This window comes from Candidatus Paceibacterota bacterium, from assembly GCA_035452965.1.
Classification (GTDB): domain Bacteria; phylum Verrucomicrobiota; class Verrucomicrobiia; order Limisphaerales; family UBA8199; genus UBA8199.
Genome location: DAOTCE010000007.1, coordinates 1 through 115,343 on the forward strand (window position 1 = coordinate 1; position 115,343 = coordinate 115,343).

A 115,343-nucleotide genomic window follows, 5' to 3' on the forward strand; every position below is an offset into this window, starting at 1 on the left:
TAACGTGAAGCGGACGCAAGTACACGGTGTCCAAAAAATGGGGGGAAGGGATGAGCGGGGCGGAGCGTGCCCCCCTCCCCCCTCCATTTGCCGCGAAGCGCTAACTTTTCGGGGGAGGGGGGTGTTAGCGGAGCCTGCGAGGGGCGCTGGCCGCGGGGGTTAAGGGGGCGCGGCCTGCCGGCCCCGAAGCACCCGGAGGGCCGCAAGCGCCGGAGCGGGTGGGACGTTGGAACTGCACTAAAGGCTTGGACGCGGGAGTTGGCGTTCGATGTCCGGGGCTGTGGTTTGGTTGTGTCCTGGTTATGAACGCGAAACGGGTGGAGAGCGAACTGATGCTTCGTCGAGCGTTGGTGTAGTTTGAAGCGTTGACCTGGTGGCGTGGAAACTGGTAAAGTGGACATGTAAGAATTGCGATGAGGATTCGTTTCGCAGCGGCTGGCCTCTTGTTGATCGCCTCGTGCGTGCTCATGCTGGCCCACTCTCTTATCGCGGCTATTGTCTGTCTTTTGGCGGAATCCTTCCTGTTGCCGCGTGAGGTGCCAGACCTATCAGATTCCGGAATGCGCCGGTGGTTGCGTGGTGTCGGAATCCGCTTGGCCATTGTTGCCGCGGTGGTGGCTATCGTCTTCTTCCACCCGTTTCTGAGCAGGGGGACCGCGGAACGGGTCATGTTCCATCCGGCGTTTGTGTTGCCCGTGTGGTTGCTGATGCTCTGGTCTCTCTTTAGGTGCTGGCGCGGACAGAAGGAATCTTCGGTGCCTAAGAAAGCATTTGGCCCTACGGCGCGATGAGGGTGTGGTTTCCGCTGGGACCTCAATTGCTCGCAGAAGCAGGGACTAGCGCTGCCAACCGGAAAGAACGAGCCACCGCCAGACCAGCGGCTGCCACCACGGGAGACGAGGACGCCACTGAGGAGGACAGCCGCACGCCCGCCACCACTGCACGGGCAAGGAAACGCGCTGATAATAAAACCCAGCGACGCGACACCAAATGACATCATTGAATGGGGTCAAATGGCGGTGGAAAAATCGCCTAAGAATCTCGAAATAGGGCTTGCAAGAAATGGCGACTTCTGCGAGAAAAGGCGCGGCAGACCGGGTTGGGGAAAGGAATATCGCAGATGATTTTATGGAAATAATTAGGTCTGGTGTAAACGGGCACTCTGCAGGAAGGCCGGGCCGCAGAGAGAAGAAGTTGCTTTTCCTGGAAGTTTTTAGCGTTGCGGGCTTGCTGTTGAGCGGCCTGCTGTGCGGATGTGGGTCAACTCACGGGGTTGCACGGGAGATGTTGCAGCCAACGAAGCCGGAGGAGTTTGCTCTCAATGCGCAGCCGAGGATTGTCTGGGAATCGCTGCTGGAGCAGATCAAAGCCACCCCTAACGCCAAGATTCTGGCGACCGAGCCGGATAACATGATGGTGTCATGGATTGAGCAACCCAACGCAGGCGGGGCTCCGGCGAAATTGAAGAAGAAGAAGGGGGCGGCATTTACTGACTGGGACCAACTAAGCGCAGCAGAGGCGACCGAAGCGGGGAATGACAGGGTGGCGATCACGACTGCGTTGGTTGCCAGCGCGCCCAGTGGTTCTCTGTTGCGTTTTCGCCGGGTTTACTACGGGATTCGCACGCAGCCGCGGATCGCTTATTCGTCAGGCGCATACGAAAGCCTGCTGACGAGCCGGCTGTCGGAAAAGCTTAATGCCAAGGCGGTGCCCAGGTCATAAGTTCAGCGTTGCTAATAACACATTTTAGGAGATGAAATCCATTAACGTTTTTGCACCGATTGCAGGAGTGGCTGCAATTTGCCTGGTCAGCGGTTGCGCGGCCCCACGGTCGGATGTGGGGGGGGCAAGTATATACGGCCCCCGTTATCATTCCGGGTTCGCAGGCATGAAGGTCCCGGCAGCGGAAACCATCGAAGCCGCGTCGAAGGGCAACTGGCGCTTCAACGCACCCGTAGATAAGGTCTGGGCGGCTTGTCTGGAGGTTGCCTCCCAATACCAGGCGGTTATCGGGTTAGAGAGGAAAGAGAATGCACGAATCCTATGTGTCATCAAGGGGCGCGATGCGCAGATCGCTGCGAATGATCGTGCGCGGGAGGCTACTTTTGGCGGCTGCTACGAGCACTGGCTGGCAATCGCGGTCGTTGAGGATTCGGGAGGAGCCCGGGTTTCCTTGGCATCGTTCGACCCATTAACAGGCCAATTTAAGTCCGCGCCACCAGCGGAGCAGGCCCTTTTCGCTCAGGTACAGATACAGGTGAGCTCCGTTGTTCTTTGGGGGGAGAAGTATGCAGATATCGACTGGCTGAAGAGACAACCTCGTTTGGGAACGAAGACAGGGGGTTCAGCTGCGACGGTCAAGTTCGAGGACTACGAGATCATTTTGGGCAACTGGATTGCGAAGCGGTTGAGGCTGGATCTGGGATTGGTGCAATGTCCGGAGGTGACCTTCTCGCTAGAAAGAGCGGCGAGACAACTGAAGCAGGCGGCCGGGATCTCGGACATGTCCGGCACGGTAAGTATCCTCGGCTCACCGAACATTAATGCCTTCGCGACCCCGAACGGAGATATTTATGTCACCTCCGGGCTGCTGGACTCAGCTCAGTCCATTGATGAGGTGGCTGCGGTCCTGGCGCACGAAATCCAGCATCTGAAGAACCATGACATAGCGCGGAAATTGAGTCGCCAGCAAGCCGGTGACGCCGGCTCAGCCGCGATACGGACAGCGGCCGCAATGGCTGACATAGGCATGATGTTTGTCGGAGCAGGCGGGGGATATGCCTCGCAGGCGGCGCAAAGCGGGGCGCACTTAGCCGGCGAGGCGATAGCTCAGAAGAGCAGCGACTATCTGCAGACAGGAATGCTGGAGAATTTTTCAGAGGACGCCGAGATTCGGGCTGACGAAAAAGGTTGTGAAACATTATACCTGGCCGGTTTTTCGGTTGATGCGAACATGTCGCTGCTGGCGGGCTTGAAGGAGAAGCAAGGCATGCTCTTGGCTGCGAAGTCGCCGGTCATGTCAAATCTTATCAATATGAAGCCGGGTTTGGACAAGCGGATGGAGAAGATGGCAACAACCATTTCCCGGGTGAAAAGCCAGGGGGACAAGGCGCCCTAATCATTTCTGAATGCGCGACCAATTTCTGGTTCCAACACGAACAAACAACAACTCTAATCATGCTATGACTCAACGAAAAAACATTATTCAGATGTTGGCGCTTCTTGGCTTGGCCCTTATCACAGGCTGCGCCGCGCCAAAGTATATAAGCAAGGATTTTGATGCGGACAAAGTAGGGGCTGTCGCCTGCCTGCCATGCATTGACGCGCGAGCGCGGCCCGACCCGAAGCACGACTTCAAGTATTTTGGCAGCCAAGCCACGGCCGCGGTGGTTTGTGGAACGAAGTTTGGACGGCGTTACCAACTGGTTTACACGACCTACATTGGCGACGTGGCCGAATACTCGGCCAAGGTCATCGAACCCGCGCCGGACAAGCACGCCGATCCGGCCGTAGTAAAGCAAATGGGGCCGCCAGCCGCTAAGTGGGTGCTCGTTCCCGTCTGCGAAGATCTGAACCACTGGAACGCCCTGCTTGCGCAGGGCGCCAGCGCGAAGATCTCGCTTTACCTTTTCAACAAGGAAACCGGGGAACTGTGGTGGAAGGGATGCGGCGCGGCCTCGGAAAGCTACGGTTTCTTGATATCAGGGATCGCTGAGCTTTTTGACAAGTATGCTTATGAGAATGACGTGATCATGATGGCGGGCTCGACCGCAAGCGGAACGTTGCCGAGACCGAAAAGTGCAGCCATCAAGGCTGGTCGCGGTTACTTCTTTAACCGTGGAACGGTTCAAACAGCAGCAGGACTTCAAAGGATAGCCGTTACACCAACGATAGATGGACGCCGACGGATTAGTGAAAAGAACCCTTACGAGCCAAAGCCTTTTCAGGACAAGATTGTTAAGGTCCTGTGCGGTAAGGGATTCGATGCCGCTCCGGTTGACAGTTATGGCCAGCAGACTGTACCCAGCAAGGAACAGGTGAGTTTTGCCGATGTGGCATTTGGCAAGTCACTAGGGATAGATGGATACCGCTACGTGATGGTTCCCGTAGCAGAAGAGATGGGCAGATTTCCCCGTTTTGGGCATTTCTGCGAGGCCACGATGTATCTTTTTGATACGGCCACAGGGGAAGTGATCTGGCAGGGCACCAGTTTTGACAGCTCTCCCGAAGGGTCGATCAAGGCCCTTGGCAAAGGGTTCCCCAAACGCAAAACATTGCCCAAGTGATCTTGTTCCCGCATCAGGAGTATCGTGCTTCCTCATAATGCGGGCACAGGCGAACCATCGGTCGGGCGCATGAGCCGTAGGGCGGCTGACATGAGCTATTGTTCATATGAGATGTTGGTTGGGAATTGGAGCAGGCGCGGCAGCGGTTCTCGCGGCGATGGCTGGGGAACCCTCCGCAGGCCAGCCGGTTTCAAGTTGGACTGACCTCCATCGCGCAGTTGAGGCGGGGGATGCCGCAAAAGTCCAAACCCTGATTGGTCAGGGGGCGAAGGCGAACGCCGGCGGGGGCAGGTGGAATGTGACGGCTTTTCATCTTGCTGCGGAAACAGGCAACCGTGAGCTGGTGGAGTTACTCCTGAAGAGCGGGGCGGATCCGAACGCCCAGGAAACTCGGGTCAATGCGACCGCCCTCCACCTAGCGATTCAAAAGACCAATGCCGCAGTTATCAATCTGCTCCTGGCTGATAGCAGGACTGACCCGAACCTTGAGCTTAACAACGGGTTCACGGCTCTGAAGATGGCGGTGGTGCAGGCCAACCGCGAGCTGGTTGAGAAGCTGATCCAAAAGGGGGCGAAGCTCGAAAGCCCGGAAGGGCAATTCGGGCCGCTGCACTTGGCGGCGGAGGCGGGCGCGGTGGAGGTCGCCCGGGTGCTCCTGGATAAGGGCGCCAAGGTGAACGCGAAAGGCGATCTTGGACTCACGCCGCTGCATCGCGCGACGCAGCAGGACCATGTGGAGATGGTAAGGCTGCTGCTGGAGCGCGGGGCGGAGGTGGACGCGAAACACGAGGCGGGGGCGACTCCGCTGCTCGTGGCAGCCATATCGAGCAATCTGGATGTGGCGAAGACGCTGCTAGAGCATCATGCGGAGGTGAACGCTGCGAATGAAGAAGGCATGACGCCGTTGCTGGCGGCTGCCTCTGTTGGTGATCTGGCAATGGTCAAGCTGCTGCTGACCTACAAAGCCGATGTGAAAACCAGGAGGAGAGGAGGATACACGTCTCTCCACCTGGCAGCGATCGGGGGTTATCCGATGACGGCGGAGGCGCTGATCAAGCACGGAGCCGACATCAACGTGGAGACGGATCTAGGGCACACCCCCTTGTTCCTCGCCGGGGAATACGACCGCCCGGAGGTGGTGGAACTGCTGAAGCAGCTGAAGGCGAAGTAGCGGGAAGGGAGCGAAAGCGTGAAATCCAAATCCTTGCTGGGCCGAGGGCTCGCGATTGCGGTGGCGATTTTGACGGTTATCCTGCCGTGCCGGGCGGTCGAGCTGCTAATTTCTGACAGCGGGCGCAACACTTCCTGGATGCGGCAGCTCAAGGTCGGGGATTCATTTGACGTCGCCGGGGGAGACAACAAGCCTGTGGGTGGGATCTTCAACTTGTCCTCTTCTATCGGGCAGTTCCTGCTGCCGATGCCTGAAGACCTGGAGTTGTCCAGAATGACCCGGGCTCAGGAGGACAACCTGGTGAGAGAATGGGGCGAACTAATTCTGGACCGCGTTCACCTGGCAGTGGAGAACCGGGAGGCGGGCTTCGAGATTCGGTTGCTGCAAAATACACCGCGGCCGCGCACGGCAGGGGATGCATGGTCAGAGAATCCGAATGCGGACGTATTTGCGCGGATTGCCTATGCCTCGATTGCGAAGACGGTGGACTACCTGAAAGAACGGGAGGAGCCGGTAAAAATCACCACCGCGCTGGCGGACAGCGGCTCCGGGATCTTTGCGCGGGCGATTGATTCCTGGCGGCCATACGCATCGGCTTTCCGGCGGGTGGACTTTGTCCACGGGCGGGCGAGTCTCAAGGAAAGCCGGCAGGTGGTTGCGGTGCTCGGGGCCGGCAGGGTCCGGCTGTTCATCAATACAGCAGGCAGTCCGACACCGGCAATGACGGTTGGCCGGCGTGAAATTGCCGAAGCGTTGCAGGCCGAGTCCCGTGGCCTGATGGTGCTTTGCGTGCGGCCGGAAAACTCGAATCCGCCGGAGTCCAGCCAACCAGGGCTGGGTGCGGACTGGATGGATGTCCTCACGGGATCTACTCCCTTGATCGTCGAGAAGGTGACGGGCAAACCCTCGGGGGCAGGGAGTCTTGGCCTACCCGGGCGGAAGACCGCCTTGGGGACCGAAACGAAATCAGAAACACTAAGATGAAGAAAACGCGTGTCTTGTTTATGAAAACGAAATTACCATATCAGTGCCGAGCCCATAGGGCTATTACGATGAGTGCCTTCGTTACTGGCTTTCTCGTGATAACACTCTTCTCCCTCGCGTATCCCATGCAGGGCGCGGAACGCGACGAGGTGGCAATTGCATCATCCATTGAAAAGGCCCTGATTTCGGAGGATTGGAAGACCGTGTCGGGGCAGTTGAGCGGTGTGGAAACCAATGGAGCGTCGGCTACTCTTCGCTTAATCAAGGGGCATGCCTGCCTGGCCCTGAACGAAAACAATGAGTCCTTCGGTCTCTTTCTGAGCGTTGCTTCCAAACCGGATCGCGCGGCGTATGCGGACTGGGCGTCTTCGCTCGCGGCGAGGAATCCTGAAAATGCGATAGCCTGGTACTTCAAGGGGGATGCGCTGGCCCGGCAGACGAATTGGAACGGGGCGGTTGGCAGCTTTGACCAAGCCCTGAAACTCAACCCTAAACACGCCCTCACTCTGAACGCTCGTGGTGTGGTCTTTGCACAACAAGGTAAGGTCGCGCTGGCCAAGAAGGACTTTGTAGAGGCGGTCAGCGCCAGCAATGGCTCTCTGGCCGATGCCCACGATAATGTCGGGTATCTCTGGATTCAGCGGAAGGATGGGGCCAAAGGCGCATTGGAGGCTTTCAAGAATGCAATTTCACACTCTTCCCGGTTCGCTTTAGCGCTGCACGGAAAGGGGTGCATTGAACTGGTGTGTGGGAATTACGAAGACGCTCGTCAGGACTTGCAGGCAGCCGATGGCTGCGGCAATCAGTTCGCCAGGATCTTCATTGAGAACGAGGCTCGTTTTGCGGCCTGTGGGCTCGGGCTCAAACCCGATCAGTTGTTGGCGGCGCTGGCCGACCCAGGCATGTCACTCAGTGCAAAGGCTGAACTCGTGGATGGTGCAAAACGAGATTTCGGAGTAGCTCGGAACCTTGAGAAGATGTCATATGTACCCTTTAATCAACACCTATCGCAGTTTTTCGATGGAATGGGGATGAGAAAGGCCGCGAGGTTGGACGTCGATTACGGGGCTGGAACGGCAAGGAAGGAGTTATCCTCGGGGGACATTTCACGAGCGGTTGATTACGCGGGCCGTCAAAAAAGTCAGAATGGAAGTTTTATGGGAGATTATGCCCAGAACCTATTGTCCACGGGTAAGGAAGGTATACCCAGCTCTGAAGGGAAGATCGATCGTGGAGGTATTGCGAAGAGTTTAATAGATCGACAAATCAGCATAAATAACGACTGGAAGGATCTTAATAACCGGTACAGCGACATCATGCAGAAGAGCTATGGCGCCGAGTTCTCTGGGGGGGCGACACGCTCTCGCGAGGCGGGAGGGGTGCTTGTCCAAGTCAGGATTCAGAACGGCAACTGGCCATTTCTTCCATTTTACGGGCTAGCCTACACGTTAGAGGATTGACAGAAGTGCACGCAGAAAAAACATGACCGGAGTTCCTCAAGTGGCGCTGCGATTGGTGCTTGGGATGCTGATGGCCAGTCTGTTTATTGACCGGGCTTGTGGTGCCATCTCCTACCATGCTTTTTCACTCAACGAAGCACAGCGGCAACTTCAGATGACTGGCAGGCCGAGTTTGGAGGTGTCGGAAATTGGAGGAATCACACGCCCCATGGCCCTAGTGCTGGATGAGGTTAACCGTGATGTTCTGCTGGTCGGTGAGGCCGACCCATCGAAGCAGCGGATTTCCATGGACGACGCAGTGGTTGCGATACGTGCTGTCCTGAAGCATGGCACGGTGCCGTTAATCAGCATTGATCGAACAGCTACCAGCCAACGCAGCGGCGCGCAGGTTGTCCGTTTCGAGGGAGGGATCGAGAACACGAGATTTGGCCGGGACCTTTTGGAGTCGGACGTGGTGCTGAAGAAGCTGGGGTTGGGCGTGCTTCCGGGGGCCCCGCAGGGAGTGAAGTCCTACGCGGAAATGGCGGCGGAACGCTGGAAGTCCAGCAAGTCAGATTTGGCGGTAATGAGCCGGTTCTGGTTTATGCCGTCGGAAAGGTCGCAAGTCGCAACCAACCGGGGCGTCGCGTTCATTGACCACCTGTCCGTAGCCGTGCTGACTGAGGTCATTGGGGCAAGTCAGTCGGCATCGAACACACCCCCGAGAGACGAGATTGCAGAGCTTTTTGCAGGCGATATCAACCGGCAGATGGATGCGCTTGCCAGGGCACATCCTGCCGTCGGGCGGCTGGGGGCGTTGTTCCGGGTCACGGGCCTGATGCAAGTGCTCGGGGAATGGAGGAAGGCTTACGGGGAAAGGCTATCAGGTCTTAACTTCTGGACTGAAGCTTACCAGGTCAGGAAAGAGCTGACGGCGGATCGGGTGGATTTGCTGAAGAGCGCGCCGGTCAAACGAGCGGGGGATGAGGCTTCATTGACCATTGATGGCGGTATTGATTTGACGATGCTGTTGACTGAGTGGAAGGAGGGGTCATCAGCCGCTTTGAGGCAACTCGTTCTTCTCTCCAGGCCAGCGACCAATTCGCTGGTGTGGATGGTGCCACTGGACGAGGAGCCCAGCGCGATACTCCTTTCCGACCTGGCACAGGCTGCGGCGCGGAATCAGCTTTCCGGTGATGAGGCGATGACGCTGCGAGGGGTTATTGATTACCCGGATGGGCGGTCGTTTGCTCCGGTGCCATTTCGGTCCGCCAGCGTCAGCCCTTCGGCTTTAAACAACTTGTTTGTTCGCCAGGGACCGGATTTAAGGCGGGGGCCCGCATCGCATTATGCGTCGATTCCAAGTTCTTCTGCTATCAGCAAAGAGGCATTACCAAGCCGGTTTGAAATGAGTCGTTACCCGACTCGCCCCAGCGTGGGTGCCAACATTCCCGGGGCGCCTATTCGAGAATTGAGCACGCGTTCATTTTCTAATGAGCGGTACTCGGCCAATGTCTTTCGCAACCCCCTTAGCGGGTGGGATCCGCAGAACACAGATTTCCATGCGCCGAAGGCTTTGGAGTCATTAGGCATTGCTCGTGGAGTGGCGAACTCATCTTCTCTGGTATCATGTGAGAGACCGTCGGCTGCCAATACCATGGTGTCTCCGGTTAAGAATGAGCAAATACGAGCGAGCAACGCTCTTACAAAAGAGTCCCTCAATCCACTTGATCATGTCACACGAGTGGAGGCTTTGAAGTTCTCGGATCTAGTTTATGATGGGGATTTCGGAAGCAAGCGCATGCCGGATGGCTGGAAGTTGCTGCGGTCCGGCGATGGCGGGCTGAAGGATTCGCCCCTGCGGTGGGCGGTTTATGAGAGGCTTTCAGACGGGCAGCGGGTTCTGTCATTTGCTGGAACCCGAAGTGCCGGCGATTGGGCCGATAATGTATATAGTTCCAGCTCCGAGGTCGGAGCGCAGAGATTGATCCGTGGAGATCCTCTTTTATATAAGGCCTTAGGACTCAGTCCGCATTTTCAGTATGACCAGGCATATCAGAAGGCGTTGAACGAAATACACGCGAACAAGTACAGCGGCAGCGGAAGATCACTGGTCCTGGTCGGCGACTCCAAGGGCGGGGGAGAGGTGGAGTACGTTTCTGCAATGACAAAAACGCCAGGAATCGTCCGAAACCCTGCGCCGCTCGGGGATGATCTGCGTTCACGAATCCCGGAAGAGAATAAGAAATGGGCGAACAACGGGGGTGTTCTGAGGCTTGAGTTAAAATCAGACCCGGTTAGCAAGGTAGACGTCCTTCCTGGGAGCGTACACTTAGGAAAGCAAGAGTCTTATGAGATTCCAACGGCATGGCGAGACGAATTCATGCATACCGTAAGGTCTCCCAATCCCGTCCAAGCCATCGGTGGCATGGCCATGTATAGCTATTACAGCCACACAGAAAGGGATTTGTTGCTCAGGGCAGTAATGGACAAGGAAGGTACGCCTTCAGCCATGGCCACGCAGCAAGCTGGTGAAGGGCGGAAGCGCAGCCTGTCAGTGACCTCTGACGTAAGGACTCCTAACCTCAGCTCGGTGGTAAAGTCTTGGAACGAGGCCGTAGGCACCAAGTCCGTCGTGCTTACTGGCTCCGGGAACGGGGCCACGCAGGAACGGCTGCGGCGCGATCTGACCAGTTCTGGTTTAAGAGTGAAGAGTGCGTGGGCTGCGGAGGGACGCCCGGCCTATGTTGATTTCAAGCCGGCTTTATCCTCAAGCCTGTCAGGGCGGATGCCGAGCCCGAATCGTTACCAATCCTTTGATCAAAGCAGTCTCCGAGACTTGAGCTTTAATCGGACGCTGTACCAGCCCGCCAGGGAATTGTCATTCAACCAACCGTCTTATCGACCGGCTGATTTCAGCGGTTTAAGGAATCAATCTTTCCGCCCCTCTTTCTACGAACCGAACGTAAAGGGCGTGCTTCTGCAGGGTGCGGCGCAAGTTGAGGGCGGAACAGTGGGCACGGGCGAACTTGGGCTGGTCTTTCAAAATAGCGACGGGCAGGTGGACTTTACGAAATTGCGCCGGTTTGCGACGGCTTTGTGGGCGGCGTATCTGAGCGTGGAGGGGCCGGGCATTTCGATTGACCCGATGGGGCCGAAAGAGAATACACACCACGTCCGGCACATCGGTTGTGTTCGGGGCACGGACCTCGGGCGCATTATGCGCGAGACGGATTACCTGATGAAGCGGTGGTTCATCGGCACACACCGGCCTGACATTCCTGGTTTCCTTAATCCCGATGACATTTCGGCGCAGACCGGCAACCGAGTCGTGGGACGGCCGAGCCGGTTTTGGCTGCTGTCGGAGGGGCTGGCATTCAGGAAGGCCGGGGGAATGCTGGTTTTGTCGGCCGGGCGGATGACGGTGCAAACAGAGTACCTGGATGACGAGCGGAAGGGCGAAAAGAACCCGGAGAACGAGCGTGTTGCGAAGTGGTTTACCGACAACTACGACCAGATTTCCGAGAAGTATCCGATCTACCAGGAGCTGTTTGAATACGCGCAATTGGTGGGGCTTGGCACGTATTTGAAGGAGCAGAAGATGCCGTTGCTCTGGTTCCTGCTAAAGAACCGCGAGATGATCCTCACCGAGCGGGCCGTTGACGAGGTGCCAGCCCTGAGAAAGCAGTCGGGCTACAAGTGGTTTGTAAATTGTTCCGGCGGCGTTGAGCTGGAAGCGACGAAGTCTGTGCGCGACAAAACGAAGGTCACCGAAGACGCGGAGCTCGCCAAGACCGTGAGCCGGGCGAGCGCGGAGGCGGAGGCTCAGCCGGGCAGCGGGAAACAGGTGTCTTTCACGCAGGAGAACACCAGCTACACGGTGTCGCAGGCCAAGTCGTTGTCGCTGTCCGGCACCCGTGCCGGCGGGGACACGGTGCAAACGGATTTTGCGAATTTCGAAGAATACAAGGAAGGCGAGGGGGCCAATTCCTGGAAGCTGGTTACGCCCGGCTTGGAGTTAATCCGGCACTACAGTCCGGAACTCAACAGCGCGGCGCAGTTCGGTCCGGGCTGGCACCTGGCAGTGCCTTTTGAGTTGACAGGAGGAAGTCGGGCAGCACTCGAGGCGGGGACGGCTCCCCGCCGGCTGGAATTGCACAACACGTTTTCGGGGGAGCAGGAGGCGTTTGAGCTGAAGCGGATCACCAACAACGGGGTTGCGCGGTTGGTCTATGCGGCGACCCATAAGGGCGGATTCATTGAAAACGTGGCCTTTTTGAATGGTGCCTGGCTCATGCAGGATCGGCTGGGGGCGACCTTGAGGTTCGATTCCGAGGGATATCTGACCCAAATGGACCTGCGACCTGATGTGATAGTGCCGGTGAAACTGGGCGATAGAGTTGAGAAACGCAAGGTCCCGGGATACTCGGTTAGGTATGAGTACCGCGCTGCGGTTGGCACAGGAGCAAGGGGGCGGCGATTGGACAAGGTTGTTCAGGGATTGACCGCGGCTACGCTGGAATGGGATGATGCGTCCGGCACGCCCCGCATCAAGGCCGTTCGGATGTCGCGCTCCGGCGGCCCGGCCGAGCGGGTTGGATACGAGTATGGCACCGACGGGCGGTTGTCCGCCGTTCAGACGCGCGGCGGAGCGACGAGGATTCAATACCGGGACAACGGGATGCGCGTTGTGGCCAGTGCGAAGTAGTTGAGCATGTCTTTGGCACCCAAAAAGCAGGAAAGAGGACCGGTTAAGAGCCGGCGGCGAGACCGGTGGGCGGAAGGGCCGGTATTCACCAGCGGACTGATCGGGGCGCTAGTAGTTGCTGTCGCTTATGTACTGGTGATGCCACTGGTCGCGAACACACATTTTGGGCGGGTTTTAACAGACAGCGCGTGGGTCGGGAAAACCATTTTCACTTTCGGCTTCTGGGCGCTGGCATTGCTCTGCTTCAAATGGCGGAATGTCGAGCGCCTCCGGGAGCTGCTGCAAGCGGATTTGCTCCCGATGGCGGTGGGGAAGACCGTTACGCCGGAAAACTCGACCTTGTTTGTGCGCTACATTCAGTCTTGCTGGGGTGACCAGGCGAGGCATCCGCTGGCGCGGCGGCTGGTGCAGGCGCTAGCGGCAGTGGCAAAGGGCCAAAGCCGGCCGGAAATACAGCAGTTGCTTCGGAGCCAGCACGAGGCTGATGTGGACCAGATAGAAGGAAGCTTCAGTCTGGTACGAACGTTTATCTGGTCGGCGCCGATCCTTGGGTTTATCGGGACGGTGCTGGGCATCGGGTTCGCCATTGGAGGGTTTTCGGTATCCATGGGGGCGGCGGAAGACTTGACGGCGGTGAAGAGCTCGCTCGGGCAGGTGATAGCAGGGCTGGCGTTTTCGTTTCAGGCAACGTTCGTGGGGCTGGTGGTGAGCCTGGTGTTGGTATTTGCGACCAACTGGCGGCACAAGGCAGAGATGGAGTTTTTGGGGGAGGTGGGGGATTATTGCGAGCACCACCTTCTGAGCCGGGTAACCGCCCCAGCAAACGGGATTGCGACAGGAGTTGAGGATGCGGTCTCCCACGGTGGCAGCGTGGGGGGTCCCTGAGGACGCGTATGCGGCCCGGCCAACAGCAGCACATTGCGTTAACGCTCTGGCCCTTCCTGGATATCCTCTCATGCCTGGCCGGGGCGTTAACAGTCATCATCGCGACGCTGCTGGTAACACAGCTTGTAGAGGACCCGGTGAAGAACCAGGCGGTGAACGACAAGCTGGCGCAGATGCGGAGGGAACTGGAGTGGAAGCAAGCGGAGGTGGCGCGCTACAAGGGCTATATTCAGAAGCAGGCGCAGCAACAGGCGGCAGCGCAGAAGGCGCGGGAGGAATATTTATCCGCGCAGCAGGACCTGGAGGAGCAGTTGAGGCGCCAAGCGATGCTGGTCTCCCTGATGCAACAGAAGGACGAGGCCCAAAGGCAGATCCGGGAGCTGCGCGAACGGTATGCGAAGCAGGAAGCGGAGATCAATCAGCTCCGAATCGCACAGAAAGGACGCGCCACAACCAATATATCCGATCGGATTGAAGTGCATTTCACCGGACGCGGGCAGAACCTGAGGCCGACCTTTGTGGAATGCACACCGGATGGCATTGTGATTCGCGAGGGGAAAGAGATGGGGTTCGTTCGCACGCAGAATATTGGCGCCAGTGACGACTACCGGCGGGTGCTGGGAAGGGCAGGCGAAACCCTGGGCGGGACGGTGATTTTTCTGATTCGCCCTTCGGGGGTTGACGCTTTTGCGAGGGCGGAGGAGGTGGCGCTTCGTGCGGGTGTTCGAAACGGGAAGCTTCCGATTCCGGGTGAAGGGGTGATTGACCTTGGCCCATACGGCGGGAAGACCACAAGCATACCGCCGACTGGAGGCTAGCGCCATGTCCCGACGAAAGGCACCGACAGGCGAAAGTGAGAGCCTCAACGGCCTGCTGGACACCATGACGAATGTCATCGGGGTGTTGATTCTGATGTTGCTGGCTTCTTTCCTGAGCGTGAAGGAGGTGACGCGCATCGTGGAGAAGAAGAGCGCGATGTTCACGAGGACGAAGGGCGAGCAGGTTTCGGAAATGCGGATGGAGGCGGCGACCCTCGACCAGTCTCTGGCCGCCTTGCGGAGCGAGGCCGCGAATCTGGCCGTGCCCGTCTTTATAGAAAATGAGCGTGAGGCAACAGCTAGTGCGAGGGAGGCACTCAATCGGGGCAACGGCATGGCCGGAGAACTTGTGGGGCTTGAACCCCAGACGATGCTGGCAGACTTAAGAACAGCGCAAGCGCGACTGGCCTTGTTGCAGGAGGAGGCAGCATTGCAAGAGAGGACGCTATCTGATTTGAGGCGAAGCAGCGTCGGCAGCGCAGCGCCAAAGCCGAAGACAAAGATCGCCCGGGTGCCGGACCCGGTGCCGGCCCCCAAGGACTCGGAGGGCAATGTTATTTTGTGCCGTTATGGGCGCGTATTGCTTTACAACGAGAAGAGAATGGAGGCTGCGCTTAGAGAGGCATTCAACACGGCAACAGGAGGAGGGAATGCGAAGTCGATGACGGCACTGGAGCTTTACCGGAAGGTACAGGCTTACTTTGATGCAAACGAGGTTGGAGGAGATGGGTTGCGGTGGCGCATGAGCGTCGAATACGACTCGGAGGAAGCCACCGCCAGAGGATATGTTCAGCTGCGGGCGAGTGTCGAGTGGGTGCGGGAGAGCCTGGGAGAGACGCTGGAGCAGATCCAACAGAAGGGTTCCGGCTACCAGGGACTGCTGCGCAGCCTCTCGCCGAGGGCAAATTACTTGAAGTTTCTGGTCTGGCCGGATTCCTTTGCAGAGTATGCGGTAGCGCGCGAAATCGCCGATAGCTTCCAGTTTTCTTCGGGTTGGATTCCCCAACAGGGTGGCGGGATGGATGTGGTGATGGCCAGGACTGTTCAGAAGACGCAGTCACCGCTGGAAGTTCCACGCGTGGCGCAACGACCTCAGTACCACGGCCCCGGACTAGTGCACATCGGCTTGGGCGGCGGTGGAGGGGGGGGGGCGGCGCCATCATTTGGAGGCGGAGGTGGCGGCGGAGCCGTGGGGGGTGGAGGTGGCGGAGTCTCCCACGTGGATTGAAGGGGGCCGGCGCCAATCGCTTAATTGCTCGCGCTGATACTGACGGTGTAGATCTGGTTCGTGGATTGGGTGTAGGCGATGTGCAGCCGGAAGTCCTTAGAACCGAGTTGGAGGGTCTTCTGGGACTCTGATATCTTAGGATTCAGGCGGGACAGAGTGGAGGCAAGGACCGACATGGCGTGGTCGTGTTTGATGGCGATGCCTTCCAGTTCAACCAGGCCGGGGTAGGCTTTGCGCGGCTCGTGCTCATACTGCGGGGAGCCGTAGTAAACCGTCAGCAGCATGATCTTCCCGCTTTCTGGATTGGGGATGGCCATGATTCCGTAGTCGTCAAACACGAAGCCGGAGTTGCCGGATAGAGTTCTGGCTTTGCCCAAAACACGCTCGAGGTCATCTTTGGTTGGCTGCCTGGGAAGGGCCTTGCCGTTTATCCTCCAGCTATCGCCGATGATACTGATGCGGTCACGAGGTCGGTCTTTGGATTGTACCTGGTCCAGCAGGCGTTTTGCCTCCTGGCTGGCAGGATTGAGTTCAAGGACTTCATGAAGTGCGGCCACGGCGGTATCGGTCCGGAACTCGCTGTCGGCCCGCGTGGCACAGGCGAGGAGCTCCTGTTCCGCCTGCGCGGGAAGGGACTCATACGCGAGCCGGGCGTCGGTAAGCATCTGCTGCGCCTTTTCGGCGTTGCCGGACTTGAGCTGGTCTGCCGCCTGAGCCAGTGAATCATCCGCATCGGCGAGGAGTTTCTTGGTCAGCGGCTGCCCGCGCGCGACCGGACCGATCTTCCGTCGGGCAGATTCGGCGATGGGTTCGACGCTGGCCTGCTGCGTCAGAAAACTATCCATTTGTGACGGGAGCCTGGAGAGCGTCTCAAGGTCGGCGACAGCAGGGCCGGAGAGCGCGCTGGCAGCGACCTTGTTCCCTTGGAGAATCAGGCTTCTCGCTTGCTCGATCGAGTCCTTGGCGCGCTCATATCTTGGACTGCCGAGAACTGCGGTACTGCACAGCGTTAGGAGGCGGGACGCGATGGTATGGGTCGTGCGGGCATTCTGCAGTTCTTTAAGCAGCCTCTCCTGATCGGCTGGAGCGCGTTCGCTGAGGAGGCGCACATTCAAGGCCTCGATGTTCTTGCGCGTCGAGACTAGATTAGTCTCCAGTGTTGCTTGCTGGCTTTGGAGTGAGTCAATGAGTTGCCTGGCCCGGAGGGTATCGGCTTCGCACTGGACACCCGCCCGCTCCTGGAGTTCTGAGGCTTGTCGCTCGAATATCTCGGTGGCGGCACTCAGTTGGATCTTTGCCTGGTCCTGTTTCCCGGATTTGGCGGCCTCCGCGGCGGTTTGTAACAGGGTTTCTGCTTGAGTGATCTCCGGGGGATCGGGGGTATTCAGAAGCTTGGAGAGGGTACGCCAACGCATCGCGGCGTCGGCAAGGCGGTCTTGCGCATTCGCGGTTTCCTGGCGGGAGACCATGCTCTTTATGAGTGCTGCTGTGGCGGCGCTGTAGAGGTCGCAGGCTTCCTGAAACGCCGCGCCTGCCGAGTCGTCATTCCCCGCAGTGAGGAGGGCTTGTCCCTCCGCCAGTCGGGTAGAAGCTCGCTGGACGGCTTCGGGCGGGGCGGTACCAGCGGCGGGAGCGATTTGCCTCCACGCCTGCTCGGCGTACTTGGCCCGATCAGCGGTAACGCGGGCTTCGTGCTTTTGGCTGAGAGCTTTAAGTTGAGCGGCGGGCACCGACTGGAATCGTTCAGCGGCCAAATCATAGGCCATCAAGGCATCCTGGTACTTCCGATCAAGAAATCGGAAGTCGCCTTCCACGAAAGCATTTTGGGCTTGCTTGACAGCTTCCGGCACTTCGACATAGGGCGAAGCCGATAAGCGACGCCAGCCCGTGCCCAAGGTCATCGTGCGCAGCCTTGCCTCCTGCGCAATGTTCCGCCGGCCGAGGATTTCCTTGCCGGCACGCAGGCCCGCTTCGTAAAGGAGATTGGCACGGGCGTACAGCGGTTTCGCCCGTTCGAACTCGGAGTTGGCCCAAAATTCATCAGCCCTGGCGAGGAGTTGTTCCGCCTCCGGTATGTGTGGAGGAAGGGCGTCCGTATAATCCAGGAGAAACGATCGCCACTGGGTCACCGTAGCGTAAACTGCCTGACGGACATCCTCGGTGGCTTGCTTTGCTTGATTCTGCTCCTTCCCCATGTGCGTTCTTCCGGCAAAGAGGCCAATCGTGAGCACTATCAGCAGGGCGAGGGCGAGGACAAAATTAGTTTTGGCCTTGGGCCACCGGGAAGATGCCGCAACCGCGCCTTCGAGTAAGTTGGCGAACTCTTCAAGTGAGCGCACTTTCGCCTCGAGTGCCTGGATCAGCGCGGACCGGAGGGCGGGGTTTTGGATATTACGGACGGCTTGCTCTGGTTCTTCTGAGGTCGGGCCAGGTATAAGAAGTCGGATCATCAGCCGGGCGATATCTCCGGCGCTGCCGATTGTTACTGGAGAATTAAAGTCTTTGGCAGCTGACTGCTGGCCTGGATGGAGGGCCAGGACGAAAATCGAGCCGCCAGTGTCGAAGAAGATCCACTTCGGATCGAGGAACGTAATGAAGCCGCCCTTGAATGCCTGTGCAAAACCGGCGCACAGGGAACTACCGATGCGCGCGGCTTCAGCTTCGGTCGCAGACCAATTGTTGTGTTCTAGCAGCGCAATGTTGTCAGCGAGGCTGGTCAGGCTGGGAGGATACGCAACGGCAAAAAGCTTTCCATCCGCTCGAATAGTTGTTCGAGGGAAGAGGAGTGAGACTCCAAGCTGTTGAATGTGGGTTTCCGGCGGCGGGGTCGCCTGGACAGCTTGCCTTGGACTTGCGGCGGATAGCTCGATAAGGATCGCGTCTTCCCCAGTGTGAATGTCCCGGCATAAGCAAGGGCCGAGTTGATTTTCGGTGCCGGGAAAAACGAGCCAGAACCGGTCCAGCAGAGTCTTCTGGAGGTTGCGAGAAGGAGGGGTCTCTGGAGAGTGGGCCTCATTGCTGGGTAGCGCGTTCATGATGGGGTTGGATCTGAATCAAGATGTCGTTGTTCTGCCGGCTCAGCGCGCTGGTGGTGATGACGGAGGATTGCTGCGTCGCAAAAGCTTATTACCCCACCGTTCACCGTAAAACATCTGGGTGTCCAACTGCTGCTCCAGTTGCCTGGCGACCATAGCAGCCGCCTGGATGCAGCCGGGCATATCCTTCAGAAGGGGGACTTTGCCATCTCTGTCTGCCGGTGTGTTACCGCCGCTAGCTACTGGCGCGAGCGTTCGTTCATCAAGCAAGGCCAGGTAGTAATCGCATGAGTCGGCAGATTTCGGTTCCACGAGAGCCGCCATGAGCACGTCGGCTCGCTGGGTGGCGTTGGTCTGGGTCGGGTCCGGGATTGATACTCTTCTGGCGAATGTGGCCTGGTGTCGTTCGGGATTGATGTCAATAACTACGTCGTACTGCGACAGGACACAGAGAAGATTAGTCCACAACCTTTCCACAGGAACCGAGTAGGGATTTCCCTGAACCGCCTGCCTAATTCTTTCGGGTGGGACTTCAGGGACGTTGCGAAAATGTCCTCGAAACGCAGCGGCGTAGTTTGTGGCAGAGTTACTGGGCCTCGATTTCTGCCACAGAGTGGATTGGCGCGGGGCGGCTTGGCCGATGCTCGCTCTATAAATATCGGTGTCTATCGCGCGAAGGAGCTGCCTTTCGTAGGCGCCGTTGGAATAGGCCTCCTGACCAAAATCAGCGCTACGACTGAGAGCAAAGAGCGTCAGGAGGCATCTATGATTGTCGAGCACGGTCACAAGGGCGGAGCCATAAACGTAACTGCCCCAGCGAGCTGGTGGTGTTGTCCGCACGTCCTGACTGTCACCAGATGAGGCGTCGGTAGGCAGGGCGATGAATGACCCGGCGGTGTCACACCACGTCAACAGCCCAGATGCTTTGTCGAAGGCAAGAATGTCGGCGCCGCGACGCACCAAGCAGGAGAAAACGGAATCGCAAAGGGTCTTGGGCTCGGTTGTGAACGTCTTCTCGCGCACGTAGGGGGCGCTGATTCCGGTGGCCTTGAATTGGGTGATAAGGTCTTTGGAATCCCGATCTGATGCTGTGCAGACATCCAGGCTGAGCAGAGCCGCGAAGCACGCAGCGAACGCCCCCTGGTGTCTGATGACGCTGCTTGTGGTCATTTTTGAGGCGGCGCATTAGTGACGCTGGTGCTGCTAGTCCAGTAATCATCCAGTTTCTTAATTACCTTCTGTCCCGCCGCGCCGTTGTAGCCGGCCATTTGCATGAACGCCAGGCCGAAACGGTCCTTGAGGTGGCGTTTCTCCGCATCAGTATCTTCAGTTGCCACTTCAACCAAGTAGATGCTTGTGCCGAGGGTTTTCTGGGTGAAGAGCACCGGCACCCAACCCAGGGCTTGATTGACCGTGCGACTTACCAGCCTCGCGTTGTTTTGATATGCAAGTGCTGACTCCAAGTTATGGTATTTAGGTTCGAGCGGCTTCATTGTCCGCTCGACGATCGGACGCTCCACATACGTGGCGAATGCAGTTCCAGTCGCGCTCATCAAAATAATGCCCAATACCAAATTAGCGCCGTTCTTCAAGCGGTTCTTGCGAAGGCTTTCCTTCATCTCCTTGAGGCGGACGTTTTTAACCTGCAACGCTATTTCGCGTGCGAGTCCGAAGGCGAGCTCGTCTCGATCTTCGACCATATCGAGGTAAGCGGTCGGAATGAAAATATCTCCATTCGCGTAGGATTGAGTGGATAAGAGACCCTCATTGAAAAGAAACACCCGGAAGTGCTTGGCTGCCCCGGCGGCTGTGGCGATTTCGTCCGTCAGGTTTTGGATCTGTTGCTGGATTTCGGGTGCGACCAACTGAATATTTGCGCGTTGGAGGTACGCCGAGTCGGCATTGGCCTGCCAGACCACGGCTTCTTGTTCTTGAGCAGCGAGAATCGTGTTGGCTGCAAGGACGGGCTTCGAAAAAGCGAACAGCAGGGCACATAAGGCACCAAGGGAAACCGACGTTTCAATCAGATGAGCGACCGGGCAGACAGCAACTGGAACCCGCACGGGTTGGGAGCTGAAGACACGAGTTTTCATATTCGGACTGAGCGAATTGTTAGCCTGTGGAAATGTGCGCGTCAAGTTCAGCAGATTAGTGGTCATGGCATTTGCCACTACACTGGTCCAGCCATTGCGTCAGGTCCCGCCCAGCCTCTTCCGCGTTGCGGCGCTTATACATCCAGCGAAGTTTCTGCAGGCAATGGTCACCAGCCTGAGGTAAGGCGATTGCGCGAGGATGAAGGAAATGTTCTCCGGCGAGCCACCAGCGTTCGATAATATGCTGGCGCTGCTGAAACAGCGGGAGACCGGATTCCACCACCTTTGACCTTGTGCCACTTTCACCCTTGAAACCTTCCGCCCCGGCAGGACCTGCGAAAAGTGAATATGACCCCGTGTTTGCCGAGTTGGTGTGGGTGTACAGAGGAAGGGTGGAAACGCCCTGAAACTGCTGATTTAGGATTCCTAAGTCCCTCGCGTCTGCCAATTCCACCACATCGGCTGCTTGTGGCTCAAGCGGCGGTTGCCATAGGTTGCCAGGATTCAACTATTGCAGTCCGTTCGAGCGGATGTCATGCGATTGAGTCGTGGCGCCTGAAAGAGGCATTCCGCCATTATTTAATCTGGGTGGCTGACTGACGCAAGCCGGCCCCGCTGGTCGTGGTCCGCGGCTTCATTTGCCGGGCAGTTACCACTATGGCTTGGGGTCGCTTGAGCCAATCAGCCACCCAGATTATTTTATAGGGCGTTGCTGAGTGTTTTGACTCTATTCCCAAGCTGTATCGGAAAAGTGGCTACAGTCCGGCACGGACGTATGCAAGCGGCTTCTTCAGAATGAGGGCGGAAATGCCGCACTTCGGAGAGAAATTCCTGCCTCTGATGGGTCGTCGGGTCGTCTCCGGCGGTGAACCGGCCTGTGTCGACGGTCGAGGGTTGTGGCTCCAGCATAATATCGAAAGCGAGTCCAAAACGAGTCCACGGCGAGTTATAGTTTTGGATTCATTTTGGGTATGTTCATACAATCCTTGATTCTGTTGGTCAAAAGTGGTGGCTGGGGGCGGAATTGAACCGCCGATTCAATTCCGACCTAGGCAAAGTGATAGAACCCCTGCAAATAAACCTCTTTGAGCGTTGACAAACGTCCCTGTATGTCTTACTCTGTGCTTACTTTATGGCATACGTCTGGAAACATCCGAATAGCCCTTACTGGACTGCAGGCTTTCGCGATGAACAAAACCGTTGGGTGAAGAAGTCCACGAAGCTGCGCAATCGCACAAAGGCGTTGGCCCTGGCGATTGAATGGGAGCGCGTCTCGAGCCTGGCCCGCGAAGGCGTGTTGACTGAAGCGGTGTGCCGGGAAGTAATCGGCGGCATCCTGGAGCGCGTCACAGGCGAGAAGCTGCGCGAGGCCACACTGCGCGAGTTCTGCGCGGAATGGCTGCGTGGCAAGACACGCTCACGGCAGGATGCCACCAGCGTTCGCTACGGGGCCACTGTAAAGCGCTTCTGCGACTTCCTGGGCGCCAAGGCGGACTTGCCCATAGCGGGGATAACACCTCGCGACTGCCAGAGGTTCTATGACCATCTGGCCGGGGAGAGCCTCGCCCCGGCGACCCTGGTGGTTGAGATGAAAACAATCATCAGCCTTTTCAACCATGCCCGACGCCTCGGATTGATCACGACAAACCCGGCGACCGCAGTTGAATTGCCCGAGCGCATTAAGCAGGTCAAGCGGCAGACATTCACGGCAGAGCAGGTGCAGTTACTCATTGACGCAGCCAAGCCCGAATGGAAGACGGCAATCCTGCTTGGCTACTATGGTGGGCTGCGGTTGGGTGACGCAGTGGCGTTGCCTTGGTCTGCTGTTTCGTTCACCGGCAACAAGTTGGTGGTTGAAACGCACAAGACCGGCGAGACGCTGGAAATCCCCATGCATCCCACACTTGAAGCGCATCTAACCAGGTTGGCGGGCGATGAGACGGGCGCCGTCTGCCCCACGCTGGCGGCGGTGCCCGTCGGCGGGCGCAGCGGCCTCTCAAAGCAATTCCTCGCGGTCATGCGCGAGGCGGGCATCGGCAACAACGCGGTGGACACGGGCGGGCAGCGGAAGCTGTCGCGGCTGTCTTTCCATGCGCTGCGGGCCTCGTTCAACTCCACCTTGCACAACAAGGGCGTGGACCAGGAATTGAGGCGCAAGCTCACCGGCCATAAGAGCGACAGTGTGAACGATCGTTACACCCAAACCCAAATGCAAACGTTGCGCGAGGCCGTGAACAAGCTGCCAGCCCTCAAAGCATGAAGAAGAAACGCACGCGGAAACCAAAGGCCGGGATGTCGGCCAACCCCGCCGACCGCGAGGCCCTGCGGCTCCGGGATGAAGCACTCGCGGCGATTCACAAGCTTGCGGCGTGCGCCCGAACTGGCCACCCGATTGCGGCGAACTGGCTTGGCAGCCTGCCTATGTTGGCCACAGACAAAGCGATTGCGATTCTGAGGGATGCCCCCAACTCACCCAACTTCCTGGGATATTGCCTGGCTGGAGCCCTTACCGACGCGGTGGCACGCTTGACCGAGGGCGCGAACGCACGTCCGGCGCAATTCCAGGACTTTGCAGATCACCACACACACTGGCCGATGCTCCGGGAGCTGGGCTCGCGTGGCGGAAGGCGGGACACGTTCCCCGCACTCTCCGAAAAGATCGGCCTGGGCGCCAACTTGGGGCTGCGGCGGGATCGCCAGTTGAAACGCGACCTCGATGCGAACGGAGCTGTTGCGAGTGCGGTCGGACAGATCGCCATATACCGAAAGATGGCAGCGCGATACCCACACGAGCCCCCCACCTGGGCGAGAAACTGGGGAGAATTGCCGCCGCTAACAGGGAACCTAGCCGCCTTGCGCGTCTGGTGGAAAGAGTTGAAGCCACTGCTCGAGGATCATTGGCGCGGATCGCGCCCCGGGCTTGCCCGCTACACCAAGCAAGGGCAAAAGCACTGGGACCGTTATAAGTTGCCCAGCGTCACAGCCAAAGCGATCAAGCCCGACCTTCGAGCAAAGAACCTATTTTTGACGGCCTGCCGCAAGGCACTTGAACGAATGGCACCGCCGATTACGCACAAACGGCGCAAAAGGGCGTAGCCCTCTCGCTGGCGCCCGCAGGATCTCGCCGTATGGTGCGAGCATGGCCAGTTTCAAAACCAATTCAAACGGCGCCCAGGCGGGCACGCCGACGTTGCCAATTGCCCCCGCTTTCATCCGCATCCCCCGAGCCGGGACGCGCGACCCTTACACCGGACTGACACGCACAGCCCTCTTTGCGCTGGTCAAGGACGGCAAGGTCAAGTCCATCTCTTTGCGACAGCCGGGGTGTAAACGAGGCGTGCGACTGATTGACGCGCGCTCGCTGGTGGAAACCATTTCTCAAGCCGCGTAGGGAGGAACTGACTTGAAATAGATTCGCCGCGTTTTCCCTTCCCAGGAGCGCGGCGAAAAAACGAACCGATGCCACACGCTACCACCGCCCGAGGCACCGTCAAGCCTGCTCCCCCGGCCTTTGTCTGGGCGGACAAGTCTATCCTGCGCAGGATACGGGAGGAGGTTGAGGACTACGGCAGCGCGCTTTGTATATATTTCGCACTGTGTTGCGTTGCGTCTGACACCGAGCGCGATCAATTTCAGACTACGCACCAGTGGCTCGCGCACTTGGCCGGGGTTAGCGTGCCTACGGTCAAGCGCCGTCTGGCCGATCTACAGGCCGCCAAGGCCGTGGAAGTCCAGACGCCTGCCATGAAAGCGCCTTGCGCCTACCGCCTTTTGGCTCCGCAAGGACACACCCGCACGCTAGTTCAGCATGACCTAACGTTAGCTCACGGTACGGGCCGCGCCGCGAGCTACATCAGAAACAACAGTGCAGCAGCAGACAGGAAAACCAAACAGCAAGCCCAACTCCCGGAAGCTTGGGTAGCTGAACTGCAAGACGATCCGGCGTATCGGCAGCTTTCCGTTGCCGTGGAACTTGCCAAGGCCCGGCGCTGGTGCGAAGTGAATCACCGCCAATGCACCCGGCGTTTCTTCGTCTCCTGGCTGAACCGCTGCCGGCCTGCGTCGCCAGGTACGGCCCGAGGCAACCGCAGGTCGGATGCCGCTTTACTGGCGCGGCTGTCCGACCTCCGCGCCCAACTAGCCCGCGAACTGGACCCTGAGGCTGGGGCCAAGCTCCAAGCCGAACTGGCGCAACTGACAAGGGGAGGGCAGGCGTGAACGACGCCCTGCCCCCCCACAGTGAGCTGGCTGAGTGGTCCCTTGTCGCTTGCGGCTTGGAGAAGCCCGCGCTCCTGCCTGCCGTTCTGCCGGAAGTCTTTTACTGCGAGGCTGCACGCCGCGTGCTGGTCCGCGCGCAGCAGCTCCACGCCGAGGGCGTGGTCGAGCGCGATCTGCAAATCGTTGTCCAGATGGAACTCTCACGGGTAGCGCCGGAGCTATTCACGCGCACCATGCAAGCCTTGAACGACTTGCCCAGCCCGGAGCCGTGGACGGTTTACCGGGATGAAGTCGAAGCGCTGGCCGAGCAACGCGCCGCTTTGGCACTGGCCGCAGACATTGGCCAACGGGCAGCAGCAGGACGGTTCGACCCGGCGACACTGGCCGAGCGCGTCAAAGCTATTGCCCGCCCGCGTGCCGAGACGTTCAACATCGGGGACGCCGTGCGGGATGCGGTTGAACGGATAGAAGGGAGCTACGATAACCCGGAAGCGGATTATGGTGTCCGCAGTGGGTTGTCGGGGCTTGACCGCATTACCCGAGGCTGGAGGCCCGGCGAGCTTGTGATTGTTGGTGCTCGGCCAAGCACGGGCAAGACCACGTTCGCCTTGAACTGTGTCGCCCAGGCTGTGCTGCGCGGGAACGTGCCCAGCGTGTTCTACTCGCTGGAAATGCCCACGGGCCAGCTCATGCGGTCGTTGGTCATGTCCGAGGCCCACATCGACCGCGACGCTTTCCGCCAGCAAAGGCTTGTTCAGGGTGACTTCGACCGGCTAGCCCGCGCAGCCGCATTGCTGAGGAAATGCAGTTTGATCGTGCGTGACAACTTGCGGGATGTGGAAAACGTCACCGCCGATTTGGCGCGGCAGTTCCAAGACACCAGGAAGCCCGGTCTGGTGATCGTGGACTATCTGCAAATTCTGGGCTCCCGCGCCGCTGCCGCTGAAAAAAGATACGCTCAGGTTGGCGCCGTCTCTCGCGCCCTCAAATTGCTGGCGATGCAGTTCCGTGTTCCCGTGCTGGCGCTGGCGCAGCTCTCCCGCGAAGTGGACAGAACCGAGCGCGAGCCGGTCCTGGCCGACTTGCGGGAAAGCGGGAGCTTGGAACAGGACGCCGACATGGTGCTATTTCTGCATCCCATCGAGGCCCGCGTAGGCTTCAAGCCCACCCCGACGCGCTGCATCGTCGCGAAGAACCGCGTCGGCCCGCTGGGCAGCGTGCTGTTGTCCTTTCGGCAGACGCAGGGGCGCTTTTACGAGGCCGCACCAGATCATGCTGCCTAACAGCGATCTAACCGGCACACCGGAAACCATGCAGCAGGAATGCGACTTCGCGCTTGTCTTGCGCCCCGTGCCCGGTAACTGGCACACGCCGCCGGCTCAAAGGCTGCGGCTAACTTTGAAGGTGTCGCTTCGCGGCTTTGGACTACGGGCGATAGCCTGCCGGCCGCAACCCCGCCAGCGGGAGGCGGACAGAGCATGACCCGGCCCGGATTTTCCCCCCACTGTACCGCGCGCGCGAAGCATAGCGGCATTCCCAGCAAACACTTCCGGTTGGTGTGCTGGTTCCTGATCTACAGAGTGCCGCCACACGTGACCGACTGGGAAAGCTGCATACCCAAGGCTTGTCAGCACGCCAAGATGCTGCGCACGGCCTTTGACGCGGCAAGCAAGCGCTGGCCGCGCGAGCTTGAAAAGGTCGCCCGGAAGCGGGCACGCCGGCGGGCCTGGCTCAAAGCGCACGGCACGCTGCCGCAGGACTGGACCCCGCCCGACCCCAACGACCGCCGAACCGCCAACTATCCGGGCGCAGCCCTCCTAAAGCGCGTGCCCCTGGCCGAGTTGCGCCGCCGCCTGGAAACGGAATTCCCCGAGCTGTTCGCTGGAAGCCCGGACGGGTCCGAGATCCCGGATGAATCAGAATAGGGCCGCGCTAGGAGAGACTTAACTGCTGGCGCCAAAGCCTGCCGATTTCCTTGGCCTGGCTCGCCCGGACCTGGAGCTTGCGCAGCGGCTCCAGCTTTTCCAACCGCACGCACTCGTCCAGTTGCTCGCGCGTGCTCCGAACTGTTCCAATTGACAATCTCGCGGGCGTCCCCAATCCGTCGCTGGGCCTGTTCGTTGGTGGCAGGCGGTCGTTCATAACCAAACCATGCCCCGGTCGGATGCGGCTGGCAAGGCAGTCCGACTGCGTCTCCCTCTACCACCAGGTGGCGGTCGTCTAAGAGCCCGGCTTCAAAGAGGTGCCACTTTTGGGTTTGGGCGGGGTCGGGGTGGTTTCGGGCCGCCTGGAGTTTTGGATAGTCTTTTCGATCAACTCTAAAGGGGTGAAATGCGACCGCAGATTGCTCAACATTCGCACCAGCTTGTTGTGGCTCTGAGTGAACGGGTCCAATGGTTTCTTTGTCATACCCTCTTTCTTGTGTATCGCCTGCGCCGGTCTCTCGCCTGGAAAACTGAGGTTCGCCGGCGTCCGCCGCCTCCGCCTTCTCTTCCACCTGCCATCCTGGCTTTCCAACAGGATGATCCGCGCCCCGAAAATCCGCTCTAATTTCGCCGCAAGATTCGCCGGGAGCGCCTGCCCACTTCTTCGGCCATGCTCTCCCTCAACTGGCAGTGGATGAACGGGCTGATCCTCTCGATATCGAACAACCTTTCCAAGTTCTTCGGACTGAGGGGATTCGTTGAATTGGATAACGGCTCTCGCGTCCTCGATTCGTCGCCGGGTTTGCTCGCCTCGCGTCGCGGGTCGTTCATTGCTGACATGGTAGTTTCTTTCCGAGTCGGCGGCAAGCCTTTTCGCGTCGCTGCTCTCCTTCTTGAAAATTCCCATGTCGGCCAACGTGGGCGTTTCGTCGGTCAGTGGTTCCCGCTTGGCACCGGGGGCTTTGCTTCCCTTGCCACCAACATTCTTTTGGTTGCTGGCCAGCATTCCTCCATCTTGCGTTCGGCTTCCAGCGCGCAGGAACGGCAATGCTGAACCGCCTCCTCCCTCAACCTCTTGCGCTTGGTTCATTCGCCCGCTACGATGGCCACGTCCTTTAGCTCCTTTGCCTTCTGGATCGTGTTCGCCTCGGCCAGCATCACCGCCGCCTGGCTGAAAATAACCAGCGAACTCGTTTACCTGGCGCTCATGCTTCCCTGGTGCTGGCGGGTTAGCCGGCCCGTCTTTGCGGCAGGTTCTTTTCGTCCACCGGCAGCACAAACACCTTACGCCCCAGCCGGAACCACTGCACCTGGCCCTTCTTGATCAGCCGGTCCACCGTCTTCACGCTGATCTGATACTCCGCGGCAAACTCCGCGCGCGTCATCCTTTTGAGGGGTTCGTTCTGCATTATTCCTCCAGCATCACAGCGACTTCTGCTCCCTACAACGAGAATCGCGCAGCGCATCTTGTGGTGCCCCTGGTGGTGCAAAGCTCTGAGAACGAGCAAGCCCCTTGGCTCGCTTCAGTCTGAAGCGGTTCTTGGGGGAGACTAGCAGGAGGCCCAGCAGAAGCAGGCTCGCCAGGTTTGCCTCTGGGATTACGCTCCCCTGTAGCGTGTAAACCAAGGTCATGACGTCCGAAGCGTTTGGCGACCAATTGCCGTCGAGGGGGTAGCCGTCCGCTGCGATGGTGAGGGAGGGTGAGACTCCGTAGCCCGTAAACCACTCAAGGGAACCCGCGAAACCGATGTAGGGCGGGTAGCCAGCCGAAGGCGTCCCGAAACCCACCCAGTACGTTCCGTTGGCGGATAGGAGAATGGGGCTTAGGAGGGGGAAATCGTAGGGCGCGAGCCCCTGCCCAGCTAACTCTCCTGGCGCGAAAGATCTCTCGGAGGCGCCGAGCAAAGCGGCCGGAAGATTGTCTGAGTCCGAGAGAATGTAGGCGCTGAAGCTATAGGCCATCGGATACAGGCCATCCAAATAGAGGCTGACCGATGACACCTCGACGTCCTGTGCGCCAACTGTAAGGGCGCTCGCGTAAGACACGGGAACGCCTGGGCTAATAGCCGGGATGTTGAGAGGATTGGCGGGCGGCGTGTAGTCAAGGAGGGTTCCCGCTTCCGAAGCGCAGAGGGTAAGGCAGAGAATTGTCACCGAGGTTCTCATAATCAACCATTAGCTGCACGGTGATGCGCCGTGTCGCTCAACCCCGCGCTTCTGCCGGGGAAATTGCAGGCCCGCTTGTCTGCGCCGACGAGCAATCAGCAGAACGGCAGCTCCAAGGCCGACAAGCGCTAATGCCGTTGGCTCAGGTATCACCACGACCCATGCTTCCCCTCGGCCACTAGGGTTAACGCCAAAGCCAACGATTGTCGAACCGTCGTCGGAGATAGCCCTAGCGTAATCCAAAGACCACCCAGAAAGGTCCAGCCCGTACCTGTCTGTAAGAACGTTGGCCAACTCCTCCATTCCGTTGAGTTCATCCCAGACAAAGGCCTCTGGTCCGTTGTCCGTGTAGCTCATCCCGACAACCGTTCTACCATCGCCAGAAACGCCGTAGGCGCTGCTCTCGAAGTCACCTCCGGGGAGGTCCCCCAGCCCCACCATGCCACCGGATTCAGTCCAGCGAAAGGCTTCGGTGCTGCTCGGTGCGCTGCTGCTGCTCCCGCAGATCACACTGCCGTCGCGGGAGACTGCATTTGCGATGCTGTTGAAGGATCCACCCGGCAAATCCCCCAGCCGAACCGTTCCTCCCGCTTGAGTCCACCGAAACGCCTCCGAGGTTCCTATTCTGCCAACGATCACAGAGCCGTCAGGCGTGATGGCGTTCGCGCTTCCGAGGCTGCCTGAGAGGTATCGAAGGCCGGTGGACGCAGTCCAGCGAAATGGTGATCCGCTCGACATGCCGACTACGACCGAGCCGTCATACGACGCACTGTAAGCCGGCTGAACATCGCCCCCGGTCACAACGCTTCCCAATGGCTGCCACCCCGAGGCGGATGACCACATATAAGCCTCCGCATTACCCTGCGCACCCTGGGCCATGCCCACCACGACCCGACCGTCCCCAGAGACTCCCCTTGCGTCGCTGTTCGGCCCGGTGATGGGCCAAGTAACCGGCGGACTGCCCAAGCCGACCATTCCGCCAGCGGCGGTCCACACAAACGCCTGGTCGCCGTTGACGTAGGGTGTCGTGCTGCGCCCAACGACCACGCTGCCATCAGCCGAAACCCCAAAAGCCATGCTGTAGCTGCCGCCCAGCGTTCCAAGGCCGGTGAATGAAGCCGCATGCACAGCCGAGCCAAGGGCCAGCGAGCACACAACGGACAACAGAAGAGTCAGCCGTAGCGTTGCAGGCCGCGCGAGCGCCAGATCCGATCGAGCCCTGCGCAGGAACCCTCTCAGCAAACGCGCTGCGCTGGCTGTGGCGTGTTTTGGTCGAGCGGGGGCTACCGCGACACCCCGAAACGCCCTGAAAGGGCTCCTATGGACGCACGGACTTGGCTGGACGATTAACCTCCAAACAGGGGATGCCTGTATTACTACATGTCTTACTTTGGCCTCCAACCAGCGGCATACATGCAGCGAATCATTGATTCTATTGGTCATAGTGCATGTGGTGGCTGGGGGCGGAATTGAACCGCCGACACAAGGATTTTCAGTCCTCTGCTCTACCAACTGAGCTACCCAGCCGACGGGCGCACTTTGCCACAATCCGGTACCTAATAGCAAGCGCGGAAAAGGAGGCGCGGCGATCAAAGCGCGGATGACGCGCGCTGGCCCAGCGACCAGCACACCATTGGGCAGCATTGGAATCGTCGGGCAATCACGAAGATAGTCGTAATACTGAGCATTTCTCTATCGCGCAGCGGAGCACGACCGCATAATTTGACCGTATCCGATGAAACGACCCTTGGTTGGAGTGACATTGGTCTATGCAGGCGGACTGCTGCTCGCAGAGTGTTGCCAACCGCCTCTCGCCCTCCTTTTCGCGATCTCATTAGGTCTGGCAGGAGCGGCATTGTTCCTCGATCGAGCGCGGCCCTGCCTCCTCTGGGCGCTGCTGTTTTTCACGGGGTGGACAAACCTGGTCTGCCGCACGACTTCCGTTTCGCCGCACGACCTGAGGCTGACGCAGGGGAAGACGGCGCAGTTGGTCACCGTGCGCGGCAGGCTCCGCGAGACGCCCGGACACCGGATCTACGTCCGGGACGATAAGGAAACCGTGCGGTCCATTGCGCAAATCCGGGTCAGCCATCTACTCTGTCGCTGCGCCGACTGGCGAGCGGCATGCGGCGAGGTCCTTGTCATCACACCGGCGCGGCTGCCGGAGGATATCTTTGCAGGCAGGCTGGTGGAGGTTGCCGGGGTCCTGGCGCCACCGCCGACCCCTGTCGCCGAGGGCTTGTTCGATTACGGCGCATACTTGCGGCGACAAGGCGTTCACTATCTGCTCAACGCCTCTACGACTAATGATTGGCGCCTGCTGGACGCCAGATCATTTCGGCCGCTGGGAGATCGATTCGTGGAGTGGGCGCGCACGACGCTGAGGCGGGGCTTGCCGGAGGAAGACGAAGCTCTGCGTCTGATCTGGGCGATGACACTTGGTTGGAAGCCGGCGTTAACCAATGAGGTATATGAGCCATTTATGCGCTCCGGCACTATGGACGTGTTCTTTTTTCACTAAACACGTCAAACCCCTTGATTCTATTGGGGGGCCTCATTGCCCCATATCGTCCACTTTGGGTGCCGTTTTCTGGCAAAAAGCTCAAGGTATGGGCCAGCACTGCACTTCTCAATGATGCTGTAGAGCACGTCTGGCTTTCGGGAGTGACCGGTCTTCCTTGTGGAAAACAGATTCACCATTGTTCGACCTGGCTTTAGGGTTCTGTTGGCTTTTCCCTTCACACCAAACAAAACGATTTCGGTCACGTTCCGAAAGTAGAACCCCACCCCTCTGCCATCGGGGCCACCATCCTTACGGATTTTATACCAAATCAAGTTTGTCTTGTATTGAAACCCCCAAGCCGACATGCAATCAAGGCCCCACTGCAAAAGGGCATTGGGCACCCATAGATAAAGGTGGCACTTTTCATCGGCAAAACGTGAGACCGGCAACGATTTAATGTCTTCAATGGACATCGTGCCATACCTCATAAGCCGTTTGTGTTCGGGGGCCATCTTCCCCGTTCGGTTCTGAAACCTCCAAGGTGGGTCAATGAGAATGGTTCGGAATTTTCCGTCAATGCTCTTTATCAAATCTTCTGATGCCGTCATGTTTCATCATCTTCTGCTGCCGGCTCAGGTAAGCCAATCCTTTTCCGTTGCTTCTTTTCTTCCTTGGCCTTGGCAATCAATACCGAAAGAGCTTCGTTGGTAACATCCTCAACCCAAACCTTGTCAGAAATCCCAATAGCAAGGATTGGGCAACCACCACCCCCACCACCTTCAATCTTGGGCAGCAGTTTGCCCATGTGAGTAGTTGAGGCCCCATACTTTTTCTTAACCTCGGTAGGAAGGGTCTTGAACGTCTTTTCGTGAAGGTGGGTGCAACGGGTCACAATAATGCCCACACTGATAGCACGGAGCTCAAACAGCAGTCGGAAATTGTTTAGGTCTCGGTCAAAGAATGGGTCCTTATTGTTCCACTCAATCTCAAGGGCTATCTGATTCTTGAAGCAGTCAATCTCATGGGTGGGGGACTCAATCGGCTTTCCGTCCAGCACAACTTTTGTATCAAAGTTTTTCGGCTTCCAGCCCAAAGTCAACAGAGCACCATCAAGGGCCTTGGCCATCGGGCCTTTGTTTCCACCCCCCATCCCGACGGCACTTTTTAACAGCCGGAACTTGCTCAGAACCTCCGTCAACTCTGCCAGCTCTGCCTTGAAATCGGTGGAAAGAATAGCACAAGCATGTTTCCACTCATGCAGTTCATAGTTTTTTCGTAAAAAGGGTGCCAACAATTCTGTGCCCATGAGCCGGGTTTAGCACTCGGCTCCGGTCAATGCAAACCAAAACCGGCAATTGCCCTTCCGTCTGATTATCTGGCTGCTGCCAACATTCCGTTGACGGGTTCGGTGGCCATATCACGTATCATCTGCCAATCGGCATCGTGCCCCATGCCCATCTGATTCCACGATTTGTATTTTCCGGCATCCTTATACTTTCGTATGGCCGAACGACCATCAGCAAAGCTGACAGCATAACCGAAGTCGTGGGCACGGCTTGGAATATCCAAAAGCCCTTGGCCCATTTCCAAATCCACAAGGAACATGCCATCATTTACTGAACGGGGGTCTTCATCCAAAAATACAAAAGTGTCTGATGGGTGTAAAATTTGGCTTTCCTTTGTAAATATCTTATACTTCAAAACCGGTGGGGGATTTGCTGGATAGCCACTGAAAGTCCACGTTCCACCGGGGTCAAAACTTGAACGTCCGGACATACAGCTATTCATTGATGTAGTTCTAAGCACGGGACTGCCTTTGTGTGGACCTGTAAAGGCTACTCTCTTGTCCGAGCAGCATTTGTAAACCGGCAGTGCTTTACTTGTATAGGGCCAAAGCAATCCAGCTTTGATACCTTCTTCGTCAGAGCAGTCATACCCGTAAACTGGCATTCCAGTATCCTCAGCCGTGCCCATTACCCAACCATCCCCAAGCTTTGGATAGGCACTCATAATGTAGCCGTTGTCATCATTGGCACATTTCCAGCCAAAGGTCATCTGCTTCAAGTTATTCATACAGACAATCCTCTGTGACTTCACTTTGGCTTTGTGAAGAGCAGGCAAAATCAAACTGGCCAAAATGGCTATTATACTGATTGTTACCAGCAACTCGATAAGGGTAAATCCGTGTCTCATGCTAACCCCCAATTCTTTAGGAGCAACTCAAGCAACTCCAATTGTCTCTTGGTTCTCTTATACTCTCTTTTGATAGCTTCTATGTTCAGTTCAATTTCTTTCATATAATGTTTTTGTGGATAACCCCTCCCACCCCACATCCGATATACGGGTGTATTCTGGGGCAGGAGGGTTGTTCCAATCATTGTTAATGTTTAATTGTTGAGGATATGTCGTCTATGACTTCTCGGAACAGATTGTCATAGGCTTTGGTTCCAGCTTGAATGCCTCTTTCTTGGGCAGTAGCAGCAACCACAGCATCTATGACTTCCACCGAGTCCGGCAGTTTCTTTTTCCATTTATGGTTCATAGGCTTACCTTACCACTCGTGAAGTGCTGAAGATTGTGCTGGGGGCCAATATACTCCGATGGGAATTGAAAATTGATTTGTGATTGATTTCATAATTGTTCTCTTTCTGTTTGTTGTTTGGTGTGGTGATTTAGTCCACAGGAATACATATCTTTGAGAAAGTCATAACCACAAAAAAAGAGAGCAGCCAAACAGGTAGGTGTTTGACTGCCCTCTGTGTTCACAACCGGCAGGTTGTTAAATTACTTGGCTCCACTACGGAAAGATAATCATGTTTTTGAACAATGAAGGTAGCAGAGCCAAGTGAAGTTATCTGGTATAACGATAGCCATCCTCTTGGCCTCCGTTCATATATGTTTCTATATGACGTAGAATGTTAGAGTGCTCTATTGTAGCTGTGCCATACATTGAGAGCAGATTAAGCATTCGTTCCAAGTGCTTTGGGTCCTTACCCTTTCGGATACAATCCCCGTAGCTGTAGCCACTCTCACGAAGGGCTCGTCTCATATCGTTATACACATTTGTTACCATACAGCCGTAGCAGCATTGCTATTAAGCTTCACCTTGTCGGGAGCTTTGAGTTGCTGATAACTCTTAAATAGTTCCTCAGCACTCACATTAGCTTTCACCAATGAAGTAAAGTCATCTTTTGTCAAATGAAGTGCTTCTTCATTCTTGTTGAGATTGTTACGGACCATACCAGCAGAGCCGGGTCCGTTCTTTACCAGCAACGTAGCCGTCTCCATCTTGTCTGTCTGATAGTAAGCCTTACCATTCTCGAACATAAGGCAGTAGCCGTGTTTCGGGAACTTGTAGGCAGTTGTCTTGCTGAACTGGTCGGATGGATGCTGAACTGAAGCATCAAAGCCACGGGCCTTGAAGGCAGCAATGAACTCAGCTTCGGTGACTTGCTTCGGTGTCCTATTTTCAATAATAAAACGTTCCTTGGTAGCAACGGGCTTGGTGTCCCTTGTGACAGGCCACACCTTGACGGGTGCCTTGTCTGATTGCTTCTTCAATTCGGCAATCTGCTTCTCATTGGAGGCAATCTTTGCCAGCAATTCCTTATTGGTTGCTTCGGCACGTTCCAAATACTCTTCGTGCTTTTTCTTGTCATACTCGGACTGAACTTCTCTAGCATCTTCAATTGGTGAAGTAGCTTTGTTTTTCTTCCACACATTGTATTTGGTGGCTAGTTCTTTTCTGAATTGATTAATCGTCATATATCTTATCCTTTTCACGGCATCATTGTTGTTTAGATACGATTCAAGAGCCGTTGAAACTTAAACCATATCCCTGTGCTATACATAGGGTTGTCAAAGGGCTCGTCTCTGCCTTTTACACTCAGCAAGGAGGGACCTCAAAAGGGTCTGTATTTCCTGCTCACTCATAAATGTTCTCAAGTCCACACCGAAGCAACTTATCATCTTGTCTTTGATAAGTGTCTCGGGGCTTGTCCTAACGGGTAGTGGTTCGTCCTTTTTCATAGCAGCAATTCTTTCATAAGGTCTTCATTGAGCACATAACCTAGGATGTATTGGGCATTGTGTTTTTTGGCCTCAGCAACTCTGTGGCACCCGTCAAGGATTAAGCCTCTACCATTCCATACAGCAATGAGTATCGGCACGTCTGGTGTGAGTGATGGGCAAAGGCCATCTTCGTCTCTGATAACAAAGCAACTCATACTGATTGCTACTGGCTCAAGCTCCAATGCTCTCTGGTAGCAGTGTTCAAGGTTCCATCGTTCTGTGTCTGATATACCGGCAAGCCTATCTCTAAAGTGTCCAGCAGTCAGAGCATTGTCTTTGGTTGTCATTGTTCATCCTTTAGCACGTGCCCCCCACCTGGTGGTGGGGGAGCTGGCTTTAATCTGTATTGCTAATACTCAAAAAAGTGTTCGGCAAGTTTAGGTGCTGTGTCAAAGGTGGTATCTGGTATTTCATTGCCGACAATTCTTTCCTTCCATCCGTGCTTCGGTGGCCACTTCACACCAAGCTTTCTCAACGTGTCTCTTGTCCAAGCTCCTCTGGGTGTCATCAGGTCGTTTATCAGTTTATAGGTTATCTTCATAATCTGTGTGGTTATCTACTCTCTAAATACTCTATACGTCGGCAAACCCCCTCTATCCCCCATAGCAGATTAAATAAAAAGCTACGTTGAATAGAAGAGTTCCCAAAGTCATTTCGTTTACCCTTGCTGACTTACAATCACTTGGACTGCCTCTAACAAGTAAGGATAGTTTCTTTTATATCGTTCCTCGGACTATCACTGCTTCACATCCTATTCAGTCCCTCCGTAATCATCTGATATAGGGCTTCAGGCAATGACTAACTCACGATATTTTTAGAGGAGCATCAATGTTGTCATTCACAGGGTATAGAATTATTTCTGTGAACCCTTCTCTGCTTTACCCTCAAGGATATTTTGTATTCCGTTTTAACCCCAGCTACGGATGCTAATTACATGTAACTTATGTTAACTACAAACTACGGAGCCGTTATGACTTATTAAGCTTCTTCTCTCGTGACTTAATGAAAAGCCTAACTTCCTCAATGATAGAAATTGGCATCCAGTAGGAATGTATTTTGTATCCCTTGGCTGCCATCTTCTCACGATATAGTGTGTCTCGTTCTTGCTTTGTCATAATGTGTCTTTGTCTCCTTAACTGCCTATAACTATGCTGGACGTAAATGTTACGTCAATAATTCTCGAAATATCTTTGGGGTGTAAGCTAGGAGTTTCCTAGTCCATAAATGAAGAGCCCCTAACTTGGGGTTAAAGTAAGTCAGGGGCTACGTGGTTTACAAAATATGTGTTGAAGCTGATGTAAACTACTCTGCTAATACATATACAGAACTTGGCTCTTACACTAAACTATAATTTTCCTAGTGCAACCGATACGTATGATGTCCGAAAACGGACATCAGGTGACCGAGCAAAACCTTTCAGCAAATGAGCAATAATACGTATCAAAGGTGGGTTATGTTGCCAAAAGCTGTTGTCATATAGACGGGACTGCCCACGGAACCCACAAGACGGCCGGCAATGGGGTTAAGAGATTCCTTGAGGGGGGGGTGGTAGCCCTAAGCCCTTAGCAATAGAGCCTGGCTTGGTTCAGGCACGTTTTGATTGGCCTTCCCTCACTCCATATACCCCCAGGCAACTCCTAGCTGGCAGTCGTGTATATCGTGCTATCGTGAGCACATGAATGTAATAACAAACAAGGACGGAGCAGTAGCACTCCCAATCACCATCAGCTATACACCCAATCCACGGCACCTAATCTTTGTTGCTGGTCAGTGGTTTGATATAGACAGCAACGATACCATTCAGATTATTGAAACAAGTGAGGGCAAACGGCAAACGTTCGTGCCGGGTCACGGGTGGGTTATTGAGTGAAGGTGCCGTTAAGCCAACAGCATTGACGTGTAGAGGCATTTGCCTCCGTGATTGAATACCTCGAACCGATTGTCCACACTATCCACAACAATCTTGCCGATAACCCTTGGCAGAATGGTTCTGAGCTTCAATCGTAAGGAGTTGTCCGTCTGTAGCAATGACTGAACCTTTTTAGCCATGTCATCAAATGCCGATTCTTGTGGTGAGAACTGATAGGTGTGGGCATCAATCCACTTTCCCATTGATTTATCAGAGGCCAGCACAATCTTCCTCACGTCAAGGAAATCGGTGGGGGTTGTCTCTGTCTTGAGCAGGTCCATGTTCACGTGGTCCAGCATGGCCTTTACAGCATCCCTCTCCGTGTTCAGCCGTGAGAGTTTGGCCTTTAGCTCTGGCATGGGCATGGATTCTGACAAGTCAACCAGCCGTTTTATTTGGTCTGTAAGGGCATTGATTCTGGCTTGATGTTTGGTGACAAGGCTACGGAGCTTCTTTGTGTCGTCTGTCTCACCATTGCCGAGCAGTGTTCGGGGGTCAGCAAGCAAGCACTTCACAAAGAATTCCAGTTCAATCTGATTTAGTGGAACACAGAACTTGTGTTCACATGGTTGGCCTTGAGCAACGGAGCAGCACCTAATGTATCGGTAAACCTTCTTCCATTTCTTCTTGGTTCTGTAATCGGTTGACTGGCTAAGCACATTCATTCTCTTACCACACTTACAGAACACAATACCCTTGAAGATGTTCACAAGGTCAGCAGCCTTGCCTCGGTCGTGGGTGTTTTGTTCCAAGAGCACTTGGAGCCGATTAAACTCGTCTTGTTTGATGATGGGTTCAAAGAATGACTTGTTGCCCATGTATTCACCAAGCAGCACCCTATTGGTTAGAATGCTCTTGATGGAACGGGGGGACCACTTGCCTTGGGTCTTCATTGACTTCACACCTTTTCGGTTTAGCTCACCGGCAATGCTGTAAAGGGAATGGCCGTTCAAGTAGTCGGCAACAAGGTCTTTAATCAAGGGTGTCTTGTCGTTGTGTTCATAGCTCTTGGTGTCCTTGTTCCATGTGAAGTATTTCGGCACGTTGTTGTGTCTGATAACTTCACCCTTGAGGATTCGGGAACGTGTTTCTTGTTTGGCTTCACTCACCAGCCTTGACTTCCTAGCCGATTCAGCATGAGCACGGATACACTCACCCAAAATCATTTGAAGCAGACCGGTCTCCTTTTCCAGCAAATCTGAATCAATAACTCTTTGGTCATAGGAGAGGGTGAACACGATGCCGATACCGGCATTGATTAGCTCAAGGAAAAGGGAATATGACTTGATGGGTTTTAGACGGGAAATTCTATCAAAATTCTCACAGAGCAGGATTGAGCCGGCCTTGATTGTTCCATTGTCAACAAGGTCTTTGAATCGTTTGAGCTCACCACCATCGGCAAGGTTCTCACCCTTGAAGCCACTCTTGGCTGGGTCAAAGAATGTTTCGTCTGAATGAATGACTCCGTTTTTCCGGCACCACTTCTTACCGGCCTCTATCTGTCTCCGTTTGGAGTCACCCAAAGATTGTTTGGAACTGCTCCACCGGATGTAAGAATATGCTGTCCGTGTTCCGGCTTTCTTTTCAGAATTGCTTGTTTTCATACCCCCCAATGTCCGTTTAGTGAAAGAGGAAGTCAAGCATGCACATTTTTGCCATCAGCGGCCTCCACATCGCACTGATCGCGGGAATCCTGGTGGCTTTGCTGCGCGTGGTTCAGGTGCCGCGGATTTGGTGCGGATGGGGCATCATCCCATTGATCTGGTTCTACACCGCGGCAACCGGCTGGCAGCCTTCAGCCATCCGGTCGACGGTGATGATGACTATAATCATCGGCGGCTGGGCGTTGAAGCGGCCTAGCGATCTGGTGAATTCGCTAGCCGCCGCTGCTTTCGTCATTCTGTTGTGGGATCCCCAGCAAGTATTCGGAGCGAGTTTCCAATTATCGTTCTTCGTGGTGCTCAGCATTGCACTGCTCGTGCCGCCATTCGAGGCAGCGCGTGACCGCCTTCTCAAAACCGATCCACTCCTGCCGGCAGACCTCGAGCCGCCCTGGCGGCGATGCTCGAAGACTCCACTGCGATGGCTTACCACGTCACTGGCGGTATCTCTCGCTGCCTGGCTGGGGTCGCTGCCCCTGACGGCCTATTACTTTCATTTAGCCAGTCCCGTTACTCTCCCGGCCAACCTGTGCATCGTGCCGTTGAGCACCCTGGCGCTGGCGGCCAATCTCGGCAGCCTGATATGCGGGTTCTGGCTGCCCTGGGTGGCGGAGTTGTTCAACCACAGCGGCTGGTTGTGGATGCGGTGGATGGTCAACGCTAGCAATTGGGCCACACTGTTCCCCGGAACTTACTGGTATGTGCAGGGGCCGTCAGTGCTGGGAATTAGTGCCTATTACCTTGCTTTGATAGGAGCACTGTTGAGCAGACTTCTGCCGGCAAAGCAACGCGGCTGGATACTGGCAGGCGCGGCAGGCTTGCTTGGATTCTACTTCTGGCATCGCGAGGCGGCACGGCCACCCGTCAGCCTGACGGTGATCCCCGTCAACGGCGGAATGGCCACCTATTTCCATGCTCAGGCGAAGCGCGACTCGTGGCTGATGGATTGTGGCGTGACCAATTCCGTCGAGTTCATCACCAAGCCCTTTTTGCGGGCCCGCGGAATCAACCGGCTGCCGAACTTGATTCTGACGCACGGCGACCTGCGTCACATCGGCGGGGCTGGACTCGTCGCGGAGATGTTCCGCGCGCATCACATCCTGGTCAGCCCCGTGCGCTTCCGCTCGCCCACCTACCGGCAACTCACGCAAGAGTTCGCGCAAGTCCCGGAGTGGGTGCAACGGGTCAGCTCCGATGATCGGATTGGTTCGTGGACAGTGCTTCACCCGGCACCTGACGACCGTTTTAGCCAGGCCGACGACAGCACGCTGGTCTTGTCCAACAGCATCCATGGCTCACGGGTGTTGTTGCTTTCCGACCTTGGCCGCGCGGGCCAGAACGCATTGGTAGAAAGAAGCCCCGACCTGCGCGCGGATATTGTCGTCACCGGGCTGCCTACCCAGGGGGAGCCTCTCGGTGAAACACTGCTGGATGCTATACAACCAAGCCTGATTGTCGTTGCCGATTCAGAGTTCCCAGCCTCGGAGAGAGCCGGAGCAAAACTGAAAGAGCGATTGGCGCAGAGGAATACACCGGTGATCTACACGCGTTCGGCCGGGGCGGCTACCATCGAGTTTCACAAGTCAGGATGGAAAGCACGCGCCATGAATGGCGTCCAGTTCACAGCCGGGAGCCCGGCGCCCAAACCAGACGCCACCCCGGCCAGGACAGAGAGCGAGGTCGCAGAGGCCGATTCTCTGCGCTGATCCCAAACTACCGCCGCATCCTGCGAAGCAATGCCTTAAGCTCTGCCACGACAGCAGCGTGCTGCGGATCTTGCGCCAAGTTGGCAAACTCGTTGGGGTCACTGTCGTGGTCGTAGAGCTCTGAGCCCAACTTGCCATCCTGCCACTCGGTGTAACGCCAGCGTTCGGTGCGCACACTGCGCCCGACTGGCCGACGCTTGTCGGTGAGACGCACCACCTGTGTGAAGGCGGGGCGGGCCCATTGAGCTTCGGGATTTACCAACAGAGGCCGTAGTGACTTGCCCTCCAGGTCTGGTGGCGGAGGCAGCCCGCAAATGTCAACCAGTGTGGGATAGAGGTCCAACAGCTCAACAGTGCGCGCGCAGGGTTTTCCCCTGGCAACTCCTCGCCCCGCTATCACCAGTGGCACGCGGGCCGCCCCTTCAAAGAGCATGGTCTTCATCCATTGCCCGTGCAGACCCAGCAGATAGCCGTGATCGCCCCAGAAGACGACGATCGTCGTATCCGCCAGCTTCAAGCGATCCAGCGCAGACAGCACTTTGCCGAGTTGTTCGTCCATGAAACTGACACAGGCGTAATAGCCACGAATCACCTCCCGCTGCTGTTGCTCGGTAGCCCCCCAGTTTGGCGGCGTGATGAATTGCGCGACCGGGGGGATGTCCTTCAAATCACCTGGGGGACCGCATGGGGCCGGGATGCTCTCCAGCGGGTAGGACTCGAAGAATTTCCTTGGCGCCAGATGCGGCGAGTGCGGGCGGTAGAAGCCAACGCCAAGAAAGAAGGGACGGTCGCGGTGTTGTTCAAGCAGCTTGATCGCCTCGGTGGCGACCCTCCCGTCGGTTTGTTCTTCGGAAGTGCCGTCGGCCATCTCATAACAGAGGCAACTGCCCAGGCTCCGGTGGGGGGTGAAGTTGACCAGCGCATCCTCCTGATCTTTGTCCCGACCCCGGGGGTTTACAACGTGGTCCCAGGAAGCCGGGTCGTCCATGCCGTCAGCGCCTATCTCCATCGGGACCCCGGCATGGTACATTTTGCCGACACGGGCCGTGAAATAGCCATGCTGCCGGAAAAGCTGGGGTAAGGCAACCGCGTCTGGCAAGACCTGCCGGAAATGCGGGCCGTTGTTAATAACACGCGTCGTGTCAGGACGGCGACCGGTCATCACGCTGGAGCGCGAGGGATTACACAAGGGGTATTGGCAATAAGCGCGGTCGAACCGCACACCACGAGCCGCCAGACGATCGAGGTTGGGAGTCTTGACGAGCGGGTGGCCGTAGCAGCCTAGATCAGCATTAAGATCGTCCGCCGCGATGAACAGGACGTTGAGTTTCGGCTCCGGCGAGACTGCCCGGACGGAGGCGCCAAGCGCCAACAGCGGCAGGATCAGCAGGAGAGTATTCCGCTTCATTGCAACACCCGTCAGGATCGCATTGGGGCACCGGGGAAAGCAAGCACCGCGGTGGCTGGCCGAGCGGCAATACGGCTCCTGAAGTAACAGCCAGGCTCATTGGGTTGGACCACAAGCGCTGACGATCCCTGTCTGTCCAACAGACATGTTCCAGGCTGGGAAAGCCGCTTGCGCTTGCCCACGCCTCGGCTTAGGGTCTTGGCAGAACGACCTGCGGCTGAGTTGTGGAGCCGGGTGCCCGCGAATTCAGCCGCGGCAGCAAACAACAACCGCACAGCTATGAACAAGAACCAAAACATCCCAATCCCATTTGTATTAATCATCCTATTCCTCGCGACTTGGTGCGCCACGAACGCGCTGGGTGTCGGCCCCACCCTCAGCGAGATACCAACTCTAGTGATTACGAACGTGCCGGACACGTCCAACGAGGGCCGCGCGATTACGCCGGACGGGCAGTATGTGGTGGGAAATTCGGCAGGCAGCAGTCTCGGTGGAGGATCCCAAGACGGCGTGAGGGGCTTTCTTTATCCGGTCGGCAGCGGGAGTGCCATCAACGTAATCAGCGCCGACAACGCCCAGTCCACTACGGCCGTCGGCGTGGGCTATCGAACCGATGTCAATCAGACTCCCGCCCAGCAGCAGCTAATCATTGCCGGAAACACCACCAGCGGCGTTGCCGAGTGGATGACCGCCGACGGAGGCGTGACTTTCGCCAACAAGCGGCGCAATGCCAATTGGACCTACGGCCAGACCATCAGCGCGGTGAACCAGCTCGGCTCCGACGGCACCTCGGATACCTACTACGTCACTAGCCGAAGCAGCGCTCAGTCAAGTCTGCTTGTTATAGGCAAGGGCACGAACAAGTGGAATCTCATCGTGGGCGTGGAGACGAACACGGCGCTGATGGATTATGACGAGAAGGGGATCTCCGGCGACAGGGGTGCCATGAACGGCATCGGCGCCAGCGGCCGAGCAGTGGGTTGGCGGGGAAGCAACACCACACAAGCGAACAGGCGGAATTACAGACTCGATTATCCCGGCTTGATTGCAGCCTTCTTCAACGGGCTGGATGGTACCGATTCCGGGGAAGCGTGGTCGGTTTCGGCCGATGGAAACACAGTATTTGGCCGCTCGAAGACCGCCAGCGATCCTAATAACTACTATGGTTACAAGACTACATTCTCCAACACGCCCCCCTCCAACAACGGAACAACTCAGGGGAGCGTGAACGCACTGCCTGAGTTTAGCGACACGGGAGGGTCCGTCTCGCGCGGTATCCCCTACGGCTGCACGCCCGACGGACGATATGCGGTGGGCATGAACTACCGTGGCAGTGAGAAAGCCGTCGTGTGGAACACCACCGATCCGGATCCGACGAAGTGGACGGTACTGGACCTGACCGACCTTGCGGTCAATAACGGGTTTGCGGGGAGTTTTACGCGCATGAGTCGCGCGTATAGCGCTGGCATTAGCGCGGCCGGAGACTTGGTGATTACAGGGGTGGGCGCGGCTGGTGCCACGCGCGGTTACGTGATGACGGTACCAGAGTGGATTGCGCAGCTTGGTCTGCCGGAAAACCAGTCAGTCAACGCCGGGGCCAATGTTACGATTGGCCTGAAGACCAACGGCACGGACTCCCTGAGCTTCCAGTGGTTCAAAAATGGAAGCGAGCTGCCCGGGGCAACGTCCACCTCGCTTGCCTATAACAACGTAACCTGCGCCAGCGGGGACGCTGGAACCTACTCGGTATTTGTGACCAATAACGCGATCCCGGAGGTGATTAAGGGGCAGATGGTGCTAACGGTGCTTGATCCGGCCATCACCCAGCAGCCGTTGAACCAGACCAATCGCGGGTGGACGACCGCGAGCTTCACTGTAACGGCTACGGGAGCACCCACCCTGAGCTACCAATGGAAGCGCGGCGGGATTGACCTCTCGGACGGCCCCACGGGCTGGGGTTCGACCATCGCCGGGGCGAGCACCAGTGCCCTGTCTATCGCCAACCTGCAAGCCGCCGACGAGGGCAGCTACTCGGTGGTGGTTACCACGAGCGCGGGAGGCTGCACGGCCACGAGCCTCTCCCGGTACCTGGCGGTACTGCCGGCTCAGCCTAGATTCACGAGCATTGTCGCTAACCCCGGCGGGAGCTACACCTTGACCTTCCTCGGCTGGATAAACGAGACCTGGTACCTCTATTACAGCACGAGCATCACGGCGCCACTGCAGACACCTGATTGGACCTACACGGGCCAGTGGGGCGTGTTCGACGGCGTTACCCCGGTCGTCTATCAGGACGTGACACCTGGCGACGTGCAGCGGTTCTATCTGCTCGCAAATCCGGAGTTGCCTGCGGCGGAATAGATGGCGTGCGGAAGTGGTTCGGGCCGGGAAAGCCCTGTGGCTTCCCGGCCCTTTTGTTTGGTTCATCGCGGATCTTCGGGAAGCGCCAACGTTGGTTCCCACCCTCACAACCCGGAGGGCCGAGGCAATGGGAAAACAGGGTAATCGTTCGCCCCCAGTAAGGACTCAGTCTTGGGCGGGGCTGCCTCCCCGAGGCGGCCAAACGGCGGCGCTTTCGGCGAAAACGCCTTACCAGACTGAGAGATTACGTCCCCAGCCAGAAAAGGATCGGCCCTCCCAAATCCAAATCTCCCCACTGTCCACATTTTGGACAGGGATGCTGTTTCCCTGCCTCCTATACTCGCCGCTGACATCGGCACCCTTGGCTTGGGAATACGGTGACGGTGCGAGGATGCTACGGTGTGGTTCCCATGGGGCCCGACCCCCATGGGAACCACACCGTAGCCTGACCGCATTGGCAAGCCATTATCCAGCCAACCGCAAGCCAACGACAGCATGCGACACGACCGTCATAGCGCCGGCGCCCTTCCGGCGGGAGTGCCGAGGGTTAGCAGGGCAGTCCGAGACTTCGGTTTATCGCCGCCATTCCCTTCAAATCCGAGAAGAACCTCTTGCATGTGAGCGTAGGGCCGAGACATCCGCCATCCCAGCGCTTTGCGGAGGGCGGGACCCTCCCGACTGTGACCGGGGACTTCTTCCGCGGCAACAGGGCGGCGACTGCGGGGTTTCGGCGTCTCCTCCCGCCCGAGTATCCCCCAAAATGCCTTGGCGCAGGTGGAACCCCGCCGAGTCGTCCGCTTGCTCACGAGGGCGGCTGTTGCGTCGAAACAGCCCTGCTTGAGGATGCTGGTTAAATCAAGATGCGCTCCCCTGGCCTGGAGACGGCTGGGGCGGCGAGGCCGCAGAGGCCGGGCGCAGCCAGGAGATCAGCAGGCTCGCGATCCAGCCGACGAAGAGGGTTACCAAGCAACCGACAACGCCGTACCAAAGGAACGATGTCTTGGTGGCAAAGGCAACCGGGATAACGGCCGCCACACCCGCCGCCCAGCCAATGATGGCGCCCCACGAGGTGGCTTTCCGGATGAGCATGCCCAGGAAGAACAGCCCGAGCAACGGGCCGCCCACCAAACCGATCGCCTTGTTGCTGGCCTCGATGAGAGCGCCGAGTTTGCTGACGCCAAAGGCCAACAGGATCACCAGGGCCCCGTAAGCGACGGTGAAACGCCGGGCCAGGCGGAGTTGCTGCTCTTCGGACAGTTGCTTGCGCGACAGCCGCTGGCGGAAATCCACGGTCGTGGCCGTGGTCAGGGCGTTGAGGCCGGAGGAGGTCGCGGACATGGTGCCGGCGTAAATGGCGGCGATCAGCAGGCCGGGCAACCCCGCCGGGAGCTGAGTGATCACGAAGTAAGGCAGGATCTGGTCGGTCTGAGTGATGCGGCCGGCCGTCAGCGGGTCGCCGTGAATCTGGTAGAACGCGAAGAGCACCAGGCCGGTTAGGTAGAACACGATGAACACGGGGATCAGGAGCCAGAACTTGAGCCAAAGGGCACGCTGCGCCTCCTTGAGGCTGGTGGCGGTAAGGTAACGCTGGACGGAAACCTGGTCGGTGGCCAGTTGGACGAGATTGATCACCGCGCCGCCCAGGAGCAGTCCCCACAGGGTGACGCGCACGGAGGGATCGAAACTGAGGCTCAGGTCGAGCTTGCCCGCCGCCCGCCCGATCTCATACACGCTCGAGAGGCCGTCCGGGATGCGGGCGATGGCGACGCAAAGTATGACGATCTGGCCCCCGAAGAGGACGACGAACTGCACGACATCGGTCCAAATGACGGCCTTCATACCGCCGAGGGTGGTGTAGAGAGTGGTGAGGGTGCCGGTGCAAATAATGCTGAACCAAAGCGGCAAACCAGTGACCTGCTCCAGGGCGAGTGCCGGCGCGTAGGTCACCAGGGCCAGCCACAGCAGCACCCGAAGAATGAACAGGGCGGAGGCAAGCAGGCGCACCTGGACTGAGAACCGCTCCTCCAGGTAGTGGTAGGCCGTGTAGAAGCGTGATTGGTAGAAATAGGGGATGAAAAGCTTAGTGGTGATCGGGGTGGCGATGATGAAACTGAGGCCAAACAGGACGAAGGTGACGCGGTGAGCGTAAACTTCGCTGGGGCAACCCAAATAGCTGATCCCGGAGAACAGGGCGGCCAACACGGAAACCCCGACGAGGACTGACCCCATGCTGCGCGAGGCCAGGAAGTAATCCTTGATGGTGCGCTGTTCCCGGACGAATAGCAGGCCCACGGAGACCGCTCCGACCAGGTAAACGATAAAGATGCTGTAATCGAGCCAGCTAAAGCGTGTCACGCTTCAAATGCCTTGAGTTTCGCCTTGAAGTAATCCCCCAACCCGAGCACATCAGCGCCAAGGGTGAACACCCGATAGCCTTCGGCTTCGAGAACGGCACGGGGCGCCAGCATACCGGGGGCAACCGCGAACTTCCCGTGCTTGCTCGCCGCCGCCCCCACCCGCTGGCGGGCGGCAACCACCTCGGGCGCATCCAACTGCCCGGGCTTCCCGAGCAAGTGGCTGAAATCCCCCGGACCAAACAGCAGCATTTCATAACCGGGAACCGCGGCGATAGCCTCGACATTCTCCAAAGCCTCCGGCGACTCGATCTGGAAGATCAGCACCCGCTCTGCGTTGCTGTGCGCCATGTATTCAGTCACGGGAATCTGGCAGTAGCGCCCGTCAGCGTTGCCCCCGTCCACAGCGCGCCGACCCAGCGGGTGGAAGCGGGTCATCTCGACAATATGCCTGGCCTCCTCCGCCGTCTTGACGTGCGGCACCATGATCGCGGTCGCGTCCGCCTCGAAAGGTTTGACATAGTCGCTGTAACTGCCCTTCTCGATCCGCACAATGGTATCCACGTCGTAGAGCTTGGCGGCCCGGATCTGGTTCTCCAGGTTGAACCAATCGTTGGAAACATGCTCGTTGCAGAGCCACACCGCGGACGCGCCGGCCAGGCCGCAAAGCTCAATAATCCGCGGATCACCCAAATTGAGCTTGAAGCAGGTCGGGCTCTTCCCGGCTCGCAGCTCCCGCAGGATTCGACTTGAACGCAGATTCATGGCGCAAGCTTAAGCCAACCCCGGTTGGTGCAAAGCCTTTTCTCTAAGGCTTCGCTTGTCCATTGGGCAGACATGGAAGGAATCGTTTGCAGCCCCGGCGGATTCCTGCCAGGCTGACTGCCTGCTGCAGGCTCAAAAGAGCCCCTGTAGCTGGTTATGACCATTCACGAAATGTTTGATTTGAGCCGCAAGGTGGCCGTGATCATCGGCGGCGCGCGCGATTTTGGATTCTACATGGGCGACGTGCTGGCCGAGGCGGGTTGCGATCTCGTGCTGACTTCGCGCAGCCTCAGTGTCGTGCAACAGACCGCTGACAAACTTCGCGCCAAGCACAGACGGGAAATCCTCCCGCTGGCGCTGGACGTGACCCGGCAGCCGCAGATCGTCGAACTGGCCCGCCAGGCCGCCGCCTGGAAAGGCCACATTGACATCCTGATCAACAACGCGGGCGGCACTCCCACCGGCAAGGGCAAGGCTCGCTTGTTCGAGCGCGCGCCTGAAGACGCCGCCGAGTTGATCGCCATCAACCTGCTCGGGTCCCTCTACTGCTGCCAGGAATTCGGCCGCGTCATGGCCAAACAAGGCCGTGGCAAGATCATCAACATTGCCTCCGTCGCCGGTGTGGTGGGACGCGACCGGCGGATGTACCAGCGCAATGACATGCAGGGGCAGCCCATTGACTACGCCGCCGCGAAGGCCGGCGTCATCGGCATGACCCGCGACCTGGCGGGGTATCTCTCGCCGCTGGGCGTGCACGTGAACTGCATCTCCCCGGGCGGCTTCGACCGCGGCAAGCTGCCCGCGGGATTCGTGAAGGACTACGGCAACCGCACGCCGCTCGGACGCATGGGCCGGGATGAAACCGACCTCCGCGGCGCCGTTCTCTTTCTCGCTTCGCCTGCCTCAGATTATGTCACCGGACACAATCTGGTGGTGGACGGCGGGTTCAGCATCTGGCAGTGATCAGCAGCCGAATGGTGGCTCCAACTCGGCATAGACTTCTCTCGTCTCAACAAATGTCCCACCCCGCTCGCGGCTGCGCAGCCCGGCAATAACTACCGCCATCAGCTCGATGGTCTCGCTCAGCGGGTAGGGCCGTTCGCCCGAGCGCAGCATCTCGACAAACGCGCAGAGCTGATTGCGGAACGCCGTGTAGGTGTCCCAGCAGCTTACCGCCAGGTTGCCCTTGGTGCCGAACACATGCAGCGTACCGTAGCTGCCGAGGGCGTCGTAGATGACTGCGAGGTTCACCTGCACCCCGCTCCGGTGGGTGAGGTAGGCGATGTCCGATCCGGGACGACTCTCGGTCCGGGCCCCGAGAAACCCGGGGCCCAGCACCGGCCAGATGCCTTCGAGGGCGTGAATTGCATACCGCTCCCAGGTCTTGCTAGTGCAGGTCGTGATCCAGCGCAGCTCGCCCAACTGCGCCTTCTGCCGCAGGACCTGCTTGATCTCCGGCGCGTAGCGCATGTTGCTGCTGGAGAGGAAGACCTTGCCCGCCTGGTGCCAGCGGATGAACTGGTTGAGGTCGGGCACATTGATCGCCAGCGGCTTGTCCACGAACATCGGCAACCCGGCTTCGACAAACGGCCGCGCACGGCGCACATGCTCGTGCCCGTCGTCCGTGCCGAGGATTACCGCGTCCACCTGGCCAATGACGTCTTCGGGACGCGCCACAACATTCTCGATGCGGCTGGCTGCGGCCACCTTGGGCGCGTCCGCCGGGTCGTCCGTCCAGACATGAGTCACCCGCGCGCCTGGAATGCGCATCGTGTTCAGGGACACTTCGGACAGGTATTGCGGTATGACCGGGAAAGGGCACTTGGCCATCTCCTCCGGGTTGTAGCCGTTGACGATGGCCGACCAGGAATACGGATGCCCGTTTCCCTCGATCATGCCAAGCATCGCCAGCCGGATTTCAGCCTTCTCAATTCTCATCGAGCACCTCCGATTCACCTCATAACAACTCGCTTAATCCACTTGGCTCAGCCGGCTTGTTTAACTGCCTGCCCCCCCAATTTCGACCGGCTTCCCCGTCCGCCAGGACTCCAGCGCCCCGAGGCTGCACTTCAACGTCGTCACCGCTTCGTCCAACGTAGCCAGGTCGGTCTCCACGCCGGCCATACCGTCGAGAAACGCATTCGCCTGCGCGACGAACAAATCATCCCGCTCTTTCACCGGCGCCGGCTGATACTCCCAACCGGTCGCGCCATGGGGATAGGCGCCCCAGCGCTGCTCGTGCAGTTCCGCCTTGAGGCTCCCGCGTTCGCAATGGAACCAGAATGTCGCTTCGTTCGGCGCCTGGAACTGGTTCAGCGAGTATGTGGTCAGAACGTCGCCGTTGCGGGCGGCCACGCTCACGGTGTCTTCCACTGTTACCCCTTCGAGCGCCTGGTGGCCCGCCTCGCAGAACACCCGCGTGCTGGGCCCCGCGAGCCATTCCACCGAATTGATCAGGTGCGGCAGCATGTCCTGAATAACTCCGCCGCCCGTCTCGTGCCGCGTGTAGTAAATCTGCCGGTAGGCTGGCCGGTATGTCGGGAAGTGCTGTCCCACCACCGCCGCCACATGGAGCAAGCGGCCGAAGGTGCCCTTGCGCAACACTTCACGGATGGCCTTGAGCCCGGGCTGGAAATGATAAACGAAGGCCACTCGCAAGAACTGCTTGCGCCGGGCAATCTCCCCCCGCAATTCCTCCACCTCCTCAAACCCGGTGCTCAAGGGCTTCTCAATCAGAAGCGCCGCGCCTTGCCGATAACATTGGAGGCCGATCCTGATATGGGTATTCGCCGGCGTGCAGACGACCACGCCATCAAACTGCTCCGCCTTCAGCGCCGTCGCCACGTCCGGGAACCCGGCGACCTGGTATTGCTGGGTGATCTTCTGCAGCACCGCCGCATTGGTTTCGCAGACAAACATCTGGGCACGCCCCGTCCGCTGAAAACAGCGCAAGTGCCGCTCTCCAATACTCCCGCAACCGATGACAAGAATCCGAGGTTTCATCGGCCCATTACAACTCCTGCCGTCGCAGCAAGCAAGCATCGAAAACTCTGTACACGCATCCTTGAGGGGCTGTCGCGCGGTTTAGCCGGCCAGATCAAACCGGTAGAACCTGGCTCGCTCCTGACAAAATCAAATCCAAAACCGGTCACCAGCCTGGCTTTCTGCTGGCCGATACGGCCCGCACGAGCCAGCCTCCGGGCGGGCGTCACGGCATAACCACGCGATCAGCGCGCTGTTCCCCAAATCCACGCAGGCCCAACTCCACCAACACCGTCGAGGATCCAAGCTGATGCCGATTCACGTATTGACCGCCAACCAAGCCAGTCCATACTCGCCATGATGAAGCCAACCGCGCCCCGATCCTCTGTCGGCACAATCGGCGACATGATCGCTGTGCGAACTCCCTTGCCGAGGTCAAGGGTTCAGCCGGTGAACCGCTATCTGGCCACGGCCGCGGCCATTGCCCTGCTGCTGTCGCTGGTAACATCGCTTGTCGCCAGCGAAGGCCCGGCACTTGTCCCAACGCCCCGCGAAGTGAAGTGGTCGGCTGAGCCTCCGGCCAAGTTAGTGCCCGGGACGGTGGCGATTGTGATGGGCAGCCAGGCCGCCGCGCCGGAGCACCAGGCCGCGCGGCTGCTGCAAGAGGCTGTCGCCAAGCGCTACGGCCAAACCTGGCCGATCCGCCGCGAGGGCGAAGAGCAGCCAACCGAAAAGACGCTCGTGCTGCTCGGCCAGCGAGCGACCTGCGCGCGGCTCGATGAGCTGTGCCGAAAACAACGAATCGAGCTGAGTGAAACCTCGCCGGGTTTCGACGGTTACGTTATAGCCCAGGTCCCCGAAGGTGACCGCCTGGTAGTGGTCGTCGGCGGCTGCAACGCCCGCGGAGTTGAGTATGGGCAGGATACGTTGTTTCAGATGTTGCGCACCTCGGGCAAGGAATTGGAACTGGTGCGCGGCGTCGTGCGCGACGCGCCAGTGGTTCCCTGGCGGGGCCGGCCCCAAACTCAAGTCCGTCATTACTTGCGCCCCGGCGAACTGGATCTGTATGTGCTGTCGCGTGTCAACTTCATAGACCTGCGCAGCGGCATTTACGCCTTCGAGGGGGGCGAGAGGCTGGACAAGGCGGAGATCGCGGAAGCCATCAAGCAGGCGCATCTGCGGGGGATCATCGTGTACGCGACGGTGAACTGCGGCGTGCCGCGGGCGGCGTATGACAAGGTGCTGGGGACTTATCGCGAGCTGCTGGAGCTGGGGGCGGACGGGTTGTGGCTGTCGTTCGACGACAAAGGGCCGGGCGATGATCCGGTAGCGTTGGCGAACCGGGTGCTGGAGCTGGGGCGGGAGCGGAAGATCGGCGGGCACTTGATCGCCATCACACCGCCGAAAGGTTCCTATCAGCGGATCGTGACGGAGTTCAACCGGAAGATGATGGCGGTGCCCGGCATGGAGCAGGCGATCTGGTTCTGGACCGGGGTGCCGTCGCCAGAGGCGGTGGCGGAAGCGCGCTCGATCGGGCTCAAGGTAAAACCGGGCTGGTGGCACAACTGGCCGCGGCTGTTCACCCCTCAGTCCTACACCGGGGTGCCACCCCTGTCGCTGGGCTGGAGCGCGCCGGATTACGACGTGCTCGCCGAAGGCGCCGAATGCCTGGAGGCCGTCATGCCCTGGGGTGGCAACGCCTTCGGCCAGCACTACATCGTGCCCGTGATTGACTGGTGGGGATGGAACCCTCGCGGCCACGATTGGAACGCGCTACGCAGCAGGATTTTCTCGATTGTCTTTGGCGCAGACCAGGTCGCCGCCGCGTTGAAGTTCGACGACCGGCTGCAACAACTCTTTGGGCTATTCCGCTACGCGTATAAGCACAGCGACGACCTGCCCTCCTGCCCACCGCGACTCCGCGCCGCCGCCGATCGCCCGCGCGCTGAGGCTTGGATGGCTGAACTGGCGTCGCTGCTCGATGACCTCACCCGGAAGGCGCCCGGCCAAACGCTGCTCGCCGAGGCAGCGGTAAAGTCCGACTACCTCGACCGAATGCGACGGGAACTGGAAACGCACCGAACAGCAGCGAGTCTGACTTACCCCGATGATTGGTGGCCGGACCAACAACGCAAGATTCTTGACGCGCTCTATGCGGGCGACACCGCCAGCGTGGATCAACTTGCATCCAGCTACCGGGAGCGGGTGCTGCGGGAAGTGGAGCAGGCGGGTAATGCCATGCCCTCGTATCCGCACATCAAGGACTACGTGAAGTGGTGGCAGAAGCGCGCGTCGCTCGATGCAAAAGGCTGGCAGGCCCTGGTGGACTCGCGCCAGGAAGCGCTGGCGAAGCGGCTCAAGGATTATTTCTGGTTTACGGTGAACCCCGGTCCAATGCTGGATGGAATGGCGTCCCCGCCGCTCGGATGGGGCATCGGTCGCTGGCAGGTCAGCAATCGGTTGTTGGCGACCGCCCTGCCCTCCCCCCATGAGTGGTTCTGGGGTGACTGGATGGCCGGCCTGTATGATCGTGGCAGCACCCGGGCCGCGGCGTTCGCTGCCGACCGGAAGATGCCAGGCGACGTTGGCGAGTATGCGGAGCTCCAAGCGATCTTGCCCATCTCGGGTCGGCGTGACCGCCTCGGGCTATTGCTCTTTGCCAGCGCCGCTAATAAGGACCTCTTCTCCAACACCCTAACCAAGTATCGCTGGGCAGGCTACCGATTCTTGGAGCTAAAGTGGCAGAACAAGCTGCTCTGGGAAGCCGACCTCGGCTGCCTGCCGGAACGCGGCGAATGGTTCCTGGTCCGCCTCCCGCGACTCCCCGACGATCTCAAGGACCTGACGCTGCGCCTGCGCGCCGAAGACCGCAAAGTCTCGCAGAACAACTACACCCTCTGCTTCGTCGGGCCAATCCGTCTCCTGGAACTGCCAGACTGACCCGCGACGCGCCAGCGCACTCAGGCGCCAGCCAGGTTGTCCGGTGCATCCCAGTTCAGGATGAACTCGATGATGAGGGCACCGGTGCAGGCCAGTTGCGGCTCGCCAAGACCCTTGCCTGACTTCGAATCGTAGTACTCGTAGAGTGCGTCGGCATTCATGGCGCACCAGTTGAGCAGGTTCTGTCGAAGCGCCTCGGCGGTCTTCTTATAACCGTAGAACTTCAGGCCCTTGGCAGCAAAGTAGGTTGTCTCCGGCCAACTGGGGCCGCGCCAATATCCGCCGCTTTCGTAGCGCGGATGGTTGTAGGCCACCGTTGGCATGCCAGGGAATAGCCTCGCAGGGTCTGTCGCCAGCTTAGCCATTGCGCGTGCTTTGGCGCGCTGCGCCACTCCCGCAAAGAGCGGCAAAAACGAGGCTGGCGACAGTGCCTCGGAGAACTGGCCCGTGTCACGCCGGCGGTCGAGGTAGGCGCCGGCTCTCGGATTGAAGAGGCGGTCGTTGATCTTCGCCGCCAGAGCCTCGCGCCGGGCGCGCCACCGCTGCGCTTCGTCCGGCAACCCGAGCCACCGCGCCATGCGTTCCATCGCCCGGTAGAACAGCACCATGTACCCGTTGAGGTCCACCGTCCAGAGTTCCACGCCGTCGTCCCACCGAACGGAGTTGTCCCAGCCCGATTCGAAACGGATCGCCTGGTTGTCCTCTTTCGCATTGTGGGTAAGGTCGGCATAGTAGTGGAAGAGACCTTCCGCCTCGCCCCCGCGATCGCGCCACCAGTGTTGCTCGAATCTGGTGAATTGCCGATAGGCGCTCGCCAGGAAAGTGTTGTGGGGGGCGCGCTGGTGCATAAGCGCGCACACCCAGGGCATCACTGGCGGCTGACCGTAACGATCACGGACGAGTCCACTGGCGCGAATGTTGTTTATGAGCGCACCGGAAGGCAGCTGGCGGTCGAGGATAATCCGAAGTTGCTCGCGCGCCAACTCGCCGTCCCAACGCGAGACAGCCAGCGCATGAAAACTCCCGTCCCAATTCCAGACCCCGCGATACTTGCCAGGCGCGGGGCAGATGCCACGCCGCGGCGCCCAGGGCAGCGGTTTACCGAGTTCGCCCTCGGTGAGGATATTCCGATACAACACCTCCTTGGCGCGGCGCAGCAGCTCGAAATCCCGCCTCGAAACCTTCCGGCGCTGCCGCTCAAGCCATCGGTCAGCCGCGGCTTGGCTGGAATCCCAGGATGAGATAACCGGCGCGTTCGTGCCGGCGCGGAGCCGGCAAGCGGCCCACGCGATCGAACCGAGCATCGCGGTCTTCAGGAACTGCCGGCGCGTAGGGCCGGCTTGGGAAAGGGTGGCTGGGGTGCGGTTCACGCGGACTCTCAGGCTGGAGGCTACCATCAGCGTTGGAGAAAGCTGGAAGACCTCCCGTTGCGCTCCTTGAGACGCTTAAGGATCAGCAGCGCAAGCATGACGCCCCTCGGCTCGTGCAGGGTGAGCGAGCCGGTATAGATGCCCTCCGGCCGCCTCAACGCGGCAGCGTAGATCGTCTCGAACCATTCAATCGCGTCGGGCGAAAGTGTGTGCTCGATGGCCAGAAGCGTAAACAACAGGTAATCGTAAATGGCGGCGTCAGGCTCTGGCTTCCCGGCGCGCTGCTTCAGACTTTCCGGGCCATCGAATTCCTGCGGTCCGCCATTGCCCGCGCTACTCCAATGCGCGCGCAACGTCTGAAAGCCCAGTGCCAGGCCGTCATAAAACATCTCCCGGTTGTCGAGCCTGAGGGCCTCGAACATGACGTTGAAAGCGGCCTGAATCGTGTGCCAGCCCAGGATCTGGTGAGCCCAGTCATAGTCTTTAGTCCATTGGCTCAGGTAGTCCCGGGAATAGGGTTGGTACAGATGGTCCAGGCATTCCCAGGCGAATCCTTCATCCCGCTGCCAGTGCCGGGTCAGGATGCTCCGCACACAAAAGCGCGCGATGCGTTCCAGTCTTTCATCCGGCGTGTGCGACAGGAATTGGGTCAGGGGAAAGAGCAAGTGCACCCAGGTGCCGAGGCGCTTGATCCCCGGCTCATAGACCGGCCCGTGCCCGGCGCCAAGGTATTCCGGCGCGAGCACGGTCCGGGTGGCGGCCAAAGTAGTTTCCAAAGCGAGCTTCCTGGCCTCATCGTCGCCTGTCGCCTTGTAGTATTCCTGGAGGCCGAGCACCATGTACACGTCGGCGTAGATATCCAGAAATCCTTCTTTCGGCTTCCAGTCCCGGCTGTAGAGCGTTCCCCAGTGACCACCCGCAACGCGGCCTTGCCGGACCAACGCCTCCTTGCCCTGCCGCGCCGCCGCAAGGTGTTCTGGGTCCTTCCCGAAGTTGTTATGCAGAAATGAGAAAAGCCAGAGCAGCCGGCCCTGAGAATACAAATCCTTGTCGGTGGTCTGGCAAGCCTTGGTCTTCTTGTCCGGGCGCAGATATCCGCCATGCTCGCGATCTATGCCGTGGGCTTGCCAGAAGGCAATAGTATCGACTGCAAGTTGCTCTTCATACCAACGTTCGATCTCCCCGAGCCGCCACTTCCCGATGCGGGCAACGGAGCCATCAAGATTCATTCGGCATGGCAAGGCTGAGCGGGCCGGCGATTCTCGAACTTCTCCGCGATTCGAAGCCCCGGCCCCGCTGCGCTGCTCCGCCGCCCCAGCGGGTCTCTCCTCCAGCATCGGCAGCGAGAACGCCATGCCCCCGGTGGCGACGGACGAGAGGAACGATCTACGCCTGATCTTCTCTCCCTCGCTCATATGACCGGGCCAGCCATGCTGAATCATGCAAAAAGCCTAAATACCTCCGCGGTCGGCGAACTGAAATGCGTATAGATCCAGGTCGCGGATCACAAAGTGCAGGCGCACGGGCTTCCCCGCCAGTTCCTTCAAGGAACTCTCGCCCTTCCATTTCACGACCCGGCTGATTTCGTTGGCCGTATGCACCAAGTCGCAGTCCTGCAGTGTGTGGTTCGGAATCGCCTGCCCTTGCTCATCGAGCAGCTCGACCCGAAGTTCGCCACAGGCCGAGGTGTTGACGTTCAGCAGCAGTTGCTCACCCGTGAACCGCAGCAGCGGGGTGGTAAACTCGCCCCCCGCGAACGCCGCCCGCACGGACACAAACCCGTCCCGGCGCAAGACGACCCGGCTGATGGCCGCCGGTCCGGTGGGCGCAACGTCGGCTGCCGTCAACAGCCGGTTGTTCTCATCATTCCTGTCCCACCCGTGCGTCGCGCTGGTGCCGAGGTAATACATGTATAACTCGCGATCGTTGGCAGCGGGCACGACGCCATAGACCATGTAAACGCGCTTTGAATCAAACTCGCCCTTCATTCCCAGGCCCACGAACGGGCGGTGGTCGTACCGCTCCCACTTGAGGCCGTCCCGGCTGCTGGCGAAGCAGGTGTCCAGCACACCCGCATTGATCGGCGCCTGCTTGCGAAACTCGGCAATTTGCCCCCCGTAGTGGTAATACTCGGTCGGAAACATCAAGTAGGCATCCTCCGCCCAGGGATACTTGAGCGCCCCGTTCGTGTACAGGTCCAGCAGCGCGATGCGCTCTTTCCTGGGGGACTCCGAGCGCACGACGTGCTCGGGATCCGCCTGCATGACCACTGGGCAGTCATCCACCTTGGCAAAGAAACTCAGCTCCGGAGATTCCGCGCGGGCAATGGTCCGGCCTTGCGACCCAAACTCGCGCATGTTCTTGCGAAAGTAAGCCACGTACTTCCGGATGCGCTCATCCCAGAAAATCACGTTCTGCGAATCCAGATGATGCGGCTTGACGGTGTTGTTAAACGTAATCACGTTTGTGAAGGCGCGCTTCCAGTGCACGCCGTCCGCGGAGGAGAAAATCTGGAGCTGGCTGTCGAACTCCGGAGGATTGGCCACTAGCTTGAACCGTTCGCCGCCGCCCGCCTTTGGGTCCACGAATACCATCAATCCATGGGTCCCGCCTTCGACGCCTCCAACGCCCCGACCCAGCACGAGGTTGGGAGGCAGGTTCGAGCCGTTTGCGGCGCCGCGCCCTGTCAGGTTCAGGTTCGGCCTTACCCAGTGAATGCCGTCGCTTGAACGCGCGTATAAGATGCTCGCCCCCGCCGTGTACCAGAGATGGTAGACTCCCGCATCATGCAGCACCGAGTGGTATCCTCCCAGCGCCAAATCCGGCTCCGAGATAATGGCGCGATCGCCGGTCTTGCAAGGCGAGTGGACGACAAACTGTATCCCTTTGGCTTGCTGGACGAATTTCTCATCCATCAGCAGTTGCCGACGGCTGCCGACGGAGAACGGCTCCCCGGCCGCCAGGGTGGAGAGTCCGCAGAGAATCAAGGCTAGCTGGGTGGCGTGCCTGCACATTCGAGCTGGTTGTTGCATAACAATAAGGTGTCTGCAGGTGTCGGTTGATGCAAAAGCATGATTTCGCACTTCGTCGCTGTCAACCCGATTGAGGTTTGACGCCACCGAGATAACCTGTTCATCTGCTAGACAAGCTGAAGCCGCTTGCGCCATTGGGTGGCTCGGGCAAGGCTAACTCAGGCATGAAGACTGAACGCACTTCCCGGCTGCCGGTGTTCTACACGCATGCGATCGGCTCCCTGCCGCGGCCGCAGGCCGTTCGCGACTTGCTGGCGCGGCGGGCCGAGCTGCCGCCCGAGCGGTTTGCCGCGGCCATGGACGATATGGTGCGGTTTGCCATCCGGCTCCAGGAGCAGGCTGGCATTGACGTGATCAGCGACGGTGAATGGCGCCGGGTGCAATACGTGGACGAATTCCTGGATCGCATTGGCGGCTTCGAGGCCATTGACCGCTACGAACACCAGGGCGAGGTGAAATACCGGCGCGTCATTGTGCGGCGCCTGGAATTGCGCGAGCCGGTGTTCGCCCGGGATGCCGCCTTTCTGCGCGCCAACACGGACCGCTGCACCAAGTTTGCCTTGCCCAGCCCGTTCCTGATCGCCATCCGCTATTGGAAGGTCGAACACAGCGCCCGCGCCTACCCGACCTGCGAGCACTTCATGGAGCACCTGGCCGAGGCGCTGGCGCGCGAGGCCCAGGCGCTCGCCGCGGCGGGCATTGACGTCGTGCAGCTTGATGATCCCGCGCTCACCTACTTCTGCGACCGCAAACTCATGGCCGGCGAGGATAGCCACGACGAGCGTTTACGCCGGGGTTGGGACATCGAGCGGCAATTCCCCCTGGCCGTCACCGCGATCAACCAAATTGTGGAGGGACTGCATGCAGAGGTCCACCTGCATTGCTGCCACAGCGTGTATAAACGCCGCAGCGATGTCACCGGCGATTACAAGCCCATCCTGCCCCGGTTGAAAGACGCGAGGCTCGACCGCGTGAACCTGGAGTTTGCCTACCAACATACCGGGGACATCAGCGACCTGAAATATCTGCCCGCGCACATGGGCGTCGGCATGGGCGTGGTGGACGTGCGGACAGAATCGCCGCAGTCGGTCGAGGCCATCGAGAGTCTCGCGGCGGCCGGAGCGCAGGCGATTGGAGCGGAACGCATCGCCCTTAACCCCGATTGCGGCTTTGCACCAAACTCCGCCGAGCCGCCGACTATTGACGAAGCCTACGAGAAGTTGAAACGCCTGGCGGAAGCTGCCACACGACTTCGACGCCGCTTTGCCAAGTAGCTTGCTATGAAGCTGAAGACCCTCTCCTTCCACTCTGCCGCGGCTTTAGCCTTCGCTCTCGGCGCTGGTTCAGCTTCTTCCCAATGGTCCTTCGTCGCGCCGGGCCTCGACTACCGGGAGTATAGTCTCCCCGGACCTGTGCGCGTCTTTGTGGCCCGGGCCGACCGCAGCAAAGACACCTGGACCGTTGACTCTATGAAAGGCCAAGGCACGATGAAAGGCGGCCACGAGACCGTTCCCAACATGGCGGCGCGCTACGACGACTCCGTAACCTTTGACGGCCACCGTTACGCGGTCAAGGTTGCGATCAACGGAGACTACTACAACCCCAGAACCGGCGTGCCGTTTGAGGGCCAAATCATGGCTGGCTGGTTTGCCAAACGCTTTGGGGAATATAGCGGCATTAGCGGCTTCGTCTGGACAAGCGACCGCCGGGCGTTCCTGGGCGGCAATGTGCGGAATGGCCCGCCGCTGCAGCGCGTTGTCTTTGCCGATGGCGCGACGATGCGAGTCGACCAACTCAACGCGCCGCGCCCCGATAACTCGCTCGCCCTCTACACGTGGCATTTCGCGGCAAACACCGGCACCAGTCCCGGCGGCGCAGAGGTCCTTATCCGCATGCACGCCCCCCTGGGACTTGGATCGGGAACGCAAGGCCAGATTGTCAAGGTCGGCGAAAGCGCTGGCGCCACTCCCCTGCCCTTCAACCACGTCGTCCTCTCCGCTCACGGCAAAGCCGCCGCCGAACTCCTGCGCCACGCGCGCGCGGGCCAATCACTTTCCTTCCAGCTCGGCCTCAAGGACCATGGCAGCGAGGCCAGCGGCTTGGCCCCTCAGAACTGGCGCAATGCCTACGCCAGCATCGGCGGCCCAAAACGGATCCTCGTCAACGGCAAAGTACCGCGCGACTGGGAGGCCAAAGCGAAGAAATATGCCGAACAAGGCAGAAGACACGGTTCTGTCGTCAAGGATCCGCGCACGGCCATCGCCTTCAACGAGCGCCACCTTTTCTTCCTCGTCATTGATGGGCGTTCCAGGCAAAGCCTCGGCATGACTTTTACCGAGACGGGCTTCTTCTGCCGAGACGAACTCAAAGTCACCGATGCCATCCTGCAGGACGGCGGTGGCTCCTCGACGCTGTGGGTGGACGGCCAGGTCAAAAACACTCCATCTGGCAAGGGCAAGGACGAGAAGTACGGCATACTCCGCGCGGTGTCCAACGGCTACTTCATCGCCGAGGTCTTGCCGCCGAAGATGTCCACCCGGTTCCAGGCCGGCCAGAACGTGCGCATCGCAGGCAAACTCCGCCTGGGGCCAGGTACCACGTTCGGCACGCTGGACAATTCCGCCGATGCCGCCACGGGCACCATCTTGCCGGAGTCCTTGAATGGTGTCTTCGCCAAAGGCAATCATTGGTGGCTCTGCCGTGTCGGAGCGACTGACGGCTGGGCCTCACTCAACCAAATCACCGCTGCTCCTTAACTTATGCACTTCCACATCCGGTCTGTCTTTCTTGCGTTCTTGCTGGCCCTCCCCCCGTACTCCACCACTCTGGCTGCCAAATCTGTCGGTGGCCTCACCGGGCCCTGGCAGCTCTTCGTGGATGACTACCTCGTCGCCTCGAAGGACAATATCGTCCGCCGCTACCATGCCTTCCAGAAGTACACAAACAACCCCGTCCTCGCGGTGGATCAGCCGTGGGAGCATAACGTCGTTTCCTGCAGCACTGTTCTCCCCGCCGAAGACGGCAAAGGCTTCCGCATGTGGTATCACTGCTGGACGCACCCAAACGACCCCGACCGCGGGCATGCCCTCTACGCTGTCAGTTCTGACGGCATCCATTGGCAGAAGCCGAACTTGGGCCTGCTCCCTTGGAAGGTCAACGGCTCCTCCAATAATAACTTCGTTGGCGCCAGCGGCTCGATCATGCACACCCCGAACGATCCCGACCCCGCCCGCCGCTACAAGGCCGTCCACTCCGGCAACTTCTTCTTCCGCGCCTCCCCGGACGGGCTTCGCTGGGAGCGCCTTACCCAGGGTGAACTGTTCAAGGCAGGCGACACCGGCCACCTGATGTGGGATCCGCTCACTGACAAGTACCGTGCCTACGCTAAAATCAACGCCCTGGTCGCCGGCCAGCGCCGCCGAGCCATTGGTTACAGCGAAGGGACCGGCTTCGAAGCATGGCCCTCCATGCGGTTGATCATGGCGCCCGATGACTTTGACGACCGCTGGGTCAAGCCCGGATCCGTTCAGCGCACCCACTTCTACAACTGCCCCGTCTTTGCCTGCCAAAGCCACTACCTTGGCCTAATGTCCATCTACCGCGCCGAGGATGACGAAGGCTACTTCCACGGTCCCATCTTCGTCGAGCTGGTCACCAGCCGCAACGGCATTCACTGGCTGCGCGAGGATGGCGACCGCCCGCCGCTGCTGCCCTGCGGCCCGCCGCGCACGTGGGACCACGGCATGGTCTTCGGCGCTTCCATCGTGCCCGTGGGAGATCAGCTCTATCTCTATTACAGCGGCTATGATGGCCTGCACGACTATCTCCCCTTCCACTCTGCCATCGGGCTGGCGTTCCTGCGCAAAGACGGCTTCGCCTCACTCGACGGCGAAGACATCCCCGGCGAGGTCACCACCAAACGCCTAACCGGCCTTACCGGCCAGCTTCACCTCAATTGCGAGGCCGCCGCCGGTTTGCTCCAGGTCGAAGTCCTCGATGACAGCGGCAGTGTTGTACCCGGTTATAGCAAGCACGACTGCAATGAGCCCCGCGGCGACGGCATAGACCAGGTCGTCGCCTGGCGGAACCACGCCGAGCTGCCTGCCACCAGCGGGCCTTTGCGCCTGCGCTTCTTCCTCAAGAACGTCTCTCTCTACTCCTTCTATGCCGGCGACAACGTCAAGGTCTTGGACGATCCGTACCGGGAATCACTCGCCGCTCTGTTCACCTTCGAGGGCGATGGCGGGCGCCGCGCCGCTAACAAGCTGCCGCCTAATGCAGCACGCTCCCTCCGGTTCCGCGGCACCAGCAAAATTGACGGCGACGCCAAGAACGCCGCCTTCGGCAGCCAATCCGTTACCATCCCCTCCCTCTGGCGGCCGCTCAACAGCCTGCAAATTACCGACAGCGCCAATCTCGGCACCCGCTTCACACTAGCGGTCATGGCCCGCAGCACCGATAACCGCTTGGGACGGCTGTTCAGCTCCTACGATGGCAACGGGCCCGTCAACACGTCCGAGCTCATCTTCGAGTGCGACCCGTCCGGCAAGGCCATCCCCGGCCTTCGCCTGTTCTGCCGCGGTATTCCCGTTACCTCCCAACCCCTCACCTTCGCTGACGGCAAGTATCATCACCTGGCCGTGACGTGGGACGACGGGCATGTCCGGTTTTACCTGGACGGTGCCGACGCCGGCGAAGCGTGGCTCCCGGGAGGCGCGCCGGTCGTGATGCCCCGTGATCTGCTCGTCGGCGACGATGCGGAGTTGGGCCGCACCGACGAACAGTTCAACGGCAACATGGACGACATCCTGGTCCTCGGCCGCGCCCTTAGCCCCGAAGATTTGAAGTCGCTTGCCGCTCAAGGCGCGGAAGCGTTCTTCAAACCCAGGAAGTAGCGGACTAATGCAGATCTCTGGGCTGCCGATAGGGCTGCCGGGAACTGTAGAGCGCCAGCCGCTCGCCGATCTGACTGGCCAGGACTTCCAGGCCTTGGGTCGTCGCTGCCGCTTGAGCTCGCCGGGCCGTTACACTCGCCTCCTCAAACCGCCCCGCCTCAGCATACGCCGCCGCCAGCGTGTCCAGCACCCCTACGTTATTCGTGCCCGACAATTCAACCGCCTGCTCCGCGAGCCTCACCGCCTCCGCCCCATCCCGCACTTCCACCCGCGCATCCGTCGCCATGGCCCAAGCCAGGTTGTTCAATGGATCGGACCACTGCGGCGCCAACCGTACCGCCTCTCGCCAGTGGCCAATCGCTTCCGGCGTGCGCCCTTGCTGCTGGCGCACTATCCCCAGCGCGTAATGCGCCGCGACGAAAGCGGGCTCGAGCCGAAGCGCCAACTCGAACTGTCGTCCGGCCTCCTCTGCCTCTCCCTTTCGGGCCAGCACCGCTCCAAGCTGGTACTGCGCCTCGGGGTTCTCGGGAGTCAAACGCGCCGCTTCGCCGCAGTGTATCATGGCCTCCTCGATCTGGCCGGCCTCCAGCAATACGCGTCCCAACTCGCCACGAGCCCGGGCATCCCCAGGATTCGACTGCAACGCTTCCCGGTACGGCGCAGCGGCTCGCTCCAACTTCTCGCCGATTGCCACTGCGCGCTCCAGCTTCTGCCGCGTGCCGGGAGAGTCGGGTTGGAACCGCAGCGCTTCACGAAAATGCACCGCGGCCTCCGCGTAACGGCCCTGGCCTGCCAGCACCGCTCCCAAGTTATCATGCGCCTCCGGGTAATCAGGCTTCAAGCGCAGCGCCTCGTCAAAGTGCCGAATCGCTTCCGCCGGCTGACCTTGCCTAAACAGAACATACCCAACGTTATTATGGGCCTCGGCGTCAGTGGGATTCAAGCGCAACGCTTGATTGTACTCGCGGATGGCTTTACCGAGATCGCCTTTCTTGAACCAGGCATATCCGAGGCTGCTATGGGCGTCGTCCTTCTCGGGGGTGAGATGGATAGCTTTCTCATAGTAACGAATGGCTTCGTCGAATGCTCCTTGCCCGGCCAGTGCGATGCCTTGGTTGTAGTAGGCGGCCCCAAGGTTCTGGATGGCTAGCTCATTCGTCCCAGTCACCGCCAAGGCGTGCCGCCACAGAGTTTCATCGTCCTTCCAATAACCAATCTGCCGACGGGTCAGAGCGAGGCACGCCAGCGTGGCCACCACCACCAGCCCAGACAGGCCGACTTTCCGCCACTGCCACCGCAAGGTCAGTGCGTGCGCCCCCCATACCAGCATGAGCAGCACCCCGATGGTTGGAATATATGTGTAGTGATCCGCCATGGACTGTTTGCCAATCTGCACCAGACCGATCACCGGCACGAGGGTGCCCACAAACCAGAACCAGCCGGTCGGCAGATACCGATGTCGCCGCCCCCACGCCACCACGCAGACCGAGATTCCAGCCAGGGCAAAACCGCACGGCAGCACCGTGGCCCAACCCCAGCCCGCTGGGTAGGGGTAGAACGGGCTCAGGTCGGTCGGCCAAAAGAGCTTGCCCACGTAGCGGCCATAGGAGACCAGCGCGTTTTGCAGGCGGGCAGTGAAGACGAATTGGCCGGTGGCCTTGATGTTCTCGGCGCCGGCCTGGACGGTGAACGCGATCACGGCGACCATGAACGCCAGGCCGAAGAACGGCAGCTTCTCCAAGGCCAAACGGAGCAATGGAGTGATTGAGTGATGGAACGGTGGTGGGGGGCGTGTTGAGTATTGTGTGTTGTGGATCGCCTGTTGCGTGTTGCGTGATTCCTCATGCCGCAGTCCGCACTCTGCACTCCCCATTCTGCCCAGCGGCCAGTAGTCGAGCAGCAGGAGGACGAAGGGCAGTGTGACGAGCATCGGCTTGCTCATCAGGCCCAGCGCGAAGAAGGCCAGGGCCAAGCCATAAGCGACTTTGGACTTTGCACTCGGAACTTTGGAATTGCGCGCATAGCGCGCGTAGGCTAACAGGGTCAGGAGCCAGAAGAGGGTGCTCAGAACGTCCTTGCGTTCGGAAACCCAAGCGACTGATTCCACGCGCAGGGGATGCAGGGCGAACAGGAGCGCCAGGGCCGCGCAACGCCAGGGCGCGCCGGTCATGCGATGGAAGACCAGAAAGAGCAGAACGGCGTTGAGGGTGTGGAGCAGGACGTTGGTGAGGTGATGGCCCCAGGGATTCAAGCCGAAGATCGAGCAGTCCAGCATGTGCGAAAGGGTCGTGAGCGGATGCCAATTGGCCGCCACCGGGTTGCAGAACGCGTAGGCAACCCCCTTCCAGGTCAGCCCACTCTGGACCTGGGGGTTGGCGGTGACGAACGGCGCGTCGTCGTAGTCAATGAAGCCGTTGCGCAGCGACGGCAGAAACGCCCAGAACACGAGGCCGAACAACAGGATGCTGATCCCCAGCGAGAGACGTCGGGAAGCGAGTGCCGGAGGCCAACGGATGGTCATGGCTTCACGTCCGGGGTGTCCCGATAGGGCTTCTGGGCAGCGTAGAACGCCGAACGCCGGCCAATCTGGCCGGCCAAAACCTCCTGCCCCTTTGCCGCAGCCGTAGCCTGCGCCCGCCGAGCGGTGGAACGCGCCTCCGCAAAACGCCCCGCCTCAGCATAGGCGGCGGCCAGCGTGTCCAGCATGCCCACCGTGTTGGTTCCGGTCAACTCGACGGCCCGCTCAGCCAACTTCACCGCCTCCGGGCCGTTCCGCAGGTCCGCGCGCGGATTGGTCGCCAGCACCCATGCCAGGTTGTTGAGCGGGTCCGCCCACTGGGGAGCCAGCCGCGCCGCCTCCCGCCAGTGCTGCAGCGCCTCGGCCACCTGTCCCTGGTGCTGCCGCAGTATCCCCAGCGCATAGTGCGCCGGAGCAAACTTGGGCTCGAGCCTGAGCGCCAGCTCGAATTGGCGCGCCGCCTTCTCCACCTCACCCTTGCGGGAAAGGGCTGCGCCGAACTGGTATTGGGTCTCTGCGCTTTTAGGGCTCTGCCGGGCCGCCGCGGTGAGGTGTTCCAAGGCCTCATCAAGCCGGCCGCTCTCCAGCAGCACGCGGCCCAACTCGGCTTGTGCGCGAACATCGGCCGGTCTCGCCCGCAGCACGTCCCGATACGCCTCGATGGCCTTTCCGGGATCCTGAAGTATGGCCAGCATTTGGTCGAGCTTTCGGCGGCCGTTAGCGTCGTCCGGTTTGAGGCGCAGGACTTCTTGAAACTGCGCAGCCGCCTCACGGAAGCGCCCGAGGCTGGCCAGGGCGAGGCCCAGATTGTGATGCGCTTCCACGAAGTCCGGTTCGAGACGTAACGCCTCGGTGAAGCGTGCGATGGCCTCGTCGAATCGCCCCTGGCCCGCACACAGGCCGCCGAGGCTGCTCTGCGCGGCGGCATCCTCAGGGTTCAAGCGCAGCGCTTCTTCGTAATGCGGAATAGCCTCCGCCGGCCGGCCAACCTGGACCAGGGCGAACGCCAGGGCGGCGCGGGGGTTGGCATCGCGAGGGTTGATCCGGATGGCTGCTTCATAGTGCGGGATGGCCTCGTCGAATCGTTTCTGCACGGCCAGGTAGAACGCCAGGTTGCCGTGGGCGAAGTCGTTGTTCCTTGTCACGGTCAGGGCGTAGCGCCACAGAGTCTCGTCGTCCTTCCAGTAGGCAATCTGGCGGCGCGTGAGACCGACGCAGGCCAGCGCGACCGCCAGGGCCAGACCCGACAGCACGACTCTCCGGCCAGGCCAACGCGCGGCCAACTCGTGCGCGCCCCAGACCAGCATCAGCAGCACGCCGATGCCGGGAATATAGGTGTAGTGGTCGGCCATGGATTGTCTGCCGATTTGCACCAGGCCAATCACCGGAACCAGGGTGCCCAGGAACCAACACCAACCAGCGGCCAGGTACCGCCGCTCCCGGCCAAAGAAGAACACCAGCACCGAGATGACCAGCAACCCCAGGCCCGACCCCAGAATGGCCGCCACACCCCAGCTGGCCGGATACGGATAGAACGGGCTCAAGTCCACCGGCCAGAAGATAGTGCCCAGGTAACGGCAATAGGAGACCACGGCATTTGCGAGCCTTGTTGCCAGCGGGAGCACGTTGCACTTGGGTATGTTCAATGCTCCTGCTTGGACCGCGTAGGCGAGCGCGCTGCCCGCGGCCGCCAAGGCGAAGAAAGGCAGCTTCTCCCTGACGAAGGGAAGAAGAGTCTTGAGTTTGGAGTCTTGGGTCTGAAAACCAAAACGGTTGAGCGGCCAGTAGTCCAGCAGCAGGAGCACGAAGGGCAGTGTGACGAGCATTGGTTTGGACATCAGGCCCAAGGCGAAGAAGGCCAGTGCCAAGCCGTAGGAAACTCCCGACTTTGCACTCGGGACTTCGGACTCTCGCGCATAGCGCGCATAGGCCAGCAGGGTCAGCAGCAGGAAGAAGGTGCTCAGGACGTCTTTACGCTCCGAAATCCACGTGACCGATTCCACCCGGAGGGGATGTACAGCGAAGAGCAAGGCCAGAGCCGCGCAACGCCAAGTCGCGCCCGTCATCCCTCTGAACAGCAGGAACAGCAGGACGGCATTGGAGGCGTGTAGCAGGACGTTGGTCAGGTGATGGCCCCAGGGCTTCAGGCCGAAAAGCGTGCAATCCAGCATGTGGGAGAGAATCGTGAGCGGATGCCAGTTGGCGCCCACCTCGTGGGAGAACGCCCAGATGAGGTTTGACCAGCTTATCCCGGCCTGTACTCGCAGGTTGCCGGTCACAAACAGCATGTCGTCGTAGTCCACGAAGCCGTTGCGGAGCGAGGGCAGGAAGGTCCACACCACGGCTGCCAACAGACCAAGCGAGATGGCAATGCAAGGGCCGCCGCGTCCGGACGAGGTTGGTGGCTCGCCCGGGTTTGCGGGGCTAGGTCGCAGATTTGGGTTCGCGGTGCGTTGTGCCATGCTTGGCGCGCGACGAGCCACCCGCTTGCGAGCGTTCGCGCGGTGCCATTCAACTAGAGTAACGTCAGGGTGGAAGCGAGCAAAAAGTGGGGGGAGGGCTTGTTACGAAAGCGACGTGACCCCTGCTGTGATGGGGCTCCCTCCATAGTCCACAAGCTCCGGGCATGGAAACGACAGAGCGCGGACGAGGCCGTCCGCGCTCCAGCGAGACTCAAAACGACAGGACTGACTTACTTCCTGCGGCGCAGGGCGAGGAGGCCTAACAGGCCCAAGCCAAGCAGAGCGCCGGTAGCCGGCTCAGGGATCGCCACTGTCATAGCGAAGGCACGCGTCGTGTAAGGTGTCACCCCACCGTCGGGTGACCAGGAGCCGATGCCCGTGATGACCGCGTAGACCTGCATGTCCTCTTCGTCCCAATAGCTGGCCACACTGTACGCGCGACTCAAGCGGGAGAAGCCATCAAGAATCCCTTGGCCGGCGGCCAGGTCGGTCAGGTCAATCGCATGCCAGTTGCCAACGCTATCGCTCGTATCCCAGATCACGGCCTTCTCCATGCCACGGTAGGCCATGCCTACAGCGTACTTCCCATCCGCAGAAGCGCCGTATGGGATCTGCAGGGAAATCGAACCCGCTTCGTTCCCGAACAACGGCAGGGGGTTGATCGTCTGGCTCGCACCCGGGTTCTCAACTTTGTAGCCGTAATAGTTGCTGGGATCAGCCAACGTACGGGAACGCCCAAAGACGACGAGCCCATTGGCAGAAACCGAGAAAGCTTCGCCGGAGTCGGTGCCATCCAAGCCATTGAAGAAAAAGGCTGTACTAGCTACAGCATCGAGGACGTAGTTACGCTTGTTCGCCTGGGAATTGTTGACACCCCGCCAGCCAACCGACCGACCGCTGGCGCTCGTTCCCAGCATCTCACCCTGGTCACCAGATATTCCTTTAGTGTAATAGACATTCGCGGGAACAACCATGGGAGTTGTCGGGGGAACCGTCCACAGTCCGGCGCCTTTCATGACAACCAGCTGGCTTGTCCGCGCGTTGCTCCGGGTGCTGACGTAGTAGGCATCGGACCCGGCGGAGGATCCGAGCTGGTTGGCGAAGCCCATCGCCTGACCATAGGTCCAATTGGCGTTGCGGCGCTTGTTGCCCCACGTTGTGCCGCCATTTATCGTCATCCATTCGGCTGCGCCGCTGGAGGTCATGCCCGAGATGACGATCTGCTGCTGGCCGCCATAGGTGCGGTAGCCCACGCCATTGGCGTATTGGGATTGGGCGTTGTCAGCGCTGATCACGTTGATGGCGCTGGCGGAACCGACCTCCCACATGTAACCACGCGTGCCGGATTGGCCAACGATCCATTTGCCGTCCGAGGTAATGGCGCGGGCGTCGTTGGCAGTGTCGCCAGTCAGGGTTGGAATGACGGCAAGGGTGTCAGCCAGGGCGGCGGCGGCACTTAACGTCAAAACGGCGATAGCGGTGAGGAACTTCATGTTTTTGCCTTTCAGGTTGGTTGATTTTGGTGCTTTTTAGATCGCGATAATCAGGAGTGGCAGCGGGCTGCTGCGGAACCCAATTTGCTATAGATCCAGTACAACATGTCTACAGTTTTTACTGCTGAGTGTCATTTTGCGCAGAAACGACGCCCTTTGTCAAGCCCGGAAGGTTGTCTATTCCATGGACAAGACCCCCCGGCCCAAATTCCCGCAGAAGAGGCACAAATGGCCCAAAATGGCCTGTTTTGACAATCAAGCAGTCATTCAACACGGGCGGCGTCCCAGTCTTTTCGGTGATTCACGGAAGTTATTACATGCCGCGGCACAGTGTGCAGTCATGGGATGGGGATGGCGGGTTCCTGCCGATTTTCCTTCAAATGGACCCCCGGCAACGGGCACCATGGAGCGAGCTTACATGAGCATGATGCAAGAATTCACGGCGCTCGATGGCGCCATCTTGATTGACAAGCCCGCCGGGCCAACCTCGCACGACGTCGTGGATGCCATTCGCCGGCGCTTCGGCATCAAGAAGGTCGGCCATTGCGGCACACTTGACCCGAATGCCACCGGGCTGCTGATCATTGTGCTTGGACGCGGCACAAAGCTCTCCGAGAAGCTGATGTCCGACGACAAGGTTTATGAGGGCGCGATCAAGCTCGGCGAGACGACCAACAGCTACGATGCAGACGGCGAGTTGGTGGGGTCACTGCCAGTACCTCCGCTGACGCTGGACCAGCTCAACCAGGCGGCAGGAGAGTTCGTGGGCGATCACATGCAGACGCCCCCGATGGTGTCCGCAGTGAAGAAGGACGGCGTGCCGCTCTACAAACTGGCCCGAAAAGGCATCGAAGTGCCGCGGGAGCCGCGCCTGGTGCACATTTACAACTTCCGTTTCAGCGCCTACCAGGAGCCGCTGGCGCAGTTCCGACTGGCCTGCACCAAAGGCACCTACGTCCGCAGCATTGCGCACGACCTGGGACAGAAGCTCGGCTGCGGCGGGCACCTGGCAACGCTGCGGCGCGTAACCTCCGGCAAGTTTGAGGTAGCGCAGGCCATCCCACTGGCGGAGGTGCTGAAACTGGCGCCGCGCGAACTGGAGAAGCGGGTGCTGCCGTTCTTGAAATTGGCGGCGGCGGGGGGCAGCTAAAGGGCCATCTGGTGTGACGACGTTAAATGAGTGAATCAGGATGGCTGGTTACCCGCCACCTTCGCCGCCTGAGAACCCGCGCCACTAATTTAACGATTCAACCTGTTCAACTCATTTAGCGCGCATGAGAATTATCCGCACGGCCAAAGAGCTGAACCCGGCGCGCCGCAAAGTCTGCCTGGCCATCGGGTTCTTCGACGGCGTCCATCTCGGGCACCAGCAGGTCATCCGCCAGACGCTCACCGACGCCAGAAAACACGACGCCATTGCGCTGGTCATCACCTTCGACCAGCACCCGAACACAGTGGTCGCCCCCAGCCGGGTGCCGCCGCTGATCTACTCACTCCCGCAGAAGCTGCGCGCGATCGAGTCTTTGGGAGCCGACACGTTGCTGCTCATTCGTTTCGACAAGGCATTCAGCGAGCAGAGCGGCGAGGCATTCGTTCGCGGACTGGCGCGCGACCTGGGTAACATTCAAAGCCTTTGTGTCGGGGCGAACTTTGTCTTCGGCCATAAACGCGGTGGGAATGTGGACTTGTTGAGGAAGCTTGGGGTGGAGCTGAGATTCGCGGTGCACGGCATGGCGGCGGTGTCGCTGGACGGCCAAGCCGTCAGCAGCACTCGGATCCGGCAAGTCATTCGGGCGGGAGACTTGGACCGGGTAAGCCAGATGCTCGGCCGCGCCTATTCCCTGGCGGGTACGGTCATTCGGGGGGACGGGCTGGGCCACCGACTCGGCTTCCCGACTGCCAACCTCGATGCCGCCACCCTGGCCTTGCCGCCAAATGGGGTTTACGCCGTCCTCGCGGAGACGGGCGGCAAAACCTGCCGCGCGGTCCTGAATATTGGCCACCGGCCCACCCTGCGGGATCCGAACCCGCAGTTAAGGGTGGAGGCGCACCTGATTGACTTCACCGGCGACCTCTACGGCCAGGAATTGGAAGTAGCCTTCGTGGAGAATCTGCGCACAGAGAAGGAATTTGCCTCGCTCACCGAACTACGCCAGCAAATCGCCCGGGACATCCTCGACGCCCAAATGCGGTTCTAGCAAAGGACTCGATTTCGCAAATCCACTAACGTATTGCCTGCACACAGTCCGGAACCCAGCCTGGCCAGTATCGGTCAACATCGTCTCACCGCGCAGGTGGGCTCAACACCGGCACTATGAGCCGGTTGCATCCAGTCACGCCCGCCCACTGCCACCCCAACTACCGGTTCCGCCCATCCCCTGACCTTAAGGCACCCTGCGCCCAATCCAGCTACGGCGACGGGACGGCGGCAATCCAGCGGGACCCCGGTGTGTATCCCATGGGGATCGCTCCCCATGGGATACACACTGGGGCATCACGGGTATCACAGCGTTGTCGCACGGGCATTTCAGACCGTCAGGCCGCGTTCGGAAACCACCACTGTCCTAAAAATGGACACTGCGGTAATCTCCACGAGGGTGGCTGTTCGGTCCAGGAATACGGAACAGCACTACTGGACTGCCGTGTTAAGGCAATTGGTGGGCACGGTAGAATCGCCGGGGAATCCCCGTGGCGGAGTCCGTGAACTGGAGGGTGCCAGTGGTATTGGTGAAGCTGGCCACGGTGACCCAGCTCAGCGGGTTGGACAAGTTGGTCGAGCCCAGGACTTCAATCTTCTGGCCCGGCGGGCCGGAAATGGTGCATCGGAATTGCCCCCCGGCCAGGCGTTGGGGCGAGAGCAGCCGCAGGGCAGTGATCACGTTGAAGGGGCTGCTTAGGGCTGTGTGCCCGGCACCGTCATTTGCTTTGAGCACCACATTGGTGGCGTTTTGCCCCACAGTAATCGTTCCGTTCCAGACGCCGTTTACGAAGGCGCCGGAGGTCGCTGGGCTCACGGGAATGGAGTTGGAGAAGACAACCCGGTAGCGCAAATCAACCATCGGCCCCTGTGCGGTGCCGCGGACCGAAGTCGGGAACACATCGCCGTAAGACCAGTAGAAGTTCTGGCCCACAGTACCTTGAGCAAAGGTAGTAGGCCACGAGGTCGTGCGGAAGTAACCGTTGGTCCCTTGAGGGATGCGTGCACCGACGCGGTAGGTCGTGCCCGCAGCAAGCGTTATCGGCGTCGCCAGCGCTGCCTCGGTCCAACTGCCGAATGCCGACACGTCCTGGCTCGCCAGCAGGGTGCCGCTATCAGTCCAGATCGAAACCTTGTCTGTGCTGTAACCGCGGACGGCGGTGATCTGAACATTAGTGTTTGGCGTAAAGGCGTAGCCGTGCGTCATTTCGGAGCCGAACAGGTAGCTATTCGGTGACAAGTTCCCAACAATCGTGGCGGGAGATCCGGCCCCGGAAGCATAAGCGCTCAAGGTCACGGGGCCCGCGAAACCAGAGGCCACGCCGTTGGTGAGGTTCCGGGCCGTGATGGTCGTCGGGAATGGCGCATTCAGGTACTGCGTGGGACCTACCGGGCCCCATACCAGATGGTCCAGCACTGTCGTCAGCATGTTGTTGGTGAAGTCCACCCCCCACCGATTGCCGCTGGCAGCAGTGTAGTCCCACGATGTTCCAGTCGTGACCGTACGGCTGGTGGTAGTGAAATTGGTCTTGGTGACAGTGATGGAGTAGGTGGAATTGGCGGGGATTCTGGCAAGGGCGTAAATTCCCTGGCTGCCGGTGGTGGTCGTATAGGTGCCGCCACCAGTTTTTACGGCTGTAACGGTGGCAGCAACGACCGGCCGGCCAATCTGGTCCACTACCCGGCCGCTAATGATCTCGCCAGCGCCATTGGTGTAGAGGTTGTACAGGCAAGTGTGCACCACGTTGAAGTCATAGTTGCTGGTTTCCACGATCGGCAGCGCATACCACGCCGAGGCTGCCCCCGACCACCCCAAATTCAAATGGTGGAAGAGGGTGGAATCACTGTAGCCGTAGCCATCCGCCAGGACGGCATGTCCCCCGCTCGGGCCTTTGATCCCCAGGACCACCGGGTATCGAGCATCCAGATTCGGGTTGACCATGTTGATCAAATTGGCGCCTATATCGGACCCGTTGTTGTACCTCGCAACGGCACTGGAGTAGAGGAACGTGGTGGTCAGCGCGATTTTGGCATCCGTCAGGGATGCGGAAGAACCCGTTGCCCTGTAGCTCATGCCGACCGTGGCGCCCGCATCTGCGACTAATGCGCCAATGGCCTGGCATTGCGTCGTGGTGGGACTGGAGGGCGGCATCAACGGCATGTCGCTCCACACATAGGCGCCGCCGGGACCAGTGCCCCCATGCAAGTAATACATTAGGGGAGAGCCATCTGAATAAATCTCAAATCCTGCCGACCCGACGCTGGCGACAGGAAACTCGTAGTAGCGCATCAGTTGGGCCATTGCCGTTGCGACGCAGCCCGCCCAGTAGTTGTTCTTGTTTCCGTCTCCATAGGGCGGAGTATAGTAATTATAACATGCGGTCGTGCCGCCAGCGGCCGCGGTTCCCTGGTCCCAGGTGCTCAGGGTCAGGGGGGCTACTCGGACATCCGACACGCTCGCAAGAGCCTGATCCGTGGCCCCTTCGGATGCCGGTTTGGCTTCCTGAGTGGCAAGCCGCCGCCACTTCGCCTGGGCTTTGAGCGCGTTGGTGTCCGGGTTGGCTGCGTTCTTCGCCAATCGGGCGTAAGAAACTCTGGCCGACAGATCGCCGCTCGCCAGGGCGCCCAGAGGATTACCAGTCGAAGGGTCAAATTTGCCGGCGCGAGCGAAGCCGACAATCGGCTGAACCTGATCGTCAGCGGCCGCAATGACGAAGCCGGAGGGGGCCAAATACACCACATAATACAGGGCGCTGCCAGCGTTGTCGCTGAAAGTGTCCACCCGCTGTACGGTTGTGCCCAACTCCTCCCCCAACGGCGCCCGGTCCAGGTTGAGCCAGGCAGCAACGGCCGCGGCCGCCTGCTTTGAAGTCACAGGCGCCGCCTCGGCGGCCTGCCAAGGATGGCTCAGCAGAGTTCCAAACACCAGTACCGCAAGGGCCGTGTCGAGCCGGTTCAAGAAAAAATGGATGTGCTTCACTGGGTCTTGGCAGATGGGGCTGTTGGTTTGATCGGTGATCATTATCTAAACGGGCGTGCGCCGCTTTGTCGGTTCCGGAATCGCGGCGTGCCCTCAAACCAAAGCGCCGTCGCCTTCCACAAAAGAATCGCCAACAAAGCTCGTGGCTGGGCGACATAACGTCAGCCCTCGCCGCGACAAGGCCTGTTCTACCAGACCCACGGCAGCAATTCAAGTACCATCCCTGCGTTGAACGCATTTTCTGGTTTTCCTGTCCATCGGTGAGTAATATTTCAGAACACATGAATACCGGAATCAATGCCATCAACGCGGCAGTGCAAGAGGCTGGGGCGTTTGTGCGCCCCCTGTTTAACGAGTTAGGAAAGGTGATCGTGGGGCAGACTTACCTGGTCGAGCGGCTGTTCATCGGCCTGCTGGCTAATGGGCATGTGCTCTTGGAAGGCGTGCCGGGGTTGGCCAAGACGCTGTCGGTGAAGTCCCTGGCCAATTGTCTAAACGTCAGATTCTCGCGGCTGCAATTCACGCCCGACATGCTGCCGGCAGACGTCATCGGAACGCAAATCTACAACCCCCAGTCCGGGGCATTCACCACACGCAAGGGACCGATCTTTGCGAACCTGGTGCTGGCCGACGAGATTAACCGCGCGCCGGCCAAGGTGCAGAGCGCGTTGCTCGAAGCGATGCAGGAAAAGCAGGTCACCATCGGCGACCAAACTTTCAAGCTGGAGGAGCCGTTCCTGGTGCTCGCCACGCAGAACCCGATCGAGCAGGAAGGCACCTACCCGCTGCCCGAGGCGCAGGTTGACCGCTTCATGCTCAAGCTCAAGATCGGCTATCCGTCGCGGGGCGAAGAGCGACAAATCCTCGACCTGATGGCCCGCACCTCCGGCACGCCCACCACCACCCCGGTCGTCGAGCCGAAACAAATCCTCCAGGCCCGCCAGGTCATCAACGACATATACATGGACGACAAGGTCAAGGACTACATCGTGGACCTGGTCTGCGCCACGCGGGATCCGGAGGAGCACAAGATTCAGGTCAAGGAATTCATCCAGCTTGGCGCCTCCCCGCGCGCAACTATTTACCTCACGCTGGCCGCCAAGGCCTACGCGTTCCTCAAAGGGCGCGGCTACGTGACCCCGCAGGACGTCAAAAGCATCGGCATGGACGTGCTGCGGCACCGCGTGGCCATCACTTACGAGGCGGAAGCCGAGGAGAAGACCAGCGAGACCATCATCCAGAAGATCTTTGATGAGCTGCCGGTGCCATGATTCCCCGGGATATTCTCAAGAAGATCCGCCAGATCGAGATCCGCACCAACCGGCTGGTGAGTGAGACGCTGGCCGGCCAGTACCACAGCGTTTTCAAGGGCCAGGGGATGAACTTCGACGAGGTGCGCGAGTATCAGCCCGGCGACGAGGTTCGCTCCATTGACTGGAACGTCACGGCGCGAATGAACCATCCGTTCGTCAAAAAGTTCGTGGAGGAGCGGGAATTAACTCTCATGCTGGTGGTGGACGCCAGCGGCTCGGGACTGTTTGGCTCGCGCGACCAGTCCAAGCGCGAGCTGGCGGCCGAGATTGCTTCGGTGCTGGCCTTCTCGGCCATTCGCAACAACGACAAGGTGGGGCTGATCCTGTTCACCGACGAAGTCGAGAAGTTCATCCCGCCGCGCAAAGGCCGCCGCCACGTCCTGCGGGTCATCCGCGAGGTGCTCTTCTTCGAGCCGCGCCGCCGCGGCACGGACTTGAACGGTGCATTGGAATTCCTGCTGCGGGTAACACCCCATCGGGCCATCGCGGTGGTCATCTCGGACTTTATCGGTTCGCCGGCAGATCCGGCCGGCCGGCGCCGCGGCACACTTCGCCCCCAGATCATGCTGCTTGAATCGCTGGCCCAGGCATCGCTGACCATGCTGCGCCAGGCCAATCGCCGGCATGACGTGGTGGCGGTGCAGATAACTGACCGGTATGAACTCGAACTACCGGCGCTTGGCCGATTGGTGCTGAACGACGCTGAGACGGGTGAAGTCGTTGAGATCAACACTGGAGACGAGCGTAAACGCGCCGCCTTTGCCGAGCGGCAGGCTCGCGCCCAGGCCGACTTGGCACGGCTATTCCGCTCCGCCGGCATTGACGCCATCCGGCTGCGCACCGACCAGCCGTACGCCGCGGAGTTGGGCCGGTTCTTCGAGACGCGCGAGAAACGGCGGTTGCGGGGGTAGGAATGATCTCGAAGGTCCAGGTCCATACGCCTGCATGGTGCGTGTTGCGTGGAAGGCCGCACGGGATTACGCCCTACACAACAAGGAGCACGCCATAAACTGATGGCCGCAACAAACCTCCAGACCAAGTCCCTCCTGGCGGAAAGCGCCGGCACCAACGCGCTGCGCGACATCAAGCCGCCGGTCGAAATACCGAGTGGCTGGGCGTGGCTCTGGTGGACGCTGCTGATCCTTGCGGCTGCGGCGGTGGGATTCTGGGCCTGGCGCTATTGGCAGCGGCGCCGAGCGCGAGCCAAGGTCGTCCCGGTCGTTCCGCCTCATATTCGAGCAAAACAAGAACTGCGGGAAGCGCTGGCGCTGATCAACCAGCCACGCGAGTTCTGCATTTTCGTCTCCGACACCATCCGCTGGTATCTGGAGGAGCGGTTCGACTTCCACGCGCCGGAACGGACCACCGAGGAGTTTCTATATGAGTTGCAGGGAACCAACCTGCTGACGCCGGACCAGAAGACCAGCCTGGGCGACTTCCTCCAGCGGTGCGACCTGGTCAAGTTCGCCAAATACGAGCCGGGGCGGCCAGAACTGGACGACCTGCACGCTTCGGCGGTGCGGTTGGTCGAGGAGACCGAGCCGATCATGGCCACCTTGGAAGCGGTGAAAACAGGTGCTCAAGCATGACCTTCGGCCATCCATACGTGCTGCTGCTGCTCCTGTTGTTGCCGGTGCTGGGGTGGCTTAAAGGCAAGCAAGGCAAACCTCCCGCCTTCGTCTACTCCTCCGTCCAATTGGTCCGCGGCATTCTCAATGTCAGCCGCACCCGCTCGGGCGCGTTCCTGGCCTCGATGCGCTGGCTGCTCCTGGCGCTGCTGATCATCGCCCTGGCACAGCCGCGCCTCACCAGGAGCGAAACCAAGGTCACCGCCAGCGGCGTTGACATCGCCGTGGCGCTCGACCTCTCGGGCAGCATGGCATCCGAAGACTTTGAAGTGGGCCGAGAACGTATCAACCGGCTGGCGATGGCGAAGGAAGTGCTTAAGACGTTCATTGACAAACGTCCCGCCGACCGCATTGGCATCGTAGCTTTCGCCACGCAGGCCTATATCGCCTCGCCCTTGACGCTCGATCACGACTTCCTCCTGGAGAACCTCGCCCGGCTTGAACTGGGCACCATTGACAATTCCCGCACCGCCATAGGGTCGGCCCTCAGCACGGCCATCAACCGCCTGCGTGATCTCAATTCCAAGAGCAAGATCGTCATCCTGATGACCGACGGCCAGAATAACGCAGGCAAAGTCCCGCCCCTGACCGTGGCCGAGGCGGCTCAGAAACTCGGCGTCAAAGTCCATACCATCGGCGTCGGCACCCGCGGCATGGCGCCGATGCCGGTGTACATGGACGGGCGCAAAGTCGGCTATCAACAGCATCCGGTGGACATTGACGAGGACACGCTCCAGAAGATCGCCAGCTTGACGGGCGGGAAATACTACCGTGCCGACAACTCCCAGCGCTTCCAGGCCATTTACGCCGAGATTGACAAGTTGGAGAAAACCGAGGCTGACGTGATGAAGTTCTCTCGTCACGACGAACTGTTCCCCTGGCTCATCGCGCCTGGCTTGGGGCTTCTCCTGCTCGAAGTGCTTCTGCGGCATACGATTTGGAGGCGCCTGCCGTGACTTTTGCCAATCCCCACATCCTCTGGCTGCTGCTGGCGCTCCCCCCTGCCCTGCTGGCCTTCTTTTGGTGGGCCGGGCGCAAGCGCCAGCAACTGCTCGCTCAGTTCATCCAGGCCCGCCTATTGCCCAGCCTGACCGTCGGCATCTCTGCTACGCGCCAGAGGATTCGCGTTGCCTGTCTAGTCCTGGCCGCCGCCTGCCTCATCCTCGCGCTGGCCCGCCCGCAATGGGGATTCCACTGGGAAGAAGTTAAGCAGCGTGGCCTGGACATCGTTGTGGCAATTGACACCTCGAAGAGCATGTTGGCGATGGACATCGCACCCAACCGCCTGGCCCGTGCCAAACTGGCCGCTCTGGACCTGATGCAACACGCCAAATCCGACCGCCTGGGTTTGGTCGCGTTCGCCGGCACCGCGTTTCTGCAGTGCCCCCTGACCATTGACGACTCGGCTTTCCGCCAAAGCGTTGAAGCGCTCGACGTGAACATCATACCCCAGGGCGGCACGGCCCTGGCCGAGGCAATTCAGTCCGCCCTGACCGCCTACAAAGAGGGCGACAACTATAAGGTCCTGGTGCTGCTCACCGACGGCGAAGACCAGGACTCCGGCGCGCTGGAGGCTGCCGAGAAAGCGGCCAAGGAGGGATTGCGCATCTTCACCATCGGCATTGGCACGGCTGACGGGGAGATTCTGCGCGTCAAGGATGCCAAGGGTGGCAGCGATTATGTCCGCGATGAGCAGGGCAACGTTGTGAAGTCGCACCTGAATGAGCGGCTGTTGCAGCAAATCGCCGGCGCAACCGAAGGAGGCTTCTACCTGCCGTTGCGCGGAGCCAAAGCCATTGACACGCTCTACGACGAGGGCCTGGCCAAGCTGCCCAAGACTCAGCACCAGGAGAAACTCGTCCGCCGCTATCACGAGCGCTACCATTTACCCCTGGCGACGGCCATTGTGCTACTGCTCGTGGAAATGCTCTTCCCTGAGCGTAAACGCATGCGTACCACGAATTACACGAACGACACTAACCGGTCTCAAGAACCCCGCGCTGGGGAGCGATCAAATTCAACCGGGAGCCCGCCGGCTAAACCCCAAAGTCGCTCCCGGACTTCCAGCCTGCCGCACGCCGTCCCGCTTTTGTGTGTGTCGTGCGTTTCGTGGTTCCTCCTCTGGCCGGGGCAAGGGTTCGCTTCGCCCTCCACCGCGCTGAGGGAATACAAGGCCGGCAACTACGACCAGGCGCTCAAGGAGTATGAACGCCTGCTCAAGAAGAAAACTGATGACCCCCGCCTGCATTTCAACGCCGGTACCGCCGCTTACCGCAACCAGCAATACGACGAAGCCGCCAAGCAGTTCAACGCCACGCTCTCTTCACCGGACCTTAAGCTCCAGGGGCTGGCTTATTACAACGAGGGCAATTCCCTCTACCACCTCGGCGAACGCAATCCCGACCCCAAGCAGCGCACGGAGGCCTGGGAGAAAGCCCTTCAAGGCTACCAAAGCAGCCTGAAGCTCAACCCGCAGGACCTGGATGCCAGGTTCAACTACGAGTTTGTGAAGAAGAAGCTCGAAGAACTCAAGCAGGAGCAGCAACAGTCCCAAAAGGACAAGCAGGATAATCAAGACGACAATCAGGAGCAGAACCCGCAACAGCAGCAGGACCAAAACCAACAGCAGGACCAGCAGAAACAACAAGATCAGCAACAACAGCAGGCTCAGCAAAACCAGAAGCAGGACTCCTCCGAACAACAGAAGTCGGCGGAGCAGAAAAAGGAGGAGGAGCAACAACAGGCCGCCCAGCAAACCCCGCCTGAGAAGCAGGACCAGCAGCAGGCGCAGCAGTCAGCCGGCCAGGACAAGGAGGATTCCGGCGAACAGGACCAGCAGTCCGCCGCCACTCAGTCGCTAGCTCAGATGACCCGGGCGCAAGCCGAGCAGTTGTTGGACGCGCAGAAGGAGGATGAGAAATTGCTCCAGCCCCAGCCCACCGGCAAGCCGCAGGATACCAGCCGACCGTTCAGGGATTGGTGAGGCCGAGCCCTAGTCCGCCTTGGATGGCTTCGATTCCTTTTCCGCGGCGCGAGCCTTTTCAGGCTTGGGCGCACGCTCGGCCCGCGGAGGGCGGTCCGGCCGGGAGCCATGAGTCCTCTTGTCGCCCGCATCGGCTTTGGCGGGGGCGCCTCCGGTCCTTCCGTGAGCAGGATCGTAACGACGGCCACGCTTCTCGGTCCTGGACTCTTCTTTCTTTGCTTCCGCAGCCGGGGCGGCGACTGGCTCTGGTGGCGGCGTGGTGCTCTCGACCCGGACTTTGAGCTTGCCAGTAACGTCATGGTGAAGCCGAAGTTCAACTTCGTGGTCGCCCAAAGTGCGGATAGGTGTTTCGAGATGGATCTTCTTCTTGTCCAGTGAGACGTCGAATTGGGTCTTGAGCTGGTCAGCGATCATGCCCGAGGTTACCGTGCCGAACATCTTGCCGTCCTCGCCCGTCTTGACCGTGAGCAGGCAGATGAGCTTGGCGAGGCTCTTCGCCAGCTCGTTCATGGTGTTGAATTCGTGGGCTTCGCGATCGGCACGCCGCTGGCGGAGGACCTCCAGCCGGCGCTTGTTGACTCCGGTCAGCGGAATTGCCAGACCCTGCGGGAACAAGAAATTGCGCGCGTAGCCAGCGGCGACTTTGACCTGGTCGGACTCGGCGCCCAGACCAACGATGTTATGAGTGAGGATGACTTCAGTTTTAGCCATGTGTGAAAGAATTGCGTGTTGCGTGTTACGTGGGGGCGAATGAGCCTTCCACCGCCGATCCTAGAATGGAACGTCGTCTTCTTCGGGCGCGGCGGATTCGGGCTCGGCTGCGGCAGCTGGGGCAGACGCCGGACGGGTGGCGGTCGGCGCGGCGTTGTCGGAGCCCCTTGAGTCAATGAAGGTGAATCCCTCCAATACGACTTTGAGTTTGCTTTGCTTCTGGTGCGTGGTCTTGTCTTCCCATGTGTCCAGTTTGAGGCGGCCTTCCACCAGCAGGGGTCGGCCTTTCTTCATGTATTGAGCGATGATCTCGGCTTGGCGCGCCCAAGCGTCCACATCAATAAAGCTCACCTCTTCCTTGGATTCGCCGGTTTCGCTCTTCCATGTTCGGTTAACGGCAAGAGTAAGTCGGGCGACCGCCGTTCCCTTGGGCGTGTAACGGAGTTCGGGGTCGCGAGTCAGGTTGCCTGCTATAATCACTTTGTTGAATCCAGTCATAGTGAGCCTTTCTCCTAGACGGTGGCTGTTGCTGCTGCCGGTTTCGGTGCCGCGGCCTCGGTGAACAGCACCCGGAAAACGTCCTCGCTCATGGTGAACCGACGCTTCAACTGATCCAGAATCGTTGGCTGGCCCTCAAAGATCACGTTGACGTAGAAACCGGCGCTGTGACGCTTGTTGGCGACGCGAGCAAAGCTCTTCTTGTCCATCTTCTGCACGGTTTCCACCTTGCCGCCCAGCGAGGTGATCTCGGCGGAGATCTTGTCAATGGCATCTTTGATGCCTTCTTCTCTTCCTGCCGTATCAAGTATGAACAGGCCTTCGTATCGTTTCACTGCTCTTCTCTTTCGTTTGCGGAGCCGGTTACGACTCCGTTAAATTGACTCATTGCTTTCTGTATTCCGGCGTCCAGCCAGGTTTCGGCCTGATCGGATGCCACGCCCACGACTCTATCTGCCAACGCCGCTTCCGTCGAACTAAATCGCCCCAGCACGTGGCCGGCTATTTCGCGCGCGCCGCTCTGCCGGCCAATTCCTATTCGCAGCCGGGCGTATTCGCAAGTGCCCACGTGCCGCTCGATGGATTCCAGCCCATGATGGCCGCCGCTGCCGCCGCCCGGCCGCATCCGGATTTCGCCCAGCGGCAAGTCCGCATCGTCCACCACTACCAGCAATCGCTTCGCCGGCACCTGGTAAAACGCCATAACCATCCCAACCGCCTCACCGCTCGAGTTCATGTACGTCTGCGGCTCGCAAAGCAGCGCGCGGCGGTTGGCCCGCTGCGCGGCAGCCAGCCGGGCATTGAACTTCTTCTCATAAGCCCAAACCGCGCGCCATCGTTCCGCCAGCCGTTGGACGGTGAGGAAACCCGCGTTGTGCCGGGTCCGCGCATACTCCGCGCCGGGATTGCCCAGACCCACGATGAGATACAGGTTCTCCATCCGGGGCGCTGGTCTGGCAGCCCGGTCGAGCCCGGGCCGCCACCCAAGTTACTTCTTCTTCCCTGCTGCGGGCGCAGCCTTCTTTTCGGCTCCGGCTGGGGCTGCTTTCTCGGCGCCCGGGGCGACCTTCTCCGCACCCTTGGCTGGAGCCTTTTCGGCCCCCTTGACGGCACCTTTCTCCGCGCCCTTGGCCGGCGGAGCGCCCTCTTCGCCCTCTTCCTTCTTCTCTTTGATCATCTCGACCTCGCCCGGCACAGCTTCCGCTGCCGCTGCCGCTTCGGCCGCTTCCTCCTCCTCCGTGCGCGGCGCGGAGACGGCAATGACGGAAATGTGCTTGTCTCCGAGGATCTCGCAGCCCGCAGGCGCGGAAATGTCACCCAAGTGTATGGCCTGCCCGATCTTGAGATGGCTCACGTCCACCAAAATCTGCTCCGGCAAATCCTTCGGCAGGCCGCGCACCCGAATATTGAAGAGCACGTGTTCGAGCACGCCGCCTTCCGTCTTCACGCCTTCGGATTCGCCAACTGCCTCTACCGGCACCTGAATGGTCACTCTCTCGTTTTCGGCCACCTCATGAAAATCAACATGCAGCACCTTGCCGGTGAGGGGATGGTGCTGGACTTCCTGCACCAGCGCCAGGCGCTTGGGCCGGGCGTCGTCCTTGACGGCCAGGTCCACGAGCAGGTTCTCGGACACCGAATGGTGGATGAGGTCTTCCATTTCCTTGGCGCTGACCTCGAGGTTCTGCGTTTGGGCATGCCGCCCATAAATGACGGCCGGAATGCGGCCGCCCGCGCGGAGGGCTTTGGCCCCGGCGCGCCTCCCCAGGACTCGGGGAGCGGCTTTGAGTGCTACTGATTTCATTGTCTAGTTTCTATTAACAGCGGCGTTAGCTCGTGCGCCCGCCTCTAAATTCAAACAGCGAAGTGACCGACGAATTGCTATGGATCCGCTTGATGGCTTCGCCCAAAAGCCCCGCCACCGACAGCGTCACGATCTTTACGCCGCTGATGACAGGGCGCAGGACAGTATCAGTTGTCACCAATTCGTCAATAGGCGATTTGCGCAATCTTTCAACCCCCATCTTGTTGAGGATGGCATGGGAAACGCAGGCCAAGATTTTCCTGGCGCCCTTGTGCTTCAGCAGTTCGGCCGCCTTGACCAGAGTGCCCGCCGTCTCGGTCAAATCGTCCACCAGCAAGGCATCCTTGCCACGAATCTCGCCGATAACAGCCATAGACTCGACCTCGCTGGCACTCTTGCGCCGTTTGGCCACAATCGCCAGGCTCGCTTCCAGCACCTGCGAATACGCATAGGCCATCTTCAGCCCGCCCACATCCGGGCTCACCACGACCAGGTCGCGCAGCTTCTTGGTCTTCAGGTACTCATACATCACCGGCGCCGCATACAGATGATCCACCGGAATGTCAAAGAACCCCTGGATCTGCTGGGCATGGAGGTCCATGGCCAGGATTCGATTAGCGCCTGCGGCCACCAGCAGGTTGGCCACTAGCTTGGCCGTAATCGGCACCCGCGGCTGGTCCTTGCGGTCCTGCCGGGCGTACCCGTAAAACGGCAGCACTGCGGTGATCCGCGCCGCGCTCGCCCGTCGCAACGCATCAATCATGATGAACATTTCCATCAAATGATGGTTCGTCGGCGGACTGGTGGACTGGACTACGAAGACATCTTCCCCGCGAACATTCTCCTCGACCTTCACGAACGTCTCCCCGTCCGGGAACGGTTTGATGGTGGATTGGCCCAGCCCAATTCCAATATATGCGCAAATGGACTCGGCCAATGGTGGATTCGAACTGCCGCTGAAAATCTTCACAAATCGCCTGTTCTATGGTTAAAACAAAAAACCACCGCACCGGTGGCTAAAAAGCAGGCCAAACTTTACCAGCCCGCTGGCGCGGCGCAAGCGGAATCCGCGCACACGCACAGACGCGGAGCCTCAGCGCCAGACAAACGCAAGCTTCATCACGGATTCCCGGGAAGTGCCAACAGTGGTTTTCACCCGCACAGCCCGGATGGTTGAGGCACACGGATCTTAAGGGTAACATTGCGAACAGGCCAGAGCCGGATGGGCCCACGCAACCTCTAATCTGCGCACTGTCCATATTTTGGACAGTGGGGCTGCCTGCCTGACTTCCTCGGTCCCCGATGACACTGGCACCTCCGGCTTGGGGTTACGGTGGCGGCAGGGTGATGCTACGGTGTGTATCCCATGGGGAGCGCTCCCCATGGGATACACACCGTAGCCGGACCGCATTAGCATGCCATCCACAAGCCAGAACCAGCGTGCGACCACTGCAACGGCGCCATCGCCCGTCCATCGGGGGCGCTGGAGGTTAGAAAAGGGGAGCGCCAGACGACGAATCGCCATCAAGGTTCACCGGAATTTCTCGAAGAACCGAATCTGATTGGCCCATGGTCGCGGCCAAATAGAACGAACAGATCGTCGCTGCCGTGTACAGAACGGCGTTCACAAACGAGCCCAGTACCCTCCGCTCCGCGAAGGGGGGCAAACCGTTGACCAAAGATAGGTGTGGAAACACGGACACCAAGATGCTAAACCCATGGTGTCATTTTGCCGTGAGGCAACGCGTGGGAAGCCGAGCGTCACCAGCACGTGGCTCGCATCCGCCCTGTCACTCGCTGCCCAACATGACTATCAGCTAAGGGTAATCCAGCCGCCGCCCAGCACGAGATCGTCCTGGTAGAACACCGCCGCCTGACCGGGCGTGATGGCGCGCTGGGGAACGTGCAGCTTCACTTTGACCGATCCACCGGCCAACGGAGTGACCGTGCAAGGGGCGCCGGGGTGGTTGTAGCGAATCTTGACAGCCGCCTCGAAAGTGGCGGGCGGAGCGTCGAAAGGGATCCAGTTGCACCTCGCCGCAACGAATTCATCTCCTACGAGGGCTGCATCGTCGCCCACGATGACCCTGTTGCGCCTGGCATCCAGCTCAATCACGTAAAGCGGCGTGCGAGAGGAAATGCCAAGGCCGCGGCGCTGTCCAATCGTGTAGAACTCGATACCGTCATGCTGGCCAAGCACCTGGCCCTGGAGATTTACAATCTCACCGCGGTGCTTCTGGACGAGCTTGGCCTGCTGGAGAAACTTGCCGTAATCGTTGTCCGGCACAAAACAGATTTCCATGCTCTCTTCCTTGTCGGCGGTCCGGAAGCCGCGACCCCGGGCCAAGGCTCGGGTCTCGGTCTTGGTCCTGTCGCCAAGCGGGAAAAGGGCACGGGCCAGTTGGTCCTGCCTAAGCGAGAAGAGAAAGTAGCTCTGGTCCTTGCGCAAATCGCGTCCCCGCTTCAGCAGGGTGCGGGAGCCGTCCGGGCTCTTCTCAAGCCGCGCAAAGTGGCCGGTGGCGACGTATTGGGCTCCAAGCTGCTCGGCCCGCTGGATCAGCCGGCCGAACTTCAGGTGCTGGTTGCACACCACGCAGGGATTAGGCGTCCGGCCGGCCCTATACTCCTCCGCGAAGTATTGAACGACCCGGCGCTGGAATTCGGCCGATTCGTCCATCGGGTAATACGGGATGCCCAGCTTGTGGCAGACCGCCCGGGCGTCCGCGATGGCCTGGGGGCCGCAGCACTTGTCCTCCGCGAGCAGCAGGCAATCGTACGACCATAGTTTGAGGGTCACCCCGACCACGTCGTAGCCCTCTTCAAGCAAGAGGGCGGCGGTGGCGGAGGAGTCCACCCCGCCACTCAGCCCCACGACAACGCGTGTTTTCTTCTGCGCGGTCACAAGCGCGTTAACATACGTGCGCCCTGGCACCCTGTAAATGGCGCCGCAGACGCGTCGGGCTGGCAGATCGACTCGCCTCGGTTATCGCCTTGCCTCCTGGCTGGCTCCCGGCATGATGACATTCCTAGATGTTTGTTCGGCGTATCCAGAGTCGTGCGTTTAAGTGTCACCTGATTATGCACTGCAAAAACTTGTTAGTCCTCAGCTCCGTCTGCCTGGCTGCAACCACTGTGAACACGGCAGCGCTCGGCCCCTTTGAAATTCTCCCGTTCGAGGATGGATTCATCCAGGAGGCTTACGTGGACCTGTTGTCCGGCGGCAACATCGCCGACTGGACGGGTTGGTCGGGATCGAGCTTCGTATCCCCCGATGCCTACAACGGCCACATCGGCAGCGATTTCTCCATGCAGACCGGCACGCCCCTCTACGCCGCCGCCGCCGGCACAGTGATCGGCACCTATTCCGGCTACGCTGCCAACGACCATAGCGATCCTTATTACGGCAACTACGTCAAGATCGCCGTTGACGGCCTCACCCCCAACGGCGATGCCGTTAATGTCATCTACGGCCACATGCTCTCGGTCTCCGTCTCCGTCGGCCAGCACGTCAATGTCGGCGACCAGGTTGGGCTCTCCGACAACACGGGGCTGTCCGACTCAGAGCATTTGCATTTCGAGAGCGACCTGCGAAGCGGGGGCACGGCGATCTGCCCGCTCTACTGGGCGCACTTCAAGTATCCGATCATGTTCAACCCGGCGGGCACGCATCAGCTCGGGCGAGTGGTAAGGGTGACGGTGGCGAGCACAGCAATCCGGAATGGCCGTTTTGACAGCAGCACTCAGATTGGAACGGCATACCTGGACCAGCTTTATTTCTGCAGCTATCCCAAGCGCGGCTATTACCAGGTCTTCATTCCGAACAATACCGCCTATCGGTCGGGATGGCTGCGGGCAACCGACGTGGAGGAGGTATTCACAGGGACGGTCATTCAGCCGTTGCCGGATAATGTGACCTACGTGCATCTAGGCCAACTCGCGTCCAAATACCCCATTCGAGCCTCAGCCAGCGACGGCGCCGCGCAGATCGGCGAGATCGTATTCGGCGGTGGCCGGTTTGTCGCTGACCAGATATCCAACGGTTACTATCGCATCCCGGTGCCCGGTGCCTCGGCCACGTGGGGGTGGGTCAAGCCAAACAGCCGTATGGTGGTTTACCCAGAGTTGACCAACCCCAACGTCAACCTCGCCAACCTGCCCGACAACGATTTCCCCATCACCGAGAACTTCACCACGACCGGCAAGTCCATGTTCGGCCGGCCCAAGTTCAACCGTTCGGTAGTCAAGTCGTTCAGCCCAGCCGCCCCGGGCGGGGACGGCAAAGCGCTGTTCATGACTGACAAAACCAATTATGGCACCGGCACAAGCGAATCGGTCACGGTGGGCAAGCCGGGCCATCGCAACTATTACGTGCAGTGCGCCGTCTATTTCAGCTATCAGCCCTCCTACCTCGGCACAGACGAGTGGGAGCGCTACGGCATCTTCCTGCGCGACGACGGCTTCGCCGGGCTGGACACCACCTACGAAGGAGCGGGCAACAGCTACGCGCTGCTTTGGGACAACGACGACGGGCGTCTGCGCGCGGCCAAGCTAGTGGACGCCGCGATTACAGATTACTTCCCCACGGCCACCTATATTACCAGCAGCGGCTGGCACACCATGCGCATCGAAGCTTACGGCACGAGCATCAAGTATTACCTGGACGGAAACCTGCTGGTCGAAGCCACTGACTCGACGTTCCATTCCGGCCACTGCGGGATGGGCTACAGCAACCACGCCGGCGGCAGCAATCCAGCCGCGCGCGGCGCCTACTTCGACAACTTCATCGCGGACACCCTTGATCCCGTCCAAGCCCCCGCCATCACCACGCAGCCACAGCAGCAGACGGTTGGTAATGGCGGCAGTGCGACCTTCACCGTGGCGGCCACCGGCACGGCGCCGCTCGCTTACCAGTGGATGAAGAATGGAGCAAACATCTCCGGCGCTACGACCACGGCTCTGACCATCGTCAACGCGCAGTTGTCGGACGCGGCCTTTTACACCGTGTTGGTCAGCAATACCGGCGGCTCGGTCACGAGCAGCGCAACCCAATTGGTCCTGACGACAACGCCGATTGCCCCCGGCACCGGCACCGGGCTGCAAGGCAGCTACTATGACAACCAGGACCTTACCACCGTCAAAATCGTTCGCACCGACGCGACGGTTGATTTTGACTGGGGCACGGGTTCCCCCGATGCCAGCATCGGGCCTGATGCTTTCTCGGTGCGATGGGCCGGACAGGTCGAACCGCGCTACACCCAGACCTACACGTTTTATACCCGCACCGACGATGGCGCACGGCTTTGGGTTAACGGCGTCCTGTTGGTAGATCAATGGGGTGACCAGGGCCCCACCGAGTGGAGTGGCTCGATTGCCCTGGCCGCCGGACAGAAATACGACTTTCGTCTGGAATATTACGAAAACGGCGGCGGGGCCACGGCTCAACTCCGTTGGTCGTGCGCCAGCCAGCTTAAAGAGATCATTCCGACTTCCCAACTCTACCCGAATACTGCCCCAACAATTACCACGCAGCCGCAGGGACAGGCGGTCATCGCGGGCGCTAATGTCACCTTCTCTGTGGCGGCCGCCGGCACGGCACCGCTGGCGTATCAGTGGCTTCTCAATGGCGCACCGATCTCGGGGGCGACGAGCAGCAGTCACGCGCTCGTCAACGTGCAACCATCGGATGCCGGGGACTACTCGGTGGTCGTGTCCAACCTGCTTGGGTCGGTAACCAGCTCGAATGCAACGTTGGTGGTGTCGGCCACTGGGCTCCCGCCTACAATCACTGCGCAACCTCAGGGCCAGTCCGTCAGCGCCGGCACTGCCGTGACCTTCAGCGTAGTGGCCGCCGGAACGCCGCCGTTCGGCTATCAGTGGCGGCGCAATGGTGCCGCTATCGCCGGCGCCAGCGCCAGCAGCTATACCAGGAGCAACGTCCAATCGGCCGATGTAGGGCTCTACTCTGTGGTGGTGAGCAATGCCTACGGCACCGTCACCAGCGCGGAAGCAGCCCTGACGCTGACTGCAGCGATTGCATTCCAGGACAACTTCGAGTCGTGCGACCTTAGCGGTTGGGCCGTATACCCTGGCGCGAGCAGCCTGGACGGTTCCAACGCCCAGAACCATACTCCTGGCGGCGGTTGCAGCGCGCGCGTGGACAATTCGCTCGACAAGATGTATCACAATTTTGGGATTGAGGTCGGTGGTCGGATGCGGGCGACCTGGTGGATATATGACGGCGCGCAGACCCGCGCATACGCCGAAGTTCGCGCTCACACAGGCGCAGGGTACGACGGGAGTGCGATACAACAACTCCTCGCTGCCGGCAAGTACAGCAGCGTCACTTTAACAGGCGAAGTGTGGGACGGCACGAAGTACCAGGGCCGCGTGTCCAACGGCGCCAATGCCGGTTGGTTCAACCTGAATGCCGCCGGCGCGCCGAGTCGTTCCACGAGTTGGCACAAGTTTGCGATTGAGCGCCGGGCGGACGGGACGACTATTGATTTCTACGTGGACGACATCCTGAGCCGGACTATATACAGCGCAACGGATGCCACCATAGATTCGATACTGATTGGATCGGTGGCCGCTGGCACTACGACCGGCGAGGCTTGGATTGACGACGTCCTGGTCGAGTACTTCGACCTGCCCTCCATTGTTACGCAGCCCGTTGGACAAACCGTCGCGGCTGGCGGCAACGCGACCTTCAGTGTCAGTGCCACCAACACCGTGCTGAGCTATCAGTGGCGGCTGAACGGGGTAAACATCGCAGGAGCAACCACTTCCTCCTTCGCGATCAACAACGCCCAGGCGGCGCACGCCGGCAGCTATACGGTCGTTGTAGCCAACGGGGTAGGCCCGACCGTGAGCGCCGCCGCAAGCCTTACAGTAATTGATCCGCCGGTCATCACCACGCCGCCGCAAGACCAGAATGTGGCTGCGGGGGCAACTGCCACCTTTACCTTTACAGCAACCGGCACCGGCCCGCTGGACTACCAGTGGCACTTCAACGGAACGGCGATCGCGGGTGCGACCGGCACCAGCTATACCTGCGTCAACGCGCAATCCTCCAACGCCGGCCCCTACGTGGTAGTGGTCAGCAACGTTGGCGGCTCGGTCAGCAGCCCCCCTGCCCTGCTCGCGGTAAACAACCCACCCGTGCTGAGCGGGGTGCGCGACCGGTCCATCCACGCCGGAGCCACGTTGCGCTTTACGGCGATGGCCAGCGATCCTGATTCTGCGCAAAGCCGGACTTTCAGCCTCGATCCGGGCGCGCCGGCGGGGGCGGAGATTGACGCTGCCACTGGTGTGTTTAGCTGGCCGACCAGTGCTGCCCAGTTGGATACGATCAATCCGGTGGCCGTGCGGGTGACCGACAATGGCGTGCCGGTGCTAAGTGATGTGAAAACGTTCTACATCACGGTGGTTGCCCGGCCGCTTCTGCAAAGCCTCACGCTGTCCAACCAGACCGTTACCCTGCAATGGAGCGCCATAGCCGAAACAACTTATGGTGTGCAGTTCAAGGACAGCCTGACCCCCACCGACTGGGTTGACCTCACTAACGTCGTTGCCACCAGCAATACCGCCTCCGTCCCGGACACCCTTGGCTCACTCACTGGGCAGCGCTTCTACCGGATCGTGGTGCGGGACTGAGCCGCAGGCGAGGGATAGGGAGCTTCTTCGCGGTCCTTTCGGGCCGGGCGCCACCCATTTGGAAATCGCTCCGTGCAAATGGGCGCGGCATTGTCGCGCCGCGTGCAGAAGTTTGAGCTCCTCTTCGCGCGTGGGATTCCCACCGGCAGATAGAACCGCATGCACTGCGGCTCTGGCACAAGCGTCCAGCCGTTTCGCCTGCGTGGGACTGGCACTTGCACCAAGCACCTTTCCCCACGCCAGCGAATCACGGCACAATTTTCGCGCAATGGAACGCGCATGCCTCACGGCGCCGCCACCTCCAGGCAGACCATGCGGGTGAGGTCGCGGGCGATTAGCCGGCCGCCGGCCAGGGCCAGCGGCGCCCAGGATTCACGGCCTGCCAAGACCTGCGCTTGGGCCAGTAACGCATACTTCTGTGGCGTGGCCTCGAAGAGCCGCAACAGGCCCGTGTCGTTCATGCCGAACATGAGCCCGTCGGCCAGGACGAAGGAGCCGAGGCCAAATTGCTGCCCGGGTCCGCTGGTCCAAACCACCTTCCCCTCGAGGCTAAGGCAGGTGAACTTCCCGTCAGCCCGAACGCCATAGAGATGGTTATCATGGTGGACGGGCGTGTGCTGGGTAGCGCCGAAAACCTGAGGCTCCAGCTTGAACGCGGTTCGAGGCACATAACGCCCGGCATCGTTGGTTAGCTGGAGCATGAGGCTGCCAGCGTTGTAACCGCCGGTGAGGAAAATGCGGCCGCCGTCCAGCGGCAGCGGCGAGGGCACGGTGGCAATGCTGATCTTCCATTCCGGCGTTGCCCAAAGGATCGAGCCGTCCTTGGCGGAGACCCCGACGACACCTTTGTTGGCGCAATAGACATACATCCGCTGGCCGTCAAACTCCATGGACATCACAGAGGAATGCGTCATCTTCCAGGATTGGGGGTTGGGGGTCCTCCAGAGGACCTTCCCGGTTTCGGCTTCCACTGCCAGCAGCAGGGCGTCATCGCCGCCGGGGGCAAGAACGACCACGCCATTGTCAATCAGCGGGCATTGCCCGGCGTACCAAGGCGGCACAATGGCTCCGTACTGGCGAACCAGATCCAGCCCCCACACGAGTTCTCCGGTGGTCGAGTTCAGGCAAACAACATGGCATTTCGGCCCCATCGCGACGACCAGCTTGTCAGTGACGACCGGGACCGTGCGCGACATACCGTGGTTGCGTTTGACCGGGACCGGGTAGGCATAGCGCCAGATTTCGCGCCCATCCGCCAGCGAGAGGCAGCGTAGGGCATCTTGCTTGTGGTCGCGGTCGTAGTCCATGAGATAGACCCGTCCGTTGAGGATGGCTGCGCCAGCGTAGCCTTCGCCGACGTCAAGCGCCCACAGCTCGCGCGGTTGTCCCGGCGCCCAGACTCGGGCCAGAGATGTCGTCTCCGTGCTGATACCATCCCGATTCGGCCCGCGGAACTGGGGCCAGGTGCCTGGGAGGTTTGCCGGCTGGCCGTCCGAGCGCGCAAGCCTGCCGGCGAGGACAGGATTGGCTTTGGTATCCTGCTCGCCGCCGGGAGCCTGGTCTGTGCCCGGAACACGCATCGCCAAAGGCCTATCTGATCCGTGCCGAATCCACAGCACAAACAACGCTAGCGCCAGAATTGCGAGCACTGCCGGTATCAGGAAAATGGACTTCGTCGGGGCGCGCTGTTTCATCAATCGGGCACGTTGTAGCCAGAATTGCGCGCGACGTCGAGCTTCTCCGAGCTAGAGAGCATCACAGGACGGAGAACGGCTTTGGCCGCCCACGCGACGGCAGACCGGACAACTGCTTTCCAAACTTACCGACGGGCCTTCGTGGACTTGGCGCGGGAAGAAGTGGCGGGTTTCGCCTTGCGGTGGGCCAGCATCCGGCGGGCTGCGACAAGCTCACTCCGCGCTTTTTCCAGGGCGCCCTGGAGGCGCTCCTTTTGGCGGCGTATGTCACCCAACTCGCGAGAACGGCGGCGCAATTCGAGTTGGGAAACGACGTGGTGGGCGAGGATTCTGAGCGCCTGCTTCTGGTCGGGGCGAAGTTCGCGGGGGACTTTGTCAATCACGCATAGAGTTCCCAGAGCATGTCCGTCCGGGGTGATGAGTGGCATCCCGGCATAGAAACGAATTTTCGGCTCGGAAGTCACCAGCGGGTTGCCAGCGAAGCGAGCGTCTCTCATCGCATCAGGCACGATGAGCATATCTGGCTGGGTAATCGCAAAGGCGCAAAACGAGTGGTCACGGGAGGTCTCGCTGACATTGATGCCGACCTTCGATTTGAACCACTGGCGGCCCTCATCCACCAGCGAGATCAGGGCGATGGGCGCCTCGCAGATGCGGGCGGCCAGTTCGGTCAGCTCATCAAAGACCTCCTCGGGCACGGTGTCCAGTACCTCGTATTGCCAGAGTACTTTGAGCCGTTTCGGTTCGTTTGGCGGGATTGGGGCTATCATCGTTATCAAGTGTCGCTGTGGTGGTAAAGATAAGGTCTTGGAACCGGAAAGCAACCGTTCAATCAAGATGGGCTGGGACTATATCGAGACACGGATGACCTCCTGGTAGCAGATGCAACTGGCGGCGGCCTTGCCCATTGCCACAAACCACTGAGGGCAGAAAGGGGCTCTATGTGTGCCGGCGTTGATCTGAGCAGTGGCCAGGTCACAGAGTTGGAAAAAACGAGAGCGAGATTGTGCTACACGGCTTTCCTCGGCGCCCGCGGCCGATGAGATCAAGGGAACGGTGCAGATGCTGACGATAAAGGCCAAGCACCGTAATGATGTCTTGGTCAGCTGCATGTTGGCTTGATATGGCACGCCGCAGTCCTTGCCAAGCCCCGGTTTCCTGCCATGCAGGTTGTATGGATCCTCCGCAGGGCCGGGAGCGCCAAGCACGACGGCGGAAGGGACGCCGAATCGGCATGCGGAGATCGGAAGCAGGAAAGCCGCCAAAGGGCCTGTCCCATCAAAGCTCCTTCGAGACATCACGTTTGCGGCAAGCCATCAGCTAGCCCGGACGCGCCTTGGGCCTGCCCGGCCTTTGGGCTGTCAATTCGACTGGGGGTCGTTTAAAAAGCGCGTATGCCTTTGCTGATCAAAGGCGGTGAAATCGTCACCGCTAGTGAACGCTATGTCGCCGACATACTATGCTCCGGCGAAACGATTGTGCGCATCGAGCCCAACATCCCGCCCCTGCCAGGCATGGAGGTCATTGACGCCACGGGCAAATATGTCTTCCCCGGCTTCATTGACCCGCACGTGCACATTTATCTGCCGTGCCTGGGGACTTTTGCGAAGGATACCCATGAGACGGCCAGCAAAGCGGCGCTGGTCGGCGGCACGACAACACTAATCGAGATGCTGGGGCCGGACCGCAGCCAGGAACCAATGGCCGGCTTCGAGCTGTGGCTGGGGAAGGCGCAGGGGCACTGCGCGTGCGACTTCACCTTCCACATGACGGTCTCTCGCTGCGACGAACGGGCAGAGGGACAGTTGCGGGAGATCGTCAAGCGCGGGATCAGCAGCTTCAAAGTCTATCTGGCATACAAGGACGCATTCGGTCTAAGTGATCAGGAATTGTACCGTGCGCTGCGATTGGCCCGGCAGCTCGGGGTCATCACGACGGCCCATTGCGAGAACGCGGATCTGATCGTGGAGTTACAGAACCAACAACTAGAGGCAGGCAAGACTGGGCCGGAAGGGCACCACGACAGCCGGCCACCCGCCGTTGAAGCCGAGGGGGTCCATCACTTGTTGACTTTCGCGGAGTTGCTCAACGCCCATGTGTATGTCGTGCACCTTAGCTGCGCGGAGGCATTGCGCGAAGCGGCAGCCGGGAAAGCCCGCGGCGTCAAGGTCTGGACTGAAACGGTCATCCAACACCTGCTGCTGGACAGAACTTACGCCGAACGGCTGGACTTTGAAGGAGCTAAATACGTCATGTCGCCGCCCTTGCGCGACCGGAAGAATCAGGAATCGCTGTGGAACGGGCTGCGCGATGGCATAATCAGCACGGTGGCCAGCGACCACGCGCCGTTCGACTTTGCCACGCAGAAGCGAATGGGTGAAAAAGACTTTACCAAAATCCCCAACGGCATCCCCGCGCTCGAAGACCGTGTGAACACCTTGTACACCTATGGCGTCAAGCAAGGTCAACTGGATTTGCACCAGTTCGTGGACGCGGCCAGCACCGAGGCGGCGAAACTGTTCGGCCTTTACCCGCGCAAAGGCGCAATTCAACCCGGCAGCGATGCAGACCTGGTCATCTACGACCCAACTTATCGCGGCGCCATCTCGGTTAGCACGCAAACCATGAACGTGGATTACAACCCGTTCGAGGGCATGGCCATTGAAGGCCGACCCCACATCGTGACCTTGCGCGGCCAAGTCATGGTGTGCGATGGGAAATTCGTTGGTCAGACGGGCTGTGGCCAATTCCTCCGCCGCGAACCGAACCATTAGCGCCATCGCTATTGGGGGATCCCTTCTGCTGGAGCCGCGCCGGGGCGGGTGGTATTGCCGAATCCGATCTCCGGGACCAGAAATGCCTAGCCAATGGCAATCAACCCCACGCCGCTCTACCCCATCAGACACAGCGGAAGGCCGGAGGCTAAATAGAAGGTCCATCACGGATTTCCGGGAAGTGTCAACGGCGGATTTCACCGGCACAACGCGGATAGACGAGGCACAGGGAACACGAGGTCACCATTACCTCCCGGCCAGAACCAGACAGGCCCTTCCAGATTCCACTTCGCACACTGTCCATATTTTGGACAGTAATGCTGCCTGCCTGCCTCCTCCAGTCCCCGCCGACCCCGGCACTCTTGGCTTGGGATTACAGTGACAGCACGGTGGTGCTACGGTGTGTATCCCATGGGGAGCGCTCCCCATGGGATACACACCGTGGCCCAACCGCACTAACAAGCCATTAACCAGCCAAACGCAGGCCAACGCCACAGCGTAGGGCCACAGTAACGGCGAAGGGCCCGTCCGGCGGTGGTGGAACGCCAAGGGTCAGCATGCGAGTTAAAGACTGCGGCAATGAATCCGGCAACCCGCTTGGGCTTGATTTAAGCCGCCTGTATCCTCGAAACAGTCCTTAACCTGTGGCTGCGGGGACGGCCGGAAGGTAGACCGTAAAACAGGTGCCCTCACCAACCTGCGTATGCACCTGCAAGGCACCCTTCGCCTGCTTGAGAAGGCGTTGGACGATGCTTAATCCCAGACCCGTACCCTGCCGCGCGCCTTTAGTTGAGAAGAACGTCTGGAATATCTTCGACAGCGTCTCGGGTGGGATCCCTGGCCCGGTGTCGCGGACGGAAAGCATCAAGATGGGAGGCTGGTTCTCGGCGTTCTCCACATTGAGCAGACGGTCATTGGGGCCGTCCTTGTGCGCGGCTAAGTCGAGCAGCGTGTGTAGAACGCAACCTTCGATTTCCACCGAATGCGTTTGCGGGGTGCACTGGAGGGCATTAACCGTAAGGTTGAGCAGCACCTGAATGACATCGGTACCGTTCATGCACGCCGCCATATCCTCGGCCAGTGGGCGGACGGCAAAACGATTGCCCTGCAAGCTGGGGTGCACCCGGACCAGTTGCTCAAGATCGGCAAGCAGTTGGTTAATGCCCACGCGCGGGGCGTCGTCAGCCTGCTGGCGCAGGAAGTTCAGATAGCGCCGGGAAATCTCCATGCAGTTGGTGACCTGGCGGGTGATAGTCTTGAGGCGGCCCTTGACAAACTCCAAGTCCTCCAACTCAAGCCGGGTGGCGCTGCCAATGCGTTGGTTCATGAGCTGAACAAACCCGGAAACAACCGTCAAGGGTCCGTTGATGTCGTGAATAATGCTGGCGTAGATTTCGCCGCGCGACGTGGCCATCTGCTCTCCGATCTTCTGGTCATGCAATTCATTGAGCAACGCCTGAATCTTCTCCGCGTGCGTGTGGATGTCGCTCTCGAGCGTGCGGCGTTGCATGGCCTTGACCACCGCGGCGCGCATCGTGGCGAGATCGAACGGCTTGACGAGGTAGTCACAGGCGCCTCCGCGCAGGGCTTGCCGCAGGAGATCGGTGGTTTCGAACGCCGTCAACATCACCACCTGGATGCGCGGGTCCAGGTGCTTCAAGCGCCCTAGCACCTCGATCCCGGACATGCCCTTCATCTTGATGTCAAGGATAGCGACATCAATCTTGTGCTGCTGGGCAAGCTGGATCGCCGTAGCGCCGTCGCAAGCTATGAGGAGCTCATAGTCGTTCTTGAAGACCACCTGGAGCGTTTGGCGGACCACGTCTTCGTCGTCCACAATGAGCAGCGTGCCTTCGTGCCGAGCCTGCTCCGGCGGTGGGGCCAGCGCCGCCACCCCATCCAATGATGAAGTGAGTGTCATTGTCACACCTGAGTTCCGTTAGTTTCTGGACCATTAGCAACGGCCAGCCAGTCCAGCACTCGCTTATCGTAGTAGAAGCAAGGTGGTGGACAAGCGAAAAGAATGGCCGAAAAGCCGCCCAGAGGCGGGGCGCGGACAGAGCGATCAGCGGGTAATCGGAGCGCTCAACTTTGTTGAGTCATCGGCGAAGCCAGGGGCAGGGAAATGCGAACCACGCCGCCCTGCCCGGTCTTGGACGGAGGAATCACCAGCTTACCGAGGTGAGTTTCCACGATCTTGAGCGCAATTGTCAAACCCAGGCCCAGGCCAACGTTGCGGGTCCCGTAGAATGGAGCGCAGGCCTTCGCCTGAGCCTCGGCAGTGAACCCGGGGCCGTTGTCTTCTACTTCAAGCTGCAATTGCTGCGAATCTTCGGCGTTGTTTTCCACCTGCCAGCGAAGGGTAATCCTGGGGCTGTTTGAGTTAGCTTGAAGCGCGTTAATGAAGACCTCCGCCATTGCATACCTGAGAGCCTCGCGGTTGCCCGTAAGGACAATCAGCTTCCCGGGAGTCTCATATTTGAGTTGCGCAGCCTTGGCATGCTGGTATTGGCAGGCTTCCTGATAGGCTTCGTCGAGCAACGGGACAAGTGGGAAAGCCTCCGGTGAGGCAAGTTTGTCCACGTTGAGATAACGCATCTGGCTGACCAAGCGGGAAATGCGCCGGTTGTCGTCCGACCAGTCGCGAGCCATCAGCCTGAGAAACTCCTGGTCAACCGCCTTCTTGACGAGTTTCTCAGCCAGCAATTGCTGATAGGTCGAGAGGCGCACCATCGAGTTGCCCATTTCATGGGTAAGGCGGACGGCCATGGATTTGACCAGGCGCAAGTTGGCAGCCTCAATTTCCAGGCGCTGCAGTTGTTCGCTCTGCGTGAGGTCCTCCGCCATCAAGAGCGCCGACCCGGGCAGATCAGCCTGTCGCCGCTGGAATGGCACCACGCTGATGCTGTAAACCGTGCCCGGTGAATCCTCCGGCTCGAACTTGAAGCTGGAAACCGCCGCGCCGGTCTTGAGCACCTGATAGACTTTGGCGCCTAGCAGTTGCGGAAGGTCGCTGAACTCCAGGTCGCCGCTGCTGCGATCACGGCGGCCGAAGCAGCGGCGCGCGGTCTTGTTGGCATGCAGCACCGCCAAATCACGGCTGACCACAATACAGGCGCTGCTGATCTCGCGCAGAATGTTGACCATCATCGCGTGGTTGCCGGCCAATTGGTCATGCAGCCAGATGTTTTTGATTGCCAAGCCGAGCTGTTCGAGCAGGTGGAAGATCAGCTCCAACTCCGCATTGACGAGCGGTTCCCCGGTGATGCGCCCGTCAAAAACAGCCACGCCCAGCATCGTCTCGCGGTCCAGGATCGGCACGGCTACTTGAGCCCCGAGCACCTCGAATTCCTTCTGGGTTTCGATGTCGTGGCGCGCCTCCTCGCTGTATCGTCGCAGGATGCGGCCCAGACGTAAGAGGTGTCCGCCGATTCCCGCTTCAAGGGAAAGCTCGAAATGCTGGAGCAGTCCCTGCGACAGACCAACCGCGCACGCGGCACGCAGCCGCCGGCTTTCAGCGGCGGTGGCCGGATCACCGAACGAAGCCAACGGCTGCCGCAAGAATATGGCCCCCCGGTTAATGCTGAGAATCTCCCGCAAAAGCTGCAGAAACTGCTTGAGCATTCCTTCGGCATTCAGCGAGTGCGTAAGGATGCTCGAAAAGTCGCGCAGGACATGCAACGTGTGAGATGCGGCGGGAACAGCACTCGCCTCGGCGGACATCCTGGGCTCGATCAGCGGCAGCACAGCCGGCGGAGGAGTTTGCCCCCCAACCCCTACCGACCAAAGCCGCTCCAGCAAGGCCGTGAGCACACGCCGGCGCACGGGTTTGGTCAGCACATGGGTGGCGCCCTGCAGATAGGCTTCCTCCTCCCACTCAGACTTCTTGGCACCGGTATAGGCGATCACGGGGCACCCCGGCGCTTGACGGCGCAGTTTCTCGAGCAGCCAGATTCCTTGGACTTCGGTCAATTCGACGTCAACGATGCAAGCATCGGCCAGTCCGTGCGTCAACAGAGGCTCCGGTTCATCCAGGTTCGCGCGCGCAATGACACGATACTGCTCGGGGCTGAGACCCGCGCGGATCGTCTCCGCAAAATCGGGATGTGCCGCGAGCACCACCAGTGTCTTCATGGCGCGCCACCTCCAAACCGGCCTGAATGCCTCCGCGGGTTAACTTGGGGGCACAAGCCCCCCGCCCGGGCACCACAAGCCCCTGCCTCCCCATCAGCGACATCAAGATGGCTGAAGCATTGGAGGCAATGGTCTTGGACAGCCTCTGTCATTGCCCGGTCATTCATAAACCCGACGTAAGTAAAGCTCAATCGCGGTCTTGAGGATAACCACGATTGCCGACGCGATACAACAGCGGGGAATACCGATGCCTGGGTAGGGCGTCTACGTAACTCAGCCAAGGGATTCCCCGGGATGGAACAAGCGCCCCTTCCGCAACTCTCGCTTGCTGTCCCCAACACAGGTTGTCGCCTCAAAGCCGCTTCATCCGGAACGCTTGGGAGCGCATTGCTGGCGCGCACAAGCTGCGAGGCCAAATTCGCCTCCACAACAGGCGGCGGTATCTGGAGGCGCGATGGAGAGCTGACTGCTAGACGGCTTCCCCTCTCAGCGCGGCGTCTATGACGAGGAAATCAGTTTCTCCCATAGATTATCGCTTAACATCACTTTCCGCAGGAATTCCTCTTCGTTCTCGGTCGGCTGGGCCTGGTCGGGATTCAGCGGCAGGCGCAGGGTAAAAGTAGTGCCCCCCCCTTCCCCGCTGGTGGCGTCGATGCGGCCGCCGTGGTGATGCACGATAAAGTAACAGGCCATGAGGTGGATGCCGTATTCCTTTGGACTGTCATTGCGCACCACAAATGGATCAAAAACCAGCCGCAGCGCTTCCTTGGGCAACCCAGGCCCATCGTCGCTGACCTGCACCTCGATAGCCTGACCCCCCGGTTGCACTCCATCCAGCAGTCTGGCTGAGAGTGTGACCCGGCTGCCCGCCGGCAAGGTGGCGATTTCATCCTTGAACAACAATTCAAACAGCCGGCAAATCTTCGGCTTGTCCACCCTAAGCACCGGCAGGGAACCGGTGATACGGTTCTCAATCTCGATCTGCTTGGCGGAAAAACTGTCCCGTAACTGGGCGACCGTCTCGGCGACAACTTCGTGCAAGTGGACGCGATCATTGAATTCAAACATCGGCTTCTCGGATGCGGTCCACAAGTCCTTCAGCAGGTTGTTGATCTTCTCAATCTGCCCCTGCACGCTCTGGTAATATTCGCTCCAGAAGTCGGGATTCCGCAGGCCTTCCAGGTCGGCCTTTTCCTCCTCCATCTTGGCCGGTGCAAGATCCAAGAACGTCTTCACGGCCACCAAAGCGTTGCGGATGTGATGGCTTAAGCCGGCCGCCAGCAGGCCCAGGCTTACGATGCGGTCGGCGATCATCATGTTGCGCAGCACCGATAGCTTCTCCTTCAGTAGCTGGTCGCGTTCGCGATGGACCATGAAGAACTCCAGGCCGCGCTTCAACGTGTTCTCCAACTGAGGCGGGTCCCAGGGCTTGTTCACGTACTTGTAGATCGCCCCGGCATTCACGGCCGCAACTGCCGCATCAATATCAGAATAGGCGGTCGCGAGGATGCGGATTATGTGCGGCCGAAGCTGGCGCGCTTTCTCCAGCAACCAGACGCCCTTTTCGCCCGGCATGCGCTGGTCGGTCATCAGCAAACCGATCTCATCCTTGTGCTCCTCCAGCAACTTGAAACCGTCCCGGGCATTGCTGGCGGTCAGGATGCGAAACTGGTCTTGAAACGCCCGCGTGAAATACTTCAGGGACATCTCCTCATCATCAACATAGAGGACCGCAAACCGTTTGTAATCGTAGAGGTTCTGCATAACACTTCGCTCTAATCTTGCGCCCATGGCTGTCCCTTGGTGGGAAACTCCAGGGTAAACTCACAGAACTTGCCGGGCTCCGTCCGCACCGAAATCCGCCCCTCGCAGTTCCGCACAATCCGATGGCACATCGCCAGGCCCAAACCCATGCCTTCGCCGACGTCCTTGGTGGTATAGAATGGATCGAAAATCTTGCCCAAGTGCACCGACTCGATGCCGGTGCCATTGTCGCGAACCACCAGGATGCTCTTGCCGGGCTCGAGACGGCCTTCAATTTCGATGGTCGGTTGTTCATTCACAAACGACTTGGCCCGCAGCGCGTCGAACGAATTCTCCAGCAAGGTCAACAGGGTCTGGGTCAGCATGTTCTTGTTTCCCCAGATGGTTTGATGTTCGGCCAGCCTCTGCTCGATCCGCACCTTGTCCTTCCATTCGTTGCTCAGGAAGCGCAACGCCGCTGCCACCACTTCCGGCACGTCCACCTGGTCCCGGCTTTCCGTCTCGGGATGCGTGAAGGTGCGCAAGTCCGAGACAATATTCTTCACCCGCACGATGCCTTCTTCCACATCCTTCAAGACCTCCGCATACTCCTCCCGGTGTTCGGGCGCCAGATACTGGCCTTTCTTGCGCAGCGTAAACAGACCGGTCGCACTGAAGTTCAGCGGGTTGTTGATCTCATGAATGATACCGGCGCTAAACCGGCCGAGCGACGCCAACTTCTCGGACTGGACCAGTTGCATCTCGGTCTCCTTAAGCTGCTGGATCGTGGACTCAAGAACCCGGTTCTGCTTGTCCAACTGATACCGAAACGCAAATTCGCCAAAGCGCGACTTGCTGTGGAAATAGCTGCCGGTAGCCACGATCAACCCGGTCAGCACCAGGAAGTAGACGTTGTTAATGAAGATGCCCTGGTCAACAAGACCGGCATGGAAGAAGACCGCAGCCAGGTAGAGGCCGAGCACGAGCACCGCCGCGCAAAGGCTCTCGCGAAAGGTCCAATGCAACACGAATGCCAGCACCAGCAACACCAGGTTCAGGCCAGCGTAGTAGGGTGATGCTGCCCCTTCCGGACTGGCGTAGATCATCCAGGCGATGAAGGAAGCTGGGACCATGAATAAAGTGATGCCCAGGAAACGATAGTGTTTGTGCCCCAAAGGAGTGAGCAACAGGGCCAGGAAAGCGCCAATGAGAAGGACACTCATTAACCGCAGTTCGAGAAAGCGCGGTGCCAAAGCGGGATAGACAGCGTTGTCTATGATGACCCCCGCCGGCATCAGAACCATGCCGATGATGCAGGCGACCTTGAAATTGCTGATCGTCTGCTGCCGGTCGTACTCCGCGAACGCCGACCGAATCTCCTGGTTATTGGGGGCTGGGTCAGCCATCTTCGGGCTTCCTGGTTTCAATAAAGACATTCACTTCCGTGGGGTCCTTGAAGATACGTGTGTTCTCCACCGCGACTCGCTGCGGCAGCAGCGCGGCGCTCTTCCTAGTCCCCCGATAGATCAGGTGCCAGTCCAGAACAAACTCCAACATGTGACGGAACGGCCTGCAATCCTCCACATTCGTTGCCGCCAGCAGCCCTCCCGGGGCCAGCCAATCGTATAAGACAGTCATCAATTGCGCACATGTGCGGTCCGAAAGATAATCCAGCAGGCCGGCGCAATAAATAAGATCGTACGACTTCTCCGTCACATCCGCGATTGGCCTGGCTCCTTCCTTGAGCACGTGGTGCACGGACTTCTTTTGAATCTCAATGTGAGTTCTTCGGCCGTATCGTCGTCTGCAATCCTCCAATACCCGGCTCGTGTATCGGATGGTCTCCTCGTTGAAATCCAGCAGGTTGAATCGCGCCTTGTCGCACAACGGCTCCTCGGCGAGAAACTCCTGGATTTCGCGCGCGGGACCACAGCCCAAATTCAGTATGCGCACGGGCTGCCCCCGACTGACCTTCCGCCGGGTTTCCTCCGCCAGCAACCGCTTCAGATGTTCAATGCGATTGCGGTGCGCCCGGGCCGGCCACTGGCTCCAGAACCACAGATTCATCACCTTGGCAAACAGCGAGCTGCCTTCATACGGGTCGCGCAGAATCATGTCCACCATTTCGTAGTCGCCCGCGTAACCCAGCGGTTTCTGGTAAGTCCGGTACGCGAACGGCGAGCACAGCACGAGCGGGTGCAATTGCCGCTTGGCGAAATTCTGATGGACCGGCCGCAGGTCCGCGTCAATGCCCTCGGAAACGCTCTCCAACCGTTCGTGCATGGCGTTGAATGCCGGGACCATCGCGCCGCCGATTTCCTCCATGACGCGTTTTTGCGTTTCCAGCCGGCTGCTGGAAGGCGCCGAGCGCATTTCCAGCTCGACTTGGTCCAGCCAAAGTCGGAGGTCTGCCAGAAAGGCCTGCATGTCCGCCACCACGACTTTGAAGTCGGGCAGAACCTTGTAGATCTTCTGCCAATGATGCAGGAAGTTTTCGAACCCCTCCTGCAACCAAGTTGAGCCCCTTTCGGGAGAAAACGACGCGAGGAGGAAGCCCGTTTCATCGAGCTTAGCCTCACACAGGAGCATCGTGCCGGTGTTGACCAGGGTAGTCACGACGGCCCGCCCGGCGTAGATCGGGCGCTCCTGGATAGTAACCTTGAAATCCGCCAGCACCTCGGACGCCTGCAAGACCAGGCTCGGGTTATACACCTCGAACACCGCCAGATACCGGGTCACCCGTAAAAGACTGGCGCGGATCTCGACACCCTCGCCACTCCGGCAGGTTACCAGGCTGTCTTTGACTGCGCTACGTTCCATAAGTTCTATTTCACCTTCCTGATCCTACCGGCGGCCAGCATGCCCCGCACGAGCTTTCCGAACGTTGCCAGACAGCCATCGGCCATGCCCGCCGAGGCAAAAGCCAGGTAGATGTCGCTGCTGGGTAGAAAACCGTTCGAGGCAAAATACAACGGTCGCTCCACGCCGCGATACTTCGACTTGTGGAACGACAACCCGTCAAAGTTGTAGATGCTGTTGCCAAAACGGGCGCTTAGCTTGAAGAAAAGGCGGGCACCCCAATCCTCGTTATAGTGGCCGGAGTCCAGCTTCGCAAAGGGGGCCAAGAGCAGATTTAGCACCTCCCTGCCCTCGGACTTAAACCTCTCCGCTGCCGCCATGTGGATGGCGGTAGCCAGCCGGCCGAATCGCTGCTCGTCGCACCGCACGATGTTTGCCGAATAGCCGAAAGCCTGTCCGTCGCAATACATCGGATCGTAGAACGCGAACCCGGCTACCCGGCCCTCCGGGTCGTAGGCCACGAACTTGCGCACCCCTTCCTCGAAATCAAATACCGGGCGCCGCGCATATAGCCAAATCTCCCGGTCGTTTATCTTCTTTGACGCAATCCACTTGGCGGACAGCGCGCACAATTCCTCCCGCCGCCGATTCAACCCGGCCTCGTCTTCTTCCCGGATCGTGAGACCTTCCCGCCGTGTTTCGTTCCACGCCCGTTTGATCAAGTCCAGTTCCTTCCAGTTTCCCCTCGTGTTGTACGTCTGAATCGGGATCAGCGGCTCACACCCTATGCAGTTTACCTTGAAGCCCATCGGCCGCAGCGCGGCAGCGCACTCCTCGGAGATGATGCAAAAGGCAGCACGAGGGTCTCGGGCCAGGAAGCCGCGAATGAGGTTCGACAGGTCTTGGGGGGCGCAAACCGGGTCGGAAAAGACGATGCGCTTGGCCTGGCGCGCAAAAAGCGGATGCTGGACCCTGGTGTAAGCGATGTAGCCGGACTCCGTGATGAAGTACTCCATTCCCTCTTGCAGCGTAGCGTAGGCGATACCCTCACGCCCGTGCTGGGTCAGGAATGGCGAAACCAAGTTCCACTTGTCCTTGCGGCCAAGGCTCCGGGCTTCCTCGCCTTCGATAATTCTTGCCCTCGCCATCAAAGCCGGCCCGTGATCTCGAGTCATCGCGGCCGGTTGTCGCCGGGCAGCCTGATCAGCACCCGAGTCACATAGGTCGCGGTCGGTGTGATCCAGGTGCTCAGTGGGGGTGCTGGCACCTGCACTTCTTTCGAAGGCAGGGAACAGACTCTGGCGGCGGTGCCGCGTGGACCACGGAACCAAAGTGCTAGGCGGGTAATTCATCGCGTGCCAATTTTGAAGCGTTCCAAGTGCCAAAATCGCTTGCCGCGGCCATTTTGTGTGCAGTTTAGCTCCCTTCCCACCTGCGTCCCAGCGTGATACAGATTGTCCTAAGCCAAGGCAGAAGAAGCCCTCCGACCTGCCGTTGCACCGCTGGTCGGTTCGACATGCCTCGGCCGGTCTCCAGCCGACCAACTCAGAACCGCATGCCCACCGTCAAGAATACGGCATGACTGATAAAATCATACGTGCCGTCTGCGTCCTGTCCGTTGATGACTCCCGCCAATGACGAGGGGGCGCTGCCATTGACGGTGTGGTCCGGTCCGTAGCCGAACTGGTATGCCACGTCGAAACTAAAGCGCTTCCCTCTGAATCCGGCGCCAACGCTAAAGAAGTGCCGGTCCAAGTCCGCCGCCAGTGGCGAATAGTAGTCATCCGGTACCGAGTTCTGACTATAGAGGTAACCAGCGCTCACATGCCAGCCATTGTCAAAATACCGCGTCACGCCGAACCCGAACATCCAGCTCTCCTGCCAGTCAAAAGTCAGATCTACGTCCCGGGGCACCACACTCTCCTGGCCGTCTGGCGCCCCCGGCTGGTGAATTGTGGTCCGCCCGTAACTGCTCCAATCCGTGTAATCCACGTCAAATTCCAGATTCCACTTTGCGGTGGGCCGAAACGAAACCCCAACAACGGCGCCTAGCGGAAAATCCAAGTCCATTTCCGCGCTTCGGTGAGTAGGCGGCGTCGAGGTGGGGCGCTCGAAGTCGGTGTCCCCCTCGAAAGTCACGGGTGTGGAACTGCGAAATGTGGCCCCTAGCGCGACCTTCTCGTGCGGTCGCCAGAGTAGACCGACGTTGTAGCCGACACTCCAACCGTTCCCCTGGAATCGGAAGAAGTCCTCCGGAAAGATGGGGTTGATTCGGCGGCGAAGGCCCCCTTCCATCTCAATATCCGCATAGTCCACCATCAAGCCTCCGGCGACTGACAATTTGTCTCCCAATCTCAGTGCCACCACCGGATTCATTCGCAAGTAGGTCAGCGAACCCTTCGTTGCCACCGTACGAAATCCCGTGTCTTGCGGCCAACTAAGGTCGCCCCCGTACGGTGCGTAGGCGCCGAAGCCGAAGCACAGCGGGAAATCCTCAGGGGCATAGGCGTAGAAAAGCTGCGGCACCACCGCGTAGTGATCGTCAACGCTATAGGTCGTACCGCTGTTAGACCGACCGCCTGGCGGTCGGAACGTCGGGTCGAGATAGATGCCATACCCACCGGCTCGCAGATTGCTGCCATCGAGTTGAGCCAGGCCGGCGGGATTGTAATACACTGCCGATGCATTATCCGCAGTCGCCACGAACGCCTCCCCACGCCCGGTCGCAAAGGCATCCTGACCCGCCAGCCGAAACCCATTCGCCAGCGCGCTCGGACCAGAGAGCCCTGCCGCCACCGCCAATAGCACACACGCTGTTCTGCGCCTGTTCGTAATCATGAAATCGACTGCCCGATTACGCGGACCAACACCCCAGATAGGCATGAACCGCCGCCCCACGCAAGCAGCTTTCCTGCCGTTTCCTCAGGCCACCCGGCCAGTATGCTTCCGCCCCCTAAGCGTTGACCCGGTTTCGAAGGCTGGTGGAGGTATCCTTGCCCCTGGCACACGGCGCGGGAACCGATCATCGTCCATTTTACCTTTACGTTCCCTTGCACCCGGGCACAATGGCCCAATGAGCAGCTTAGTTCGTTTGCTCGCAATCGTTTTGCTGACTGTGCCGGCCGTTCCTTCTGCCCAGGCCGCCTTTAGTTCCATCCATGTCTTTGGGGACGGTGTTTCCACCACGACCAATAATCCCTACGCCGGCGCCGCCTACCACGGTCTGCGCCGGTCCAACGGCCGCGTCTGGGTCGAGGTGCTCGCCGAGCGCCAGGCTCTGCCCAATAACAGCGTCACTAACGTCACCTGGACTTACTCCACTAACAACTACTCCTTCTTTGCTCATTACAGCAGCCTCTTGGTGCAAAGCATCAACGGCTTCAATGCCCCCACGGATGCCGGCACAGCACTCTTTGTGATCTGGGTTGCCAATGCCGACTTTGTGTTTAACGTGGGCAACCGCGAGCTGGGCAATCAGGCTGAATGGACCAGCGCCAATCACCAGACCATCGCCAATCATTGGTATGCTCTTACCAATCTTTACCACGCCAAAGGAGCCCGAACGTTCGTCATGCCCAACGCTGTGGATATCACCAAGATTCCCAGCTACGTCGACATGTCCACCGAGAACAAGAACTTTGTTCGCCAAAATATCATTGAGTTCAACGCCGCCTTTTATGCCATGCTGGATCAGGCAAGGATATTATTGCCGGCGGCAAGGATCTATGTCCCGGACATGTTTGCCCTGCTCGATGACATCGCTGCTCACCCCGCCAACTACGGAGTTACCAATGCCCTCTTCGAGGGCAAGACGGTTGATGCGTTGAGCGACGAGACTCTGACCGACAAGTCTTTGAATGGGCCTGGGGCAAGCTACATTTGGTGGGACGACACGGACCCCACAGCCAAAGTTCATGCAGTTATGGCCGACATTACCCAGCAACTACTTTCGCCTCCTATCGTCAGCCAACTCACACACCTCGGCAGCAGCAACCGGTTGGACGTGGCCAACATTCCGATTGGCTTGAATGGTTACGTGGACAGCAGGACGGATCTCGTGGTGGGGAATTGGTTTTCAGTGACCAATTTCAACAGCACGGCCGCAACGCAAACGCTCTTCACGCCAGCCTCCGGCTCTGGCCATTTCTATCGGTTACGGTTCCCCTTTGCGTGGTCCTGGCCTTAAGCCGCGGTTACGCACACACCACTGCGCAGCCTTGCCGGCAGGGGCGAGCGGTTCGCTGGCGCCGCGAGCCTGGGCACCATCATTGATCCGGTCACCCTTCTGTCAGGCAGTCCCTCCTAGATGACTGGTTGACAGTCTTAAACAGTCGGTCTAATATTATCCATTCCTGGCGGTGAAGCATTGAGGCCGCTTGGTTAACAAATACAAACAACAACGAAAGGCATTATGAAAAAACTGATCGGTTATTCCTCTATGGTCGCGGTGGCTGGGTTGCTAGTTGGTTGCGTTGGCCCGATGGGTCCCGTCGGGAGCGTTGGCGGATTCATCTACACCGACGTATCCGGGCCTATTCTGGCCACAAGCCATTCCTCAGCCAGCAAGGTAGGGCAGGCCTCCTCGACGGGCATCATTTGCTTCGCCACGGGAGACTCCAGCATCAAAGCCGCGGCTGACAGCGCCGGGATTACCAAGATTCAGCACGTGGACTACCACACCACCTCCGTCCTTGGCGTGTATGCAAAGACCACGGTGACGGTTTACGGCGAATAACGTCCACACTTTAGCAGAACTGACCAAGACCGGCTTTCTTGATAGGAGCCGGTCTTCCTGCGTACACCCGGCTGTAAATTGCGTTACCCTCCACTGGCCCAACGGCTCAGTGATGGCCGCCCTGGGTTATTGCACCATCAATTCTTACCGCAGCAATGCTTGTATTTCTTTCCACTGCCGCACGTGCAGGGATCATTCCGGCCAACCTTTGGGCCAACCCGGACGGGTTTGGCCTTCTCAACCGCGGCAGCGGCCTCGCTGACAATGTCGCTGCCTTGCTGCGGGGCGCGGCGGGTGGAACCAGTGCTCGTCCCGGTTGAGGTGCCGCCGAAGGCGCTGGTGGACTGATGGCTTGCCTGCTGCGGCACATTGCGCAGGAAATTCTCAAAGGCCATCAGACTGGACGCGCTGCGGAAGATGTTGTGGCAGATCTCGGTCTTGATGTTGACCATCAACTCCTCAAAGATCTTGTAAGCCTCGGCCTTGTATTCGATGAGGGGGTCGCGCTGGCCGTGCGCGCGCAGGCCGATGCTGTAACGCAAGCTGTCCATCTCGTAGAGATGCTCCTGCCACAGCTTGTCAATGGCGCTCAGGATGGTGTAGCGCTCGACCTCTTTGAGCGCCTCGGGGTTCTCGAAGCTGATCTTGATCTCGTAAGCCTTGCGAACACTGTCCGAGATGAAGGTGCACACCGCGAACTGCGGCGCGCTGAGACTGCCGAAGATTGAACCTTTGACCGGCTCTTCTTTCCCCGATTCGGCGGCCTTGATGATCTCCTTCTCCGGCATGCCGATGGGGAAATTCAGATTCACCCAGTCCGCCAGGGAACGCACCTTCCATTCGTTTAAATCGGTCTCTGCCGTGGTAAACTGCTCGACTTTCTGAAGCACGACTTCCTCCATGATGTCCATGAGGCGGTCGCGGACGTCCGTGCCGTGGATGATCTCATTGCGGAAGCCGTAAATGACCTCACGCTGTTTATTCATCACGTCATCGTACTCGAGCGTGCGCTTCCGGATTTGGAAGTTGTGCTGTTCGACACGTTTTTGGGCCTGGCCGATGGAGCGATTGAGCAGCGGGTGCTCCAGCTCCTGGCCCTCTTCGAGGCCCATCTTCTCCATGTACTTGACGATCTTGTCCGAGCCAAACAGGCGCATCAGGTCGTCCTCGAGCGAGATGAAGAAGTGCGAGGAGCCCGGGTCGCCCTGGCGCGCGCAGCGACCGCGCAATTGGCGGTCAATGCGGCGCGCCTCGTGGCGCTCGGTGCCAATGACATGCAAGCCGCCCGCCTCGGCCACGCCCGGCCCGAGCTTGATGTCGGTGCCGCGGCCGGCCATGTTCGTTGCAATCGTCACGGAGCCGCGCTGCCCGGCGCGGGCGACAATTTCGGCCTCCTGCTGGTGGAACTTGGCGTTCAGCACGGAGTGGATGATCCCTTCCCGCTTTAACATGCGTGAGAGGTGTTCGCTGACCTCGACGGAAATCGTGCCCACCAGCATTGGCCGGCCTTTGCCGTGAACTTCCTTTATCTCCTTGAGCACCGCGTTGTATTTCTCGCGCCGGGTCTTGTAAACCGAGTCGTTGGCGTCTTTGCGCGCCACCGGCTTGTTGGTCGGAATGACCAGCACGCCCAGCTTGTAGATGTCAAAGAACTCGGAAGCCTCCGTCTCCGCTGTCCCCGTCATGCCGGCCAGTTTGTGGTACAGACGGAAATAGTTCTGAATGGTGATCGTCGCCAGCGTCTGCGTCTCGCGCTCGATTTCGACCTGTTCCTTGGCCTCGACCGCCTGGTGCAGGCCATCGCTCCAACGGCGGCCGGTCATCAGGCGGCCGGTGTTCTCGTCCACGATGATGACCTTGTTGTCCTGAACGACATACTGCACATCTTTCTGGTAGAGGCAGTAGGCTTTGAGCAACTGGGAGATCGCGTGGATGCGCTGGGCCTTGGTTTCGAACTCCTGCTGGAGCTTGGTCTTGGCTTCCAAACGCTTGCGCGGGTCTTCCTCGGGCCCGTGATCAATGTCGTGCAAGGCCGTGCTCAGGTCGGGCAGCATGAAGGCGTCCGGGTCCTTCGGGCTGAGATTGCTCCGGCCCTTCTCGGTCAGGTCGGCGTCGTGGCTCTTCTCGTCAATGGCGAAAAACAGCTCTTCCTTCTCCTTGTACATCTCGATCTTCTTCTGATCGGCATGGAGGTGGAGTTCGGCCTGGTGCATCAGCCGGAGGTTTTCCGGCTCCTCCAGGAGCTTCAGCAGTTTCTCCGACTTGGGCTGACCGCACTTGACACGGAAGAGCAGCAACCCGATCTGGCGTTCGAGTTCCTCAGGGTGTTCCGGGTTGGACCCGTCGCCCGGGCGCAGCTTGCGCAGGAGATTCTCGGCCTCCCCCAGAAAGCGGTTGCAGAGCCGCTCCTGCACGCGGAAGAGCGCCTCCACCTGCGGCCGGAAATTGGCGTACTGCTCGTCATAGGTAATCACGGCCGGGCCACTGATGATGAGCGGCGTGCGTGCTTCATCAATGAGGATCGAGTCCACCTCATCCACTATCGCGTAGTAATGACCGCGCTGGACCTGCTCCTCCTTGCGGGTGGCCATGCCGTTGTCACGGAGGTAGTCGAAGCCAAACTCCGCATTGGTGCCGTAGGTAATGTCGCAGTTGTACTGCTCCCGCCGCACGCGGGGCGGCTGGTCATGCAAAATGCAGCCGACCGTCAGGCCGAGATATTTGTAAACCGCCCCCATCCACTCGCTGTCGCGCGCTGCCAGGTAGTCGTTGACCGTCACGATGTGCACGCCCCGCCCGCTCAGGGCGTTCAGGTAAACCGGGAGCGTCGCCACCAGGGTCTTGCCTTCGCCGGTGGCCATTTCCGCAATTCTGCCTGAATGCAGCGCATAACCACCAATCAGCTGCACATCGAACGGGATCATCTCCCAGGTGAGCGGATGCTCGCGCACGATGATCTCGGATCCGCAGAGTCGGCGGCAGGCGTTCTTCACCACTGCGAATGCCTCCGGCAGAATCTCCTTCAGCCGCTGCGCCAGCTTCTCGTTGTCCTTGATGTTGGACATTTCCTCCTTCCAGGCGGCGGTTTTTTGGCGCAAAACCTCCTCCGGGACCTTCTGCAGCTCGGCTTCAACGGCGTTGATCTTCGCGACCAGGGGACGGAGGCGCCTGACCTCCCGGTCGTTCTTCGAGCCGATGAACTTCTTTACGATATACCCAATCATGGTGGCTTTAACAGCTCCCAGACGCTACGGGAAGCCTCCCCGGGCGTCAAAGATATAAGCGAATCACGCCCACTTCAGGCCAGCGGGGAGTAATTTGGTGGTGACGGGTGTTCGCGGATGCCGTGCAGGATTACTCCCCGATGATCTTCACCAGCACGCGCTTCCGCCGGCGGCCGTCGAACTCGCCGTAGAATATTTGTTCCCAAGGGCCGAGGTCGAGTTTGCCTTTGGTGATGGCGACGACGACCTCGCGGCCCATGACCTGCCGCTTCATGTGGGCGTCGGCGTTGTCCTCGCCGGTGCGGTTGTGCTCGTATTGAGAGGTAGGCGCGTGCGGCGCGATCTTCTCGAGCCACACGTCGTAATCGTGCAGCAAGCCGTCCTCGGCGTCGTTGATATAGACGCTGGCGGTAATGTGCATGGCGTTGACCAGGCACAAGCCCTCCTGCACCCCGCTCTTGCGGACGAACCCCTCGACAGTGCCGGTGATATTGAGGTAGTCGCACCGGTGCGGTGTCTCGAACCAAAGATGTTCAGTTAGCGATTTCATGGCGGGGACAGGGTGCCAGAGTTTTGGGTTCTGGCCAGACCGAACATGCGAAGCCGCGAAGTTGCAGTGCCGAATTGCTGCTATCTTGCCAGTTGACAATCAGCGGCCTGCGGCTGTCATTGGACGCATGAGAGCCTGGCTTATTGACAAGCTTGACGGTATTGGCGGCCTGCGCCTGACCGAGGTGCCCGACCCGAGTCCCGGTGCGAACGAAGTTGTTCTTCAAGTCCATTACGCCGCGCTGAATCCCGCCGATCGCTACCTGGCGGAAAGCCAGTATCCGGCCAAACCAGCGTTGCCCCATATCCTCGGGCGGGACGGCATGGGGACAGTAGTGGCCGCGGGTTGTGAAGCTACTGGTGTCGCTGTGGGCGACCGGCGGGCTCTGCTGCGTGGCGAGGCGGGCGGGAACCGCCCGGGGACCTTTGCCCAGCGGGTGGCGGTGCCGGCGCACGACCTTATCGAGATTCCCGCCGGCTGGAGCGAGGCCGAAGCCGCTGGCGCGACCCTGGTCTATTTGACCGCTTACCAGGCCCTGACGATGTGGGGACCATTATCGCCGTCGTCCGTGGTGCTGGTGACCGGGGCCTCAGGCGGCGTGGGGGTTGCTACGGTGCAACTCGCCGCCGCAATGGGACACAAGGTCGTGGCACTTTCGCGGAGCCTGGAGAAGCGCCGCCGTCTCGAAGAACTGGGCGCCGCCGCCACATTCGATCCCTTGGCCCCAAAGTGGCGCCTGGACCTGAAGTCTGTTCTGGCACCGCATCGGGTTGACCTGGCCGTTGACAATATCGGTGGCAAGCTCCTGCCTGAGGTGATTGAAACCCTGGGCGAGCACGGACGGGTCAGCGTGGTCGGACGCCTCGCAGGCCCGGTCCCCAGCTTCAACACCGCCACGCTGTTCTTCCGACGCATCCGCTTGGGAGGGGTAGCCGTTGGCGCCTGGACCAACGCCGAAAGCCGAACGGCCTGGCAAGAAGTAGTGTCGTTGCTTTCACGCGTTGGGGCCCGCCCCCAAGTGGACAAGGTCTTTCCTTTGGAGCAGCTCCCGCAGGCGTTCGAACGACTTGCCCAGGGCCCCATGGGCAAGGTGGTGCTGGCCGTTGGCACCTCGGTCAAGGGGAACTTCTATGGCAAAGGCGCTGTCGCCTCCGGCGCTCTTCCAACCCCATGAGCCGGCAGTTCGTGGAGTTCTCTCCCTGGTTCGCGACGCCAGGCTGGCCATATCGGCGGGTTGGGGTGTAGTGTGGCACCAGCTACGCAAGAATGAGTGCAGACGATAACCGGCCCTCCCAAGGCGGCGCCACGGCACCCGGCCCGGAGGCGCGGCGCTTTTTCGTTGGCTTGTGGGGACTGTGGATTCTCCTGCTGTCGGCCTGTGCCGCCCCTTCCTGTCTCGCGACAGGCGTCACTCTCATCACCCACGGCTTCAACTCGGACGCCGACGACTGGGTGCGGGGCATGGCAGACAGTATCCCCAGCAACATCCGCTTCCCGGGAACGCAGTTCACCACCTACAAGATAATCCTCACAAGCGATGGAAACTACCAGTGCTCCCGCGCCAGCGGCAACGCGCCCACTCTGACCGATTCGGGAGAGATCATCGTTCGACTTGATTGGAGCCAGATGGCCGGGACTCTTTTCCCGCCTTCTGGCGGTAGTAGCACTTATTACGTGGCCCAGATTGCAAGCCAAGTGCTCCAAGACGCCAACGCCATTTCCGAGCTGGGCGGCCATGCCCTGGCGGAGTTCCCTCTTCATTTGGCTGGCCATAGTCGCGGCGGCTCGCTCATCAATGAAATCACCCGCCTTCTAGGCACCAACGGCCTTTGGGTTGACCACCTCAGCTCGCTCGATCCCCACCCTCTCAACAACGACGGCAATAATGACTGGCTCTTCGCCACGGTTGATGCCTCCGCGTCGAGTACTTTTGCCAATGTTCTGTTCCGCGACAACTACTGGCAGGGGCTTGGCGACAACTTGTTCGTCCCCAACGGAAAACCCGCCTCCGGAGCCTATAATCGCGAGCTGACCATTCTGTCCGAGGGCTACGATAATCCTCATTCGAATGTGCACCTCTGGTATCATGGCACCTTGGATTGGCGAACGCCCACGAGCGACGGCAGCGCCTCAATCACCAGCGACGAACGCATAAGCTGGTGGGTGGCTTATGAGGACCAGGGTGTGGTCGCCGGCTTCAACTGCAGTCTCATCGGCGGCGCAGACCGCCTAAGCCCGGACCAGCCGCTCGGTCCTGGCTTCCCTGCCATCCAGGACGGCTACAATCAGTATTGGGACCTCGGCCTCGGCACCGCGGCCAACCGCACTGCGCTGCCGGCAAACAACGGCACCTGGCCCAATCTCATCAAGTTTAACCGCGTGGATACCAACGCCGTCGTCCAAGGCCAGAGCCTTTGGATCAAGTTCTATTACCAGTGGGCCAGGCCCAACACCACCAACGCGACAGTAAGCTTTTACCTGGACGACGACTTCAACCCCCTCAATTTCAATCAGAAATTCCTCAAGCAGATAAGCGT

General features: G+C 59.6%; 80 protein-coding genes, 1 tRNA gene and 2 pseudogenes (1 of these 83 running past the window's edge). 38 read left to right on the top strand and 45 right to left on the bottom strand.

Annotated features, from left to right (window positions below; translation table 11 throughout):
- Positions 1-1,062: 1,062 nt before the first annotated feature.
- From P5205_08195 to P5205_08240, 10 genes are all read left to right on the top strand, one after another.
- Positions 1,063-1,722 carry a hypothetical protein gene (locus P5205_08195; GenBank protein HSA10339.1) on the top strand — a complete coding sequence of 220 codons (660 nt, stop codon included), beginning with the start codon at positions 1,063-1,065 and terminating at the stop codon, positions 1,720-1,722.
- A gap of 31 nt (positions 1,723-1,753) precedes the next feature.
- Positions 1,754-3,118, top strand: a complete 1,365-nt coding sequence (locus P5205_08200; protein HSA10340.1) for a M48 family metalloprotease — start codon at positions 1,754-1,756, stop codon at positions 3,116-3,118.
- Between the two features lie 64 nt (positions 3,119-3,182).
- A complete protein-coding gene (locus P5205_08205) occupies positions 3,183-4,286 on the top strand; it encodes a hypothetical protein (GenBank protein ID HSA10341.1) in 1,104 nt (367 codons plus the stop codon).
- A 106-nt stretch (positions 4,287-4,392) separates the two neighbouring features.
- Positions 4,393-5,457 (top strand): ankyrin repeat domain-containing protein, encoded by a 1,065-nt coding sequence (locus P5205_08210; GenBank protein HSA10342.1) that lies wholly within the window; start codon positions 4,393-4,395, stop codon positions 5,455-5,457.
- Positions 5,458-5,475: 18 nt separating this feature from the next.
- Positions 5,476-6,441 (top strand): hypothetical protein, encoded by a 966-nt coding sequence (locus P5205_08215; GenBank protein ID HSA10343.1) that lies wholly within the window; start codon positions 5,476-5,478, stop codon positions 6,439-6,441.
- A 20-nt stretch (positions 6,442-6,461) separates the two neighbouring features.
- Positions 6,462-7,901: a tetratricopeptide repeat protein gene (locus P5205_08220; GenBank protein ID HSA10344.1), complete on the top strand. Its 1,440-nt coding sequence runs from the start codon at positions 6,462-6,464 to the stop codon at positions 7,899-7,901.
- Positions 7,902-10,854: 2,953 nt separating this feature from the next.
- The gene (locus P5205_08225) at positions 10,855-12,588 is read left to right on the top strand and encodes a hypothetical protein (GenBank protein HSA10345.1); all 1,734 of its coding nucleotides are present in this window, start codon (positions 10,855-10,857) and stop codon (positions 12,586-12,588) included.
- A gap of 12 nt (positions 12,589-12,600) precedes the next feature.
- On the top strand, positions 12,601-13,473 hold the full coding sequence (locus P5205_08230; protein ID HSA10346.1) for a MotA/TolQ/ExbB proton channel family protein: 873 nt from the start codon (positions 12,601-12,603) through the stop codon (positions 13,471-13,473).
- 8 nt (positions 13,474-13,481) lie between these two features.
- Entirely contained in the window at positions 13,482-14,291 is an 810-nt protein-coding gene (locus P5205_08235; protein HSA10347.1) for a hypothetical protein, read from the top strand.
- Positions 14,292-14,295: 4 nt separating this feature from the next.
- Positions 14,296-15,519 (top strand): hypothetical protein, encoded by a 1,224-nt coding sequence (locus P5205_08240; GenBank protein ID HSA10348.1) that lies wholly within the window; start codon positions 14,296-14,298, stop codon positions 15,517-15,519.
- Between the two features lie 20 nt (positions 15,520-15,539).
- Here P5205_08240 and P5205_08245 read toward each other — a convergent pair whose 3' ends face one another.
- Genes P5205_08245 through P5205_08255 form a run of 3 tightly spaced genes read right to left on the bottom strand, consistent with a single transcriptional unit; the run spans position 15,540 to position 20,647 of the window.
- Complete coding sequence (locus tag P5205_08245) at positions 15,540-18,554, bottom strand: hypothetical protein (GenBank protein ID HSA10349.1); 3,015 nt, start codon at positions 18,552-18,554, stop codon at positions 15,540-15,542.
- Positions 18,555-18,596: 42 nt separating this feature from the next.
- Positions 18,597-19,724: a hypothetical protein gene (locus tag P5205_08250; protein ID HSA10350.1), complete on the bottom strand. Its 1,128-nt coding sequence runs from the start codon at positions 19,722-19,724 to the stop codon at positions 18,597-18,599.
- Complete coding sequence (locus P5205_08255) at positions 19,721-20,647, bottom strand: hypothetical protein (GenBank protein ID HSA10351.1); 927 nt, start codon at positions 20,645-20,647, stop codon at positions 19,721-19,723. The genes P5205_08250 and P5205_08255 overlap by 4 nt, the downstream gene beginning before the upstream one ends.
- Before the next feature lie 1,132 nt (positions 20,648-21,779).
- Here P5205_08255 and P5205_08260 point away from each other — a divergent pair.
- The 6 genes from P5205_08260 (at position 21,780) to P5205_08285 (ending at position 26,790) form a co-directional block, all read left to right on the top strand.
- The gene (locus tag P5205_08260) at positions 21,780-22,907 is read left to right on the top strand and encodes a tyrosine-type recombinase/integrase (protein HSA10352.1); all 1,128 of its coding nucleotides are present in this window, start codon (positions 21,780-21,782) and stop codon (positions 22,905-22,907) included.
- Positions 22,904-23,743, top strand: a complete 840-nt coding sequence (locus P5205_08265) for a hypothetical protein (GenBank protein HSA10353.1) — start codon at positions 22,904-22,906, stop codon at positions 23,741-23,743. Before P5205_08260 ends, P5205_08265 begins: the two co-directional genes overlap by 4 nt.
- A 43-nt stretch (positions 23,744-23,786) precedes the next feature.
- Positions 23,787-24,038, top strand: a complete 252-nt coding sequence (locus P5205_08270; protein ID HSA10354.1) for a hypothetical protein — start codon at positions 23,787-23,789, stop codon at positions 24,036-24,038.
- Between the two features lie 68 nt (positions 24,039-24,106).
- Entirely contained in the window at positions 24,107-24,865 is a 759-nt protein-coding gene (locus P5205_08275; GenBank protein ID HSA10355.1) for a hypothetical protein, read from the top strand.
- A complete protein-coding gene (locus tag P5205_08280) occupies positions 24,862-26,148 on the top strand; it encodes a DnaB-like helicase C-terminal domain-containing protein (GenBank protein ID HSA10356.1) in 1,287 nt (428 codons plus the stop codon). The genes P5205_08275 and P5205_08280 overlap by 4 nt, the downstream gene beginning before the upstream one ends.
- A gap of 195 nt (positions 26,149-26,343) precedes the next feature.
- Positions 26,344-26,790 carry a hypothetical protein gene (locus P5205_08285; protein ID HSA10357.1) on the top strand — a complete coding sequence of 149 codons (447 nt, stop codon included), beginning with the start codon at positions 26,344-26,346 and terminating at the stop codon, positions 26,788-26,790.
- 7 nt (positions 26,791-26,797) lie between these two features.
- Here the strand turns inward: P5205_08285 and P5205_08290 are convergent, their stop codons facing one another.
- The gene (locus P5205_08290) at positions 26,798-27,007 is read right to left on the bottom strand and encodes a hypothetical protein (protein HSA10358.1); all 210 of its coding nucleotides are present in this window, start codon (positions 27,005-27,007) and stop codon (positions 26,798-26,800) included.
- 453 nt (positions 27,008-27,460) lie between these two features.
- On the opposite strand from P5205_08290, the gene P5205_08295 reads away from it, so the two are divergent.
- Positions 27,461-27,844 (top strand): hypothetical protein, encoded by a 384-nt coding sequence (locus P5205_08295; GenBank protein HSA10359.1) that lies wholly within the window; start codon positions 27,461-27,463, stop codon positions 27,842-27,844.
- A gap of 175 nt (positions 27,845-28,019) precedes the next feature.
- On the opposite strand, the gene P5205_08300 is transcribed toward P5205_08295, so the two are convergent.
- The 4 genes from P5205_08300 to P5205_08315 all read right to left on the bottom strand — a co-directional run bounded on the left by P5205_08300 (position 28,020) and on the right by P5205_08315 (position 30,483).
- Entirely contained in the window at positions 28,020-28,199 is a 180-nt protein-coding gene (locus tag P5205_08300) for a hypothetical protein (GenBank protein ID HSA10360.1), read from the bottom strand.
- Positions 28,200-28,212: 13 nt separating this feature from the next.
- On the bottom strand, positions 28,213-28,956 hold the full coding sequence (locus tag P5205_08305; GenBank protein HSA10361.1) for a choice-of-anchor R domain-containing protein: 744 nt from the start codon (positions 28,954-28,956) through the stop codon (positions 28,213-28,215).
- 9 nt (positions 28,957-28,965) lie between these two features.
- Positions 28,966-30,084: a PEP-CTERM sorting domain-containing protein gene (locus P5205_08310; protein ID HSA10362.1), complete on the bottom strand. Its 1,119-nt coding sequence runs from the start codon at positions 30,082-30,084 to the stop codon at positions 28,966-28,968.
- A 323-nt stretch (positions 30,085-30,407) separates the two neighbouring features.
- Positions 30,408-30,483: transfer RNA gene (locus tag P5205_08315), tRNA-Phe, on the bottom strand.
- Positions 30,484-30,691: 208 nt separating this feature from the next.
- On the opposite strand from P5205_08315, the gene P5205_08320 reads away from it, so the two are divergent.
- Complete coding sequence (locus tag P5205_08320) at positions 30,692-31,477, top strand: ComEC/Rec2 family competence protein (protein HSA10363.1); 786 nt, start codon at positions 30,692-30,694, stop codon at positions 31,475-31,477.
- A gap of 20 nt (positions 31,478-31,497) precedes the next feature.
- Here the strand turns inward: P5205_08320 and P5205_08325 are convergent, their stop codons facing one another.
- From P5205_08325 to P5205_08355, 7 genes and pseudogenes are all read right to left on the bottom strand, one after another.
- A complete protein-coding gene (locus P5205_08325; GenBank protein ID HSA10364.1) occupies positions 31,498-32,067 on the bottom strand; it encodes an MT-A70 family methyltransferase in 570 nt (189 codons plus the stop codon).
- Positions 32,068-32,171: 104 nt separating this feature from the next.
- Positions 32,172-32,765 (bottom strand): annotated as a pseudogene (locus tag P5205_08330) (BglII/BstYI family type II restriction endonuclease).
- A gap of 65 nt (positions 32,766-32,830) precedes the next feature.
- The gene (locus P5205_08335; GenBank protein ID HSA10365.1) at positions 32,831-33,532 is read right to left on the bottom strand and encodes a hypothetical protein; all 702 of its coding nucleotides are present in this window, start codon (positions 33,530-33,532) and stop codon (positions 32,831-32,833) included.
- A gap of 307 nt (positions 33,533-33,839) precedes the next feature.
- The gene (locus tag P5205_08340; protein HSA10366.1) at positions 33,840-34,001 is read right to left on the bottom strand and encodes a hypothetical protein; all 162 of its coding nucleotides are present in this window, start codon (positions 33,999-34,001) and stop codon (positions 33,840-33,842) included.
- A 524-nt stretch (positions 34,002-34,525) separates the two neighbouring features.
- Positions 34,526-35,224 carry a hypothetical protein gene (locus P5205_08345; GenBank protein HSA10367.1) on the bottom strand — a complete coding sequence of 233 codons (699 nt, stop codon included), beginning with the start codon at positions 35,222-35,224 and terminating at the stop codon, positions 34,526-34,528.
- Positions 35,225-35,879: 655 nt separating this feature from the next.
- A complete protein-coding gene (locus tag P5205_08350; GenBank protein ID HSA10368.1) occupies positions 35,880-36,071 on the bottom strand; it encodes a hypothetical protein in 192 nt (63 codons plus the stop codon).
- A gap of 1,337 nt (positions 36,072-37,408) precedes the next feature.
- Positions 37,409-39,043 carry a recombinase family protein gene (locus P5205_08355; protein ID HSA10369.1) on the bottom strand — a complete coding sequence of 545 codons (1,635 nt, stop codon included), beginning with the start codon at positions 39,041-39,043 and terminating at the stop codon, positions 37,409-37,411.
- A 38-nt stretch (positions 39,044-39,081) separates the two neighbouring features.
- On the opposite strand from P5205_08355, the gene P5205_08360 reads away from it, so the two are divergent.
- Positions 39,082-40,806 (top strand): ComEC/Rec2 family competence protein, encoded by a 1,725-nt coding sequence (locus tag P5205_08360; protein HSA10370.1) that lies wholly within the window; start codon positions 39,082-39,084, stop codon positions 40,804-40,806.
- A gap of 7 nt (positions 40,807-40,813) precedes the next feature.
- Here the strand turns inward: P5205_08360 and P5205_08365 are convergent, their stop codons facing one another.
- The gene (locus P5205_08365) at positions 40,814-42,214 is read right to left on the bottom strand and encodes a sulfatase (GenBank protein ID HSA10371.1); all 1,401 of its coding nucleotides are present in this window, start codon (positions 42,212-42,214) and stop codon (positions 40,814-40,816) included.
- 279 nt (positions 42,215-42,493) lie between these two features.
- Between P5205_08365 and P5205_08370 the strand changes: the two genes are divergently transcribed.
- On the top strand, positions 42,494-44,575 hold the full coding sequence (locus P5205_08370; GenBank protein ID HSA10372.1) for an immunoglobulin domain-containing protein: 2,082 nt from the start codon (positions 42,494-42,496) through the stop codon (positions 44,573-44,575).
- Positions 44,576-45,430: 855 nt separating this feature from the next.
- Here P5205_08370 and P5205_08375 read toward each other — a convergent pair.
- Both P5205_08375 and P5205_08380 read right to left on the bottom strand, forming a co-directional pair.
- Positions 45,431-46,930: a sodium/solute symporter gene (locus P5205_08375; GenBank protein HSA10373.1), complete on the bottom strand. Its 1,500-nt coding sequence runs from the start codon at positions 46,928-46,930 to the stop codon at positions 45,431-45,433.
- Positions 46,927-47,694 (bottom strand): aldolase/citrate lyase family protein, encoded by a 768-nt coding sequence (locus tag P5205_08380; GenBank protein ID HSA10374.1) that lies wholly within the window; start codon positions 47,692-47,694, stop codon positions 46,927-46,929. Before P5205_08380 ends, P5205_08375 begins: the two co-directional genes overlap by 4 nt.
- A 156-nt stretch (positions 47,695-47,850) precedes the next feature.
- On the opposite strand from P5205_08380, the gene P5205_08385 reads away from it, so the two are divergent.
- The gene (locus tag P5205_08385; GenBank protein ID HSA10375.1) at positions 47,851-48,657 is read left to right on the top strand and encodes an SDR family oxidoreductase; all 807 of its coding nucleotides are present in this window, start codon (positions 47,851-47,853) and stop codon (positions 48,655-48,657) included.
- Here P5205_08385 and P5205_08390 read toward each other — a convergent pair whose 3' ends face one another.
- Both P5205_08390 and P5205_08395 read right to left on the bottom strand, forming a co-directional pair.
- Positions 48,658-49,632, bottom strand: a complete 975-nt coding sequence (locus P5205_08390; protein ID HSA10376.1) for a Gfo/Idh/MocA family oxidoreductase — start codon at positions 49,630-49,632, stop codon at positions 48,658-48,660. It lies immediately after the preceding gene.
- A gap of 60 nt (positions 49,633-49,692) precedes the next feature.
- Positions 49,693-50,697 (bottom strand): Gfo/Idh/MocA family oxidoreductase, encoded by a 1,005-nt coding sequence (locus tag P5205_08395; GenBank protein HSA10377.1) that lies wholly within the window; start codon positions 50,695-50,697, stop codon positions 49,693-49,695.
- A gap of 336 nt (positions 50,698-51,033) precedes the next feature.
- Between P5205_08395 and P5205_08400 the strand changes: the two genes are divergently transcribed.
- A complete protein-coding gene (locus tag P5205_08400) occupies positions 51,034-53,616 on the top strand; it encodes a glycoside hydrolase family 20 zincin-like fold domain-containing protein (protein HSA10378.1) in 2,583 nt (860 codons plus the stop codon).
- Between the two features lie 20 nt (positions 53,617-53,636).
- On the opposite strand, the gene P5205_08405 is transcribed toward P5205_08400, so the two are convergent.
- From P5205_08405 to P5205_08415, 3 genes are read right to left on the bottom strand one after another with little or no spacing between them, the layout of a single operon-like run.
- Positions 53,637-54,986 carry a trehalase family glycosidase gene (locus tag P5205_08405; protein HSA10379.1) on the bottom strand — a complete coding sequence of 450 codons (1,350 nt, stop codon included), beginning with the start codon at positions 54,984-54,986 and terminating at the stop codon, positions 53,637-53,639.
- 26 nt (positions 54,987-55,012) lie between these two features.
- A complete protein-coding gene (locus P5205_08410) occupies positions 55,013-56,428 on the bottom strand; it encodes an AGE family epimerase/isomerase (GenBank protein ID HSA10380.1) in 1,416 nt (471 codons plus the stop codon).
- A gap of 9 nt (positions 56,429-56,437) precedes the next feature.
- Positions 56,438-58,018, bottom strand: a complete 1,581-nt coding sequence (locus P5205_08415) for a hypothetical protein (protein HSA10381.1) — start codon at positions 58,016-58,018, stop codon at positions 56,438-56,440.
- A 164-nt stretch (positions 58,019-58,182) separates the two neighbouring features.
- Here P5205_08415 and P5205_08420 point away from each other — a divergent pair, with 164 nt between their 5' ends.
- The 3 genes from P5205_08420 to P5205_08430 are packed head-to-tail and all read left to right on the top strand — an operon-like array spanning position 58,183 to position 62,913.
- Entirely contained in the window at positions 58,183-59,292 is a 1,110-nt protein-coding gene (locus P5205_08420; GenBank protein HSA10382.1) for a hypothetical protein, read from the top strand.
- A 6-nt stretch (positions 59,293-59,298) separates the two neighbouring features.
- Positions 59,299-60,774 (top strand): phosphodiester glycosidase family protein, encoded by a 1,476-nt coding sequence (locus P5205_08425; GenBank protein HSA10383.1) that lies wholly within the window; start codon positions 59,299-59,301, stop codon positions 60,772-60,774.
- A gap of 3 nt (positions 60,775-60,777) precedes the next feature.
- Complete coding sequence (locus tag P5205_08430) at positions 60,778-62,913, top strand: hypothetical protein (protein HSA10384.1); 2,136 nt, start codon at positions 60,778-60,780, stop codon at positions 62,911-62,913.
- Positions 62,914-62,917: 4 nt separating this feature from the next.
- Here the strand turns inward: P5205_08430 and P5205_08435 are convergent, their stop codons facing one another.
- The 3 genes from P5205_08435 to P5205_08445 all read right to left on the bottom strand — a co-directional run bounded on the left by P5205_08435 (position 62,918) and on the right by P5205_08445 (position 69,386).
- Positions 62,918-65,434 carry a tetratricopeptide repeat protein gene (locus P5205_08435; GenBank protein ID HSA10385.1) on the bottom strand — a complete coding sequence of 839 codons (2,517 nt, stop codon included), beginning with the start codon at positions 65,432-65,434 and terminating at the stop codon, positions 62,918-62,920.
- Positions 65,431-67,773, bottom strand: a complete 2,343-nt coding sequence (locus P5205_08440) for a tetratricopeptide repeat protein (GenBank protein ID HSA10386.1) — start codon at positions 67,771-67,773, stop codon at positions 65,431-65,433. The genes P5205_08435 and P5205_08440 overlap by 4 nt, the downstream gene beginning before the upstream one ends.
- A gap of 350 nt (positions 67,774-68,123) precedes the next feature.
- Positions 68,124-69,386 (bottom strand): PEP-CTERM sorting domain-containing protein, encoded by a 1,263-nt coding sequence (locus tag P5205_08445; protein ID HSA10387.1) that lies wholly within the window; start codon positions 69,384-69,386, stop codon positions 68,124-68,126.
- Between the two features lie 424 nt (positions 69,387-69,810).
- Between P5205_08445 and truB the strand changes: the two genes are divergently transcribed.
- Together truB and P5205_08455 are read left to right on the top strand one after the other, a co-directional pair.
- The gene (gene truB / locus P5205_08450) at positions 69,811-70,536 is read left to right on the top strand and encodes a tRNA pseudouridine(55) synthase TruB (protein HSA10388.1); all 726 of its coding nucleotides are present in this window, start codon (positions 69,811-69,813) and stop codon (positions 70,534-70,536) included.
- Between the two features lie 124 nt (positions 70,537-70,660).
- Positions 70,661-71,584: a bifunctional riboflavin kinase/FAD synthetase gene (locus P5205_08455; GenBank protein HSA10389.1), complete on the top strand. Its 924-nt coding sequence runs from the start codon at positions 70,661-70,663 to the stop codon at positions 71,582-71,584.
- Positions 71,585-72,031: 447 nt separating this feature from the next.
- Here the strand turns inward: P5205_08455 and P5205_08460 are convergent, their stop codons facing one another.
- The gene (locus tag P5205_08460; protein HSA10390.1) at positions 72,032-74,605 is read right to left on the bottom strand and encodes a C10 family peptidase; all 2,574 of its coding nucleotides are present in this window, start codon (positions 74,603-74,605) and stop codon (positions 72,032-72,034) included.
- 239 nt (positions 74,606-74,844) lie between these two features.
- On the opposite strand from P5205_08460, the gene P5205_08465 reads away from it, so the two are divergent.
- The 5 genes from P5205_08465 to P5205_08485 all read left to right on the top strand — a co-directional run bounded on the left by P5205_08465 (position 74,845) and on the right by P5205_08485 (position 80,487).
- Complete coding sequence (locus tag P5205_08465; protein HSA10391.1) at positions 74,845-75,834, top strand: MoxR family ATPase; 990 nt, start codon at positions 74,845-74,847, stop codon at positions 75,832-75,834.
- Positions 75,831-76,787 carry a DUF58 domain-containing protein gene (locus tag P5205_08470; protein ID HSA10392.1) on the top strand — a complete coding sequence of 319 codons (957 nt, stop codon included), beginning with the start codon at positions 75,831-75,833 and terminating at the stop codon, positions 76,785-76,787. The genes P5205_08465 and P5205_08470 overlap by 4 nt, the downstream gene beginning before the upstream one ends.
- A gap of 102 nt (positions 76,788-76,889) precedes the next feature.
- Positions 76,890-77,465, top strand: a complete 576-nt coding sequence (locus P5205_08475) for a hypothetical protein (GenBank protein HSA10393.1) — start codon at positions 76,890-76,892, stop codon at positions 77,463-77,465.
- Entirely contained in the window at positions 77,462-78,460 is a 999-nt protein-coding gene (locus P5205_08480) for a VWA domain-containing protein (protein HSA10394.1), read from the top strand. The genes P5205_08475 and P5205_08480 overlap by 4 nt, the downstream gene beginning before the upstream one ends.
- Positions 78,457-80,487, top strand: a complete 2,031-nt coding sequence (locus P5205_08485; protein ID HSA10395.1) for a VWA domain-containing protein — start codon at positions 78,457-78,459, stop codon at positions 80,485-80,487. The genes P5205_08480 and P5205_08485 overlap by 4 nt, the downstream gene beginning before the upstream one ends.
- 9 nt (positions 80,488-80,496) lie before the next feature.
- Here the strand turns inward: P5205_08485 and rplI are convergent, their stop codons facing one another.
- The 7 genes from rplI to mnmA form a co-directional block, all read right to left on the bottom strand.
- A complete protein-coding gene (gene rplI, locus P5205_08490; protein HSA10396.1) occupies positions 80,497-81,198 on the bottom strand; it encodes a 50S ribosomal protein L9 in 702 nt (233 codons plus the stop codon).
- Between the two features lie 60 nt (positions 81,199-81,258).
- Positions 81,259-81,696: a single-stranded DNA-binding protein gene (gene ssb, locus P5205_08495; GenBank protein HSA10397.1), complete on the bottom strand. Its 438-nt coding sequence runs from the start codon at positions 81,694-81,696 to the stop codon at positions 81,259-81,261.
- A gap of 14 nt (positions 81,697-81,710) precedes the next feature.
- A complete protein-coding gene (gene rpsF, locus P5205_08500; protein HSA10398.1) occupies positions 81,711-82,031 on the bottom strand; it encodes a 30S ribosomal protein S6 in 321 nt (106 codons plus the stop codon).
- Positions 82,028-82,636, bottom strand: a complete 609-nt coding sequence (gene pth, locus P5205_08505) for an aminoacyl-tRNA hydrolase (protein ID HSA10399.1) — start codon at positions 82,634-82,636, stop codon at positions 82,028-82,030. The genes rpsF and pth overlap by 4 nt, the downstream gene beginning before the upstream one ends.
- A 48-nt stretch (positions 82,637-82,684) precedes the next feature.
- Complete coding sequence (locus P5205_08510; GenBank protein ID HSA10400.1) at positions 82,685-83,500, bottom strand: 50S ribosomal protein L25; 816 nt, start codon at positions 83,498-83,500, stop codon at positions 82,685-82,687.
- 25 nt (positions 83,501-83,525) lie between these two features.
- Positions 83,526-84,470 carry a ribose-phosphate pyrophosphokinase gene (locus P5205_08515; protein HSA10401.1) on the bottom strand — a complete coding sequence of 315 codons (945 nt, stop codon included), beginning with the start codon at positions 84,468-84,470 and terminating at the stop codon, positions 83,526-83,528.
- Positions 84,471-85,313: 843 nt separating this feature from the next.
- Complete coding sequence (gene mnmA / locus P5205_08520) at positions 85,314-86,432, bottom strand: tRNA 2-thiouridine(34) synthase MnmA (protein HSA10402.1); 1,119 nt, start codon at positions 86,430-86,432, stop codon at positions 85,314-85,316.
- A 200-nt stretch (positions 86,433-86,632) separates the two neighbouring features.
- Between mnmA and P5205_08525 the strand changes: the two genes are divergently transcribed.
- A complete protein-coding gene (locus P5205_08525) occupies positions 86,633-91,153 on the top strand; it encodes an immunoglobulin domain-containing protein (GenBank protein HSA10403.1) in 4,521 nt (1,506 codons plus the stop codon).
- A 284-nt stretch (positions 91,154-91,437) separates the two neighbouring features.
- On the opposite strand, the gene P5205_08530 is transcribed toward P5205_08525, so the two are convergent.
- Positions 91,438-92,847, bottom strand: a complete 1,410-nt coding sequence (locus P5205_08530) for a PQQ-like beta-propeller repeat protein (GenBank protein ID HSA10404.1) — start codon at positions 92,845-92,847, stop codon at positions 91,438-91,440.
- Positions 92,848-93,134: 287 nt separating this feature from the next.
- Positions 93,135-93,617: pseudogene (locus P5205_08535) on the bottom strand (GAF domain-containing protein).
- A gap of 624 nt (positions 93,618-94,241) precedes the next feature.
- On the opposite strand from P5205_08535, the gene hydA reads away from it, so the two are divergent.
- Complete coding sequence (gene hydA / locus P5205_08540) at positions 94,242-95,621, top strand: dihydropyrimidinase (GenBank protein ID HSA10405.1); 1,380 nt, start codon at positions 94,242-94,244, stop codon at positions 95,619-95,621.
- A 637-nt stretch (positions 95,622-96,258) separates the two neighbouring features.
- Here the strand turns inward: hydA and P5205_08545 are convergent.
- The 7 genes from P5205_08545 to P5205_08575 form a co-directional block, all read right to left on the bottom strand.
- Positions 96,259-97,542, bottom strand: coding sequence for a hybrid sensor histidine kinase/response regulator (locus P5205_08545; protein ID HSA10406.1), 1,284 nt, complete (start codon positions 97,540-97,542; stop codon positions 96,259-96,261).
- Positions 97,543-97,706: 164 nt separating this feature from the next.
- On the bottom strand, positions 97,707-99,755 hold the full coding sequence (locus tag P5205_08550) for a response regulator (protein ID HSA10407.1): 2,049 nt from the start codon (positions 99,753-99,755) through the stop codon (positions 97,707-97,709).
- 498 nt (positions 99,756-100,253) lie between these two features.
- Positions 100,254-101,519, bottom strand: coding sequence for a hybrid sensor histidine kinase/response regulator (locus P5205_08555; protein HSA10408.1), 1,266 nt, complete (start codon positions 101,517-101,519; stop codon positions 100,254-100,256).
- 11 nt (positions 101,520-101,530) lie between these two features.
- Positions 101,531-102,904 carry an ATP-binding protein gene (locus tag P5205_08560; GenBank protein HSA10409.1) on the bottom strand — a complete coding sequence of 458 codons (1,374 nt, stop codon included), beginning with the start codon at positions 102,902-102,904 and terminating at the stop codon, positions 101,531-101,533.
- A complete protein-coding gene (locus tag P5205_08565; protein ID HSA10410.1) occupies positions 102,897-104,318 on the bottom strand; it encodes a class I SAM-dependent methyltransferase in 1,422 nt (473 codons plus the stop codon). Before P5205_08565 ends, P5205_08560 begins: the two co-directional genes overlap by 8 nt.
- A 5-nt stretch (positions 104,319-104,323) precedes the next feature.
- Positions 104,324-105,445 carry a DUF2156 domain-containing protein gene (locus P5205_08570; GenBank protein ID HSA10411.1) on the bottom strand — a complete coding sequence of 374 codons (1,122 nt, stop codon included), beginning with the start codon at positions 105,443-105,445 and terminating at the stop codon, positions 104,324-104,326.
- A 397-nt stretch (positions 105,446-105,842) separates the two neighbouring features.
- Positions 105,843-107,135, bottom strand: a complete 1,293-nt coding sequence (locus P5205_08575; GenBank protein ID HSA10412.1) for an outer membrane protein transport protein — start codon at positions 107,133-107,135, stop codon at positions 105,843-105,845.
- Positions 107,136-107,370: 235 nt separating this feature from the next.
- On the opposite strand from P5205_08575, the gene P5205_08580 reads away from it, so the two are divergent.
- Positions 107,371-108,483, top strand: coding sequence for an SGNH/GDSL hydrolase family protein (locus P5205_08580; GenBank protein HSA10413.1), 1,113 nt, complete (start codon positions 107,371-107,373; stop codon positions 108,481-108,483).
- 225 nt (positions 108,484-108,708) lie between these two features.
- Positions 108,709-109,032, top strand: a complete 324-nt coding sequence (locus P5205_08585) for a TRL-like family protein (GenBank protein HSA10414.1) — start codon at positions 108,709-108,711, stop codon at positions 109,030-109,032.
- A 137-nt stretch (positions 109,033-109,169) separates the two neighbouring features.
- Here the strand turns inward: P5205_08585 and secA are convergent, their stop codons facing one another.
- A complete protein-coding gene (secA, locus tag P5205_08590) occupies positions 109,170-112,256 on the bottom strand; it encodes a preprotein translocase subunit SecA (protein HSA10415.1) in 3,087 nt (1,028 codons plus the stop codon).
- 130 nt (positions 112,257-112,386) lie between these two features.
- A complete protein-coding gene (locus tag P5205_08595) occupies positions 112,387-112,806 on the bottom strand; it encodes a secondary thiamine-phosphate synthase enzyme YjbQ (protein ID HSA10416.1) in 420 nt (139 codons plus the stop codon).
- A gap of 127 nt (positions 112,807-112,933) precedes the next feature.
- Between P5205_08595 and P5205_08600 the strand changes: the two genes are divergently transcribed.
- Together P5205_08600 and P5205_08605 are read left to right on the top strand one after the other, a co-directional pair.
- Positions 112,934-113,980, top strand: a complete 1,047-nt coding sequence (locus tag P5205_08600; protein ID HSA10417.1) for an SDR family NAD(P)-dependent oxidoreductase — start codon at positions 112,934-112,936, stop codon at positions 113,978-113,980.
- Between the two features lie 92 nt (positions 113,981-114,072).
- Positions 114,073-115,343, top strand: the 5' portion of a protein-coding gene (locus P5205_08605; protein HSA10418.1) for a hypothetical protein. The gene runs 382 nt beyond the window's last position; 1,271 of the gene's 1,653 nt are visible here — the first part of the coding sequence; it begins with the start codon at positions 114,073-114,075; its stop codon lies off the right edge, out of view.

What these genes read in the sequence shown, in the direction of transcription:
- P5205_08430 (HSA10384.1), top strand. Translation starts at nt 60,778, where the DNA reads ATGCACTTCCACATCCGGTCTGTCTTTCTTGCGTTCTTGCTGGCCCTC.
- P5205_08365 (HSA10371.1), bottom strand. Translation starts at nt 42,214, where the DNA reads ATGAAGCGGAATACTCTCCTGCTGATCCTGCCGCTGTTGGCGCTTGGC.
- P5205_08600 (HSA10417.1), top strand. Translation starts at nt 112,934, where the DNA reads ATGAGAGCCTGGCTTATTGACAAGCTTGACGGTATTGGCGGCCTGCGC.
- P5205_08545 (HSA10406.1), bottom strand. Translation starts at nt 97,542, where the DNA reads ATGACACTCACTTCATCATTGGATGGGGTGGCGGCGCTGGCCCCACCG.
- P5205_08295 (HSA10359.1), top strand. Translation starts at nt 27,461, where the DNA reads ATGCTCTCCCTCAACTGGCAGTGGATGAACGGGCTGATCCTCTCGATA.
- P5205_08415 (HSA10381.1), bottom strand. Translation starts at nt 58,018, where the DNA reads ATGCAACAACCAGCTCGAATGTGCAGGCACGCCACCCAGCTAGCCTTG.
- P5205_08410 (HSA10380.1), bottom strand. Translation starts at nt 56,428, where the DNA reads ATGATTCAGCATGGCTGGCCCGGTCATATGAGCGAGGGAGAGAAGATC.
- P5205_08455 (HSA10389.1), top strand. Translation starts at nt 70,661, where the DNA reads ATGAGAATTATCCGCACGGCCAAAGAGCTGAACCCGGCGCGCCGCAAA.
- P5205_08385 (HSA10375.1), top strand. Translation starts at nt 47,851, where the DNA reads ATGACCATTCACGAAATGTTTGATTTGAGCCGCAAGGTGGCCGTGATC.
- P5205_08260 (HSA10352.1), top strand. Translation starts at nt 21,780, where the DNA reads ATGGCATACGTCTGGAAACATCCGAATAGCCCTTACTGGACTGCAGGC.
- ssb (HSA10397.1), bottom strand. Translation starts at nt 81,696, where the DNA reads ATGACTGGATTCAACAAAGTGATTATAGCAGGCAACCTGACTCGCGAC.
- P5205_08575 (HSA10412.1), bottom strand. Translation starts at nt 107,135, where the DNA reads ATGATTACGAACAGGCGCAGAACAGCGTGTGTGCTATTGGCGGTGGCG.
- P5205_08240 (HSA10348.1), top strand. Translation starts at nt 14,296, where the DNA reads ATGTCCCGACGAAAGGCACCGACAGGCGAAAGTGAGAGCCTCAACGGC.
- P5205_08200 (HSA10340.1), top strand. Translation starts at nt 1,754, where the DNA reads ATGAAATCCATTAACGTTTTTGCACCGATTGCAGGAGTGGCTGCAATT.
- P5205_08210 (HSA10342.1), top strand. Translation starts at nt 4,393, where the DNA reads ATGAGATGTTGGTTGGGAATTGGAGCAGGCGCGGCAGCGGTTCTCGCG.
- P5205_08360 (HSA10370.1), top strand. Translation starts at nt 39,082, where the DNA reads ATGCACATTTTTGCCATCAGCGGCCTCCACATCGCACTGATCGCGGGA.
- P5205_08550 (HSA10407.1), bottom strand. Translation starts at nt 99,755, where the DNA reads ATGAAGACACTGGTGGTGCTCGCGGCACATCCCGATTTTGCGGAGACG.
- pth (HSA10399.1), bottom strand. Translation starts at nt 82,636, where the DNA reads ATGGAGAACCTGTATCTCATCGTGGGTCTGGGCAATCCCGGCGCGGAG.
- P5205_08270 (HSA10354.1), top strand. Translation starts at nt 23,787, where the DNA reads ATGGCCAGTTTCAAAACCAATTCAAACGGCGCCCAGGCGGGCACGCCG.
- P5205_08390 (HSA10376.1), bottom strand. Translation starts at nt 49,632, where the DNA reads ATGAGAATTGAGAAGGCTGAAATCCGGCTGGCGATGCTTGGCATGATC.
- P5205_08435 (HSA10385.1), bottom strand. Translation starts at nt 65,434, where the DNA reads ATGACCATCCGTTGGCCTCCGGCACTCGCTTCCCGACGTCTCTCGCTG.
- P5205_08265 (HSA10353.1), top strand. Translation starts at nt 22,904, where the DNA reads ATGAAGAAGAAACGCACGCGGAAACCAAAGGCCGGGATGTCGGCCAAC.
- P5205_08465 (HSA10391.1), top strand. Translation starts at nt 74,845, where the DNA reads ATGAATACCGGAATCAATGCCATCAACGCGGCAGTGCAAGAGGCTGGG.
- P5205_08580 (HSA10413.1), top strand. Translation starts at nt 107,371, where the DNA reads ATGAGCAGCTTAGTTCGTTTGCTCGCAATCGTTTTGCTGACTGTGCCG.
- P5205_08425 (HSA10383.1), top strand. Translation starts at nt 59,299, where the DNA reads ATGAAGCTGAAGACCCTCTCCTTCCACTCTGCCGCGGCTTTAGCCTTC.
- P5205_08565 (HSA10410.1), bottom strand. Translation starts at nt 104,318, where the DNA reads ATGGAACGTAGCGCAGTCAAAGACAGCCTGGTAACCTGCCGGAGTGGC.
- P5205_08335 (HSA10365.1), bottom strand. Translation starts at nt 33,532, where the DNA reads ATGAATAACTTGAAGCAGATGACCTTTGGCTGGAAATGTGCCAATGAT.
- P5205_08345 (HSA10367.1), bottom strand. Translation starts at nt 35,224, where the DNA reads ATGACGATTAATCAATTCAGAAAAGAACTAGCCACCAAATACAATGTG.
- P5205_08355 (HSA10369.1), bottom strand. Translation starts at nt 39,043, where the DNA reads ATGAAAACAAGCAATTCTGAAAAGAAAGCCGGAACACGGACAGCATAT.
- P5205_08245 (HSA10349.1), bottom strand. Translation starts at nt 18,554, where the DNA reads ATGAACGCGCTACCCAGCAATGAGGCCCACTCTCCAGAGACCCCTCCT.
- P5205_08275 (HSA10355.1), top strand. Translation starts at nt 24,107, where the DNA reads ATGCCACACGCTACCACCGCCCGAGGCACCGTCAAGCCTGCTCCCCCG.
- truB (HSA10388.1), top strand. Translation starts at nt 69,811, where the DNA reads ATGATGCAAGAATTCACGGCGCTCGATGGCGCCATCTTGATTGACAAG.
- P5205_08560 (HSA10409.1), bottom strand. Translation starts at nt 102,904, where the DNA reads ATGGCTGACCCAGCCCCCAATAACCAGGAGATTCGGTCGGCGTTCGCG.
- P5205_08595 (HSA10416.1), bottom strand. Translation starts at nt 112,806, where the DNA reads ATGAAATCGCTAACTGAACATCTTTGGTTCGAGACACCGCACCGGTGC.
- P5205_08195 (HSA10339.1), top strand. Translation starts at nt 1,063, where the DNA reads ATGGCGACTTCTGCGAGAAAAGGCGCGGCAGACCGGGTTGGGGAAAGG.
- P5205_08300 (HSA10360.1), bottom strand. Translation starts at nt 28,199, where the DNA reads ATGCAGAACGAACCCCTCAAAAGGATGACGCGCGCGGAGTTTGCCGCG.
- P5205_08325 (HSA10364.1), bottom strand. Translation starts at nt 32,067, where the DNA reads ATGACGGCATCAGAAGATTTGATAAAGAGCATTGACGGAAAATTCCGA.
- P5205_08530 (HSA10404.1), bottom strand. Translation starts at nt 92,847, where the DNA reads ATGAAACAGCGCGCCCCGACGAAGTCCATTTTCCTGATACCGGCAGTG.
- P5205_08475 (HSA10393.1), top strand. Translation starts at nt 76,890, where the DNA reads ATGGCCGCAACAAACCTCCAGACCAAGTCCCTCCTGGCGGAAAGCGCC.
- P5205_08340 (HSA10366.1), bottom strand. Translation starts at nt 34,001, where the DNA reads ATGAACCATAAATGGAAAAAGAAACTGCCGGACTCGGTGGAAGTCATA.
- P5205_08585 (HSA10414.1), top strand. Translation starts at nt 108,709, where the DNA reads ATGAAAAAACTGATCGGTTATTCCTCTATGGTCGCGGTGGCTGGGTTG.
- secA (HSA10415.1), bottom strand. Translation starts at nt 112,256, where the DNA reads ATGATTGGGTATATCGTAAAGAAGTTCATCGGCTCGAAGAACGACCGG.
- P5205_08445 (HSA10387.1), bottom strand. Translation starts at nt 69,386, where the DNA reads ATGAAGTTCCTCACCGCTATCGCCGTTTTGACGTTAAGTGCCGCCGCC.
- P5205_08460 (HSA10390.1), bottom strand. Translation starts at nt 74,605, where the DNA reads ATGATCACCGATCAAACCAACAGCCCCATCTGCCAAGACCCAGTGAAG.
- P5205_08480 (HSA10394.1), top strand. Translation starts at nt 77,462, where the DNA reads ATGACCTTCGGCCATCCATACGTGCTGCTGCTGCTCCTGTTGTTGCCG.
- P5205_08235 (HSA10347.1), top strand. Translation starts at nt 13,482, where the DNA reads ATGCGGCCCGGCCAACAGCAGCACATTGCGTTAACGCTCTGGCCCTTC.
- P5205_08305 (HSA10361.1), bottom strand. Translation starts at nt 28,956, where the DNA reads ATGAGAACCTCGGTGACAATTCTCTGCCTTACCCTCTGCGCTTCGGAA.
- P5205_08290 (HSA10358.1), bottom strand. Translation starts at nt 27,007, where the DNA reads ATGAACGACCGCCTGCCACCAACGAACAGGCCCAGCGACGGATTGGGG.
- P5205_08380 (HSA10374.1), bottom strand. Translation starts at nt 47,694, where the DNA reads ATGAATCTGCGTTCAAGTCGAATCCTGCGGGAGCTGCGAGCCGGGAAG.
- P5205_08510 (HSA10400.1), bottom strand. Translation starts at nt 83,500, where the DNA reads ATGAAATCAGTAGCACTCAAAGCCGCTCCCCGAGTCCTGGGGAGGCGC.
- P5205_08205 (HSA10341.1), top strand. Translation starts at nt 3,183, where the DNA reads ATGACTCAACGAAAAAACATTATTCAGATGTTGGCGCTTCTTGGCTTG.
- P5205_08420 (HSA10382.1), top strand. Translation starts at nt 58,183, where the DNA reads ATGAAGACTGAACGCACTTCCCGGCTGCCGGTGTTCTACACGCATGCG.
- P5205_08555 (HSA10408.1), bottom strand. Translation starts at nt 101,519, where the DNA reads ATGCAGAACCTCTACGATTACAAACGGTTTGCGGTCCTCTATGTTGAT.
- P5205_08285 (HSA10357.1), top strand. Translation starts at nt 26,344, where the DNA reads ATGACCCGGCCCGGATTTTCCCCCCACTGTACCGCGCGCGCGAAGCAT.
- P5205_08570 (HSA10411.1), bottom strand. Translation starts at nt 105,445, where the DNA reads ATGGCGAGGGCAAGAATTATCGAAGGCGAGGAAGCCCGGAGCCTTGGC.
- P5205_08220 (HSA10344.1), top strand. Translation starts at nt 6,462, where the DNA reads ATGAAAACGAAATTACCATATCAGTGCCGAGCCCATAGGGCTATTACG.
- rplI (HSA10396.1), bottom strand. Translation starts at nt 81,198, where the DNA reads ATGGCTAAAACTGAAGTCATCCTCACTCATAACATCGTTGGTCTGGGC.
- P5205_08350 (HSA10368.1), bottom strand. Translation starts at nt 36,071, where the DNA reads ATGAAGATAACCTATAAACTGATAAACGACCTGATGACACCCAGAGGA.
- hydA (HSA10405.1), top strand. Translation starts at nt 94,242, where the DNA reads ATGCCTTTGCTGATCAAAGGCGGTGAAATCGTCACCGCTAGTGAACGC.
- P5205_08255 (HSA10351.1), bottom strand. Translation starts at nt 20,647, where the DNA reads ATGAAAACTCGTGTCTTCAGCTCCCAACCCGTGCGGGTTCCAGTTGCT.
- P5205_08400 (HSA10378.1), top strand. Translation starts at nt 51,034, where the DNA reads ATGATGAAGCCAACCGCGCCCCGATCCTCTGTCGGCACAATCGGCGAC.
- P5205_08320 (HSA10363.1), top strand. Translation starts at nt 30,692, where the DNA reads ATGAAACGACCCTTGGTTGGAGTGACATTGGTCTATGCAGGCGGACTG.
- P5205_08250 (HSA10350.1), bottom strand. Translation starts at nt 19,724, where the DNA reads ATGACCACAAGCAGCGTCATCAGACACCAGGGGGCGTTCGCTGCGTGC.
- P5205_08370 (HSA10372.1), top strand. Translation starts at nt 42,494, where the DNA reads ATGAACAAGAACCAAAACATCCCAATCCCATTTGTATTAATCATCCTA.
- P5205_08395 (HSA10377.1), bottom strand. Translation starts at nt 50,697, where the DNA reads ATGAAACCTCGGATTCTTGTCATCGGTTGCGGGAGTATTGGAGAGCGG.
- P5205_08470 (HSA10392.1), top strand. Translation starts at nt 75,831, where the DNA reads ATGATTCCCCGGGATATTCTCAAGAAGATCCGCCAGATCGAGATCCGC.